The sequence below is a fragment of the Pseudoalteromonas sp. McH1-7 genome (genome assembly GCF_013366255.1).
In the GTDB taxonomy this organism is placed as follows: domain Bacteria; phylum Pseudomonadota; class Gammaproteobacteria; order Enterobacterales; family Alteromonadaceae; genus Pseudoalteromonas; species Pseudoalteromonas peptidolytica.
In genome coordinates this window covers 1-115,343 of sequence record NZ_JABWPQ010000003.1, presented here as the reverse complement: position 1 = coordinate 115,343, position 115,343 = coordinate 1, and the positions used below count along the sequence as shown (strand labels likewise).

The window sequence follows — 115,343 nt, the reverse complement described above, 5'->3', positions numbered from 1 at the left end:
ACAAACTGTTGATTTATCTGAGCAGACTCAAATACATACCGCGGTCAGTGCTTTTGGGTTTTCTGGTACGAATGTACACCTGATCTTGGCCTCTCATACGCCGTCTGAGCAAAGCAACACTGAGATCAATAATGATGCCTTATTGTTACCTATTTCAGCGAAGTCTGAGCAACAACTCGCGGTATTAGCACAACGCTATTTATCGTTACTGGAACGCAGTGATAACCTTGAACAGGTTGTTGCAAATGCAGCGATGAGGCGGGCTCATTATCCTTATAGGTTAGCGGTTACCGGAGCGAATAAACAAGCGCTCTGTGATGCGCTTCAAGCGCAGATAACTAAGCCACTAGCAGCATCAAAATTACCAGTAAAAAGTGAGCAGATTGCCTTTATGTTTACAGGGCAAGGGTCACAGTACAAAGGTATGGGACAAGCCCTTTATGGCATAAACCGCGTATTTAAAAGTACTGTGGACGAATGTGAAGCATTCATCGAAAAAGCAGCAGGCTTTTCTATCAAAGCGGTAATGTGGGGAGCAGATGCCAAACGTTTGTCACAAACTGAATTTACGCAACCGAGTTTATTTGTGCTTGAATATGCACTAGCAAAAATGTGGCAATCTTGGGGCGTACAGCCTTCAATCGTGATGGGGCACAGCATTGGTGAATATGCAGCGGCATGTATCGCAGGTGTATTTTCATTGCAAGATGCACTGAAAATGGTGCTTGCGCGTGGCCGTTTAATGCAAAAGTTACCCAGTGATGGTGCCATGCTGGCTGTTGTTGCAAATGGTAATGTCGTCAAGGAATTGATGGCGGACTTACCAGCAGAGAAGATTGCCGTTGCCTCTTACAATTCAGTAAGGCAAACGGTGTTATCAGGAGATAAATCCCTCATTAAAGTTGTGGCTGAACGAGGAAAGGAAAAAGGCATCACATGTGTGATGCTCGATGTCTCACACGCCTTCCATTCGCCTTTAATGCGACCAATGTTGGCAGAATTTAGAGTCATAGCACAGCAAGTTAACTACAGTACACCAAAGCTCGATTTCATTTCTACCTGTACAGGAAAGCAAGAATATCAAAAGCTAACAGATCCAGAATACTGGGTACAGCATGTTGAGTTACCCGTTAATTTTGTTGAGGGTTTGCGCACGTTAGCGGCGAATAAAAAAGTAGATGTTATAGAAGTCGGCCCGCATCCGGTACTGACGAAATTAGCACTCCAGTCTACTCTCGACTTCGTGCACTATCAATGGTTGTGCTCACAAGATAAAGAGCAACCTCAAGCCACCTATATCACTAATACGCTAGCCACGTTATATCGCACAGGGCATGATATAAACTGGCTGAGCGTTTTTAATCACCAAGTGGTCGCAGCAACAGCAATACCTAGTTATCCATTTACGAGAGAGTCTTTTTGGTTAGGTAAAAAACGAGTACATGCGCGCCACGCGTCAGTGCAAGACCCATTTTTTGTGGATGTTCAAAAGGGATCGCACTCATCATCATTTAAAACCCAGTGTAACGTACAAAGTCAGCCACTGCTTAAAGACCATTTAGTCTATGACGAAGTAGTGGTACCTGGCGGTTACCACGTTTCTCTGGTACTCAATGCCTTGGCAAATCACAGTACTGAGTCACAGCTGGTACTTGAAAATGTCTTTTTTGGTGCACCAATTCTACTTGCGGATGGTAATGAGAGTACACAGTTAACAACAACGTTAAACCATGCTGATTTTGCCGTCAATTCAACGCAGTCTGAACAGGGGGCTTTAACTCATGCCCATGGACGCTACTTCACTTCATCAGAGTCTGTCTCCAATGCTGCTATAGACCCCAGCGCTTTGGTTACAGCCGCGACAAAACAGTGGGAAATGCCTGAGTTTTATGAGCGCATCGAGCAGATGACAAAAATTGCCCATGGAGACACATTTAGGTGGGTGGAAAGCTGTTGGTTTGGTGATGGCTATATCATTGCCAAATTAAACACACCAAAAGCGATAATTGCACCTGAGCGATATTGTATGCACCCAGGGCTAGTTGACTCATGTTTCCAGGTATTTGGTGCATTGGCAGTCAACCAGATGGGCGACAATAAAGAAATCACCGCGGTACCATTTGGCTTCAATAAACTTCATACACACAGTGAGCAATTAAGCGCGCCACAAACCCTTTGGTGTTTTGCCAAGTTAGATGATGATATTGCTGAGGATAAGGCGATACTCAAAGGAGATATTGCACTATTTTCAGATTCAGGCGAGCCAGTTGCTACCATCGATTCTTTCTCGGTACATAAAACCAATGCCAGTACTTTCTTGTCAAAGTCTGAAGAAGGAAGCTTTTTGTTCCAGCGAGAGTGGATAGAAAGTACACAGACCCACAGCGACGATACGGCATATACAGAGCAGGACTTAGCGCGCTTGTGGCTTATACTGGACGATGACCAAGATATTATCTCACATCAAACATTTGCATCTCACACCCTCGGTGAATGTCAGGTTTTCAAGCATGCAAACAAAGACAAAGGAGTGGTAGCGGGAGTACGTCGACTCAATTTATTGGATCAGCATGAATTAAGTGAAGCACTGACTCAGTTAACGACGAAACCAGATCAGATCATCTTCGCTTTAAAAAATGCAGAGCAAGGCGTTTGCGTAACAAATTACTACGACAGTGTGAATAGCATTATCACACTGGTCAAAAACCTAATTGGTCAGGAGCTTTATAGCCGCTTGCTGTTTGTTAATTATGGCACAAGTGATGTGGCATTACTTGGGGCACCTAAACCACATTGGGGAATTGCTGAAGTCGTCAGAACCGAGCATCCTGAGTTCAGTTGTCAAACTCTTGATCTCAATGCTGAAAACCTATCAGACCTTGTTGCAGGTGTGATTGAGCATAGCCGCTATCAAGACAAAGAACCGAGAGTACTGCTTGACAATGGTATGCGTAAGGTCATGAGGCTGACTAAAACACGGCCAACGTCTGAGCTTGATAAGTATACTGTGGCTGGTGAGAAGACCACACTCATCACTGGAGGTTTAGGCGGATTGGGACTTCAGCTCAGTCAATGGCTGGTTGGTAAAGGAGCCAAGCATCTAACGTTGTTGTCGCGAAGAACGACTTGGTCAGATGAGGTGGAGCACACTTTACAAGCGATACGAGCACAACAGGTTGGTGTCGAGGTGGTTGCGGTAGATATTGCCGATCAATCCAGTATGGAGCAGTTATTCCAACGTTTTGGTGATGATTTACCATCCCTTGGTAGTGTTATACATGCTGCGGGCGTTGTTCAAGACTCACCATTACACAAGTTTGATATGGGATCCGTGACGCAGGTCAGCCGCTCGAAAGTTGAAGGTACTTGGAATCTACATCAATTGACCAAAGACATCGATTTAGATCATTTTTACTGTTTTTCATCGGCATCAGCTGTATTGGGTACACCAGGGCAAGCCATTTATGCCGCCGCGAACAGCTTTATTGATTATATCGTTGAGCATAGAAAGCATTCAGGGTTGCCTGCGCTTGCCGTCCAATGGGGACCGTGGGGCTCGGTGGGTATGGCGGCTGAAAGCCATAGTCAATCTGATTTGTTTGAGGCCGTTGGTATGAAGCCATTTACCCTTAATCAGGGAATGGCTTTATTCGAGCAGATTGCACGTTCAGAGTTACACTCAGTCGTGGCTCTAAAAGCAGATTGGCGTGTATTTAGAGAGAATTTCCCAGGTGCACAGCATGACCACTTATATGATGAGTTGGCACCGACTAGTTCAAGAGCCGGTCAGATCCGCTTCATTGAAGAAATTTGCGATCTGTCGCCAGAGCTCAGGTACGAAAAAATCTTTGAGTTTGTGAGAGAGACACTGGCTAAAGTATTAAAAATTGACTCGCCAGCTACGATAGACCCAGAGAAAGGTTTCTTTGAAATGGGAACCGACTCAATAGCCGCGATGGATCTCAAAAAGGACATTGATGCTGAGCTTGGGATCTCATTGCCTTCAACAGTGATTTTCAATTACTCAAACCTTAACTTGCTGGTTGACCATATTGTCAACGATGTCCTGCAATTGGACACCGGGGTGGCTGAAGTTGAGTATTCAAGTGAGATAGAACTCGAGTCACCAACAGACGAGTTGCAAGATATGGAGCTGGATGACTTAGCGGCACTGCTTGAGCAAGAACTGGAACTGAATTAAGGGACGATGATGGATAAAACAAAGCCAAATAATTATCAGAAGTTAATGGCCAATGCCCTGAATACCATTCAAAAGCAGAAGGCACAAATTAGTACGCTACAAGCGAAAAATGAAGAAAAAATAGCGGTAATAGGCATGGGCTGCCGCTTCCCTGGTGCGAATGATCCTCAGGCATTTTGGCAGCTACTTAAAAATGGCGAATGCCATATTACTGATGTGCCAAGTGAGCGCTGGGATGCTGAGCAATACTTTGATGCGGATCAGGATGCCGATGGAAAGGTGTATACCAAGGCCGGTGGGTTTTTAACTGACATCGACCAATTTGATAATGACTTTTTTGGTATTGTGCCTCGAGAAGCGCAGTATATGGATCCACAACACCGCCTGTTATTGGAAGTCTGTTGGCAAGCGCTTGGTAATGCGGGTATTCCGGCCAGTAAGCTTAAAGGCAGCGCTAGTGGGGTATATATAGGTATTATGAATCAGGATAATGGCCAATTTAGTGTCGAAAATCCTGCTTCCATAGATATGTATACCGCAGCTGGCAATGGGATTGGGATTGCCTCTGGGCGATTATCTCATGCCTTAGGGTTACATGGGCCTTCATTATCAGTAGATACAAACTGTTCATCCTCACTTACTAGTATTCATATGGCAGCGCAAGGGCTGCTTAATGGTGAGTGTAATTTGGCACTAGCTGGTGGTGTCAATATGATGCTTACCCCTGCCATGACCATGATTATGTGTAAAGCAAAAGCGCTGTCCCCCTCTGGAGTGTGTAGTACTTTTGATGAAAAAGCAGATGGTTATGTACGCGGCGAAGGTGCTGGAATTGTAGTGCTAAAACGCCTAAGTGATGCGCTCGAAAATAACGACAATATTATTGGTGTTATTCAGGCTTCTGCGATTAATCATGATGGCCGAAGTAGCGCATTACCAGTACCTAACGGTAAAGCGCAGGTTGAGGTGATTCAGGCTGCGTTACAAAAAAGTGCATTAACTCCAGAGCAAGTCTGCTATGTAGAATCTCATGGAACCGGAACGCCACTGGGCGATCCCATAGAAATTGAGGCGATTTCTAAAGCCTACAAACGCGATACACCAAGTAGCAAAAAGTTACTGGTTGGCTCGGTAAAACCAAATATTGGTCATTTAGAAAGTGCCGCAGGCATCGCTTCTATGATAAAAGTGTTGCTGATGTTTAAGCACCAACAAATTCCAGCTAACGTTAATTTAGATACACCCAATCCGAAGCTAGAATTAGAAAAAACGTCAATCACCTTACCGAAAACACTCGCGGCATGGGATGATGACCCAGTTAAATATGTGGGGTTGAGCGCATTTGGATTTTGTGGCTCGAACGCGCACCTGATTGTGTCAGATGAGTTTAATTCATCACAACAGCCTGCGACTGAACCTGAGCAAAAGGGTAGCGTGATATTGGCGTTATCGGCTAAATCTGAAGTCCAGCTAGCAGCTCGGATTGAGCAATTTCAAGACTATATTACGCAAGGCGCGCTTGACCTTCATTCGGTGTGCTTCTCTGCCAATACTAGCAGTGAGCATTGGCCTATGCGAGCGTGCTTTATGGCTAGCAGCACTGCCGACTTACTAGCGCAACTCACAGAGTTTACACCTGCTTTGAATAACCGTGTGGCACAGGGGACAGCAGAGCCTGTGATTAGCTGCACACTCACCGAGCGCGACCATCACTTTTTACCTGTTTTACACACATGGGTGCTCAACAATAACAAAGCCAAACAAATGTTGAGTAAGGCGAGTGAATACTATCGCGTTCAGGAGCAGCATACATTTGCCCACTGGCCGGAAAAAATAGAGTGGACAGATCCGCTGCAATGTCTGTTGGCAAACTCATTACTATCAGGGCTGTGGTTATCGCATGTGGCTTCGCTTGGCGTTATGCTCAGCGAAATTAACGCAGAGGCGGGTGATCTACCAATGCTGAGTTTGGCGACTCAGCGCTTACCGTTTAAAGCGTCACTTGACCTGATGTATGTATCTGCGCGCTTAAGCTGTGGTCAGATAGAACAAGCCCAAGCGCAGTCAGCCATAGTCAATTGCTTGCAATCTAGCGCAGGGGGCAAAGTGCTTGGTGTGTTACCGAGTATATTCAAATTGGCGAATACCGAGTTAGCAAGGCAACTAATGGAGCATGCCAATGCCACGTTTGAAGCTGGGGAAGGTGCGCTGAAGTACCGCACAATGATGTTGTCCAGTGCTAATGAATTTGGCGCGTGGAGTATTGAAGTGTCAGATGCGCAAACATTGCATCATGCGCTGGTAAAAGCGCTACACAGTGCTTATCAATCGGGCGCTGACATAGACTGGCAGAGATATTATCAAGATAGTCGCCATGTGCGCCTTGACACACCGGCTTATCCAATGGAGCCAAAGCATTACCCTTTGCCTAAAGTACAACCGCATCTTCACTCGGATGTGACGCTGAATAATCCAGATAAATTTTATCAGCTACAATGGCAAACACGCCCAACCGATACCTTGGTTGAACCCGGAGCCGTCGGTAATATACTCATTTTTGCTGATCAACACGGCAAGCTTGCACCTTGGACAAAATGGCTAAGCAGTCAAGGTTACACCTATACCTTAATATTCGATAAGACGATACCAACAGGCTACGGTGATTTGAGTGCGCAAAGTTACCAGGTTATTAGCGACGTGGCTGCACTGGATGAGTCACTTATTCATCGTAATAGTGCGGTAACACGCATCGTATTTGGCTGGGGGCTGGATCTGTGTGGCGAACAGCCAACATCAGACGTATTAACTCGGTTAACGTCTTTATTTGGTCAATTACGTGATATTTGCACACTCAAAGCTGGAGTATCACTGGCAGTTATTACCCAGTTTGCTGCATCTATTGCTGGTACGCAATATCGTTACGATCCTTTACAAGGGGCAATTGCTGGGTTGTGTAAATCCATCGCTCTTGAAGCCCCCGAAGTATGGCAAAGGCAGGTAGATTGTGATGAATTATCTGATAGCGCAGCGTTGGCTGGCTTATCATCTGCACTGTTTGCCGCAAATAATGAGACCCAGCTTGCGGTTCGTGGCTGTGTATCTTATGCCCCTAGAGTGTCTGAGTTGAATGCGCCAACGCTTTCACATTTACGCGTCGCAAAAGACAAAGCGTATGTTGTCACCGGTGGTCTTGGAGCACTTGGCTTGAGTACTGCCAAGTGGCTAGCAGAGCAAGGTGCGCAACATATCATATTACTTGGTAGAAGCACTGAGCAGCAGGCTATTGCGCGAGATGAGAGTGGAAATATTGCCGCAGCACTACAGCGTCTTCGCACGCATGTTACCGTGGCGGACTACATCTCTGTCGATGTTACTAACTACACTGAGCTTGAGTCAGTCTTGTCTGATGTTTCAAACCGATATGGCGCCATTGATGGTGTTTTCCATACTGCAGGTGTTAACCAAGTGACAGCATTCGAGTCGTTGTCAGAGTCTGAGATGTTAAATGTGCTAGCTGCAAAAGTACAAGGTGCTTGGCACTTACACCAACTTGCTTCTCAAGCTCGGTATTTTGTGCTGTTTTCTTCGGTGGCGTCGGTATGGGGATCTGGAGGCATGGCCGCTTATGCCGCGGGTAACAGTTTCTTAGATAGTCTTGCTTATTACCGTAATGCGTTAGCGTTACCGGCTACGTCGATAAACTGGGGACCATGGGCTGACTCTGGTATGGCAGTCGCCGGAGACAATGCTCAGTTAGCTGAAAAAGTAGGGCTCCAATTAATGTCACACAATGAGGCACTACAAGCAATGGGCAGTGTCATTGAAAATCGAATGCTCAACCCAGTGATTGCAAATATTAATATTTCTAAATTCTTGGATGTCATGGAGTTTCGTCGTCCATTAGCCATTTTTGAGAAGCTTCGAGCCGCTACTAAGCAAACCACAAGCGATGATGGTAAATCGGATTTAATCGCAGCATTACTACAGCCCACAGTGAGTGAGGATGACAAAAAGCAGATGTTGATGGAGTTATTACGACAGTTTGTCTCTGAGTCACTTGGCACTGGCATTGAAAAAATACAAACCGACACGCCATTGATGAACTTGGGCTTGGACTCACTTACGGCATTTGAGGTCAATACCGGTATCAAAAAGCAGCTCAATCGTGAATTGCCTATTTCAGAAATCTTAAAAGGAGCGTCTATTCAGGAACTTGCTGTATTAATTCTGGAAGACATGGAACACCAGTCACCGGATCGTCAAGCGCATACCGCTGACGTTGAGCAGTTATCGCTGGTTGAAGGAGAAATTTAATGGCTATCGAAACAATTTTAAGATTTGAAAAAAGTGGTGTAAAACTTTGGCTTGATGGAGACAAGCTTAAATATCGCAGTGCCAGTGGGGCACTGAGCGAACAGGAGCTGGCTGAGCTAAAAGCGCAAAAGGCAGAGTTGGTTGACTTTTTAAGTACAGGCAAACGTGTGTCTGGAATGTCGGCCAATCAGCTGGGTTATTGGGCTGATTTTAAATTGCATCCGCATAGCTCAGCGTACAATCTGATCACTGCGTATAAATTAAGTCACAGTACTTGCCATACAAAGCTACAACACGCATTTAATGCCGTGTTGAAGCACCAAGATGTAATGTCTTCAACATTCCATGAATGTGAGGAAGGATTTTACCAATTACGCAATCCGAATGAAGACTACGAGATAGAACACATTCAGCTACAGGGTGGCTCAGATGAGTTCAACCACAAACTTGAGTGGATTGCCGATCAACCTTTTAACTTATCCTTGGAACGCCCTTTTCGTGCTTATATCGTGTCGCTAAATGACGGTCAAAGCCAGCAATCATGGTTTGTACTTCTCACCCATCATATTGTTACTGAGATTTACTCAATCGCAATTTTGATGGAGCAGCTTGAAGCACTATATCTAAATGCGGCTGAAGGGCGTGAACTGACGCTTGCGAAGCCCTATGATATTGCTGATTATGTGCTAAATGAAAAGACCTACTTAGCAAGCCCTCAAGCGGAAAAAGACAAACAGTACTGGCAAACATTAGTAACTGATAGTTTGCCGGTGTTGGAGCTGACACCAAATAAAGTTAGGCCAGCAGTTAAGCAGTATAAAGGGGGGAGGGTCAATGTTGCTTTGCCAGCTGGTCTATCAAGTAGGATTGATGAATTTAGCAAGCGTAAAGGGATCACGCCATTTGTCTTTTTCCAGAGTGTGTACTTTGCACTATTGAATAGGTATACCGGTCAAGATGATATTGTGATAGGTATTTCAAATGCGGGCAGAGAATTAGTAGACAATGACTTTGCGGTCGGCAATTTTGTTAATCCACTGGCAACCCGCGTTCAAGCTTCAGATGAGATTAGTTTTGGTGAACTGGCAGAGATTTGTAAACACGCCCTAATCAACGCTTTTGAGCACAAAACATTCCCATTCACTCAGATAGTGAATGAGCTGTATAAATCTCGGGAAGTGAGCCGCTCACCAGTGTTCCAAACCTCTATGACCTTAACGAAGGTCGGCGAGCTGATGAGAAAAAATGGTACGGGGATCTTTGAAGAAATTCATCCGCTATCAGGGCAAAGAGGCTCGTTTGACGATTTAGGCTTGGCTGTCTTTGGCACGAATGAACAATATAAGTTGAGTATGCACTTTGATACGGCGCTATTTGAACAAGTGACGATTGAGTATATGCTGAGCCATCTACAAAATATGATTGAGTCGGTGCTTTGCAACAGCACAACACAAATCTCTAAGCTCAACATGCTGGATGACGCTGAACGCGCAAAAATAGTCGCTTGGGGACAAAGCCCTGATCCCGTTTCATTGCCACATGAAATGTCAAACTTGGCACTACTTTTTGAGGCTCAAGCTGCTAAAACACCACAAAGCGCAGCACTTATTGCACAAGACGAAACCGTTAGCTTTGCCGAATTAAATGAGTCAGCAAACCAAATTGCACACTATCTAAAATCTCAAGGAGTTGCACCTGGAGTCAGGGTTGGTTTTTACGCGCCATCAAGTGTACAAGTGATCACGGTTATATTGGCAATTGCAAAATGTAGTGGTGTTTACGTACCGATTAGCGCTGAAGATGCGATTGAACGAGTAAAAACTATTGTTGAGGGCGCACAGTTAAGTTTGCTGGTCGCGGCAGACACTTTGGCCGAACAAGTAGATGTTGAGGCTAAGGTGATAGCACTAAGCCACTTGGCTGAGGTGACAAAAGATTACAGCAAGTCAAATATGCCAATTCATACTTTTGCTGCTGACACCGCATGTATCTTTTATACCTCAGGGTCAACCGGAAATCCAAAAGGAGTGCCAGTTTCTCATCAGGCAATCATCAGCCGTGTTGTGGATGCAAACTACATCGATATTAAACCAAAAGATAGAGTGGCTCATGTCTCTAGCCTTAGCTTTGACCCTTCTTCGTTTGAGCTGTGGGGCGGACTGCTCAATGGTGCGGCAGTGGTGTGCATCAGTAAAAATGTTCTGCTAAACCCTGAGTTACTGGCATCAACCATTGATTATCATGAAGTGACGATCATTCTGGTGACGACCGCTTTACTTAATCGTTTGGCAGATACGCAGCATTTCCCTCTGGCATCTGTAAAGCAAATTATATTTGGTGGCGAAAAAGTCAATATGGCAGCTGTAGCAAGGGCTTTAGAAAGCCGCTTTAGTGGCAAACTGATCCATGGCTATGGTCCGACAGAGTGCACCACGGTTGCAACTTATCATATCGTGTCTGAAAAAGATTTGAGTGCAACAACGATCCCAATCGGCAAAGCGGTTAGTGGCACACAAATGTATGTTGTTGATAAGCACGGAGAGATGTCTGGTATAGGTGTTGGTGGTGAACTCTTCCTAGGTGGAGTAGGGCTATCGCAAGGCTATATAAACAACAAAGCACTGTCAGAGGCTAAGTTCCGTGTATTACCTCATTTGGCCGATGGTCAAACTTTATATGCAACGGGAGACTTTGTTCGATACAACAATGTTGGTGAAATAGAGTTTATCGGTCGTCGCGATGACATGGTCAAAATCAATGGCTTCACAATTGAGTTGGGTGAAGTGACAGCGGCGATACATCAGTGTCCAGGAGTAAGAGAGGTATTCGTTCATGTATACACTACAGACAACGGCGATAAGCGCCTAGTAGCTTACTGTACAAGTGATAATGCACTTACAACGGATTATCAGTTGCGACAAGACATCGTTGTGTTACTTAAAAGTCGCCTATCTCCGGCTATGCTGCCAAAGCAGGTAATACAACTACCTGAAATGCCATTAAATAAAAATGGTAAAATTGATACCAAGAGGTTGCCTGTTGTCTCGATGGAAGCAGAGGAAGCTCGGCAAAACAGAACATTAAACACACTTGAGCAAAGCATCTTTGATATTTGGACAACAGTGCTTGGGCAGGTTCAGTTGAGTGCTGCCGAGAGTTTATGGAATCAAGGCGCTAACTCACTTAATGCGGTAAAAGCTGCCAATATGATTTCCGCTTTGGTGAACAAACCCATCAATGTTGTGGACTTGCTACGCTACGATACCATCATAGACATTGCTGAGTTTATTCAATCTAATGAAGAAAATGGCGCTGAATCACCTCTCGTGTGTTTGAATAAGCACGCTTCAGACTTACCACCAGTGGTACTCATCCACCCTGTTGGTGGGAGTATTTTAAGTTATGTTCCACTAGCTCAACTATTGTCCTCAGATCGTGCAATCTACGCTATTGCTTCGGATTTAAAGCACTACGAGAAAAATCCGACAGACTCACTCAGCGACTTAGCTCGCTCGTATTTAGCGCTTCTCAATCAACATATTGGTGCCCAGCAATATGTTGTAGCTGGTTGGTCACTAGGTGGTACAGTGGCAGTGGAAATGGCTGCACTTGGTGATGAGTTTGATGTGAAAATAGATAAAACTATTTTAATTGATAGCCGAAACCCTGTGTTTGAACAGCATAATATCGAGATTTATCGCGACCCAGAGTGGCTACTGTACTTTTTTGCTCGCGAGCTGGACATTGTAATTGAGCAGCACGAAGTAACTCAGTATATCAGCGGTGCTAAGTTTGAGGATTTGCCCAGAAGCCTATTACAACTAGCGAAAGATAAGGGGCATATGTTTCAGCATATTCCTGAGTCAATAGTGCAAGAGCGCTTTGATATTTTTGCAAAAAATCTACAGCTTTTTGCCACTCATAAGCCGTCACGCTACCACGGTAACGTCGACCTACTTATGGCTGAAGAGGGAAGTGTGTTGAGCCTAACGGTACCGCTTGAGGCTCATTGGAAAGAGTGTGTATCCAAGGTTCAATGCGCACATATTCCTGGCAATCATTTCTCTTTAATACAGCCACCTAATATCGTGGTATTAGTGAAAAAGCTTAAGGAGTTATTGAGCCATGGGTCTTAATAAGAGCCTTTTGGTGGCAAGCAATCGATACCTTATTTGTTAGAAAAATAAGATAAGGCATATCATCTGTATCCAGTATTTAAGGAAAAAACAATGAAAGTGGAAAGTTATAAGATAATAAAAAAGCGGCTGAATGATGAAGGGGCATTTAAAATATCCAACAAAGTTGGTTTGATCACTGTCCTTGTCGAAGCGGTTTTTATTGCCGCCGTGCTGTGGGGACTGACAAAGGTTGAAGCGTTTTCGTTTGGCTTTTTTGTGCTGCAGCTATTACTCGGTTGGCTAATGTTTAGATCTTCGGTGCTTATTCATGAGTTTGGACATCGCACCGTGTTTACAAACAAACGTGTAAATGACTTTTTTGGTTTTGCTGTCAGTCCATTGGCCTTAATCCCATATACGTCGTGGGTGCATATTCATCAGGGCCATCATCGTTGGACTGGGTTTGCGGATAAAGATCCATCGTCAACTCAGTTGCGAAAAATTAAGAGTGTTTCAGCCGTTACATTACAGATGTTTAATGTGGTGTGGCGTCTATGGTTGCCGTTTCCTACTATTCAGTTCTTCTTTGCGGTTCTGTGGCTTAATCCATTGGTAGAATTTATGAACAAAAATTACAAACTGGCACTGAAGGCACTGTTTTCAGTCATCGTGATGCTAACACCTCACGTATTGGTGTGCATGTATGTTGGTGTTCAGACTTATTTTACTTTCATTACGATTGCGGCGCTAATCCACTTTTTCTTTTATGAAGCTGTAACTGCACCACCACATTCCGGTTTATATGTGCATAGTATGGCGACGCGAACTAAGCCGCTACGTGTATATGAACAGGATTCTGTTTCTCGCTCAAGTTCGATGAAACCCGGTTGGTTATCTTTGTATTCGATGTTCAATTTTAATTTACATGTCGAGCATCACTTATACCCATCTGTGCCATTTTATCGGTTATCAAAAGTGAGACAGCGTATTTTACAAGAGGACGATTCTGAGTATGTGGATGTACCTATGCTTGGGTTTATGGCTAAACTCAGGAAAAAGCATCCAGCAAGGACATTTATCGATACGCTCCCTCCTTTTAAAGAGGAGGATGCAAGGTAGGTAAAAGTAACAGAGTTCACTGATATTGTAGCGCATGGTACAGGCCATGCGCTATGTTGTGATAAGTGATTAAGTTTGACCCAATGAGTTTGTTTAATCTTCACCTCGTCCTTTGATTAACTAACTTCTTATCCAGCGTTCAGGTTAGTTAGCTTATTCTTCGACTAAAGAATAATTGCCAAATCGCCTAGCTCCGTGACTTGAAGTTTGACGCTTTTCAACTAATCTAAATCCACGTTAAAGTCGTATTAATTTCATAATTCCACTCGCATACTCAGTACGATTAATGTTAAAATCAGAGAAATATGTGAGGACTTTTATCACGACGCTGCTTTTTTGTTCGCGTTGAGCGGTGTTTTAAGGGGCTTTTGAGAACCCTAACCGGACTCATAACTTTCTGCTCTTTATATACCCAAAACTTGGTACAAACGAGGTGGCGCAGTGATGACTAAAGATATTTTCAGTTTCTTTCCGTTAATGTAATGCAAGTGCGTATGATCAACATAAAAAAAGGTCTGGATTTACCAATAGAGGGCGCACCTCAGCAAGTTATTCATGATGGCTCTGCCGTCAAACGAGTGGCTGTGCTAGGTGAAGAGTTCATTGGTATGCGTCCTACCATGCAAATTCGTGTGGATGACCAAGTCAAAAAAGGCCAAGTTCTTTTTGAAGACAAAAAGAACCCAGGCGTCAAGTTTACTGCGCCAGCTTCTGGTGTAGTTAAAGAAATCAACCGTGGTGCTAAGCGTGTTCTTCAATCAGTTGTTATTGAAGTTCAAGGCGACGAGCAAATCACTTTTGAGAAGTTTTCAGCTGCTGAATTAAGCAACTTAGACTCTGAAAAAGTGAAGGAAGTGCTAATCGAGTCTGGTCAATGGCCAGCACTTAGAGCGCGTCCATTCAGCCGTGTCGCTGTGCCGAGTGCAACACCTAGCTCGATCTTTGTGACAGCGACAGATACTAACCCGTTAGCAGCAGATCCTGCTGTTATTATCGCTGAAAACGTGGAAGCGTTTGAAGCCGGTCTAGCGGTAGTGTCACGTCTGACTGAAGGCAAAGTATTTGTGTGTAAGAAAGCCGGTGCTAACGTGCCAAGCTCTTCTATCTCACAAGTAGAAGTTCACGAGTTTTCAGGTGCTCACCCAGCAGGTAACGTGGGTACTCACATTCACTTCTTAGATTCTGTAGGCGCAAACAAGCAAGTTTGGCATCTTGGTTACCAAGACGTCATCGCGTTTGGTAAGTTGTTCCTGACAGGTGAAATCTATACAGATAGAGTGGTTGCGCTGGCAGGACCTCGTGTTAAAAATCCTCGCTTAGTAAAAACTCAAATTGGTGCGTCGCTAACAGATTTAGTTGCAGGCGAGCTTGAAGACGGTGATAACCGAGTCATTTCTGGCTCTGTGTTAGCTGGTAAAACAGCAACCGGCCCTCATGCTTACCTTGGCCGCTATCATAACCAAGTATCGGTACTACTTGAAGGTCGTGAAAAGGAACTATTTGGCTGGATTGCTCCAGGCAGTAACAAGTTCTCTGTAACACGTACTTTTATCGCGCATATGGCGCCTAGCCGTTTGTTTAAAATGACAACGTCTACAGGTGGCTCTAAGCGTGCGATGGTGCCAATCGGTAACTATGAGCGTATTATGCCACTCGATATTTTGCCAACACTATTGCTACGTGACTTGGTTGCACGTGATTTAGATGGCGCGATTGCATTAGGTGCATTAGAGCTAGATGAAGAAGATTTAGCGCTATGTACATTTGTATGTCCGGGCAAATATGAGTACGGCTCAATCCTGCGTGATTGCCTTACTACTATCGAGAAGGAAGGTTAAAAATGGCCTTAAAGAAATTTTTAGAAGACATTGAACCTCACTTTGAACCTGGTGGTAAACACGAAAAGTGGTATGCCCTGTATGAAGCGGTGGCAACAATTTTCTATACGCCAGGTTACGTAAACAAAGGCGGAACTCACGTCCGTGATAACATCGACCTAAAACGTATTATGATTTTAGTGTGGATGGCGACATTCCCAGCGATGTTCTTTGGTATGTTTAACATCGGTCACCAAGCAGCAGTAGCGCTAGGTAACGGTTTTGAACTTGCAAATACATGGCAGGTTACTATTTTCCAATCACTTGGCGGTGTACTCACAGCTGATGCAGGTTGGGGTGCCAAGATGTTTTATGGTGCATGTTTCTTCTTACCCATATATGGTACTGTCTTTGCTGTCGGTGCTTTTTGGGAGATCCTATTTGCATCGGTTCGTAAGCACGAAGTTAACGAAGGTTTCTTCGTTACATCTGTTTTATTTGCACTTATCCTGCCAGCTACGATTCCGTTGTGGCAAGCTGCACTAGGTATTACATTTGGTGTTGTAGTTGCAAAAGAAATCTTTGGTGGCACGGGTCGTAACTTCTTAAACCCAGCGCTTGCAGGTCGTGCTTTCTTGTTCTTTGCATATCCAGCAGACATTTCAGGTGACACTGTATGGACAGCAGTTGACTCGTTCTCTGGCGCAACATACTTAGGTCAAGCAGTAGCAGGTTCGCTAGATTACAGTAACATGGAACTTTGGTGGAATGCGTTTTATGGCTTCATTCAAGGTTCAATGGGTGAGACATCTACACTTGCAATTATGATCGGTGGTTTGTTCTTGATCTATGTTCGTATCGCGTCATGGCGTATCGTTCTGGGTACATTCATCGGTATGGTTGTGATGTCATTCCTTCTTAATGCAATTGGTTCTGAAACTAACGCTGCATTTGCAATGCCTTGGCATTGGCACCTTGTACTTGGTGGTTTTGCATTTGGTATGTTCTTTATGGCAACAGACCCAGTATCTGCGTCATTTACAGACAAAGGTAAGTGGTTATACGGTGCACTTATTGGTGTAATGGTTGTACTTATCCGTGTTGTTAACCCTGCATACCCAGAAGGCATGATGTTAGCTATTCTATTCGCTAACTTATTTGCGCCTCTGTTCGACCACTTCGTAGTTCAATCTAATGTGAAGAGGAGATTGGCACGTGTCAACTAATAATGAATCAATGGGCAAAACGCTCGGCGTAGTTGTTGGCTTATGTCTAGTGTGTGCAATCGTTGTATCTTTTGCTTCTGTACAGCTTCGCCCTATGCAGCAAGCTAACAAAAACGAAGATATTCAGCGCAACATACTTGCTGTTGCAGGTTTTGACAAAGTGAAAGATGTTTCTGAAGTATTTAATCAGAACATCGAAGCACGTGTTGTTAACCTTGAAAGCGGTGAGTTTGTTGAAGACGTACAACCTGAGTCTTTCGACTTTGAAGCGACCAAGTTTGACGCTAAGCGTAGCTACAAGCTGTCTAAAGAAGAAGACGTTGCAGGTATTCAGCGTATTACCTATAACTCACCAGTTTACTTTGCAAAAGACGACCAAGGTCAGCTATCTACCATTATTCTTCCAATTCAAGGCTACGGTCTGTGGGGAATTATGTATGGTTTCTTAGCTTTAGAACCGAATGGCGAGACAATCAAGTCTATTAACTTCTACAAGCACATGGAAACTCCAGGCCTAGGTGCGGAAATCCAAAATCCTAAGTGGACAGCACTTTGGGATGATAAAGAGCTTCCTATCGATGTAGTGAAAGGTAGTGCTGGCGGTAATGAGCACAAGATAGATGGTTTATCTGGTGCGACACTAACGTCGAACGGTGTTGATAATACTGTTGATTTTTGGACGAGCGACAAAGCGTTTGGTCCATTCCTTGCGAAAGTACGTAATGGAGCATTGAACTAATGGCTAATGCAAAAGAAATGAAGGAAGTCTTGTTTGGTCCTGTTTTTGCAAACAACCCGATTGCTCTGCAAGTTTTGGGTATTTGTTCTGCACTAGCAGTTACATCAAGCCTTAAAAATGCGCTTATCATGTCAATTGCATTGACATTAGTTTGTGCATTCTCAAGTTTATTCATCTCGATGATCCGTAATCACATTCCTTCGAGTGTGCGTATCATTGTACAAATGACGATCATTGCATCGCTAGTAATTGTAGTAGACCAAGTACTACAAGCGGTTGTGTATACCACAGCAAAAGAGCTATCGACCTTCATCGGCCTTATCATTACTAACTGTATCGTAATGGGTCGTGCAGAAGCTTATGCAATGAAGTCACCACCGGCTATGTCATTCCTTGACGGTATCGGTAATGGTTTAGGCTACTCTGTTGTACTATTAACTGTAGGCTTCATTCGTGAACTATTTGGTTCTGGTACGTTATTCGGTGTAGAAATCCTACCACTTATCTCTGAAGGTGGTTGGTACCAGCCTATGGGTCTACTAGTTATGCCATTCAGCTCATTCTTCATCGTAGGTGCTTTCATTTGGGCACTACGTACTTGGAAGAAAGAGCAAGTAGAAGCAAAGGCATAAGGGGAGAGAGATGGAACAATATATCAACTTATTCATAAAAGCGGTTTTCATTGAAAACTTAGCTTTATCTTTCTTCTTAGGTATGTGTACTTTCTTGGCGGTATCTAAGAAAGTAACGACGTCACTAGGCTTAGGCATCGCGGTAATCGTTGTACTTGGTATTTCAGTACCAGTGAACAACTTAGTTTATCACGCTGTACTAGCACCAGGCGCTCTTGAATGGTTAGGCTTCCCTGAGGTAGACCTAAGCTTCTTACGCTTCTTGACGTTCATCGGTGTTATCGCAGCACTTGTTCAAATTCTAGAAATGACTCTGGACAAGTTTTTCCCTGCACTATACAACGCGCTTGGTATTTTCTTACCATTGATCACAGTAAACTGCGCGATTTTCGGTGCAGTATCATTCATGGTTGAACGTAACCTAAACTTTGGTGAATCAGTAGTTTATGGTCTAGGTTCTGGTGTGGGTTGGGCGCTTGCTATCGTGTTGTTAGCGGGTATTCGTGAGAAAATGAAATACGCAGATGTACCAGATGGTTTACGTGGCTTAGGTATTACCTTTGTTACTGTAGGTCTGATGGGCTTTGGCTTCATGTCATTCTCTGGTATTTCACTGTAAGGGTAGCGAGGAAACTATACGATGGAAACTATTGTATTAGGCGTAAGCATGTTCATCGCTATCGTTGTGATGTTGGTGCTTATCATCATTGCAGCGAAGTCTAAGCTTGTAGCAAGCGGTGACGTGACAATTGATATAAACGGCGATCCTGAAAAAGCGATTAAAACCCCAGCGGGCGGTAAGCTTCTAGGTGCGCTTGCAAACGCGGGGATTTTCGTATCATCTGCATGTGGTGGCGGTGGCTCATGTGGTCAGTGTCGAGTACACATTAAAGAAGGTGGTGGCGATATCCTACCTACCGAGCTTGACCATATTTCTAAAGGTGAAGCGCGTGAAGGTTGCCGATTAGCGTGTCAGGTTAATGTTAAAACTGACATGGAAATCGAAGTTGAAGACTCAATCTTCGGTGTTAAAAAGTGGGAATGTACTGTTATCTCTAATGATAACAAAGCAACTTTCATCAAGGAGCTAAAGCTAGCTATTCCTGAAGGTGAAGTTGTACCTTTCCGTGCGGGTGGTTATATCCAAATTGAAGCTCCTGCTCACCACGTTAAATATGCAGACTACGATATTCCAGAAGAATACCGTTCAGATTGGGAGCGTTTTGGCTTTTTCAATCTAGAGTCTAAAGTTGACGAAGAAACGATCCGTGCATACTCAATGGCAAACTACCCAGAAGAGTTTGGTATTATTATGCTTAACGTGCGTATCGCTACTCCGCCACCAAATAACCTTACGCTACCATGTGGTAAAATGTCTTCGTACATTTGGTCACTTAAAGAAGGTGATAAGGTTATGATTTCTGGCCCATTCGGTGAGTTCTTTGCAAAAGAAACTGATGCAGAAATGGTATTCGTAGGTGGTGGTGCTGGTATGGCGCCAATGCGTTCACATATCTTCGACCAGCTTAAGCGTATCAACTCTAAGCGTAAGATTTCTTTCTGGTACGGTGCGCGCTCTAAGCGTGAAATGTTCTACGTAGAAGACTTTGACGGCTTAGCTGCTGACAACGACAACTTTGAATGGCATGTAGCACTTTCAGATCCTCAACCAGAGGATAACTGGGACGGCTATACAGGCTTCATCCACAATGTACTTCTTGAAAACTACTTGAAAGATCATGAAGCACCAGAAGATTGTGAGTTCTATATGTGTGGTCCTCCGATGATGAATGCGGCGGTTATCAACATGCTTAAAGACTTAGGTGTTGAAGACGAGAACATCCTACTTGATGACTTCGGTGGTTAATTAGGTTTTAGTCTGATAATGAACTTAAGATAAAATATAAGCCCTCAAACAACCTATTTTGTTTGAGGGCTTTTTTATTAAACTCAGGGAATTGTGATGAAGATAAGTGGTAATTTAATCTCTAAAATTTTTATAGTTTCGTTTTTTTTCTTTTTTCTAAGCGCCTGCCAAGAAAAACAGCAACCGCCAACTGAAATCGTGTTATCGGGTAAAACAATGGGAACTACCTATAATATCAAGGTATTTCCGGGCCAAAACAGCCTTTCTCAAGCACAGCTGCACGATGAAGTAGAGCAAGCGCTAAAAGCGGTAAATCAGTCTATGTCGACTTATATTCCTGACTCTGAGATAAATCAATTTAATGCGTTACCAGCTAATACTGTGATGCCAATTAGCGAAGACTTCCGCACTGTGATCGAAGAATCAATTCGGTTAGGACAATCCACGGAAACATTAGATGTAACTATGGGGCCCTTAATTGACTTATGGGGATTTGGGCCCGATAAAAGGCCAACTAAACGTCCATCACAGCTGGCACTTGATGATATGCGCTCACGCATTGGTATAGATAAGCTTGCCCTTACCGATGCTGGGTTAGCAAAGACTATCCCTGGACTAGAACTATCTTTTTCTGCCACGGCTAAGGGTTATGGCATTGATAAAGTCGCGACAGTCATTGAAAGTCACGATATTCACGATTATATGGTGGAAATTGGTGGAGAGCTGCGTGTATCAGGTAAGAAGCCGGACGGTAATTGGCGTATTGCGATAGAAAAGCCAGATGCGCCTGTTGGTCAACGTCAAATTCATCGTGTAATCGAACCTGGCAAAAATGGTATTGCGACCTCGGGAGATTATCGTATTTTTTATGAAATGGATGGCGAAACTTTCACTCACTTAATTGATCCTATGACTGGTCGCCCTGTAAAGCATGAGCTGGTATCGGTGACAGTGCTACATCCTTCTGCAATGGTTGCTGATGGTCTCGCGACAGCGTTAACGGTGATGGGAACTGAGCGTGCGAAAGCTTATGCTCAGCAACATCAGTTGCCTGTTTATCTTATGTATAAGAGTGCAGAGGGGATAAAGACGTATGCAAGTGACGAGTTCAAACCTTACCTGAACTAATACCAATTTGACTTAATACTTGCTCAATTTGAAGGAGTAAATCTGACGCTAACAGCTTTTAAAATTTTTTATTTAGAACAACTAAATAGCAAAATTTTTGCCTTGCCTACACGGATGTAGGTACCTTGGCGATAGCAGGACGCGGAAGCGGTGTTATCGACAAGATTTTCTCGCCTCAAAATAGACCACTTAATGAAATTGGTATAATAATTATTCTGGGATGATTTACTGCTTTATATGAAAGGGTTAACTTCAGGTGTTAAATCGATAAAAAGGGTGTAGTATAATTATCGAACACCCTTTAAAACTTTACACTGTATCAAGGAGGTACATTGCAGTGATGAAAATAGTATTACTGGGGGCTACACTGATTGCCATGCCAAGTTTCGCGTTGGCAAATGAAGGTACACATGTTGATCCAGACAGCAGCAAAAAAGATGTAGTAAAAACTTATGATAGTAAACAATACTGCTATTATGCTGACTTAGAATATTCGAAAGGTGCGGTTATGGAACAAGACTCGACCATGAAAGTGTGTGCAGTTGGCCCTGAAGGCAATTTGATTTGGATAGATCAATAATTGATAAAAGTAAAAGCCGCGCAAGCGGCTTTTTAGTGCCTGAATACCTGCTTTGATGTAAAAGCGATAGCTATAAACTTGCCCTAATATCCATAATTTAATTGTTAGTGGCTTCGTGAAAGCGTATAATTTGTGCGTCGTCACTCATATCATGTAGCAATAAAAAGGGGCTAGATAATGTCTTTATTCCTCCTTACTTTCGGTTTACTCATGCTTATCGCTGTTGCGATGGCAGTAGGCGTTATCGTACAAAAGAAATCAATGGCTAGTAGCTGTGGTGGTTTAGGTTCAATGGGCATTGACAAAATCTGTGATTGCGACGATCCATGTGATAAACGCAAAAAGCGGTTGGCAAAAGAAGAGATGTGGAAAGAAAACCAGATCCTTTGAGCCACAGAATGATATTCACTAAAAACGCAGGCCTAGCTTGCGTTTTTGCTTTTTGGGCAACATATTCATTTTAATACCAATTAGCCTTAATACTTGCTCAATTTGAAGGAGTAAATCTGACGCTAACTGCGTTGCATTCATTTCCAATAGCCAGCTATAGGCGCGTAAATTCACCTTGCCTAAAGGGCGCTGATACGTCGGCGTGAGCACCACGCGGGAGCGGTGTTATCGATAATATTTTCTCGCCTCAACATAGACCACTTAATTAAGGTAATAAGTATCAGTCGAGGATAGGTGTTCCTTATGTAGGTGTCATTAAAGTCGATGTATTTTACAACATCAATTAAAGCGCTCGGGCAAAAGTTGTATTTTAGACGTCTAGACTTCATAATAATGCACATTTCGTAATAGGCAGATATTGGGAATGAGGTGTGAGTCCTCAACTGTCCCCGCAACTGTAAGTGCTGGAGTGTATCTCTTGCATAAGTCAGATACCAAGGTCTATTTATTTAATCTGAGGGTTGGATAAGAGCAAGATTATCCAAAGTTCAGGTTGTTTACTTAAGCGGGCAGACTTAAGTCAAAGCAGTCGCCTATGCTACAAGCGACTGCTTTGCCATGCCCAATCAGAGGTGCTATGGCAGTCACACCGCAGTTTCAAGTTGATAAACTTAGCGTACAGCTTGGTGGCAAAGCTATCTTGAAAGCGCTTAGCTTCACGATTAATCCAGGCGAATTTATTGGTTTGCTCGGGCCGAATGGAGCTGGAAAGTCGACCTTGCTGCGCACATTATATCAATACATATCGCCAAGCTCAGGGCAGTTACTCTTCAATGGCAATCCTCTTAACGGCTATGGGCGCAAGGCCTACGCAAGAAATGTCGCGGTGGTGCTACAAGATATTCCCGTTGAGTTTAATCTACCACTATTTGATATGGTGTTGATGGGATTAACCCCTAACAAATCATTGCTAGCAACCATTACTGCTGCTGAAAAGCAAACTATATTCCGGGCCATAGAGCAGGTTGGATTAAGTCACAAGTGTGAGCAATGTTACAGTTCGTTATCAGGTGGGGAGAAGCAAAGGGCGATGATCGCTCGTGCTATGGTTCAGGCGCCGCAAGTATTGATAATGGATGAACCTACTAGCCATTTGGATATTAAATATCAAATTCAAATTATGGAGCTAGCTAAACAGCTTGGTGTAACTATCATCGCGTCTTTTCATGATTTAAATTTAGCCAGCGCCTTGTGTGATCGGTTATTAATATTGAGCAATGGCGAGCTTGTTGCAGATGGTGCGCCACTTGAAGTCATTAATGAAGCGCTGTTAAGCCAAGTTTTTGGAGTGTGTGCGGAGGTTTATACTGTCCGCCACCCGCCAAATAATAGTGAGATCCCGCATATACGCTTTCATTATGGGTATCAGCTATGATAGCAGCAAAGCGAGTCTGGTTGAGCTCACTGTTACTGTTGAGTTTGTGTTGCTTCAGTATGTTGATGGCACTAAAGATAGGTGCAATTGATTTATCTTGGCATCTTGTTATTCAAGCGATTATTAATTTTGATCCCAATGTAATTCAACAGCGTGTCGTGGTTGAACTTCGCTTACCAAGAACGCTTTTGGCAATGAGTGCGGGAGCGGGATTGGCAATCGCTGGGCTTATATTGCAAACCGTAACGCGCAATCCACTTGCCGATCCTTATTTATTTGGGATTTCTTCAGGTGCATCGTTTGGTGTAGTGGTACTTATCACGTTGTTCGGTGCGCAGTCTGGCTTCGCAATGTCTGGGGCTGCATTTATTGGAAGCGTGCTATCAATTTTGTTGCTGTTATTCGTGGCAAAGCGTAATGCACTGCAGCAAGTGGAAACCATGTTGTTAGCCGGCGTTGCACTTTCTTTTCTATTCAGTGCATTTACCAGTTTGCTGCTTTATTGGAGTGACCCACAAGCGATTAGTGCAATCTTATTTTGGAATCTTGGCTCGTTTGCAAGGGCTAGCTGTCAATGGCTCTGGTTTGTGTGCTTGGTGGTAATACTGAGTTTTATTATGCTTTTAATCATGCGCCGCCCGCTCAATGCGCTGTTACTCGGAGATGAGAGTGCCACTACGCTTGGTGTGAACGTAGGACGAGTACGAATAGGTATGTTGTTGTTAAGTTCTTTGCTCACCGCAGTACTTGTCGCTGCGTGTGGCGGAGTCGGATTTGTTGGTTTAATGATCCCACACATCGTGCGCTTTTTTATCTCGCAGGCAAAGGTCAGTGGAGTGGTTGCCACCGCGCTTTGTGGCGCACTTTTAATGCTCTGGGTGGACGTGTTGTCACGCACACTTATTGACAATCAGGAACTTCCCGTTGGAGTGATCACCGCAGCCATTGGCAGCGTGTTCTTTTTAGTATTGCTTATTGTCAAAAATCGCCGCTCTGCTGGAATAGGAGGAAGTCGTGGTTAAACCGTTAGCCACTCTTATAAATGTGCATATTCAACAGCTTATTGACTTAAAAGCCAAACCGTTAGGCGCCTTTGGTAAATTTAAATCCTTGACTGTGCAGCTAGTGCAGATCCTGTCACCAAGGCAAACCCAGTTACAGTTGACGCACTTAGCGATAACACTCCCAGCTCTGTTTATTATTGCAGGCGTATCACAATGCTTAAGAGGTGAAGGAGCATGAAGACCTTAATGGTGCAGGGCACTACGTCGGATGCGGGTAAAAGTACACTGGTTGCAGGACTTTGCCGTGTGCTACAGCGTAAGGGGTTATCGGTTGCGCCTTTTAAGCCGCAAAATATGGCACTAAATAGTGCTGTCACACCTTGCGGCGGTGAAATTGGTCGGGCACAAGCACTCCAAGCTGAGGCTGCAAAAGTCCCACTATCCACAGACTTTAATCCTATTTTACTTAAGCCAAATTCAGACACTGGTGCACAAGTTATTATTCACGGGAAAGCCATTAGTAATATGGAAGCAGCTGCTTATCATGATTACAAAAAGGTAGCGATGGAGGCTGTACTTTCCTCACATCAGCGCCTCAGCGACCAATTTGAACTGTGCATAGTGGAAGGGGCGGGGAGCCCTGCTGAGATCAATCTGCGTGAAAATGACATTGCCAATATGGGGTTTGCCTGTGAGGTGGCGTGCCCCGTGATCATTATCGCTGATATCGACAAAGGCGGGGTATTCGCACATTTGGTTGGCACACTTGCGCTATTAAGTGACTATGAACAAAGCTTGGTTAAAGGGTTTGTGATCAATCGCTTCCGTGGTGATGTTGCGTTATTGCAATCAGGACTTGACTGGCTTGAGCAAAAAACGGGTAAGCCTGTACTTGGGGTATTGCCCTATTTGCATGGCTTAGCGCTCGATGCAGAAGATGCGGTGACGGTAGACAATATCTGTGAACGGGGATCGTTAAGCGTTAGGGTTTTACTATTTCCTCATATTAGCAATCACACCGACTTTGACACCTTGCGCTTAAACCCTGAAGTGGATTTGCGTTATGTGCGCTATCAAGAATCTATCGGCCCTTGTGATTTAATCATACTGCCTGGTAGTAAAAATGTGTTGAGTGATTTAGCTTTCTTACGCAAACAAGGTTGGGCGGAAGAAATCAAACGGCACCTGAGGTACGGTGGTAAGGTACTAGGTGTGTGCGGCGGTTTGCAAATGTTAGGTAAGTTCATTAGAGATCCAAATGCGGTGGAATCTACACTTGGTGAAGTCGCTGGGCTTGGTCTGGCTGACTTTGAGACTACACTCTCAGAGCAAAAAGTACTGACGCAAGTGTCTGGCATTTGCCAATTAGATGAGCAAAGTGCTGAAATGTGTGGTTACGAGATCCATGCCGGGATTTCTTCTGGAGCGGCACTAGAGATGCCATTCCTACTATTTAACACACATCCAAATAACAGTGTGAAAGATGGTTTTATCTCTCGAGATAATCAAATTGCAGGCACCTATTTACATGGTTTATTTGATACGGTTGCCGCGACACAGGCTATCTTGTCTTGGGTAGGTAGTAAGCAAGCAGGTACTGCCGCGATTGATTTAGCGAAGCACAGAGAACTGCAAATTACGCTTCTTGCCGACAGCTGTGAAGCACATTTAGATTGGCAAAAATTGATGAAAATAATTGAGGAATAACATGAGCGGACAACAAGATAAGCATCAGCAACGACAGCAAAAAGTAAAACAACAAGTCGATGAAAAAATCGCTGCTGCCCAGCAAGAGCAGGGCATTTTGCAAGTGATCACAGGTAACGGTAAAGGTAAGTCAACATCTGGTTTTGGCACCGTTGCGCGTTGTGTCGGTCATGGTATGAACGCAGCGGTTGTGCAGTTTATTAAAGGTACGTGGGAGTGTGGAGAGCGCAACTTGCTCGAAAAAGTCGGTGTGCCATTTGCGGTCATGAAAACTGGCTTCACATGGGAAACGCAAAACCGTGAAACCGATACTGCTGCCGCGCAGGCGACATGGCAGCAAGCAAAAGTATGGCTACAAGATGAAAGCATCGACTTGGTATTGCTCGATGAAATTACCTATATGTTGAGCTATGACTATCTAGATTTGGATGAAGTCATAACGGTGCTAGAAAATCGCCCAACTATGCAGTCAGTGATTGTAACTGGACGCGGAGCACATCGACGTCTGACCGAGCTTGCAGATACTGTGAGTGAAGTGCGCAACGTGAAGCATGCCTTTGACGCAGGTATTAAAGCGCAAAAGGGGTTTGACTACTGATGCTAAAGCTCACTTTTTCTATTGTTTTAGCTTTTGCCTTTAGTGTTAGCGCTAAGCCTGCAGAGCGGATCATCGCCCTTGCCCCTCATATTGTCGAAAACCTTTATGCAATAGGCGCTGGGAAGCGGATTGTAGGCACGGTCGCCTATGCGGATTATCCAGAAGCAGCCAAGCAACTGCCTCAGATAGGCGATTATCAGGGCATTTCGGTTGAAAAAATTTTGGCACTTAAGCCTGATCTTATCATTGCATGGAAAAACGCAAGTCACGTTCCCATGCTTGAAAAGCTCGAGAGTTTTGGCGTTGATGTGATCTATAGCGAAGCAAAATATTTAGATAAATTACCCGATGAGTTGCTACGCTTTGGTAAAATTACTGGGCTTGGATCTCAAGCACAACAACAGGCTGATTTGTTTACTAAGCGTTTAGATGAGCTAAAAGCTCAGTATGAACAAAGTGCTAGCTTAGCTGTATTTTATCAATTGTGGCCATCACCGCTGATGACCGTGGGGGGAAAAAGTTGGTTACAGCAAGTCTTTAACGTGTGTAATGTGAAAAATGTTTTTGCCGACGCCACCACAGACTATCCGCAAATTAGCATTGAGAACGTTTTGTTGAAATCACCACAAGTGATTGTGATCCCCAAAGAAAAGAGTGAGCAAGACAGAGAGTCGATTAAATGGCAGCAATGGCCTTCTGTCCCTGCGGTAAAGCACAAGCAATACATATCTGTTGATGCTGATCTGCTCCATCGTTATAGCTATCGTATGCTCGAGGGAATATCGGATTTATGTGGTAAACTTAACGTCTCTCGAGCGCATTATAAAACGATGAAGGTAGAACATGACAACGTGGAGTGACGTACTAGGTCAAGAAAAACAACAAGAGTACTTTAAACAAACCATGGAGTACGTGGCAGAGCGTCGGGCACAAGGTGTCAACGTATTTCCGCCACAAGAGCAAGTATTTGAGGCGTTTAAAGTCACTCCATTTGACCAAGTTAAAGTGGTAATTCTTGGGCAAGATCCTTACCATGGCCCCAACCAAGCTCACGGTTTATGTTTTTCTGTACTGCCGGGTATCAAGCCACCACCGTCATTAAATAATATGTATAAAGAGTTGCTGCAAGATATTGAGGGTTTTACCGTCCCCAATCATGGTTATCTAATTGACTGGGCGAAACAGGGGGTACTGCTGTTAAATACGGTTTTGACAGTAGAGCAAGGACAAGCTCACTCGCACAAAAGCCTCGGGTGGGAGCGCTTTACCGATGTAGTGATCGAGAAACTCAATGCCAACAGTGAAGGGATCATTTTTTTACTTTGGGGCTCACATGCACAAAAAAAAGGTAAAAACATAGACAAAAATCGTCACCATGTTTTACACGCACCTCATCCCTCACCGCTCTCTGCACATCGTGGTTTTTTTGGCTGTGGCCACTTCAGTAAAACAAATCAACTGCTGACACAAATGGGGAAGCAGCCAATCGATTGGCGACTGGCTGAACTATAATAATAAAAACCAAAAAGAGCGCCGTGAAGGGCGCTCTTTTTAGCTTAAATCAAATTCGTCTAAATCAACACTGTCTGCGAAAATATCTAGTTCCTGTAGTTCTTTGCGTAGTCGCTGTTTATCTTTAAGCGCTTCAATCTCGCGCCATTTTCGTTTTTTGCCCTTAGATGAAGTTTTTTTCTTAGCCTCTGGACTTTCTAATAGTTCTAATAACTCGTCTAGGGTATCCATGAAAATCTCCTATTGATAAAAACAACCTAAAGTGGCACTTGTTTTGGCTTCGATGAGCACGACAACTGCAATGACACCGTTGATTTTTCACACTATATGGTAAGCCTCAGGGGAGGAACCGTTAAAAGTCTGATAGTTAAAGTACGCTACAAGCAACCCCATGTTGCTCGCTTTTTATACCAAAACCGGAATGTAGCGGTATCAATTTTCACTTCAAGTGATATTGATATACCACAGTCGGAACAAAAATAAAACACAATTGTGTCTTTTGGGTTAAAAGCAAGTGACAGTTTGATGAAAGTCAAAGAAGGCGTAGAGGAGGCTCTTAACGCAGAGTGTGGAGCAGGATTTAAAGATATAAAAAACGCCGCATAATGCGACGTTTTGATGCTGAATTTAATTTGCTAAATGCGTTATAGAGCCTTAAAGCGAGCTACAAGGGTTTCTTGCGCATCTGCAAATGAGCGAATGCCTTCAGCGAGCTTTTCTGTCGCCATTGCATCTTGATTATGTAACCAGCGGAATTCATTTTCTGTTAGTGCGGCTGGTTTTTCCTGTGGCTCAAAGTCAGCTGCAAGCAAGTACTCGTCGTTTGCTGGCATTGCAGCAAGCTCTTCTAGTAAAGCTGGGCTAATCGTTAACTTATCACAACCCGTTAAGGCTAAGATTTCTCCAGTATTTCTGAAACTTGCGCCCATAACTACGGTTTTATAACCATGTTGCTTATAGAACTCAAAAATACTACGAACAGATTGTACGCCAGGATCTTGTAGTGGGTCTGTTGGCTTTTCTAGGCCATTGGCAACGTGCCAATCCAAAATGCGACCGACAAATGGTGAGATTAAGAACACATTAGCATCGGCACATGCACGCGCTTGTGCTTCACTAAATAATAGTGTTAAGTTGCACTTAATCCCTTCTTTTTCAAGGGCTTCAGCAGCTTTGATGCCTTCCCAAGTTGACGCTATTTTGATCAAAATTTTGTCTTTGCTCACGCCTTGTGCGTCATACAGGCTTAGTAGTGTTTTGGCTTTTGCGATAGTCGCTTCGGTATCAAAAGATAAACGTGCGTCTACTTCGGTTGAGATATAGCCTGGCACAGAGTTGGCGATTTCTTTACCAATCACCACAGCAAAATAGTCACAAGCAAGCTCTAGCTGCTTGTCAGCATCACTTTCATTGGCTTTGGCATAATCCCAAGCTTCTGTTAGATAAGGCTGATAAGCAGGCGTCTCAGCCGCTTTAAGTAAAAGAGAAGGGTTTGTTGTTGCATCCTCAGGCTGTAGCTTGCGGATAGCTTCAATGTCACCGGTGTCAGCGACGATTGATGAATGTTGTTTTAGCCTATCTAATGCTGAAGTCATGTGTTCCTCATTCCAATTTTGATAACAGCGAAGTGATATTAGACGCCTTATGTTGCAACACCATTAAATAGCTGGATAGGTCATATGTCCGTATTAGGTGACATATCACTCTTGCGATTTCAGGTTATTGTTATATAAGGTCGAGTTGTAAAGCGAAGCCACGAATAGCTTAAGCCCTCGTACAAAGTGGACAAACACTTGAAGTTACGTAGGGATAGTGTTGAAATTGACATTAATTAAAAGCTAAGTCAATAGGCAAACTATGATCACCGTTATCTCTCCAGCGAAAAACCTAGACTACGAAACTCCAGCGCCAATTAACACATATACGCAGCCAGAGTTGCTAGCGCATAGTGAATTATTAATCGATGTTTGTCGTGACCTGACACCGCAGCAGATCTCAAGCTTGATGAAAATCAGTGATAAGCTAGCGGGACTCAATGCAGCGAGGTTTGCCGAGTGGTCACCTCCTTTTAATGAGAGTAATGCTAAGCAAGCTATCTTTGCCTTTAATGGTGACGTGTATGTTGGTTTAGAAGCACAAAGCTTAAATGAAGCCGATTTAGATTACGCGCAAAGTCATTTACGTATTTTGTCGGGGTTATACGGCATTTTAAAACCACTTGACTTGATGCAAGCTTATCGTTTAGAAATGGGGACAAAGTTAAGTAATCCTCGTGGCAAAAACCTCTATGAATTTTGGGGGAGTATTATTGCTGAGCAGTTAAATGAGGTATTGGCATCAGCACAAACACGCTACTTGGTGAATTTAGCTTCTAATGAGTACTTTAAAGCAGTTGATAAAAAAGCTTTTAATGGAGAGATTATTACTCCTGTCTTTAAAGACTGTAAAAATGGTCAATACAAAGTCATCAGTTTTTATGCGAAGAAAGCACGAGGCATGATGGCTAGGTATATGATTGAAAACAAGGTGTCGGACTTGGACAGCTTAAAAGCGTTTAATCATGCAGGGTACTATTTTAGCGAAGAAGCGACGCAAAAAGTACAAGAGCCGGTATTTTTGAGAGCTGAACAATGACAATAAAAATGATGTTAGCAACCGTGTTTACTGCGGTTTTTATTAGTGGATGCAGTGGCAATTTTACAACCAAAGTGAGTAATGTTCCTGTTGATTGCGACAGTGACTCACGTTCGTGTGCCCAGCGTTGTCATCAAGACTACTCTGATCCTATGCAAGTCCAAGCCTGCCAGGATCGTTGCTTTGTACAACAAAACCAGTGCAATGTTGATAGGCCTAATGAGGATACATGGGAGATTTCGAGCGAAAACCCTACTTATCCAGTGTCATTCTAAAAGTCCTATCGTATGAGAGTCCCCCTGACATTCAGGGTGACTCTCAAAGCGCTTAACCTAGTTAGCGTCAGTTTGACTAGAATAGAGCAAGGCTAATTATGCCCCTTTTGGTAAGCTCATGTAAGCGCGAACAACCTTATCTCTAAAAACAATATCCGCTGCTTTCTCGGTATCTCTGTACTTTTTGCAGTATGCTTGCGGACTTCCCGTTTTTAATAGCAACTCGTCGGGCTCATGCAGCGTGAGTAGGGTGTTTTGCCAGCGAGAGACTATCGATTCAGTGGGCTCTGGTAGCTGCTTAAGAATATCTTCAGATAACAAAAACTGGCTCTCGGTTGCGACCTTTATCATGTCATCATTGGCAGCTGCTAACCATGTAGCACCTTGTTCATTTACACAGATCAGCGGTAAATATGGGGCAATAGCAGGAAAAGCAGTGTTTCTATATATATCAACTTGCCAGTAAGACCTGGCAATTTTTACAAACTGTTCAAAGTGCGAGATGGCAGTAAAACCTGACTGAGAAATTGGCTTAATTTCTACCCTTGGCTTATTGGCATTTACAGTATCATTTGCAGTGTCAATATACCAATCACCAACTAGTATGGCATTTTGGAAATACTCATCGCGTAATGACCCCCACACTTTTTTTAGCTCAGTACGTTCTGTGCGCATATAATTTTTAAGTATGGCTAAACGTTGAGTGTTTGACTTAAGCTCAGCTGTAATGAGTGTAAACATTTCATCGCGGATCTCTAGGCAACGCCCTAGTGGATAAGGTTTACCAGCAAAATGGGGAAATTTAGGTGCCAGATTAATGTCTGCTTGAAGTCTTAAATTTGCTAATGTATCGGTGAGTATCTCAATATCCTGTTGATCCAAAAGAACGCCTTTATGGTTATTACAGATAATACAAGTATAACCATAATGAAACCATTTACTACAAACTAAGGTCTGTTAACCTTTGTGGTCTAGCTTTTGTTCTCTGGAGTATTTTGGTGATAATAAGGCGAATTCTCTTCCAATAGCTGGCTATTGGAAGAGAATTCCGAGCAGTTAGTACTAAACCTGGTAGTTAGAAAGGCGTTAATTATCCGACGCACGGATTATTTTTATCGACAAGATAAATAGTATTAATCATCTATAGATGGTATGAGGCAGAGCGTGCTGATGATGCTCTGCCTGCTTGGTCTTATACTTTAAAGCGCTCAACGATGTCACTGAGCTCATGACTAGCACGGGTTAATTGCTCACTGGTTTTATTCAACGAGTGAGTGGTATCGAGAGAGTGATGAGTTGAGTCTGAAAGTTGTGCAATTCGCTCATTGACCTCTTGTGCTGCAAGGCTTTGTTCATCAGTGGCTTTGGCAATATGCGTATTCATATCAGAAATATCATCAATAAGTTTTTCAATTTCCGTTAAGGCGGTATCGGCTAATTGCACTTGCTCTACGGTTTGCTCTGAGATCTGCTGACTAATTTTTACCGCTGCGACGGCTTGCTGTGCCTCTTTTTGCAGACGTTCAATCATGTTGTGGATCTCATCCGTGCTCTGTCCTGTACGACTGGCCAGCGTGCGTACTTCATCAGCGACAACAGCAAATCCGCGCCCTTGTTCGCCAGCTCGTGCGGCTTCTATTGCAGCATTTAATGCAAGTAAATTGGTTTGCTCGGCAATGCCTCGGATCACATCCAGTACAGAGCCAATATGCTGACTTTCTTGATCTAAGCTAGAGGTTGTCATACTAACGGATTGGATCTGCTCTGATAGTTTTTTAATGGCGGCAATGGTTTGAGAAATTGTATGCTTACCTTTTTGACTATAATTGCGGGCATCGGTTGCTGAGTGCTCAGCTGTATCTGCATTATTGCTAATTTCTCGCACTTGCATGGTCATTTGTTCAGCAGCGGTAGCTACCTGGCGGCTGTTGTCATTTTGTGACTCGATGAATGCTAGATTTTCTTCACCTGCTGACTTTACCTGGTTGGCAAGTGTTTCTACTTCTTTTGCATTGTGCGCTACTGTGGCAATGGAGTGGCGCATTTTTTCGGTATAAAGGTTAAAATATTTTGCCAAAGCGGTTATTTCATCCTTACCACTTTCATTTAATGTTCGGGTAAGGTCTCCCTCTCCTTGAGCGATATCTTTCATCATGTCCTTTGCTTGATTGATAGGGTCAATAATACTTTTGCTAATTATGGCGCTGAAAGGGAATAATAAAATGATGAGGAGCGCTAACTCAATTAACAGGAGATTGCGAATATTTGCAAACTCTGCATCTATGGTATCAAGGTATACGCCGGAGCCTACGATCCACCCCCATGGTGTAAATGCTTTAACATACGAGATCTTTTCTACCGGAGCTTGTTTGCCTGGTTTTGGCCATAAATAAGGCACAAATCCTGAACCACTGGCTTTTGCAACATTCACCATTTCAACAAAAAGACGCTTACCATTAGGGTCTTTAGATTGGCTTAAGTCTTTGCCATTAAGCTCGGGTTTAAACGGGTGCATCACCATTTTGGGTTGGTAATCATTAATCCAAAAATAGTTGTCTCCCTCATAGCGCAATGCTGCAACGGCATCCAGTGCATTTAGTTTAGCCTGCGTTTCGGTTATCGCACCTGAAGCGTACTGTTGATGAAAGTAAGCAACTAAGCTGTACGCGTTTTCTACGAGACTTTGGGTTTTGTTATATTGTTGTTTTTCCAACGCTTCATACTGCTGGGTTAAACTGACAACACTTTGCAAAATAACACCGATAATAACCACAATAATTAATAATGCGAGCCGCTGAAAAATGGTGAGATGTCTTAAAAACTGCTTGGACATAATGTGATCCTTATGTCGTTCTTATTGTCGAAAGAATCTAGGCGCGAATACGTAAGTAACAAAACGTGCGTGGGGCTTACAGCTCAAGTACTCCAAGAGTGCAAACCTGATGCTCGCTATGTTAAAAGTGACTTACTTCAAAACAGTAAAATTGCTTAGCCTGGATATCCCAATGGCTTGTAACTAGATAAAAGAATAATGTAAAAGTAGCCTAAAAAGTTGGCTAGTCATTCCTTGTCTAGGCTTTGGTTGCACAGGCAATAAGCAAGCTAACTGGCGTAAATCGCGCTTGCATAATAATTGTAGTTTTTCGTAGTCCATAAGAATAAACAATTAGACTAAAGGAGTAGAGACAAATTACTTTGAGAGTGTCATCACGCCCAGCCAGCGAGGCTGGGCGTGATTAAGTGTTTACTTAGGGTCAACGTCAAAGTGACGGTTGAAGAAGTCAGTAATGGTTTGGTGTAAGTGGGTTTGTACTTTTTTGCCTCGTAAACTGTGTTTAGAGCCCGGGTAAGTCATCATTTCAAATGGCTTAACTTCGTCCTGCAACTGCTTAAATAACTTAGTTGCATGGGTAAATAGTACGTTGTCATCGGCCATACCGTGATAGATCATCAGCGGGCCTTTTAGGCCATCGGCATAAGGGAAGACAGCACTTTGTTCATAGCCCTTGGCATTTGTATCTGGGTGACCTAGGTAACGCTCAGTGTAATGGGTGTCATACAGTGCCCAATCGGTTACTGGCGCACCAGAAACACCGGCTTTAAAGTAGTCGCCTGCTTTAAACATTGTCATCAGCGCCATATAACCACCATAGCTGTGACCGTAAATACCGATACGCTCAGGATCTACGTAGTCCAGTGTACGTAAGAATTCAACGCCTTTAATTTGGTCGGCCACCTCTACTTCACCTAAGTGTTTGTAGATAGGGTCTTCAAACTTTTTACCTCGGTTGTAGGAGCCGCGGTTATCAAGCTGGAAAATCACATAACCCTGCTGTGCTAGATATTGGAAGTACAAGTTTTTACTACGCCAGCTGTTGGTAACACGCTGCGCGTGAGGGCCACCGTAAACGTTTACAATCACAGGGTATTTCTTACCACTTTCAAGCTTTGCTGGCTTAAATAAACGGTAATACATGGTTTGACCATCTTCAGCTTTCAGTGTGCCGTACTCTGGCGTGGCTAGATTGCTCAAGTACGGTGTAAGCGGGTGCTGGTTGTCTAAAGCATTTTCTTCAAGCCAAGTGACAAATTCGCCGTTTACTTTGCGCAGTGCAACAGCTGGTGGACGATTGACTGAAGACGCTTTATCAATAAAAGTACGGTTATCTTTTGCAAGTACTACTTTATGGAAGCTACCTTTTTCGGTAATACGTTTTGCATCGCCTTCTTTGAAAAGTGGCACGCTGTATAGGTGGCTCTCAAGCGGCGTGTCTTTGCGACCTGAAAAGTATACAATACCCTTTTTTTCGTCAACGCCTTGAAGGCTTTCAACAATCCACTCGCCTTTAGTGATTTGGCGCACAAGTTGGCCATTGGTTCTGTATAGGTAAAGGTGTTTAAAGCCATCGCGCTCAGAAGCCCATACAAAGTGTTTTTTGTCTTTTAAGAACTCAAGGTCAAAATGCAGGTTAATCCAGGTATCACTGGTTTCGGTTAGGGCAACTTGCTGTTTTTTGCTTTTGGTATCGTAAAAGCGCAGTTCTAGTTTTTGCTGCGAGCGATTTTGCCACTGATATGACAATGTTTTGTTGTCTTTCAACCAGTTTGCACGGGCGATGTAAATGTCTTTATCTTCGCCTAGATCAATCCAATCCACCTTTTGGTCATTGATTTTTACAACACCTAATTCAATCTCAACGTTGGCAGTCCCGGTGTATGGGTATCGTTGATTGAATAGCTTGACTTCTTCGGCATAGATTTCGTTACGAATGGCTTCTTGAACTGGACTTTCATCAATGCGAGTAAAAGCAATTTGTTGCTCATCACCCGACCACCAGTAGCCCGTCATGCGGCTCATCTCTTCTTGGGCAACAAACTCAGCCATGCCGTTTTTAATTACGCCACCGCCGTCTTTAGTTAATTGCGTTTCTTTGCCTGACTTGAGATTGATGGTATAGAGGTTTTGCTCACGAATAAATGAAACAAAGTTACCTTTTGGTGAGAAGCGAGCATCGGTTTCGAATGCCTCGGTTTCTGTTAGCTTTATGCTCTTACCTGAAGCGATTTCATAGTAGTACAAGTCGCCATTGAGTGGGAAAAGTAGCGCTTTACCATCTTTTGACCATTTGTATTCTAAAATACCACGGCCAAAAATACGTTGACGCTCACGTCGTGCTTTTTCTTCATCTGAGAGGTTCTCTGGGCCAGAAAATAGCGCTGCTGAGTCTACCAATAAACGGTTGGTATTGTCTTTTAGATTGTATTCCCAAAGGTCGTAACGGTTATAGTCTTCTTTTTTTCCTTGAAGGTAAGTAACACGAGAACCGTCAGGAGAAAATTGCAGTTTTACAGGCGCTTTACCTGATAGGGATGGGTCGTCAAAAAGTCGCTCAAGAGTTAGCTGCCCTGCGTTAGCGGCAACAGATGCAAATGCTAACGGAAGGGCTATTGTGTAGTGTTTAATGCGAGAATGCACGGTAGCCACCTTGTTGTATTTTTAAAGTCTTTGCGGATGGTAATGAAGCTACTTTGCAATAGCAACAAATTCGGATAGAGTGCCGAGTAAATCGGATTTAAAGAAGTGCATTATGATGTTTGAATTAGCGAAAGAATTACAGCGAGACTGTATTCTAATGGCAGAATGGCCGCTTTGTACTGTATTATTGATGAATGACTCACAATATCCTTGGTTTATCTTAGTGCCAAGAGTAGCGGGAGCAAAAGAAATTATTGATTTACCTGAGCCACAGCAAATCCAGTTTTGGCAAGAGTCGGCCAAGCTGAGTCGTTTGTTACAAGACACCTTTACGCCAGATAAATTGAATGTAGCAGCGCTTGGTAATATGGTGCCGCAATTACATGTGCACCACATCGCACGATTTAAAACTGATATTGCTTGGCCGAAACCTGTTTGGGGGCTGTTTTCTGCAAAGCCTTATGAAGATAAAGAAATTGCAAAAATAAAAGCAAATTTTGTGTAGATATTTACTCCGTGATAGCTACCCCATAGCGTTAATGAATCATTGAGGCGAGGTTACCACTTGCGGTGGTGTACGTTACGAATACCGAAATAATTAATTCAATAGGTACTCAATATTGCGCAGGTCACTTAAGCCTGCCTATCAATTAGTTGGGTTTCACGAGTTTTTAAAAATGCTATCGCTTTTTCTTGGTACTCTCGAAGGAAGGGTTCGGAAGTGATTTTGGCTACTGTTTGTTGTTTTTGCTGGGCGATGCCATGTGAACCATGAAATGCGCGATAATTTTCTTGCTCCATCTTGGCTGTTCTCTCTACACTTTCGGCAAAAAAATCGCTGATCTCTATCTTATCATCAGCGCGGTAATCAAGCTCAGAAAAGTCAGTATTATCTAGTGCTCCTTTAACGCCCATCACATCATCCCAAAAAGTGTCACGCAAGCTACCCGAATATCCGCTAGCGCGAGCCATATCCGATTCTAAAGTTCGAATAGCATCGATAATACCGGTAAATTCGTTAATAGACATGTTATCAAAGTCGAAGCCATCGGGATTTAGTAGCGCACTGTGTGGTGAGCTGTTACGCGTATCACCAATATACGCCGCGATAGTTGTTGATTCGTCGGGCTGTTGTTGTAAGTCATCTCTCTTGGGGTTGTCTGCTTAAGATGGTGTTTTCACAGGTGTGAAAATCAGTGAGTCAGAGTGGATACGAAAATTCATTGTTATAAAAACTCCTTTTTGTTTCAACACAATGTTTAATATGTATCGGCCTTGCTTTTGATTTACCTTAGGTGATTTCGCGACTTTTATTCAACCAGTTGTGTGATGCGGTAAGTCATGCCATAGGCTTTCAGCTTGTCGCTTCAGTCACTATGGCATGGTGTTCTAGTTCGTACTAGAGTCCAAGTACTTGTTTACCTTGCTTAAAGGTAACATCAACAGGAATGTTTGCTTCAGAGAGCTTATCTAGGTCTTTTTGTAGTTCCGCTTTGATATCGCCGTGCGTTGCGATTAGTTGATCGACTTTTTGATAGTCACCGTCACCTTGTAGCGTTAGGATAAGGTTAGACAGTTTCTCCATCGCTGCGCCCATCTTCTCCATATTCACTTGATATAAGCCGTCCGTGTTTTTAGAGAATGCGCCTTCTTGCTTAAAGAAGTTAAATCGGATCATATTCGCCTTACCGTGTGCACTAGATGCACCAAAGCGTACTGAGCGGAAGATCCCCGCCATAAAGGTGATGTAATAATCCTCAAGCGTACCTTCGGTGATCTCGCCTTTTTTAAGTAGTTGCTCAACCATGTATAGGCCTAGGATATCGGCTTTACCTTCTTCAAGCGCACTGGCGTGTTCTTGTAGTGACTGACGAACAGTACCTTTACCCGTAATAGTATTTTTAATGCCTAGGCCATGGGCCACCTCATGGAACATGGTATTAGCAAAGAAAGCATCAAAGGTGATGTGCTTACGTTGCTCAGGGACAATAAGTTGATCTGCGATTGGGACTAAGATCTTGTCGAATTTTGCACGCATTGCGTTTTTAAGTTGCAGGCGACGGGTACCTTTTTGTAGTTGTACTTCCTCGTCATTTGGCAGGTTAATCGCAATGGTTTTACTACCTGCGTTTGAATGACCGGCATAATAAATGACGTCATATGCGTTTAGGTCGGCATCAGAGCCTGGCACTTCTTGCTTGTATTTATCCTCAACAGGTAAGCCTGTTTGAAGCTCAGGTAAGAAAGCGGCAAACTTAGCGAGGCGTTCACTCCACGCCAAGTCTTTAACCAGAACGTAAGATTCAAAAGCGGTGCGGTAGCCAAATAGTTGATCTTCATAGGTTTCGATCGGGCCGATTACCACATCAATTGGATTATTTTTCATGTCCATCCACGCAAAATCAGATGCTTGATAGCTGTTGTTCACCAAGGCATCTGCACGTAGGTTTAAGTAATGCGCAAACTCTTTGTCTTGTGCCAGTTTACTTGCTTGGCGTAATAGCGCTGCGGCTTGGTCTAGCTCGGCTTTGTAGGCTGAAGAGTAGGGGATACTGTATAGCTTTCCATTTTCATCGCGTCGAATAAGAGAATAAAGTCCTGTTTTGTCTTTTACTTCAGCGTTGTTTAGCTCATCCTTAGTGATGTCGCTTGGGTAAAACTCCGCGCCAAGCGCTTTATCTTCAAAACCAGAAAGAAAAACTTGGTCGCCGTTCAAACGATCCCAAGGCCCATAGTTGATGTCGGCGAACTGACGCACTTTTTCATCTGAGATTTTGCCTAGGAAGGTTGTTTTGTCTTCGCCAAATGCTTGCTGCCAAAATAAATTATCCATAATAACGGAAGCGTCGATAAGTAAAGCCAGCATTTTTTTCTGGTTATCACTTAGGTGACCTAGGTCTGTTTCTAGCGTTACTGGGGTATAAATATTTAGTCGGTCTTGAGACGCATTCACAAGCTTGTAGCCTGATTGTTTGTTATCAGCTTGGGCTTGCTCAGTTTGTGCACTAGGTTTTTCAGAAGAGGTTGATGGCTCAGAGCAGCCAGTGAGGGTGAGACCTGTTGCAAGCGCGATTGCAACTGAAATCGTAGAGTGTTTCATAATGCTCCCTTGTTGTCTGTGTTCTTGGGTCTGTTGACCTTTGCTGTTTGACTTTTGTTTTCCTGAGTATGTTTTGATCGCGACGCTCGGCTTTCAGCCCAGTGAGCTAGGCAAAAGTTGAGCAACAATGAGCAAGTCGCACTTAGGTGAACCCCTAGAGCAGCGTTTGGTTGGCATTTCTACAAAGTCTTTATCGTCTGACTGACATAGAGTAACTATGCTACGTAGACTCTGCCTTGTATAAATACCAATCAAACTACTCCAAAAACAAACTTAAAAGATAAACAGATCCTGATTATGTTGAGATTACCCTACACGATTTTGTATTACTGTGCCTAGTTAACCTAAATTGATATGTGGTATTCAAGTCGCAGTTAATGTGAAGGGTTACCATTTATGCCCAGATGTGGGCTTTTTCCAATATTTTTATGTTAAAGCTAGCCGCAAAGTACGGTATACCTTGAATTCTAACTTGCTAATTATTGGGGGTATATAAATAAAATATTATTTTCCTAGATTTTCTTAACTTTATCCGAAAGTTAGACAATACTTATGTCATAGATACTAAAAATCAGCAGTGTGACCACCAGCAAGCGCAGTGCCTACTTTTATTATAAACTTACGTTTGCAGTCGGGTCTTTTATTCAGTTATTAAGGGATTTGGTTTCATGTCTACAGAAAATGCTTTGCTCACGATTCTAACTGATAGGATCAATAACGATACCTTGGTATTGCCGACATTACCTGAAATCGCAGTGCGTGTAAGGCAAGCGGCAGACGACCCTGAAATTAACCTGATGCAGATGTCAGACGTTATTTCTCATGACCCAGCCCTCGCTGCGCGTATGATTAAAGTTGCTAACAGCGCTTTTATGGGGCGTTCGGTTAAGGTCAATACCTTAAACCAAGCGGTAACGCGAATTGGTCTAAGACAAATCAAGAATATTGCAACTGCGATGGCCATGGAGCAGCTATTTGTCTCTAATAATAAGCTCATAAAAACATACATGGACAAAGCTTGGCAGAAGACGTTAAAAGTCGCTTGCCAAGCGATAACAACGATGGATTTTTATCTTCGCGTCAATAAGCACACTTCGCTCAACAGAGATACAATCACGTTAGCTTCTTTGGTGTTTAATATCGGTGTTTTGCCTATTTTGACAGAGGCCGAGCGTCACCCCGAAGTGTTTGCCAATCCAAGCTTTTTGGCCCATGCCATCCAGAAATTAGGTGGCAAAATTGGGGGAGCGATAATGCGTGAGTGGGAATTTACCGACGAGTTCGTTGAAGTCGCAGAAAGCTGGGCAAATCCAAATTACCGACCAGAACATGTCTGTTATGTCGACTTTATTCGTGTGGGTGCAATCGTAGAAGGTATTTTACAGGTGTCTGATAAGTCTGCAGCATTAAAACAATATGAAGAAAAAGGAATAATTAAGGAAGTGAGTATGTTTGCCGATGACACTTATTTAAGTGTGCTCGAAGATGTCAAAACAATGTTTGCTTAGCTCCTTTTGCTTCTCGTGAATACAAAGGCCTCTGTCGAGGTCTTTGGCGTTTAGGGCAAAACATCGGCTCGGGGCTTGCTAAATATTTTGCTTATCCGAGCACCTGTAACAGAAATCGTTAAGCCACATAAAATAAAACCACCCCCAATAGCTTCCATTAGCATCAACTGCTCATTAAGTAATAAGGCTGAACCTATAATGCCGACAATAGGGATTAATAAGGCAAAAGGCGTTACTGCTGCAGCCTTGTGATTTTTAAGTAGCCAACCCCATATTGCGAATGCAATCAGTGTTGAGATATAACCCACATAGGCAATGGATAACCAAGACTGTGTTGTGGTGTTCAGTAGTAAGGTCAATGGAGAGTCTGTTTCAATAAAATAAGACAGTGTAAAAAGTGGCAATGGCGGCACTAGACTTACCCAAACAATAAAATGGAGTAAATTAACGTTTTGCAGGCGCTTCATGATGAGGTTTGAAAACGACCAAAATAATGCCGCGAACAGAATGAGCACCGCGCCCAATATTGTCGTTGACCCAGACGAGTTGATAAAAAACAAACTAAACCCAAACGTTGCGATGCTGATCCCCACCACTTGAAAGCGATTCATGGTTTCCTTTAACAACAAAACACTTAGCAAAATCGTGAAAATAACTTGGGCTTGAAGCAGCAAAGAAGCAATGCCAGCTGACGCATTTGATTCCATCGCAATAAACAGCAAGCTAAACTTAAGCACACCTAAAAATAGCCCAACACTGAGTACGTTCCATATCGACGTTTTAGGAAAAGGAATAAAGAATACTGCAGGGATCGCGACTACCAAAAAACGCAAGCCTGAGAATAAAATAGGAGGCAGCTCTGCTAGGCCAAATTTAATGACCGAAAAGTTAAGCCCCCAAATTATCACTACTATTAAAGCCAATGAAATGCTTTTTACATTCACGCGCGTCAAACTCCGTTTAATTGTACTTATTACTGCTTCGGGTATCGGACTACTGATGTAAATTGTCTTCAAGGCCTGAAATTCAGGTTAGCAAAGCGTTACTGCCAAAGCCGAGCTCCTATCATGCCATTGAAGAGTAAATAAAGCGCTACAAATGCGTTGGTTAGTGCAAATAAGGTGGCCAGCCAGTAACTAAACGCTTGCATTTGAGAGCGTGCCGTCCGTTCGCTATTGGCGTAAAGTAACCTTGTGAAGATAGAGTATTGAACTGGATAAAGAAAAATTGATAGCCATATCCGCTATCAATTTTTCGTATCCAAAGCTCAACAAGCTCTAGATGATGACTCTAAAATTAAGACTCTAGGCCTTCGTCGTCACCAAGACCTTTGGTTAGGTCTTCTAACAACTCTTTGATTTCTTCTGATACCAAAATAAAGTCAGCATCCAGTTTAACGGCTAGATCTTCTTTTGGAATATCCGCATTTTGGTCTTTAAGTGCCTCTGCATAGCTTAAACGTTTTAATGTACCGTCGTTTTGTAAGACGAATTTCACACGCTCACGCCAATCTAATGCGAGTTTAGTTACACGTTTACCGTTTTCTAAATGCGTTTTGATTTCATCTGATGAAAGGTCATGTTGTTTTAACTTGACTTGAGCGCCGTTGTCGTCAGGCTCTTGCAACTCAGCATCGGTGCCTATTGCAAAGCCTTCGGGCGCGGTAAATTCGGTTAGCCAGTGTGTTAGCTGTAAGTCTAAATCATAGTTCGCAAACGCTGGTACAACAGGGAGTGTGCCTAGAGACTTACGTAGCAGCGCAAGTAGCTCTTCTGCTTTGTTGAAGCTGGCGCTATTTACAATCACCCAACCTGATTTTTGGTCGATAAAAGCAAACTGTAAGCTAGATTTTTTGAACGCTTGAGGTAATAACGTAGCAAGAATATTTTCTTTGATGTCGTCTTTTTCTTTTTTCTTTACTGGACGATTTTCTTGCTGTTCTATTTGCTCAATTTTTTCTGCAACCATTTCATTGACAACGGCTGCTGGTAGCACTTTTTCTTCACGCTTAGCACAGACTAAAATGCTGTCTTGTGAAAAATGCGAAAGCATCTGGCCATGTTTACCAAAAGCTTTTGTCCAGCCAAAAGTTGTCATATCTTGGCTGCCACATGGGCGGAAAATATCCTGCTCTAGCGCTTTTTCAAAGTCCTCTTGTGTGTAGTTGACATCTTGTTTGAATTTATAGCAGATTAAGTTACTGAACCACATAGAATTAAGCTCATTTGGAATTAAATTGCGCTCATCATAGCAAAAAGGCGTAAGCTTGTATTCCAGAAGATATTCGCTAATCAATTCATATAATACCAATCTGACTTAATACTTGCTCAATTTGAAGGAGTGAATCTGACGCTAACAGCGTTAAAAATTTCTTATTTAGAACAACTAAATAGCAAAATTTTTGCCTTGCCTACACGAATGTGGGTACTGTGGCGATAGCAGGACGCGGTAGCGGGGTTATTGACAAAATTTTCTCGCCTCAAAATAGACCACTTACATTAAGGTAATTGGTATAAGTCGAAATCATTTACCTTAAAATCTTTTTTTACGTTGGTTTGTTTGGTATTTGTACAAGGGGATAGTGTACATTTCTGCGAGGCTCTAAAAAAACAAAACTGGTGGCAGCCGTTCAACTGTTGTACCTGCTTGGCAAGGGCCAAAAACCAATGGCTAGTGGAACATAGCCATTGGTTTTTGAAGATCTTTGGGAAAGCTAATATAGTAAGTCAAGCCTTTTCCTTCTTCGCTTGTTACTTCAATATCGCCATTCAATGTTTGTTTCACCAAGTTTAAGGTAATATGTGTGCCCAATCCGCTACCGCCTTGATCACGTTTGGTAGTGAAAAATGGGTCAAACAGGCGCTCAAGTTGTGCTTTTGTCACGCCCTTACCATCATCTTGATAAACAATATTAACAGCACCATTATCTTCGGTGATTTTTATATCGATATTACCTTTATCTTGATTCTCAAAGCCATGGATCAGCGAATTCATAATAAGGTTAGTAAAAATTTGGCTAATTGCGCCAGCTGGTAAGTTAAGCGTCATGTCCTCTGGACATTCGATATTGACCTGGTGATGTGTTTTTTTCAGTTTTGGGTGCAAAGAACGAATAACCTCACCAAGGTATTGCTTCATATTAATCGTTCTTATCGCTTCACTGGCTTGGTCAACGGCAATTTGTTTAAAGCTTGCAACGAGCTCAGATGCCCTATCTAAATTGGTGGTAAGCAGGCTAGCGCTCTGTTTGGCTTCGCTAATAAATTCCTCTAATGCTTTAGGAGAAAGGGTCTTGGCATTATAAGCAGACTCTAGCTGATCCAATCGCTCTTGTAGAAACGAGGTGGCAGTAACGCCTATTCCCACTGGGGTGTTGATGTCGTGAGTAATACCCGCGACAAGTCCACCAAGCGCGGCCATTTTTTCCGAACCCACTAAGCGCTCTTGCGCCATGTTTAGCTCATCAACATATTTTTCGAGCTCTTTTTGTTTCGTTAACAGCTCTTCTTCTGTTTGCTTTCTAAGATCAATTTCTTCGGTCAGTGTTAGCTTTTGTTTTTCTAACTCGTATTTTTGTTGTTGTAAATCCATCATCGCTTGGCTGAGATTAGAAGTTTTACGCGCGACCTCTTGTTCAAGCTGGATGTTGTGTTGATCTAGCTTTTCATTACTAATGATGAGCTCTTTTTGTGTTTGGTCTAATTTTTTACGGTATTCAGAAATTTTATCGATCAACTTGTTAAACGCTTCTTCCATTATCTTTAATTCGTTACGCTCCTTCGTTCCAATGTCTATTCTATGGCCATCAACATTGTCTATTTCGAACTCTTCTATCTGTTCGGTAAGTTCACTCAGCGGCTCAGTCAGCAGCTTTCTAAATGCAATTAAGAACAAAATAATCAAAAAGGTGGTTTTAATCATGGCGTTACCGATTAAGAAGTAAATCGATATCATGATCCTACTAAGCACGACTTCTCGGCTTGAAAATAACGTCACATCTCCAACCTGTGTAGCGCGACCTGAAAACTCGAATATCAGCGGAAAGGTGTAACCGAATAGACCTGACGGTGTGTCCTCAATTATTGCTTCTTCTTGAACAAGCTGTTGACTGTAAAGCTCGTGAATATCCAGCGAACGTCCAAGCTGAGAAATAATTTCACCACTGTCATCACGTACAATGATCCCTTCAATCATGGGAATTGCCAGCAAGCCTTCAGCTGTGGTGACTGTCTGTTTGGTGTTGAGTTCCCAAATAGCGCGCGTCAGGCTCCTACTGAATGTTTTTTGTAACATCGTCAGCTCATTACGAATATAGTCTTTTGTGTTGACGTATTCAGCAATCACTTGACCGCATGTGACGACAAAGGTTAGAAGGAAGTAAACCGACAACACATTAGTGAGCAATTTTTTTGAGAGGCTTTTTTGCAGCATGAATTAAGCTGAGCTCCTACGGTTAGTTCATCGCCTTTGTATAATCTGCCTTTAAAGTTAGCCAATAAATGGTTAAAAATAAATAAATATCTTAATTAAATATGTTTTTTAGCGCCTTACTAAGCAAAGTTTAATGTGTTATAAGTTAGTGTTATCCAATGACCGTTTTATTAAGTACAAGACTGGCCACTTTATGAGTTATTCCGTCTTAGTTTGCGATGATTCGGCTGTAGCCCGAAAGCAAGTAATAAAACACTTGCAGAGCAATTTAGATATCGTGTTGCACCAAGCAAAGGATGGCCAACAAGCAATGGAGATACTGCAAGCACAACAAATCGATTTGTTGTGTCTTGATCTGACCATGCCAATATTAGACGGCATTGGTGTGCTTGAAGCAATAAAAACCAATAAAATTGAATGTTATGTAGTGGTAATTTCAGCCGATATTCAGGCGCAAATGAAAGAAAGAGTTGCAAGCTTGGGCGCGCTGGGGTTTCTAGAAAAGCCAGCCAAAGCTGAACAGCTTTTGGAACTATTGCATAAATTTGGGATAAGATAACTTATCTATGCAGATTACAAATGCCACTATTAGAAATTTGCATAATCTATTTTGCTATTTCGTATTGACAGTATGACTACACTTCAGGCAATCTAATTTTATGAAAACGAATATCATCACTACGACCATTATTACAACCACCATCCTAACTGGATAGTGGCATAGGTCAGTGCGAGTTTAAAAAAGGCCTGTGTTCACTAAGAACACAGGCTTTTTTTGTTTTTGGAATGAGGAAAAATGATGCGAGTACTAAAGTTTGGAGGGTCTTCCCTCAAAGATTTTGCCTGTTTACAAAGAGTAAGACAGCTCATTAAAGATCATGGGCAACAACAAGCACTCGTCGTGCTTTCCGCCCCTGGTGGCATGACAGATCAATTAGTTGAGCTTGCTGAATTAGCAGGGCAAGGAGTTGAATTTGACACTCAATGGCAGTCATTTGCATCTCGTAGCCAAGGCTTACACGATGAAGTACAAGCTGTGTACGGTAGTGTTTCGGGCTGGCCTGACTTTGAATTACTGAAGAATAAACTAGATGGTGCAAAGCTACTGGGGCACTGCCCAAGTCAAGCCAGAGCTTATGTCATTAGCTTTGGTGAGCGGATAAGTGTCGCGCTAATGGATACCATGCTGCAATCCGATGCGGTTTCGTTAAGTGCTGAAGCGTGCGTAAAAACACAAGGCGGATACCTTGATGCGGAAGTTGACCTTAGGTTGAGTAAATTATGTTTTGCAGAGATGGTTCGTGCCAACGCATCGCGTTTTTATATTATGGCGGGTTTCACAGGCAGTAATGAAGCGGGTGAGCTGACAACGCTTGGTCGTAATGGTTCTGACTATTCTGCGGCAGTTGCAGCAGCTTGTCTTGAAGCCGAAATCTGCCAAATCTGGACTGATGTTGATGGTGTTTATAGTGCCGATCCTCGTCTTATTAAAAAGGCAACTAAAGTTGATGTGCTGTCTTATAAAGAAGCAATGGAATTGTCTTATTTTGGCGCTAAAGTGCTGCACCCAAAAACCATTTTACCTTGCGCCAAAGCGGATGTGCCGTGCGAAATTAAAAATACTCATGACCCAGAAGTGCCCGGCTCACTGATTTGTGCACAAGGTGGTGGCGAGGCTCCAGTAAAAGCGCTTTCGAGTCTAGACAAACTGGCTATGTTAACTGTGGCAGGGCCTGGAATGAAAGGCAAGGTAGGCATGGCTGCCCGGGTTTTTTCTGCACTGGCAGCAGACAATGTCTCTATCGTACTGATTACACAATCTTCTTGTGAATTTAGTATTAGTTTTTGTGTCCATGAGCAAGACCTAAGTCTCGCGCTGGCTGCGCTGGAACAGGCATTTGAGCTTGAAACCCAAGCTGGGTTAATCGACCCAATTGAAGTGCAGCGTAATCTTGCTATCGTTACTTTGGTTGGCGACAACATGAGAGCGCACAAAGGTCTTGCTGCCAAATTCTTTGCTTCGCTCGCTCAAGCCCAGGTGAATATTGTTGCCATCGCGCAGGACTCAACAGAAAGTTCAATTTCGGCGGTGGTTGATGGTGAGCTTTGCCAAGATGCAGTAAAGGTGTGTCACGAAAACTTCTTCACGCACGTACCTTCCATTGATGTTTTCTTGATTGGCTGTGGTTTAGTGGGTCAAGAATTAATGAAGCAATTTCATAAACAGCAAGCATGGCTCGAAAAGCGTAATATTCGCTTGAATCTCTATGGTATTGCCAACTCGAGTAAATGTTATTTAGACCCTGAAGGTGTGCCATTTGATAACTGGGAATTGGCACTTGAAAAAGCTGAATCGGGTTTTGATTTACAACACGTTAGCCAGTTTGTTAAGCAAAACCATTTAATAAACCCTGTGATTGTCGATTGTAGTGCTGCCCAATTTGTCGCAGACAACTATTTAAACTTTCTAAATGCTGGGTTTCATGTCGTTGCGGCTAACAAAAAAGCAAATACAGGCAGTTATGAGTATTATCAGTCGCTGCAACAAGCTGCACAAGCTAAGCGCCGTCACTTTTTATATGAAACTAACGTTGGAGCAGGTCTACCTGTACTAGACAACCTTAAATTGCTGTTTGGCGCAGGAGATGAACTGCTGTCATTCAGTGGTATTTTGTCTGGCTCGCTGTCATATATTTTCGGCGTATTATCAGATGGTTTATCGCTATCGGAAGCAACAGAGAAAGCCAAACAAAATGGCTTTACAGAGCCTGATCCACGCGATGATTTATCTGGAACGGATGTCGCGCGTAAGCTGCTCATCATTGCCCGCGAATCGGGATTGCCATTGGAACTGGACGATATTGAAGTTGAGTCAGTGTTGCCTGAAGGGTTTGCAGAGGGTGCCAGTGTTGATGAATTTATGGCGCAATTACCTCAATTAGATGACGCATTTTCAGCCCGTATAACAGCGGCAAAAGCACAAGACCAAGTGCTACGCTATGTTGGTTCAATTGTTGATGGCAAATGCCGCGTTGGTATTGAAGCCGTAGATAAGGAGCACGCTTTGTATGATATTCGTGATGGTGAAAACGCACTCGCAATCTTAAGCCAGTACTATCAGCCAAAACCTTTTGTGATCAGAGGGTATGGCGCCGGTGCGGAAGTGACCTCTGCTGGCGTGTTTACAGATATTCTAAAAACGCTGTCGAGGTAGGGGTAATGATGAAAACATTTTATGCACCTGCATCTATGGGAAATTTTTGTGTTGGCTTTGACGCACTAGGCGCCGCACTTGAACCCATTGATGGCAGTTTACTGGGTGATCAGGTCAGTGTTGAAGCTGCAGAGTATGATACGTTCAATTGTATTGGCCCATATGCTGAAAAGCTCTCAGCCGATCCCAAGGACAATTTGGCGTTTCAGTGTTTACTGCACTTCAAGCAGCATGTAGCACCAAACATGCCAGCGGTTGCCATGACTTTATATAAAGGTCTTCCTGTTGGTTCTGGGTTAGGTTCAAGCGCATGCTCTGTAGTTGCTGCTTTTGCTGCACTTAATGATTTTGCCGATACGCAATTAAGCCAAGAGGCGCTTATTGAACTGATGGCCGACTTTGAAGCTAAGGTCAGTGGCGGTCGTCACTACGACAACATCACGCCATGCTACCTTGGTGGACTGCAACTGACTGCGGACTGCATTCCGAGCAAAGCAATCAGTGTTGCGTATGATGAAAACTGGTTTTATGTCATTGCTTATCCAGGCTTTGCACTAAACACAGCAAAAGCAAGACAAGCACTACCGCAGCAGTTTTCATTGCATGATACGGTGGAATTTGCCCAGCGACTATCTGGTTTTTGTTTACTGATGCAGTCAGGGCAATTTGATAACGCACTGTCGATGATGAAAGACAGTATTGCCGAGGAAGCGAGAGCGCCACTCATTGCCGGGTTTAGCGAAGCGAAAAAGGCGCTACCAGCCCTAGGAGCCGAGCTGGTGAGTATTTCCGGAGCAGGACCTACATTATTTGCAATTTGTAAGTCTGAGCAACAGGCAAATGCCGTACAGCAATGGTTGCAGCAACACTATATTAATGATGCAGGGTTTAGCCATATTTGCCGACTAGATACGCAAGGTACAAGAGAATTAAAGGATCAGAAATAATGAAGTTAGTAAATTTAAAGGACGAGCAGCAGGTCGTCTCATTCGTCGAAGCGGTCAAAATTGGCCTAGGTCGCAATCAGGGTGTTTTCTTTCCACCATCTTTTGAGCGTATTGCGGATATTGACGCATTACTTGCACTACCTTTTGCTGAGCGCAGTGCCAGAGTACTTCACCACCTTATCGGTGATGAATTACCACAAGACACACTAGATGACATGGTAAAGCGCGCATTTAACTTTCCAGCTAAGCTTGTGGAGGTTGCTGACAACCAGTATTGCTTAGAGTTATTTCATGGTCCAACGTTAGCGTTTAAAGACTTTGGCGGTCGCTTTATGGCTGAATGTATCAGCATGTTTAATCAAGGTGAACGTGTAACTATCCTCACAGCGACAAGTGGTGATACAGGTGCTGCCGTTGCCCATGCCTTTTATGAAAAAGAAAATGTCGATGTAGTGATCCTGTATCCCCATGGCAAAATTTCACTTGCTCAGCAAAAGCTGTTTACAACACTTGGGAAAAACATTCATTGCTATGCTGTAGATGGTAGCTTTGATGACTGCCAAGCGATGGTGAAGTCTGCATTTCTTGATGACGAGGTGAAGCAAAAACTTGGTCTTAATTCGGCAAACTCAATCAACATCAGCCGTTTAGTGGCGCAAGTGTGTTATTACTTTGAAGCACTAGCACAATTACCTAAGTCGCAGCGTGATAAAGTGCATGTTTCAGTGCCAAGTGGTAACTTTGGTAATGTTTGCGCAGCGATGATAGCGGCAGCAATAGGATTACCGATCGCTAAGCTAAGTGCGACGACAAACCAGAATGATACTGTGCCTCGTTATGTTACATCAGGTGAGTGGCAGCCAAACGACACGTTGGAGTCACTCTCTAATGCGATGGACGTGAGCAAACCTAATAACTGGCCTCGAGTTGAAATCATGTTGGAAAGAGGTGATTTTAACAAACATGACTTTTATTCACGTTCAGTGTCGGAAGCGCGTACTCAAACAGTCATGCAAGAATTATATGACAAAGGCTATTTGGCTGAACCGCATACAGCGATCGCTTACGAGGGATTAGCGCTTGACTCTCAAGCGGATGAAACCGGGATTTTCCTTGCAACTGCACATCCTGCAAAATTCAAAGAGTCTGTAGAAGATGTTTTAAATCATAAGCTTGATATGCCGAAACCGTTGGCTGATGCACTGAAAAAACCCTGTTTAGCTGAGTCACTTAGTGTCGATTATAACGCCCTGAAGACGGCGATATTGGCAAAGTTGAACTAGATCAGAACGGGGACCTAAGTGGGTAAATAGCCCACTTAGGTATGTTCAATTTCGTAACTATATTAGCTTTTCAAATGCAACTTAGGTTGTCTCATTTAAAATATTAATGTTTAAATAAAAAAATATCATCGCGATAGGGGTGTGAAATAAATTCAATCCCTGATTAAATATACCCATGCTGATTTCATAGACACACTGGCCACTTACCGGCGCTAGTTTGTCTTTAAAAATACCCTTACGTTTACCTAGGAGAAACCATGTTAGAACGTAACATGAATATTGCAGATTTTGACCCAGAATTGTCTGCAGCGATTGAAGCAGAAACTTCACGTCAAGAAGAGCACATCGAGCTTATCGCTTCTGAGAACTATTGTAGCCCACGCGTACTTGAAGCCCAGGGTTCTCAGCTAACAAACAAATATGCTGAAGGTTACCCAGGTAAGCGTTACTATGGTGGTTGTGAGCACGTTGACGTGGTTGAGCAACTTGCCATTGACCGTGCTAACGAACTATTTGGTTCGACTTACGCAAACGTTCAGCCTCATGCTGGCTCACAAGCAAATGCGGCCGTGTTCCAAGCACTACTTCAGCCACATGATACAGTGCTAGGTATGAGTCTTGCTCATGGTGGCCACTTAACACACGGTTCTCATGTAAATTTCTCTGGTAAAACGTACAATGCTATTCAGTACGGTCTAAACGAAGAAACTGGCGAAATTGATTACGCTCAGGTTGAAGCATTAGCACTTGAGCACAAACCAAAAATGATCATCGGCGGTTTCTCTGCGTATTCAGGTATCGTTGACTGGGCTAAGTTCCGCGAAATCGCTGACAAAGTAGGTGCTTACCTACTTGTTGATATGGCGCATGTTGCAGGTCTCGTTGCTGCTGGTATTTACCCAAGCCCAGTGCCTCATGCACATGTTGTAACAACAACAACGCACAAAACGCTAGCGGGTCCTCGTGGTGGTCTTATCATCTCTGCTTGTGATGATGAAGAGATCTACAAAAAGCTAAACTCTGCCGTATTCCCTGGTGGCCAAGGTGGTCCTCTATGTCACGTTATCGCTGCGAAAGCAGTTGCGTTCAAAGAAGCACTACAGCCAGAGTTCAAGTCTTACCAAGAGCAAGTTGTTAAAAACGCACAAGCGATGGTTGCGGTACTTCAGGAACGTGGTTATAAAGTGGTTTCTGGCAAAACTGAAAACCACCTGTTCCTACTTGACCTGATTGACAAAGACATCACAGGTAAAGATGCAGATGCTGCGCTTGGCCGTGCAAACATCACAGTAAATAAAAACTCTGTACCAAACGACCCTCGTTCACCGTTTGTTACTTCAGGTCTTCGTATCGGTTCTCCTGCGATCACTCGTCGTGGCTTTAAAGAAGCTGAATCGAAAGAGCTTGCTGGCTGGATCTGTGATGTACTAGACAACATCAATGATGAGTCTGTACAAGCACAAGTGAAAGAAAAAGTAAAAGCAATTTGCGCTAAATTACCTGTTTACGCATAATTTCGCTCACAAAAAAGCAGTTTTTTGTTATGATTAAGGCCGCATTCAAGCGGCCTTTTTTGTTTTTAACTCAACGAGAGCGTCTATGCATTGTCCATTTTGTACAGCCAAAGATACCAAAGTGATAGATTCACGATTGGTTGCTTCCGGCCATCAAGTCCGTCGTCGCCGTGAGTGTATTTTATGCCACGAACGCTTTACTACTTTTGAAGGCGCGGAACTTCTGATGCCAAGAGTAATAAAACAAGATGGCACCAGAGAGCCGTTCAACGAAGACAAACTGCTTAATGGCATGCACCGAGCGCTGGAAAAGCGCCCTGTTAGTACAGAACAAATAGAAGAAGTAGTACATCAGATTAAATCTCAAATTCGTGGTACAGGCGAGCGTGAAGTTCCAAGTGACATGATTGGTGAATGTATTATGGAAGCCCTCAAAAAACTTGATAAAGTGGCTTACGTGCGATTTGCCTCAGTGTATCGCTCGTTTGAGGATATTCGTGAGTTTGGTGAAGAGATTGCGAGGTTGGGGGATTGAGCCAGTTCAAATCACAAGATCATGAATATATGAGCCGAGCTATCACGCTCGCAAAGCGCGGTAAATACACCACAACCCCAAACCCCAACGTAGGTTGTGTGATCGTAAAAGACGGTGAAATCGTTGGTGAAGGCGCGCATTTAAAAGCAGGTGAAGGCCATGCTGAAGTACATGCGCTTAAGCAAGCTGGAGCTAAAGCTGCTGGTGCCACGGCTTATGTAACACTCGAACCTTGTAGTCATTACGGTAGAACGCCACCGTGTGCAAAAGGTCTGATTGACGCAGGTATCAGTAAAGTGGTTGCAGCTATGGTTGACCCTAACCCGCAAGTTGCAGGGCGTGGATTGGCAATGCTAGAAGCTGCGGGTATTGAAACGGCCTTTGGTTTGCTAGAACCACAAGCTAGAGCGCTAAATAATGGCTTTTTGAAACGAATGGAACAGGGATTGCCGTTCGTAACCTGTAAGCTTGCAGCCTCTATTGACGGCAAAACAGCATTAAATAATGGTCAAAGCAAGTGGATCACCTCTGACGCAGCACGCTTGGATGTGCAGCATCATCGCGCGCAAAGTTGTGTTGTCCTGAGCGGAGCCGATACTGTAATTGTCGATAATGCAAGGCTGAATGTGCGTGAGGCGCTGTTAGAAGACTGCGATTACCCGCAATCAGAGTTACGTCAACCTGTACGCGCAATCATTGATTCTCAAAATCGACTGACTCCTGACCTTGCACTATTTAGCATTACATCTCCTGTGATTATTTTTCGCCGTACTATTGATAATTCAAAAGATTGGCCTTATTTCGTAGAACAAGTAGTCGTACCTGAAATTAATGGCAAACTCGACCTACGAGCGGTGCTTAGCACATTGGCTGAAAAACAACATAATTATGTGTGGTTAGAAGCCGGAGCAACCCTTGCCGGAGTGATGCACGAGCAGGGGCTGATTGATGAGTATATTGTCTATTTAGCACCAAAAATCATTGGCTCAGGGAGCGGGTTGTTTAATACCGTGCCGTTACAGTCGATGGCGCAAATACCTGAATTGGTATTTGACGATGTGAGGCCAGTGGGGCCTGACCTTAAAATTACTGCGACTAAAGAGAAGTAACATGTTTACAGGCATTATCGAAGCGACAGGGACACTAACTCAATTGCAGCCAAAGGGTGGTGATTTAGTTGTCCGAGTGAGCTCATCGTCACTTGATATGAGTGATGTAAACTTAGGGGACAGTATTGCAACCAATGGTGTTTGCCTTACTGTAACTGAGAAGTTTCAAGATGGATTTAAAGCTGATGTTTCTAATGAAACCTTAAGTTTGACGCGCTTTGCCGAATATAAAAAAGGGCAAACGGTCAATCTTGAAAAGGCGTTACAACCGGCATCGCGTTTGGGCGGCCATTTAGTGTCCGGCCATGTTGATGGGATAGCTAAAGTGGTAGAGATAACCCCGAATGCTAGAGCGACCGACTATTGGTTATCTGCCCCCGCATCACTAATGAAATATATACCTTATAAAGGTTCTGTTGCCATTGATGGTATTAGCTTGACCGTTAACGCAGTTGAACAAAATCGATTTAAATTAACGATTGTGCCGCATACGGCGCAAGAAACTACGATTGCAGGGTTTCAAGTTGGCTCAGAATTAAATCTTGAAGTCGATCAAATCGCCCGCTACCTCGAAAGACTAATTCAGGGGGAGCCAAGCGCTGCCAGCGAGACCACTCTCACAACAAGTCTATTGGCGAAAGCTGGCTTTATAAAGTAGCCACAGACAAAGTAAAAATGGGAAAACTATGAGTTTGAATAGTGCTGAGGAAATCATCGCCGATATTAAAGCCGGTAAAATGGTTATTTTGATGGATGATGAAGACCGAGAAAATGAAGGTGATCTGATCGTTGCAGCAGAGCACATTACACCAGATGCAATTAATTTCATGGCAACGTATGGTCGTGGGCTAATCTGTTTGACCATGACGCAAGAGCGTTGTGAGCAGCTTAACTTACCATTGATGGTGAAAACTAACGGTGCTCAGTTTTCTACCAACTTTACTTTGTCTATTGAGGCTGCGAAGGGCGTAACAACAGGTATTTCCGCTGCTGATCGTGCTCGTACCGTGCAAGCTGCGGTCGCTAAAGGTGCAGTACCTGAGGATATTGTACAGCCAGGTCATATCTTCCCAATTATGGCGCAGCCGGGCGGCGTTTTAACGCGCGCAGGTCATACTGAAGCTGGATGTGATTTAGCGCGTTTGGCAGGACTGGAGCCTGCCTCTGTGATTGTTGAAATTCTAAATCCAGACGGCACCATGGCACGTCGCCCACAACTAGAAGTATTCGCCAAAGAGCACGATATAAAAATCGGTACCATTGCAGACTTAATTGAATATCGTAACTTAAATGAAACTACCATTGAAAAAGTGGCGGAATGTCGATTACCTACTGAATTTGGTGAGTTTAATTTAGTAACTTACAAAGATACTATTGATAATCAACTTCATTATGCAATGGTCAAAGGTGACATTAAAACGGAAGATGCAAACTTGGTACGTGTGCATCTACAAAGCACGTTTAACGATATTCTCCATTCTGATCGCAGCGCGGATAGAAGTTGGACGCTGCAAAGCGCTATGAAGCATATCGCTGAAAATGATGGGGTTTTAGTGATCCTTGGTAAACAAGAGCGCAGCGAAGATATGGAAGCCTTGGTGAAAGCTTTTGCCGCAGAAGATGCTGGAGAGCAAGTTAATTATCGTAAATTCCAAGGCACATCACGTACCGTTGGTATTGGCTCTCAAATCTTGGCTGATTTAGGTATTCAGAAGATGCGCCTAATGAGTCTACCGAAAAAGTACCATGCTCTGTCAGGCTTCCATTTAGAAGTCGTTGAATACGTCGAACCAAATTAATTTCAAAAAGCCAAATTGATTGTAATCGCCTATAGTCAGATAGTAGGCGATTACCATATTACTGTGCTATCATGCGCCTCAATTTGGCAATTGCTCATACAGATTAGGAACATCTAATGAAAGTAATCGAAGGTAATAAGTACGCTCCTGGCAAAAAATTTGCCATTGTCATTTCACGTTTTAATGATTTCATTGGTAGCAGCCTACTTGAGGGTGCGGTAGATGAGTTAAAGCGTACTGGTGGTGTTAGTGATGAGGACATCACGGTAGTGTATGTACCGGGAGCGGTTGAACTACCACTAGCAGCAAAGCGCATAGCAATGAAAAAAGAGCATGATGCAATCATTGCCTTAGGTGTGATCATCCGTGGTGGTACGCCACACTTCGATTTAGTGGCGAATGAGTCAAACAAAGGTTTGGCTTGTGTTTCATTAGATTACGATATTCCGGTTGCTTTTGGGGTGTTAACTACTGAGAGCATTGAGCAAGCTATAGAGCGCGCGGGCACTAAAATGGGTAACAAAGGCGGTGAAGCTGCCCTTGGTGCACTAGAAATGGTGAACGTGCTAGAGCAAATTTAAGAGGAATCTCAGTGAAACCAGCAGCTAGACGCAAAGCACGTGTACTTGCTTTACAAGCTATTTATTCTTGGCAGTTAAGTGGTAACCCAATTGCCGACATCGAACAGCAGATGTTGATCGAAAATGACGTATCTAAAGTGGATGTTGAGTACTTTAAAGACTTGGCTCGTGGCGTAGTGGTTAATCAAAAGCAGCTTGATGAAGCTGTCAAACCACATTTAGCACGTCCACTTGAAGAATTAGATATGGTTGAGTTGGCTGTGCTACGTGTTAGTGCTTATGAACTTAAGTTCCGTGAAGATGTACCATATAAAGTGGCGATCAATGAAGGCATAGAGTTGGCAAAAATGTTTGGCGCAGAAGAGAGCCACAAGTTTGTCAATGGTGTGCTGGACAAAGCGGTTAAGTTTATTCGTAAATAAGTTTTACGAAAGGAATAGCCGGCTTAGGCCGGCTTTTTTGTGTATGAAAGAATTTGAGCTAATCAATCGTTATTTTAAGGGACGTGGTATTATTCGTCGAGATGTGGAACTTGGCATTGGAGACGACTGTGCACTGGTATCTGTACCTACTGGTCACCAACTAGCAGTGACTACTGATACGCTGGTTTCTGGCGTTCATTTCTTTGAAGACATTCCTCCAAGAGCATTAGGACATCGGGTCATTGCAGTGAATCTTAGTGATTTGGCAGCAATGGGAGCGGAACCAACCTGGATCTCTTTGGGGCTGACATTACCGACAGCTGATATGGAGTGGCTAGAAGCTTTTACAGAAGGCATGCATGAAATTGCAGAGTACTACAATGTACAAGTAATTGGTGGCGACACGACACAAGGGCCGCTGACTATTACTGTGTGTGCAAAAGGAATAGTGCCAAATGGTAAAGCCTTAAAACGCTCGAGCGCGCGTGTTGGTGATTGGATATATGTCACCGGATCGTTGGGCGATGCGGGTTTAGCGATCGAAGCTCGCAAACAGGAGTTGATGCTGGATCCTCTGCATTATAAAGCAGCACTTGATAAGTTTCATTATCCAGCCCCACGTGTGGCCGCAGGACAAGTGTTGCGTGGTTTGGCGACATCAGCAATAGATATTTCCGACGGCTTATTGGCTGATTTACAGCATATTTTAAAGGCCTCATTAGTCGGTGCCAAAATTCACGTTGATAAAGTCCCAATGTCGAATGCTTTACGTGCTAGTCTAGATGAAGCTGCTCGACTGCGGTTAGCGCTCAGTTTTGGAGATGATTATGAGTTATTATTTACCGTTAATGATAACAATAAAAATGCAGTTGAAACTCGGCTAAAACAATATGGTGTTGAACCTGTTTGTATTGGCCAAATTACGGCGCATAATGGTGAAGTTCAATTGGTTAATAAAGGTCAACCTTATCAATTAAGTGGCCAAGGTTTTGAGCACTTTAGCTAGGAGTAGGTTTGGCTAAGCAGTACAAATTTAATTTAAAGAAGCCACACCAATTTTTGGCGTTAGGCTTTGGGTTAGGGCTGGCAAAAAAAGCGCCCGGCACGGTAGGGACTTTTGCCGCATTACCATTTATTTTGCTCACCCAAAGTGCACCTGTTTGGTTGCAGTGCTTGGTGGCAATAGTGATGACTTTGCTTGGTATTTGGCTATGTGGCAAAACTGCAACCGATGTTAATGTACATGATCATCCCGCAATCGTTTGGGATGAAGTCGCAGGTTTCTATATCACTATGATTGGTGCGGCGATAAGCTGGCAATCTTTAGTTGTTGGTTTTATATTGTTCCGCTTTTTCGATATTTTTAAGCCCGGACCAATAAGATGGCTAGATAAACGCTTACATGGTGGGTCTGGAATTATGTTAGATGATGTATTAGCTGGTGTTTTTTCATTGATTTGCGTGCAAGCTTTGTTTAAAACTGGCATCTTAGTCTAATAATACTGATGTGATGGAATAAAGATGACAAGGCTATTGTTTTTCATTTTCACTTTGCTGTTACCGTTTATGACTCATGCGGCAATTGATGATTACGTCGTCAAACAGTGGAATATCCAAAGTGGATTACCATCACAGAGTGTCAAAAGTGTGGTTCAGGATGATCAAGGTTACATCTGGCTTGGTACACAATTTGGCTTGAGTCGCTTTGACGGTCACCAATTTCAAAATTTTAACACCCAAAATGCTGACTTTTTAAATAGTAATGCCATCAATAAGCTCATCGTTGATCGTTTTGGTATGCTTTGGGTTGGCACCCGCCGTGGCTTACTTCGACTTAATCCAAAAACGTTGGAAGCTAGACGCTTTGACCTACAAGGCCCAGTAAGAGATATATTACAAGATAAAGATGGTGGTATTTGGATTGCAGCAAATGGGTTGTACTATGTATCCGCCAAAAAGCTTACGCTTGCAGCAAATCATATCGAGCAAAGTACATTAGATGTGACTCAGATCAATCAGATTGTTGGCTCAGTTACCAAAATGGCATTAGTTCCTGATGGCATTTGGTTAGTGAACGAACGTCACTTACTAAAAATCAGTGAATCTAGTAATCGAAACGGCGATGGCGTAAGGCTTGAACTGGCCAGTAAGGTCTCTATGCCAGAGCAACTGGCTCAAACGATTATCCACGATTTAGCTTGGGTCGATGGAAAGCTCTATTTAGCCTCAGAGTTGGGAGCTTACTTTCTTGATTTTGATGAAGTACTTCGGCGCTATCAAGAAGTAGGAAACAATGCGGTCTATAAGTTTCTTAATGATAAGGAAGGTGGGCTGTGGGTTTCTACCTATGGGCGTTTATTGTACCGCCAAAATAATGGTGTGTGGCAGGCTGTAGAACCCATTCAGTTAGATCAAAGTATTTGGTTTGCCGACATATTTTTGGACAAAGATAATAATATCTGGCTTGCTAGTCTAAATGAAGGGTTATGGCTTGCCCATGCGGGGAAAGTTGAGCGTCATCATATAGGCTTAAAAACTAACCAAGCTATTTCCGCCATTACTCAAGGGCCTAACGGAAAATTATGGGTGGCTAGCCGTGAGGGGTTGGGAATTATCAGTTTAAAAGATAGCTATCAACCGGTATTAACCAGTGCCCAATTAAACCGCTCGGTGATTCATGACTTAGAATTTATTGGCGACAGGTTAATTTTGGGCACCGATCGCGGTGCGCTACTATACGAAAATGGTACTTTGCAAAAAATTAATGAACGAGAGCTGAGACAGAATCCTGTTTTTTCGCTCAGCCCTTCAAACCGAGGTGGCATGTGGTTTGGTACGGGGCGAGGATTGTATAGACTCGATTATAAAGGTATTACACCCTTTGCGTACAATGCCTTCTTAGGCAGCCAATTTGTGACTTTTGTTGAAGATTTTCCAAGGTATGGCTTTCTTGGTACTAACAAAGGGGCTTACAGGTACAATGACAAGGGCATTGAAAAAATAGGCTCACAAACGTCTCTCGATTCAGCTTATGTCACGAGTATTTTGCACCTAGACACTGTGACGACGTTAGTTGGCTCACTAAATGATGGGCTATTTTATCGAACATCGGCTGGAGATTGGTATCAATTAGATGCCTCCAATGGCCTGCCATACGGCTCCATTTTTTCGTTACATTTTGACAAACTCAATAAATTAATTTGGGTAAGTACGATGAAAGGTGTTTACAGGATGCCTGTGGCACAGTTTTCTCATGTGATAGAGAGTTTGCAAGTTGAGCAAGTGATAAGTCCGTTTGACAAGCAGCTTGATGGTAGGCCGAGTCAGTGCTGCTCTGGGCTTGGGCATGATGCGGTTGTGGAAACTGAATCTGCGATTTTTTATCCAAGTTTGCAAGGGGTGGTAGAGATCCCTAAAAATGTACAGCTATTCGGAGGGGGAGGATTACAGCCTCGTTTGGAATCGCTCACAACCCACGATAGAGTGTTTAGTGCTGATTCATTGAATCAGGTTATTTCACTCGATACGTCAGAAAGAGATTTGACGATTAACTATACGGCTATTGATTTCTATGCACCGCAAAGCATCGAGTTTAGATATATGCTTGAAGGGCATGATAATCAGTGGCGTGATGCGCAGTCTCGTCGAGAAGCAATTTATACTAATTTACCACCAGGAAACTTTACGTTTATTTTAGAAGCGAAACGTCAAGGGCAAGACTGGGAGCAAGCAAAAACACTGGCGTTACCGGTTACACTACCGCGTCGTTTTGATGAGACAATTTACTTTAGGCTATTTATTACATGTGCCTTTATCTTCATGTTTTATTTAATTTTCTGGGTGTTCAGAGCACAGGAAAGAAGAAAGCAGGCGGCGTTAGAAAGTCTCATCGCTGAGCGTACCACGGAGCTTAGAAAAGCGAATGAAAAACTCAATCAAGTGAATACACAGCTGAAGTTGGTGAGTCACTCTGATGAATTAACAGGGCTGCGAAGCCGCCGCTTCTTGTTTGATCAGCTACCAAAAGATGTAGAGCATTATCAACGTAATGCTCAGTCACTACAGGCGCAGAATAAAAGCCTAGTGTTGATGATAATGAACATTGATGACTTCAGTAAAATCAATGACTCCTACGGCCCAATTGGTGGTGATAGTTGCTTGCAGCAGTTGGCCACGTTACTTAATACTCGGACTCAAGGATCTGATTATGTTGTACGTTGGAGTGGAGATGAATTTTTATTGCTGCTGCGAGACTTCAGCAGGGATTATATTGAAGAGTATGTGAGTGACTTGTGTAAAGCAATTGCTGAGACAGAATATCGCTTACCCAACGGTAAAACCACTAATCTGACCGTGTCTATGGGGTGGTCGTACTATCCATTGCCGTTACTCGGCGGCAAAGTGATTGGTTGGGAATCATCAGTGAATCTGGCCGATATTGCCTTACATCAGGTTAAACAGCGTGGTGGTGATGGCGCTGCAACAATTATTTTTGATGAACAGCTTGATGCGTTCGAGTTTGAGCAAAGTGCAAATATCGAGTCACAATTACAGTTATTACAAAGCAATGGACTGGCTGAAGTAAATGTGTGGATGAGATAACCCTTAACCCTTACGTTAAGGATGATTTACGCCTTTATTGCTGCTTTTCTCGCCTCAAAATAGACCAGTTAATTAAGATGATTGGTCTAATACCAATTAGCCTTAATACTTGCTCAATTTGAAGGAGTAAATCTGACGCTAACCGCGTTAAAAATTTCTTATTTAGAACCACTAAATAGCAAAATTTTTGCCTTGCCTATATGGATGTAGGTACCTTAGCGATAGCAGGACGCGGTAGCGGAGTTATCGATAAGATTTTCTCGCCTCAAAATAGACCACTTAATTGAGGTAATTGGTATAAGATCAAAAAAGGCTTCTTGATAGAAGCCCTTTTTATTATTGCGTTAAATTTGCTTGCAATAGGCTAGCTATTAACGTACAAATTTGAGAAGTAACCTCCGGCTGTTTATTTAAGCCAGTCGTTAATTTGTTGGGCAATACCCTCGCTACTCAGACCAAGCTCAGCGTGGATTTCAGCTTGTGAACCATGCTTAATGAACTCGTCAGGTAAACCAAGTAATTTAATTGGCTTCAAGTGTCCTTGAGCTGCCAAATACTCACTAACGGCCGAGCCTGCACCACCAGCAATAGCGTTATCTTCAAGCGTCACAAAACGTTCGTGAGTGACCACTAACTCCTCAATTAACTCAGTATCTAATGGCTTAACAAAGCGCATATCAACCAAAGTCGCGTTAAGCTGCTCAGCAACCACTGCAGCGCTCTCAAGTAACGTTCCAAAGCTTAAAATGGCAAGCTTTTCACCTGTTCTGACTAGTTTGCCTTTACCAATTTCTAGCTCGGTCATTTCAGTTGCAATTTCAGCACTGCCTGCACTTCCTCTTGGGTATCTGACCGCTGCTGGTTGATTAAGACGGTGACCGGTATAGAGCATTTGACGGCATTCATTTAGGTCGCTTGGTGCCATGATCACCATATTTGGAATACAACGTAAAAAGCTGAGATCGTAAGCGCCTTGATGTGTTTCACCGTCAGCGCCAACAACGCCAGCGCGATCAATTGCAAATAGTACAGGTAGGTTCTGTAAAGCAACATCATGAATAAGCTGATCATACGCCCGCTGTAGGAAGCTTGAATAAATTGCCACAACTGGGTTTAAGTCTTCACATGCAAAGCCTGCTGCCAATGTAACTGCATGCTGTTCAGCAATAGCAACGTCAAAATACTGAGCTGGATATTCTTTTGAAAAACGAACCATACCTGAGCCTTCACGCATTGCAGGTGTGATTGCCATCAGTTTATTGTCCTGTGCTGCCATATCACATAGCCAATCACCAAATACCTTTGAGAAGGTCGGTGCGCTTGGTTTTGATTTAGGTAAGCTGTGCACGTTAGGGTCAAACTTAGGCACTGCATGATAACCGATAGGGTCGGCTTCTGCTGGTTTATAGCCTTTTCCTTTTTGGGTCTTAACGTGAAGTAGTTGAGGTCCTTTTAAGTTGCGCATATTGCGCAGCGTATCTACTAGGGTATCTACGTCATGCCCGTCAATTGGACCAATGTAGTTAAAACCTAACTCTTCAAAGAAGGTGCCTGGGATTATCATACCCTTCAGGTGCTCTTCCATACGACCTGCTAGCTCTTTGACCGGGGGGACGCCAGACAGCAGTTTTTTACTGCCTTCACGAATATTGGTATAAAAACTTCCAGATAGAATTTTAGCGAAATGGTTATTCAGTGCACCTACATTCTCGGAGATCGACATCTCGTTATCATTGAGAATAACGAGCATGTCAGGGTTGACATCACCTGCGTGGTTCATGGCTTCAAATGCCATTCCTGCGGTCATCGCGCCATCACCAATTACAGCGACGGTTTTACGCCCAATTCCTTCTTTTTCGGCTGCAATCGCCATACCAAGTGCAGCAGAAATAGAGGTGCTAGAGTGACCAACGCTAAAAGTATCGTATTCACTTTCTTCCCGATAAGGGAAAGGGTGTAACCCGTCTTTTTGACGAATAGTGTGCATCCTCTCTCTTCTACCTGTCAGTAGTTTATGAGGATATGCTTGATGACCTACATCCCACACCAATCTATCATTTGGTGTGTTATATACATAATGCAAGGCCACGGTAAGCTCTACAGTGCCTAGGCCAGACGCAAAATGACCGCTACTTTGAGAGACTGAGTTCAGCAAATATTCGCGAAGCTCATCACTAAAGGCGGTTAACTTGTGCTGGGGTAATTGACGAAGCTGACTTGGCTCGTCAATTAACGCGAGTAAAGGATACTTGCTACTATCAAGTTTCATGTTATTTATCAGAGTCCTAAGTGAATCTCAGCGTAAGTTCGTTACGCAGCTCACTTCATAATTATTAAAATGCTTTACTAACTGGTCATAATATTATGTTAGCCAGTTTTTACAAAGTACTTGTGAACATTTTCTTAGCTTGGCGTATACAGGTTATACGCACACTTAATGTTCTCGATCTATGATGTATTTTGCTAAATCGGCAAGCACTTCTGTATCACCATTGATCGTTTCTAGCGCGTTGAGCGCCTCATGTATTAACTGTTCGGCTTTTTCTTTGGCCTGCGTTAAACCAAGTAATGCTGGATAAGTAGATTTATTATGTTCTACATCTGAGCCTTGAGGTTTGCCAAGTACAGCCGTATCGCCTTCGACATCTAGGATGTCATCGCGTACTTGGAATGCAAGTCCAATGGCTTGACCGTAAGTTCGCATTGCTTGACGCGTTTCATCAGTGAGGCGCTCTGGTTGTGCGCACAACATACCTAATTCAATTGCGCAACTTAAAAGCGCACCTGTTTTGAGCTTATGTATACGCTCAAGCTCTGTGAGTGTTACGGTGCGGTCAGTTGCGGCAATGTCTAGCGCTTGACCGCCTACCATCCCTTGTAATCCTGAAGCTTTTGCTAGGGCACTTATCATCTGTAACTGGGACTGTGGGCTGATGGTAAAGTTTGGTGTACTTAGCAGCTCAAAAGCCAGAGTCTGTAGCGCATCGCCCGCTAATATTGCGGTAGCTTCATCAAATTGAATATGGCACGTAGGTCGACCGCGCCTTAGCTCATCATCATCCATCGCTGGTAAATCGTCGTGTACCAAAGAATAGCTGTGAATACACTCGATGGCCGCAGCTGCGTTATCGAGATCTGCTGCTGCTGCGCCAAAGAGTTCTCCGGTACAGTAGACTAGAAAAGGCCGTAAGCGCTTGCCACCATTTTCTACGCTGTAGCGAGTTGCCGCTAAGACATTTTCTTCTGTGTCTAGCATGTTATCAAAGCTGCGTAAAAGCGTGGTTTCTACCCGCGTTTTAGCATGCTGCAGTTGTTCTTTTAATTTTGCTGACATTAGGCTTCGTTATCAAATGGCTGTAATTGTGCTTGCTCACCTTCGCCCATCAAAATTGCGACTTGTTGCTCAGCTTGCTGAAGTTTTTGGTTCGATGCTTTGGCAAGTTTTATTCCACGCTCAAATTGCTTAAGGGCTTGATCTAGCGCTAAACTGCCGTTTTCCATCTCTGCTACGATTTGTTCTAACTCTTGCATTGCTTCTTCAAAGCTTAAGTTATCAGGTTTTTTTACTGCCATATGTCACGTTGACTCGAAAAGTAAAAGTGACGCAATTTTAGGGGGATTGAGGGCTAAGGTCAAAAAAACCAGCGAGTTTTTGACAACGGAGCGTATCAGCTTTGCAAGATCTGCTATAAACTCGCATTTTAAACACTTTTTAATATAATAGTGTTAAGTTGTAGAAAAACTTGCCGATAACTCAAACAACAATAACTGCGTGATTTATCACAAATAACTTCCCTCGGAGGACATGTGGATTTAGCAACGGTAATAGGGATCCTGGGTGCCATAGGTCTGATTGTAATGTCTATGGTATTAAGTAGTGATGGCCAGATCGCTATGTTCTATAACACGCCGTCCGTCGTTATCGTATTTGGTGGTTCAATCTTCATTGTATTGTCTAACTTTACACTTGGACAATTTTTCGGGATTGGGAAAGTGGCCGGAAAGGCCTTCATGTTTAAAATTGAAACACCTGAAGAACTGATTGAAAAAGCGGTAGAACTTGCTGATTCAGCGCGTAAAGGCGGCTTTCTTGCGCTTGAAGAAGCTGAAATTCCAAATCAATTTATGCGCAAAGGCGTGGATATGCTCGTTGATGGTCATGATGCTGATGTTGTGAGAGCCACCTTGCAAAAAGACATTGCACTTACCTCATCTCGCCATGAACTTGGCGCTGGCCTGTTCAAATCGCTTGCCGATATAGCCCCTGCAATGGGGATGATAGGTACACTTATCGGCTTAGTAGCCATGTTATCAAATATGGATGACCCGAAAGCGATAGGGCCAGCGATGGCTGTTGCACTTTTAACAACGCTATATGGTGCATTCTTAGCGAATGTTGTGGCTATTCCAATACAGGTAAAACTCGAATTACGTAAAGACGAAGAGGAGCGTAATCAGCGGTTAATACTTGATGCTATCTTGGGCATTCAAGATGGCCAAAACCCCAAGGTTATCGAGGGCATTTTGAAAAACTATCTACCTGAGTCAAAACGTGGTTCAGAAGCTGAGGAATAATCATGTCTGATGAGAACGAATGTAAATGTCCCCCGCCAGGTTTGCCCGCTTGGATGGGAACATTTGCTGACTTGATGTCACTGCTCATGTGCTTCTTTGTATTGCTGCTCGCCTTTTCCGAGATGGATGTACTCAAATTTAAACAAATTGCAGGCTCTATGAAGTTTGCATTCGGCGTACAAAATAAAATTGAAGTCAAAGATATACCCAAAGGTACGAGTGTGATTGCAATGGAATTCACACCAGGAAAACCAGAGCCTACCCCAATTGAAACAATCCAGCAGCAAACCGTCGAAATGACACAACAAATGCTTGAGTTCCAAGCTGGAGACGAAGCGTCTGCGGGGGGAAGGCAGGAGCAGCGTGGTAATAAGCGCGGTGGTGAATCAGCCAGTACAGCGCAAGAAATGGCATCGACTCAAGCAATTGCTTCAGCAGAGCAAGAGCAGGTAAATGAGTTAGTCAAAAAAATAGCGCAGCAACTTGAAAAGCAAATCATGGACGGTGCTATCGAACTAGAGTCTTTAGGACAACAAATCATCATTCGCATTCAAGAGAATGGCTCTTTCCCTGCGGGTAGTGCATTTTTGCAGCCTAAATTTGAGCCTGTAATTGAAGAAATAGCAGAGCTGTTAAAGGATGTGCCAGGAGAGATCACGGTATCCGGTCACACTGACGATTTTAGGGTAACGAATGAGCTTTACTCTAACAATTGGGATCTGTCAGCAACTCGGGCTGTAGCCGTGGCGACTGTAATGGAAAAAGTACGAGGCTTTGATAAAAATAGAATGTTAGTCGTAGGGCATGCTGATACTAGACCGCTAGTACCGAATGATAGTGACCTCGATAGACGCCGCAACAGGCGCGTTGAAATCTCTATTTTACAGGGAAAACCAAAAGAGTCTGATCCCATTGAAGTGAGGGAAAATTAGTGAGAGTTTGTTGCCAAATTACAGGGAATTCGCTATTGTTCCTGCTGGTTCTACTTAAAGGAGAAATAGAATGATTTTAGTAAAAAAACCTCAAAACTTTAGACTTCCCGGTGGTAACGGCGAGGGTGGTGATGAGGAAGCTGAGAAGAAGCCTTCATAACTCGTTGACATAGAAGATATGTTAGACGCTTGGGAGTCAGTACGACTCTTTTATATTCAATACAGTATACCACTTTCATTGGTTGCTGTATTTTCTTGCGTATTTTTGCGGGATATTAAAGCCGCTAGATATGCAATTTTGATTGCTGCTTTTTATATCATCGGTCACTTCACAAGTGATATCGTCAGAGCAGTGGACAGTGATAGAGTGTATCGTTATATATTTTGGGCTTTCAATGATATTCTGTTTATGGCTATCATTGCTGTTTGGGCGATTAAAGATAAAGTCTATATGTGGCAAAGTGTGGTTGCACAGCTCATCATAATACCAGCCCCTATTTTGCAAATGTTCCGCTTAGTTGACAGGCATTTGATGGAACTTAGTTACTCTTCTTATTTATATGTCACCGTTATTCCAATCATCAATTTCGCTACTCTGTGTTTAGCGTTTGTTCCTGTTGTTGGCTATTTTCAATTGAGACATAGAAAGTTACGGGAAGAATTACTCTAGTGTTATTGATGTGGACTGTATCAGCTTTCTTGATGCTTACTTGCTCAATTCTAAGTAATGAATTCGCGTTAACCACATCAAAAACTTCCTTGGGTAGAACAACTACCTAAGCGAATTTTAGCCTTACCTACAAGTATTCAACCGCCTTGACGATAACAAAGCGAGTCGCTGTGTTATCGGCAAGACTTTTTCGCTTCAAAATATATCACTTAATAAAAAATTGATATTAAGCGCTAACCCACAAGTATTATTTAACACTATCCTAAGCTTGGTATGACCCCTGCCATTTGCATCAGCTGAGAGGTAATTATCATGACACCAAAAACAGTTGCTAATCCAAGCGCCAACTTACCCCCTTTTACTTGATAACCATTACCCACTCGCGTCTTTCTTTGTTTCCAGACCATTGCAACCGGTAGGAAGACGGCTAGCACCACAAGTGCAATGGCTGCGTAACCAAGTGCCATGATAAACCCCTCAGGATAAAATAGTGCAAATCCTAGCGGTGGTAAAAACGTAATGAATGCCGTTTTAATGCGGTCTTTGTTGGTATCTTTTTGTTTCAACGCATCGGCAAAAAAGTCAAATAAGCCCAAGCTGACCCCTAAAAATGACGTTGCGAGTGCAAGGTCGGCAAACACAGTGACAAATACCTGAACGTTGTTGTTGTGTGCTATCGATGAAATACTGGCGACAAACCCCGGTAGTCCATCGCTTGCCATTAAGTTTGCTTGTCCCATGACTCCCTGACTTAATAACTGCCAAAATACATAGATAATAAGTGGCAAAGATGCACCAAACATCATTACTTTTCGCAATTGATGAATATCTACACCTACATACTTGACGATAGATGGGATCGAGCCATGAAATCCAAATGAAGTGAAAATTACTGGGATTGCGGCGATAATTAGACCTTGTTCAATTGGCATGTCAATTAGGTGCTGCCCGTGCACATAAGGGGTAAGAATAAAAAATAAGCCTGCCAATACGACGACTTTAATTGAAAACAGTAGCTGATTGAGTTTATCGACGGTGCTGGTACCTAAAGTAACTATTGTGGCAATAATTACAGCCAGTAATACAGAGCCTAACTGCGGGGTGATCTCCTCACCAAGTACGCCAACGAGCTTTGTTTGAAGTTGTGCGCCTCCCCCTGCAATATAGGCTGCACACAAAGCGTAGAATAAAAACACCATTGAGAAGTTAGCGACATATTGACCTGTTTTACCAAGTAGGCTTTTTGCCAGTGTGTTTAATGTCGCGTCTTGGTCTGCATATTGATGCACCTCAAGCATGAGTAATGCGGTATATGTCATGAGTAACCAAGTTATCATTAACAATACGATAGCGGTAGAAAACCCTAGCCCTGCTGATGCAATAGGAAGTGCTAGCATGCCCGCACCAATGGTGGTGCCAGCGACAATTAGCATGCTACCCAAAGTTTTATTCTTAAGCACGTTTAGCCTCTCATTATTATTATCTGGTGAGGCAAGATATAACGAATAGCATGGAAATGAAACCGTTTTGCTGTTAATGGTGATAAGAACTGAAATGACTGACTGTATGGGTATGACTTGTAAAATGATGAGGAGATAGTCGCTGCAAGCATTGAGTTGCAGCGACAGAGGCTAATTTATTTTACCTCTTTTCCTGCTGCTTGTTGATCTGCATGGTAGCTTGAGCGTACAAATGGACCACAGGCGGCATGACTAAAACCAATCTCATCAGCATAAGCTTTTAAACCGTCAAACTCTGCTGGCGGGACATAACGCTTTACTGGTAAGTGGTGTTTTGATGGCTGTAGATATTGGCCTACCGTCAACATGTCTACATTATGCTCGCGTAAGTCTCTTAATACTTCCTCTATCTCAGAGATTTCCTCGCCAAGTCCAACCATGAGTCCAGATTTTGTTCTCACTTCAGGGTGAGCTTCTTTGAAGCGGCGTAGCAATTCTAATGACCACTTATAATCGGCGCCAGGACGCGCTAATTTATATAGCCTTGGAGCAGTTTCAAGGTTGTGGTTGAAGACATCTGGCGGTGTTTCACTTAAAATTTCTAGTGCTCTGTCCATACGACCCCGAAAGTCTGGCACCAGAATTTCGATTGTAATACCTGGATTATGCTTACGGATCTCACGTATACAGTCGGCAAAGTGTTGCGCGCCGCCGTCACGAAGATCATCTCTGTCAACTGAAGTAATAACGACATAGCTTAATTTCATGTCTTTGATAGTCAGCGCGAGCTTTTCAGGTTCTTGTGCGTCTGGCTTTAATGGACGACCATGGGCAACATCACAGAAAGGGCAGCGACGAGTACAAATAGCACCTAAAATCATAAAGGTGGCTGTACCGTGGTTAAAGCATTCAGACAAGTTCGGGCAAGATGCTTCTTCACATACAGAATGTAACCCATGCTTACGCATTGCCTGCTTAATCCCGTCGATACGCTCACTTGATTTAGGCAAGCGGATCTTTAACCATTCAGGTTTTCTTAGCATCTCTTCGCGTTCTGTTGGCATGACTTTTACAGGGATCAATGCCATTTTTTCAGCATCGCGGAGCTTTACCCCTGGCTCCATTTTGACTGGTTTACTCATTCGTTTTCAAACCCTTCAGTGTATTCAACATGCTCGGCTTTAATACGCTCTAGCATGTGTTTTACCAGACCAGCCCCCGCATCAGCGACGGTTTGAGGTCCATTGATTTCGCTACTTTGCACCATATTCATACCAGCATAACCACATGGGTTAATTCGTAAAAATGGACTTAAATCCATATTTACGTTAAGGGCTAGACCATGAAATGAGCAGCCTCGGCGGACTCTTAGTCCTAATGATGCAATTTTGCTATCGTTGACATATACGCCTGGCGCATCGGCTTTAGCGTAAGCAGCTATCCCGTACTCTTTAAGTGAGTCGATAATGCTCTGTTCTAACCAAGTAACAAGCTCTCGCACCCCAATTTTCAAGCGTCGTAAGTTCAGTAAAACATAGAGCATTTGTTGACCAGGGCCGTGGTATGTGACTTGGCCGCCTCGATCGACTTTAACAACGGGAATATCTCCAGGTGCTAACAGGTGCTCCTCTTTACCAGCTTGACCTTGGGTAAACACAGGTTCATGTTCCACCAGCCAAAGCTCATCTGCTGTGCTATCGTCCCGCTCATCGGTAAAAGATTGCATTTTATGCCAGATAGGTTCGTACTCACGAAGGCCTAATTGACGCACGATTAACTTACGTGGTTCCATTATTGGGGATCCTTACTGGTTACAGTATGTAACGGACGTCTTCTATGCCACCGATCTCGGTATAAATCTGCTCTATGTGTTCTTTGCTAGTGACGGTAGCAACAATAGAAACCGCTTCATAATTACCTTTACTACTTGGCTTTACTTTAGGTGCATAATCACCTGGTGCAATTACTTGCAACTTAGCTAGGATTTGATCCGTCAAATTGACATTGGCTAGACCCATAATTTTGAATGTAAATGGGCAAGGAAATTCTAAGTATTCATCAAACTTAGTGTTTTTTACTGGTTTTACCATGACGGCATCCTCACAACAAACTACTTGCATGTGCTTTTGCCGAGTTATACCAATTCGCTTAAATTTAAGACTCATCGGTATTCCTCGGTTATCTAAAAACACCGAAACCCTACGGGCACTACGATATTGCCGCATTCTATCATTTTTAGCGCAAAAAAAAACGCCTCATCCCTGGGCGTTCACTTACATAAAATGGGGTTATTGTGAGATCTGTAAACTACTTTAATCAGCAGTAAAAATATCCATCATTGAGATATGCTTCAAATACGGTAAATAGCTGCTAAAAATAAGCATATAACTAGCGCTCCGCCTTTCTACAGCCGCAGCTAGAAAGTGGAGGGCTTCAGTACGGGGATAAAATTTATAGAGTGTGGCAGTTATTGCCTTGAGGAGGTAAATGCCAACCAGTGCGCAATAACTGATTGGCATTTCTGATATGGATTATTGTGAGATCTGTAGACGTAGGTAGTCGTAAATCTTACTGAAGAAGCCACCTTCTTGAATTTCTTCTAACGTAACAAGTGGATATTGTGCAATGTCTTCGCCATCAAGCTGCAAAAATAATGTGCCCACTTTTGTTCCTTTAGCTAACGGAGCTTCAAGTGTTTTGTCTAGCTCAAAGTTCGCTTTTAGGTTTTTGCTTTGTCCACGAGGGATAGTAATAGGCGTATCTTCCATAATGCCCAGAGAAACCGTTTCTTTATTGCCCATCCATACGCGCTGATCGGCAAACGCATCACCAGCTTGATACGGAGTAATCGTTTCAAAGAAGCGGAAACCATAGTTAAGTAGCTTTTTACTCTCTACTTTTCGCGCCCGTTCACTTTCGGTACCCATAACCACTGCAACTAAGCGCATATCGTCTTTTACAGCAGAAGTAACAAGGCTAAAGCCCGCTTCCGAGGTGTGGCCTGTTTTAATGCCGTCGACTTCAAGACTTGCATCCCAAAGAAGAGAGTTACGGTTATATTGTTTGATACCGTTATAGGTAAATGATTTTATCTTGTATAGGGCGTATTCAGCCGGCACATCGCTGATAAGTGCAGCTCCAAGGGTTGCCATATCTCTTGGTGTGGTAAAATGCTCATCGGTGTCAAGGCCATGACTATTAACAAAGTGAGTATTATCCATTCCCAGCTTTTTGGCATGAGCATTCATCAAGTCAGCAAATGCAGACTCACTGCCAGCAATATGTTCAGCCATAGCAACACAGGCATCATTACCCGATTGAATGATTATACCGTGGTTAAGGTCATCGACGCTCACCTGTTTGCCGACTTCAATAAACATCACCGAAGAGCCAGGAAAGTTCTTAGCCCAGGCTTTTTCGCTAATGGTAACCATGTCAGTCGGGGAAATATTTCCAGCCTCAATTTCAGTACCAATGACGTAGCTAGTCATCATTTTCGTCAGGCTTGCTGGAGCAAGCTTTGTATCAGCGTTTCCTTCAGATATCACTTTACCTGTAGTAAAGTCCATTAGAAAATAGCCTTTTGCACTAACTTGAGGCGGTGAAGGAATAATTTGTGCACTGGCACTCATGATAGAGAAAGTGCACACTAGTCCAAGGACTTTTTTAACGATTTTTGGTTTGATAGAAGTCATTATGCTCGCTTTTTTGGTTATCGGCATTCATTACGGTTATTCTAAAGTTCCTGCTCACTGTAAAGCAAGAAAGCACGACTAAATTGACCCTGTTGTAAGGTTTTTAGCAAAGATTGTGCTTGATTGTCATCGGTAATAGGACCGACTCTCAGTTTGTACAAGTCATCTTCAAAGGTGATCGCAGTACCTAGTCCTAATTCTTGTTGTAGCTGGTTTGCGAGAACCTGTATGTTCTCGAGGTTGCTACCTGCTGCGACTTGTACATAGGTTAGCCTTGGAGACTCGCGCGTCAGAGTAATCGCTTCGACCTTAACACGGGCTGTACCTTTGAGATGATAGCCTAGCTTATAGGCGGCTGCATAAGATAGGTCAATTAGCCTATCTTCATGAAATGGTCCTCGATCGTTGATTCTAACGATTGCTGTGCGGCCATTCTCAAGATTGGTGACTCGAGCGAAACTAGGTAGTGGCAAAGTTTTGTGTGCAGCCGTCATATCAAACATGTTAAATATTTCGCCATTTGAGGTATGGTAACCGTGGAACTTTCTGCCATACCATGAGGCTATCCCTTCTTTTTGGTAACCGCGTTCGTCAGAAATAGGGGTATAGCGTTTACCAAGTACGGTATAGGGGCGGTTAGCACTGACACTTTTTTTCTCATTAGTGACGATGGCGTCTTGCATTTCGAGTGCGGTTGGTTCTCGCAATGGCGCTTTGTCATGGCGAATATGATAACGGCTACCACAAGCCGTTAATAAACTAGCCAAGACTAGGGTCATGATGGTTCTATAAATAAAGCGAAAACGTGCAGTCATTATTTTAACAGCATCCTCTTATCTGTTGCGATTGCCATAATAATGCCAAATCCAGCCATCAGCGTCACCATAGACGTACCACCATAACTAATAAGCGGAAGTGGGACGCCGACGACGGGGAGTAAACCAGACACCATGCCAATATTAACAAAAACGTAGACAAAGAAAGTTAATGTCAGTGCGCCTGCTAGCAACTTACTAAAAGCGTCTTGCGCTTGTACTGCAATATATAAACCTCGGCCAATAATAAACAAGTACAAACTGAGTAACATGGTTACACCAAGTAAGCCAAACTCCTCACTGAGAACAGAAAAAATAAAATCAGTATGGCGCTCTGGTAAAAACTCTAACTGCGACTGAGTACCATGCAACCAACCTTTACCTTCAACTCCACCGGAGCCAATGGCGATTTTAGATTGAATAATATGATAACCCGATCCTAGTGGATCGCTCTCTGGATTAAGAAATGTCAGCACTCGCTGCTTTTGATAGGCATGCATCCCGTAGTGCCAAAACGCATATACGCCTGGTACTGCCAACAGTATCCCCGAACCGATTAGACGCCAGCTAAGGCCAGCTAAAAAAAGTACAAAAATCCCTGAGCTGGCGATGAGGATAGAGGTGCCGAGATCTGGTTGCTCTTTAATTAAAATAGTTGGTACTAACACTATGGTAAAGCCAGTGATGAGATTTAGTATACTAGGAGGCAGATGAGAGCGACCAATAAACCAAGCGACGGTCATAGGTACAGCTAATTTCATAATTTCTGAGGGCTGAAAGCGGGTAACACCTAAATCTAACCAGCGCTGCGCTCCTTTGCTGCTGACGCCGACAAAAAGTACGGCTATCAACATCCCAAGGCCCACCAAGTAGATTGGAATAGCCACGCGTTTTAGCGTACTGGGTGAAAACTGAGCCACGAATACCATAGCAATAACTGCACCAAACATTCGGGTTGCGTGACGCATCATCATCCCCATATCTTGTCCACTTGCGCTATAGACAATGGCGAGGCTGGCAATCATCATCGTCATTAATGCAGCAAATAATGGTAAGTCTATATGGACTTTTTCGAGTAGCGAACGCGGTTTGTTTAGGGGGCTCATGGTTGTACCTCCTGTTCGAGAGGATAGGCAGAAAAGTAATAGTCCATTACTTGGCGTGCCATCGGAGCTGCGATGGCGGTACCACCACCTTGGTTTTCAACAACTACAGTAATCACAAGTTGCGGATCGTCAAAAGGAGCAAAGCCAACATAGATACCGTTATCTCGATGTTTTTCTTTTAGTTTCTTGGCATCATATTTTTCACCTTGAGCGATACTGATGACCTGAGCTGTACCAGTTTTGCCTGCATGGTCGTACGTCGCGCCTTCAAAGGCACTTTTTGCAGTACCGATTTTTACTGTATTGTGCATGGCTTTTAGCGCAATATCCCAATGGTAGGGATTTTGCAGCTCTACAGGCGCTTTTTCTTCGGTAAACAGTTGTTCGACTTCGCTATCTTGTTTAGAAATTTGCACCAGATGTGGCTGTTTATGCTTGCCTTTGTTCACAAGAATGCTCAGTGAGTTTGCTATTTGCATTGGGGTCGCTGTCCAATAACCTTGGCCAATGCCAACAGAGATAGTATCTCCTGGATACCAAGCCTCCTTAAAACGTGCCCGTTTCCATTCAACAGAGGGTAAAATTGCGGAGGTTTCTTCGTGAATGTCGATCCCAGATAACTCACCAAAACCAAATTGAGTCATAAAGTCGCTGATCTTGGTTATTCCAAGCTTATAGGCTGTTTCATAAAAATAGGTATCACATGATTGTTCAATGGCTTTGTAAACATCTACATGTTCGTGTCCCCATGGGCGCCAGTCTCGCCACTTGTGTTTAACATTAGGAATTTGAAAAAAGCCTGGATCCCAAATTTTGGTCGTCTCGGTGACAATGCCTTCTTCTAGTGCGAGTATAGCTAAGTGTGGTTTAACTGTTGAAGCGGGGGCGTATCGACCTTGAGTTGCACGATTAATAAGTGGTCTATTAGGGTTGAGCAACGCGCGGTAATCTTTTGAGCTGATCCCGTGCACAAACAGATTAGGATCGTAACTAGGGTTTGAGTATAGCGCCAAAATGCCCCCATCTCTTGGATCCATTACCACAATTGCACCACGAGTATCTTTTAGGACGTGCTGAACAATTTGTTGCAGGCCAATGTCTAAGGTAAGTACTAAATCTTTGCCTGGCTGCGGTGCTTCCATACTCAGGGTGCGAATGATGCGACCACGATTATTTACTTCAACACGACGAGAGCCTACGGTACCGTGAAGCGTCTCTTCGTAAAACTTTTCAATTCCGAGCTTACCGATGTCATGGGTTGCACGGTAGTTGGTGGCTTTACCATCAAGCTCTAATTGTTGTAACTCTTGCTTGTTGAGTTTAGCAACATAACCTAACGCATGGGTTAGTGTGTCGCCATAAGGGTAATAACGAGAGAGTCGAGCCTCAACACTAAACCCTGGCAGGCGATGCTGGTTTACGGAGAGGATAGCAACTTCTTCTTCATTTAGCCTGCCTTTTAATACTTGGCTTTTGAATCGGCGGTTATGACGGATCTCTTTTTTGAAGTCTTCAATCTGTTGATCAGAGATATCAATCAGCTGGCGCACCGTGGCAAGTGCTACCTCTAGATCGTCAACATCTTCAGGGATCACTTCAAGGTTGTACACGGGGCGATTTTCAGCAAGTAGCACGCCATTTCGATCGTAGATCAAGCCCCTATTAGGAGCCACTGGGATCACTTTGATACGATTATCATTGGAGCGAGTGCGGTAAGTTTCGTGTTCAACAATTTGTAGCTTATACACGTTGTGAAACAAGATACCGATGATAACAACAACAAAAACAAAGCCGACAAAGGCTCTTCTTGCAAAGAGATTCGCCTCGGCAGAATGATCCCTAATCGTCGGCCGTTTTTTTATCATTATTATTCTCTGTGATAAGGATGGTTGTTATTTAAACTCCAGCCGCGATACAGGCTCTCGGCAACCACTATTCGTACTAAAGGGTGGGGGAGCGTTAAGTTTGATAAAGACCACTTTTGCTCAGCAGCAGCAATACATTCAGGAGCAAGACCTTCTGGTCCACCAATAAGGAGGCTGACATCGCGGCCATCTAGTTGCCACTTTTCCATATTGCTCGCAAGTTGGTGTGTATCCCATGGTTTACCTGTCACTTCGAGTGTCACAATGCGGTTACCTTTGGGGATTGCGGCTAGGGTTCTTTCCCCTTCTTGTTGCAAAATACGCTTTATATCTGCATTTTTCCCGCGTTTGCCTGCACTTATTTCGACAAGCTCAAAAGGCATATCTTTAGGAAAGCGCCTTTGATACTCAGTGAAGCCGGTCTCAACCCATTTTGGCATTTTGGTACCTACTGCGATGAGTTGGATTTTCACGTTAACCCCATAGCTTTTCTAAATCATAGAAACCGCGAGTTTCATCTTGCATCACGTGGACTACAACATCGCCTAAATCAACCAGCACCCACTCACCAACGTTTTGTCCTTCATGGCCTAGTGGCGACTCACCTGCGTGACGGGCTTCTTTTGCAACGTGATCAGCAATTGATTGAACGTGACGCTTTGAAGTGCCTGTGCAGATAACGAGGTAATCGGTAATTGAGGAGGTGTCGCGAACATCAAGTTTAACAATGTCACGGGCTTTCATATCGTCTACTTTATCCAGCGCGAAGTCTACTAACTGTTGTGAATCCAAATTTCTATCTCTGTTATTTAAATAATCTGTGATTTTAACACGCTTTAAAGGCTTAATCAGCATACAAGCCATGGCTATTTATGTAGTCTATGACCGAGTTTGGTAGCCATTGTTCCAAATATGCGACGTTTTGTTGTGAAATTGCCGCTCTTACCGTGCTTGAAGCAATGTCTTTTTGCTCTCCAGAGAGGAAGTAGCAATGGCCAGCAAGAGTTGTGTGTAACTTACTTGTGTCCGTGGTAGTTGCCTTGGTTAAATAGGCTGCAACCTCGGCACTTGGCGCACATGTTTCACCGGGACGCTGATAAACGACCAGATGGCACAGTGTAGTAATTTCACGCCACTCAAACCAAGTATGTAAGTTGTTGAACGAATCCATCCCCATTAAAAAGGTAATCGCCGCCTTTGGGTGCTCTGCGCGAAGCTCACGCAATGTTAATAACGTATATGAAGGCCCTTGGCGTAACAGCTCACGTGTATCGATAGTCATTTTCTCATGACCAGAAATAACTTTAGCAAGCATAGACAGGCGGTGTTCATCACTGATTTTAGGACGCTGTTTGTGTACGGGAATAGCACAAGGGAGCAGTTTTAATTGGTTAAGGCCCAGCGCATCAATACAACGAGCAGCCATATTTAGGTGGCCTAAATGAGGCGGATCAAAGGTGCCACCAAAGAGTGCTATCATAGATGTTCGCTCTGACTGATTGGCAAGGGTATGATAAGTGGTGTCGCAAAAGCCAGTGCTATGTGAGCAAGCGCTTGGTACGGAGCTGTGATCCTTGCTTCTTTATAAGCGCTATCGAAATCGGCCATCAAGCTCAATAGTTGCTTAATTTGCTCAATCGTTAGCCTATCTAACGCACGTTGCGTAAGTGCTTGTTGATTTTTCCACACATTGTACTTTTTAAAGGCTTCTGGCAGTGCTGTACCTGCTTGCCAAAGCGATTTAACCCCTAATAAAGTGCGAGCCTGATTTTGTAGTGTCCACAAAATGCTAGCAGGCTCTACATTGTCGCTTGCAAGCTTATTTAGTACCTTGATGATTTGTTTTGAGTTACCGTTTAGCAGCCCCGTATTTAAATCAAAAATATCGAATTTAGATTGATTCAACAGGCCGCTTAATATTTGTTGTTCGTCAACAGAACTTTTACCAAATAGTAGTGAAAGCTTTTCAAGTTCTTGATGGGTCGCAAGCAGGTTGCCTTCAGTTGCAACTAGCAGAGCACGCTTTGCTTGTGGGGATATGGTGAGTTTTAAACGCTTACACTCATCGTCAAACCAGCGCTCTAAATGTCGACCAGTCAGCGCATAGCAAGGTACAAACAAACCCTTTGCTTCTATTGCTTTGAACCAAGCTGTGCGTTGGATATCTTGTCCTGCACTCAGTCCTTTAAAAATCACAATGACGTCAGGGTTAACCTGTTCTGCAAGTGATTTTAGTACTGCGACCCCCTGAGTTGGGACTTTTTGCTCATTGAAATCGAACTCAATCAAGGTACGAGCGCTAAACAGTGACATACTGTTGTACTGTGCACTCAATTCTTGCCAGTCGAACCCGGGCAACAATGAAAATTTAATAACTTCATCAAAGCCTTGCTGTTTCGCGGCGTTTCGAATAGCAAGTACACACTCACCTTGCTGGAAGGGTTCTTCGCCAAAAACTAAGTAAAAAGGAGCGAGCCCTTTTGCTAAAGAACCGGATAGTTGATTGGCATAACAACGCATTACAGCTGTGACAACTCTCTGATGATCCGTTGACTCGCAATGCGGCGCATTTCAGTCAAAATAAGCTCAAGTTCTTTGGCTTTTGCCAGTGCGTTATCAGGGTCATCTTGATAATTACGATACAACTCAAACATTTGCTCTACAGGCGCTTGTCCAGGTCGACTTAAACGATATGAAACGCGATAGGCTAATTCGTATTGCGCAACTTGGCCATTTTTAAACAAGCTCAGTGTTTGACGTTCGAGTGCATCGGCATATAAGTATAACTCGGCGGCTTGCTTTGAGTCTTTGGGTGTTAAAGAGACTTGCGCGCGCACCAAGTCATTGTGAAGTTGTTCAAACAAGGCTGAACGTTTATCATCCGCGCTTAACGTGATCTCTTTCAAGTCATCAGGCAGATAAGAAGCTTGCTTGAGGTGAAAACCACAGCTGGCTACGAAGAAGCAAGCTAGCAAAATTGCTAGCTTACTGAATTGCCAAAACAGGCTACGCATATTAGTTTGCAACCACATTAAGTAGTTTACCTGGGACGTAGATCACCTTGCGGATGGTCTTACCGTCGGTAAACTTAGTAACGTTTTCTTCACTAAATGCAATGGCTTCAACTTGCTCTTGTGTTGCGTCTGCCGCTACGGTGATTTTAGAGCGAAGTTTACCGTTTACTTGCACCACGATAAGCTTTTCATCTTCAACTAGTGCGCTTTGGTCGACGATGGGCCATGCCGCATCAAGAATATCACCAGCTTTGCCAAGCTCAGTCCACAGCTCGTGACACATGTGCGGTGTGATAGGCGCAAGCATGATCACCATAGCTTCTAGTGCTTCGTTTGCTAGTGCAATGTCCTGCTCATCATTAAGTGGCGCTTTGATAAGCTTATTTGAAAGCTCCATCACCGCCGCAATTGCCGTATTAAACGTTTGACGACGCTCAATATCGTCGGTCACTTTTGCAATGGCTTTGTGGATGTCGCGACGTAGCGTCTTTTGCGCTGCATTTAGTTTGCTTAAATCAAGCTCGGCAGTACCTGCTTGCTTTACGTCAACCGCGTATTTCCAAATACGACGAAGGAAGCGATGTGCACCTTCAACGCCTGAGTCAGACCATTCTAGTGTTTGCTCAGGTGGTGCCGTAAACATCATGAATAAGCGAACCGTGTCAGCGCCGTATTGTTTGATAACCGTTTGCGGGTCAATACCATTGTTCTTCGACTTAGACATTTTGCTCATGCCTGCTGAGAATACTGGCTCGCCGTCTTCTTTATGCCACGCTTTAGTGATGCGGCCTTTGTCGTCAGTCTCAGTTAATACGTCAGTTGGTGAAATCCATACGTCTCCACCTTTTTCGTCCTTACGATAGTAAGTATCGGCAAGTACCATACCTTGACACAGAAGGCGCTCAAATGGCTCATCTGAGTTTACTAACCCGAAGTCACGCAGTAGTTTGTGGAAGAAGCGTGCGTACAGTAGATGTAAAATAGCGTGCTCGATACCACCAATGTATTGGTTGACTGGTAACCAGTAGTTTGCAGCGCCAGGCTCAAGCATGCCCTCATCGTAGCGCGGACTACAGTAACGTGCATAATACCAAGACGATTCCATAAAGGTATCAAAGGTGTCAGTTTCGTGGAATACCGCTTCGCCATTTACAGTGGCTTTTGCCCATTCAGGATCTGCTTTAATTGGAGATGTTACGCCGTTCATCACCACGTCTTCAGGTAGACGAACAGGTAGCATATCAGCCGGTGCTGCAAGCTCAGAACCATCTTCTTTGTTTAACATCGGGATAGGAGAACCCCAATAACGCTGACGACTCACACCCCAATCACGAAGGCGGAAGTTGACTTTACGTTTACCAACACCTAGTGCTTCTAACTTAGTTGCAATAGCATTAAAAGCAGCTTCGAAATCTAAGCCATCAAACTCACCGGAGTTTATTAGCGTGCCTTTTTCAGTAAACGCTGCTTCTGCTAGGTTTGCTTCTGCTTCAGCGCCTGCTAGTGGCTGAATTACTTGCTTGATCTCAAGACCGTAAGCGGTTGCAAACTCATAGTCACGTTGGTCGTGGCCTGGAACCGCCATGACTGCGCCTGAACCATAATCCATCAAGACAAAGTTAGCAACCCAAATAGGTACTTCTTGCCCTGTGAGTGGGTGAATAGCGGTAAAGCCTGTCGCGATGCCTTTTTTCTCCATTGTTGCCATATCTGCTTCAGCAATCTTGGTGTTTTTGCATTCTTCAACAAAGCGAGAAATTGCATCACTGTTTTTCGCAGCTTCCTGAGCGATAGGGTGGCCTGCTGCAACAGCGACGTAAGTCACACCCATAAATGTATCAGGGCGAGTGGTGTATACCGTGAAGCTTTCGTTATTATCAGCGCGTTTAAAGTCGATTTCGACGCCTTCTGAGCGACCGATCCAGTTGCGCTGCATCGTCTTAACCTGCTCAGGCCAATGCTCAAGCTTGTCTAAGTCGTCAAGTAACTCTTGAGCATAGTCAGTAATTTTAATGAACCATTGTGGAATTTCTTTTTGCTCAACAATGGCACCAGAGCGCCAGCCACGACCATCAATAACTTGCTCGTTAGCCAGTACAGTTTGGTCTACTGGATCCCAGTTTACTGTCGACATTTTCTTGTACACCAAGCCTTTCTCATAAAGCTTAGTGAAGAACCACTGCTCCCATTTATAATATTCTGGGTGACAAGTGGCAATTTCACGATCCCAATCATAACCAAAGCCAAGCTGTTTTAGCTGGTTACGCATGTAATCGATATTCTCATACGTCCATTTAGCTGGTGCAGTGTTATTTTTGATTGCCGCATTTTCAGCTGGTAAGCCAAACGCATCCCAACCCATAGGCTGCATTACGTTTTTGCCTTGAAGGCGTTGGAAACGAGAAACCACATCACCAATGGTGTAGTTACGTACGTGACCCATGTGGAGGCGGCCACTTGGGTATGGGAACATTGAGAGGCAGTAGTACTTCTCTTTACTTTCGTCTTCGACAACTTTGAAGGTGTTGTTTTCTTCCCAGTACGACTGTACTTTGGCTTCGATATCTTGCGGGTTATATTGCTCTTGCATCTAGGTTTCCAAACATCTGGCAAATTTAATAGAAAATTGCCCGATAGCATACCCGAATTTAGCCTGCAATCACAGCACCAAAATACCTTAATTTTTATCCACTATACCGTTACAGCAATGGATATAACGACGCTCACTCGAACAGGGCAGAAATTGTAAAAATTTTACATCACAAAAAACTGTACTAGCATTAATTTAAATATTTTTTATTGCTCTTTGTGCGAGGAAATATGAAAAAACTATTGCTGTGCTCATCTCTGTTTACCTGTTTTAGCGTATCTGCTGCGACTTCATCCACCGTAACATTAGTATCTGACTATCTCTTTAACGGGGTAAGTCAAACAGGTGAAGACCCTGCGCTTCAAGCGAGCTTTGATTGGGCTGGTGACTCTGGCTTGTACGCAGGTGTATGGGCTTCTAACGTTGATTTTGGTGATGATACAGATATCGAGTTTGACGGCTACGTTGGCTATTACACCGCGTTAACTTCGTCAATTAATATAGATATAGGTATTGCCCAATATACCTATCATGGTGGCGACATTAGCGATGATTATAATTATGCAGAGGCGTACGCTAAATTTAACTACGGCAATACGAATTTAAACTTTTGGCATGCTTGGGACTACTTTGGAACAGGAGCCGGGCACAGTATTGTGATGCTTACTCATGACTTTCCGTTAACAGAGCGCTTATCGTTTGGTGTCGGCGTGGATTACTCAATGAGTCACGATGAAGATAAATGGCAGTGGGAGTCTGGGGATGATTATCTCCATTGGCGGGCTACGTTTAATTACGCCATTGAAGGGTGGAACTTGTCGTTAGGGTATGAAGATACCGACCTCGATACACAGGGTGATTCAACTATTTTGGCGACCGTATCTAGAACATTTAATTTCTGAGGGATGAAATATGAAGCTAATTATCGGATTCTTTGCCGTTACTTTGTCTTGGCTTGCTACCGCAGAAACAGTCTATCTGACATCATTATCATGGCCACCCTATTCAGATAAATCTCTACAAGAGCAGGGGGCATCGGTGGCCGTTGCAAAAGCGGCATTTGCGGCTGAAGGACACACGTTGGAGGTGGAGTTTTTTCCATGGTCGAGAGCGGTTAAAACGGCTTCCTCGTCCGGCTCTAAATACGTCGGCTATTTTCCTGAGTATTATTATGACACCCAAGAGTTTGTGTTTTCTGAGCCAATGGGTTCGGGGCCGCTTGGGTTAGTACAAAACAAAAGCGCGCCAATTAGTTTTACTGGAGTAAATGACCTTAAGGGAATGAAGATAGGCGTTGTACAAGATTATGTGAATACACAAGAGCTAGATGCCATGATAGCCAGTGGTGCGATTGTAGGTGAAGCCGTGCCGTCAGATGTATTGAATGTCAAAAAAGTGGGGGCGAAACGGATCCCAGCAGCGGTGATTGATGCCAATGTGTTGCGCTATTTGCTGCAAACAGACAGCTCATTGGCACGCTTTAAAGACGCGGTGGAAATGAATGCCACCTTGTTACAAGAGAAGCAGCTATATATTGCATTTAGAAATGATGAACAGGGTAAAAAGTGGCAGCAAATCTATAACTCTGGCCTAAAGAAAATAGATGTGCAGAGTATTATGGCTAAGTTTTTAAACTAGGAGGCTTACTTTGACTCGATCAATATTGTTCCGTCTTATCCTGACAACCTTGCTTTCAATGGGAACGGTTTTGCTGTTATTCGGAGTATATGATTATGTGAATCAAAGTATGGTTCTGAAACAAAAACTGGATACTGATGTTGCGTTAGCGCAAGAGAGAATGGGCTTAGCATTGCCTAACGCCGTTTGGAACTTTCAAGAGCAGCAAGTTAAAAAGTTTATAGAGGCAGAGGCAAAGTCTGACAAAATTTCCAAAGTTGTTGTGAGCGATATGGAAGGCGCAACATTTGCGCAAACTGAAGGTACAGAAACGGCCGGTGTGTTGAAAAGCAAACTGATATTTGATGATGGCGGTAGCGAGAATGAAGTCGGCTGGCTCACTGTCTACGTTGACTCAAACTCTATTGATGATGCGTTACGAGGGCTTGCCTTTAGTTCGATTATAAAGGTCTTATTACTGGCAGCCATTCTTGTTGCCGTGCTGTCGTTCATTTTTCAACGATTGGTTGTCTCACCGTTGAATGAAGTGGCTGAAAAAATGGCGACAATCGCCAGCGGTGAGGGGGATTTAACGCAACAGATAGTCGTAAAACGCGATGACGAAATTGGCCGACTGGCTTCATCCTTTAATGAATTTGAACACAAAATTGCCGAGTTGATAAACCATGTTAAAAAGTCGGTTGATGATTCTTTTGTTGTATCGGAAAACATCAACAGTGTGAGTTCCGAAGGCGTTGACTTTTTGACGTCACAGCAAGCAGAAACGGATCAGATAGCGACCGCAATTACGCAAATGGCCTCTTCTGCATTGGAGATTGAAAATAATGCAAAATTAACTCTTGAGTCCGCCGAGACTGCAAATACCGAAGCTAATAAGGTAAGAGAGGCTTTTCAGCAATCGATTCATGCGATTGAAGAGCTTGTCGAGCAACTTGACGAAGCTGCAACCGTAATAAGTTCACTGGAGTCTAGTGTCCAGGGCATTGTTTCAGTTTTAGATGTGATTCAATCGATTGCAGAACAAACTAATTTGCTGGCGCTCAATGCTGCGATAGAAGCTGCAAGAGCGGGCGAGCAGGGGCGAGGGTTTGCGGTGGTTGCAGATGAAGTGCGCTCTTTGGCTAGCCGCACCCAATCCAGTACGGCCGAAATCCACGATACAATAAATCAGTTACAACACGGTTCCCAATCAGCGGTTGCGGTAATGGAAAAGAGTAAAGGGAAAGGCACTGAAAGTATGTCGGCTGCTAATTTAGCAAGCGAGTCATTGGTGAGTATAACAGGCTCTGTTGAGTCGATAACGCATATGTCTAGCCATATTTCATCCGCTGTATCGGAGCAAAGTACGGTTGCTGAAGCGTTAAGTAAAAATATAAATGAAGCCGTTACAGCAGGGCAGGGGGGCATGTCTAAAATTCAGCAGGTACAAATATACTCTGATGACATGAAGGCGTTAGCCTCTAAGTTACAAGCCTTAGTGAAGGTCTTTAAAACGTAAGCTTAACATCATACCAACTAGCCTTGATACCGGTTCAATTTGAAGGAGTAAATCTGACACTAACTGCACTAAAAACTTCTTATTTTGAACAGCTAAATCGGCATGAGCAGGAGGCGGCAGCGGTGTTATCGACAGGGTTTTCTCGCTTTAAAATAGACCACTGATTAAGATGATTAATTACAACCGCCTACGTTCATAAGCTACCAATATATTGCTTGCCCTGCTGGAGGGGCTAATAGACGATACAGTGCTTGATATATCTGGTCTACACTTAAGTGAAAGGCAAAAACAGGAGCGCAGTAATGGCGGATTATCAAAAATGGTTAGATCAATTCTCTGATTGGCTAAAAGATGTAAAAGAACACGAGGTGGATGACTTATCCAAGCGGTTTTGGGAGGTGCAACGGGCATTAAAAGATTACACCAAGCAGACCTTTGATGATTACAGCTACTATTTAAAGCGTGACCTAGAACATTTGCTTGAAAACAAATCCTTCTATGATGAAGCGGCTTGGAGTGAGCTCAAAGCCAATATCTTATTCGAAATATCTCAATTAGAAGATAGAACGCAGCTTGAGTGGTCTGCCCTTTTAAAAGATTTTGAGCATCAAGGCATTTATAAAGAGGGCGAATGGATAGCATTGGGACAATTAGTGTGTAAGAATTGTGGCTATAAATTAGATGTTTATTATGCCATCAAGATCCCAGCGTGCAGTGAATGTGGGCATGGGGAATATACTAGAAAAGCATTAGCGCCCTAAAAAGTAGGCGCTTAGCTTGGTTGCCCTGAACTGAGCAGACCAACGTATGCGAACAATACAAAGAAGTTAGAATGACCAAATCCAAATTGTCGTCTGAAAAATCATTACAGGCAAGCCAGCTTGCACCATCGGTTTCGTTGAATCACATTGAAAATTGTATCCAAAATCCGTATCCAGAGGCACTTCCTTTTATTGGCCAACAGCGCGCTCAAACCGCATTAGACTTTGCTCTGGGTATGGAGTTACCAGGTTATAATGTCTATGTGATGGGTGAGGCGGCATTAGGCCGGTTTACTATGGTAAAAGATAAATTAGAAGCGCACAGTAAAACAAAGCCAACGCCTAAGGAGTGGTTGTACGTTAATAATTACGACGACCACCGCGAGCCAATTGCACTATTTATGCAAGCAGGTGAGAGTAAGCAGCTTGAAGCTGATATAGACGCATTTATTGATGAAATCTTAGATACTTTTCCAGCCGCTTTTGACAATCCAGGTTATCAACGCAAGAAAAAGTCATTAGATAAAGAGTTTGAGCAAAAATACGATGCTGCGATCACTGCTGTTGAGCAGCAAGCTACCAATATGAGCGTGGCACTGATTGAAGACACAGGTACAGTGGGCTTTGCGCCTGTGGTCGAGGGTAAGCAACTCAGCGATACAGAGTTTTCGGCACTAGATGAGCACGTTCAAGCGCATTTCTTGACAGCGATAGAAACGTTAGAAGATGCGTTAATTGAATCTCTTATTGAGTTGCCAAGGTGGAAGCGTGAATCTTCAGAGCGCTTGCGTAATCTTAAAAAGACCACCATTGAAATGGCGACCAAGCCACTTTTAAAAGCCCTTGAGCACAAGTATGCCGCACACATCGGTGTGCTGCGTTATCTCAAAGATCTCAAAGTTGAAATTGTCGACGCGGTACTAGACTGGTTAGATGACGACAGTAGTAATGATGAAAATAAAGATGACTTTGATTCAAAAGGGATGCTAACAGACTTTTTTGCCCCCAATATTTTGGTTGAATTTAAAGAAGACGATCCTGCTCCTGTTGTATACGAGCCAAACCCTACCTTTGGCAATATCTTTGGCAAGGTAGAGTACGCAACGTCTCAGGGTAACCTGATCACCAGCTATCGCTCTATACAGGCTGGTGCCTTACATCGCGCTAATGGTGGCTATTTGATCATGGACGCGGAAAAAGTGTTGGCCAACGCGCAAGTATGGGATGGCCTCAAGCTCTCGCTAAAAACCCATCAAATTAAAAATGATTTACCATATCAAGATAACTCTGTTGGTAGCAGCTTTACCTTAAAGCCGCAGTTGATACCATTAGATGTAAAAATAATCCTGCTTGGCTCGCGAGATTTGTATTACACCATAGGTGAATACGATGAAGAGTTTGCAGAGCTATTTAGAGTATTGGCTGACTTTGATTACTATTTACCGAGTTCAGATAAAATGCAGTACCAATTCATCACTAAAGTGATGGAGTATTGTAATGAGACTTTGAAGATTGAACTGAGTTCTTCGGCGTTGGCACGAATGCTCAAGTTTAGTTATCGTCAAGCGGAGCATCATAGCAAGCTCTCTGCACGTTTTGCCGATGTTTTAGAGCTGGTGGCTGAAGCGAGTTTTTATGCTAAACAAGACGATGTCAATCAGATAGCTGCCAATCATATTGATGAGGCGATAGCTGGAAAAGAGTATCGTACAGGTCAGTTGAGTGAAAATATGCTCAGTGATATTCAAGAAGGACATACGTTAATTGCAACCCAAGGTACGGCTATCGGTAAGGTTAACGGGCTAACTGTACTGCATATTGGCGATACCGCATTTGGTACTCCCGCTCGTATTACGTCTACGGTATACGCTGGTGCAGATGGTGTTATTGATGTTGAACGTGAGGTAGATTTAGGTAAATCAATTCACTCAAAAGGGGTAATGTTACTGACGGGGTATCTAGGTAATAAATACGCGCAAGATTTTAGTTTAACGCTTAGTGCAAACATTGCCATTGAGCAAAACTATGGTTTTATCGATGGTGATAGTGCATCCCTTGCTGAACTTTGTGCGCTGCTATCGGCGGTGACGCAATTACCGGTCGATCAATCTCTGGCGCTAACTGGGTCTATTAACCAACACGGTGAAGTGCAAGCTATTGGTGGTGTCAACGAAAAAATCGAGGGCTTTTTTAAACTCTGCAAAATGCGCGGCCTAACCGGTAAGCAAGGGGTTATCATTCCTGAGTCAAATACAGTGAATTTAGTATTAGACGACCAAGTGATTGCCGCTGTGGAAAAAGGCTTATTCCATGTGTATGCCGTAGCTACTGTGGATGAAGCGCTTAGTTTGTTAATGAATAAAGCCGCAGGAGAGCTGAGTGAAGAGGGCTATCCTGAAGACAGTATCAATGCGGTTGCAATGGCGAAGCTAGAGCGTATTGCAAAAGTGGTAAACGGCGATGATGACAAAGGAGAAGAAAGCCATGACAACAACTAATATTATCCTTGTTATTATAGCGTTGGTCATTGCGGTAATGTTTTTTCGAGGTGGCCAAAAGCAAAAGCAACTTGCCCAGCTTAATCGGGTTCAAGCCATAGACTTTTTAAAAGAGAATGAGAAACGTGCTGAAGTACATAAAACTGACTCAGGTCTTCAGTACGAAATCATTACGCAAACCGAAGGCGGCAAACAACCCAGTGCAACGAGCAAAGTGAAAGTGCACTATCATGGCACCTTACTTGATGGCTCCGTATTTGACAGTTCTGTTTTGCGTGACCAACCAATTAGCTTTGGACTTAATCAAGTGATCCCAGGGTGGACAGAAGGGGTGCAGCTTATGACAGAAGGGGATAAATATCGCTTTTGGATTAGCCCTGATTTAGGCTATGGTGACCGTGCTGCAGGTAAAATCGAACCCGGTTCATTATTGGTGTTTGAAGTCGAGTTATTAGCGGTAGAGTAATAAGGTTACAATCATAAAGGTATACGCATAGCACTGCGTATACCTGAGTTACTTAATGCGGCAATTATCTACCTTCACCAATCCAGTCTTTAAGCCAGACACCTGACTCTTTTAGTTGACTATCCACGAAGTTTTGATTGGCACACGTATTTCTTTTCCAAATAGCGCCGCTGCGAAAGTCATCAGAATAATTCCAGTTGGTCCAACTGATCTTTTTGCGCTTCATCAGATCGATATACTTTTGCGTACTAATTCGGTCATTGGAACCATCGCCGTCATAGTTTTGTGCGCCCCACTCACTAACAAATACAGGCAGCAGATCTGACGCCTTATCAAGGACTGAGCGATAACTGTCTTGGTGTGATGCTGCGTAAAAGTGAAAGGTATACATGATGTTATTGAATGGAACCGGATCATTGAGCACATCTTCAACACTGCCGCCGCTAGAATGACCAAAGGTTGCCCAGCCATGAGTGCCAACAAGTACGATAGCATCTGATTGAATGGCACGGATCACAGGAATAATCTGTTCGCTATATTCACGTACCGCAGTCCATGTGACGTTATTAGGTTCGTTCGCGATATCATAGATGATATTTTTACGGTGTTTGTTTGCTGTCACTATATCGGTGAAAAATCGCTTTGCAAGCTCAAGGTTAGCGTTTGGATCGCCAGGTGTAAGTTGGTGCCAGTCTACTAATACATACAAGCCACGTTGACTGGCCATATCAATCAGTTTATTCATTTCATCCGTGAACTTCTCTGGATTCGTAGCATATCCGCCTTCTTGCACGTACATGCTTAGGCGAATAATATCCGCTTGCCAGTCAACAGCAAGTGTGTCGAATGATAGATCTGTTAAGCATTTTCCCAGTCCATACCATTGCAGTCCATGACTACTCATACCGCGTAACTGAATTTTTTCTTGGCGCTCGTTACAAAGCCCAGTATCACAAACTGAAAGCTGTCCATGACGTTCAAAAGGCGTGATCCGAGTATTGCTATCACAACGCCCTAAGTATTGCCATGCCGAGCTGGTTCCTGGCTCTGACTGCGTCCACCAGTTGGCTTGATAGAGTTTATTTTGATGTTGCATTTTATCATTGGTATTGGCATGAGTTGGGGCTCCTTGCCAGTTTGTTTGTGGCCAGTCAGGGTAAGTATTGATACCATCACAAGTGATGGCTTGTGCCTGACTCATACCAAGGCCTACCGCAAGGGCGGCTGCAGTTAAATTGATTGATTTCATTATAATGTCCTTTACATGTGTATTGTTGTTTTGCTGGCTGCTAGAAAGGCATTGATTATCTGAAGCTCCGATTATCTAGCCCAGCACACTCTAATCTAACTAAGAAAATATAGGTACGTCTTAGACTTTAGTCTGAACCTGATCGTAAAGTATTAAAATTGGATAGATATGTGTCAAAAAGAGTAACAGAGATAAAGTCGTTGCCAATTTAAGGTTTAGACGTGGAAATGAGACAGCTGGCTTATTTTCTTTGGGGCATTTGATAAAAAGCGCCGCGAATCATTATTTAATCTGAGGTCTGAATGGGGAATGCGATTTACCTGCATCATGTAGGCAAGGCGAGGTTATGCACCAACAGCGGTGAATTGACACTGAGCCCAACACCGTTAGCGCTAAAGCTCAAGTTACTTGGTTTTGCTCTGTGTGTAGCGACTCAATAGTATGCTGGCCACTTGCTGCTTCACGGCCCGTTTATCGGTAGGGTCGACATCAAAGCGTTTAGCTAATAGCATGATTTCGTCATCAGTTAGATTGAAAGATAACCGTTGCCTCGTTTTTTTAGATTTTACTTCTAAACCGAGGATCTTCCTTATCATATCCGATGGGGTTAGCTCTTCATCTATTGCTTGTTTTTTGATACTTTTTTGCACTTCAGTGGTTAAGTCAAAGGCCATCTGTGTGGCCCTTAATGCAACTTCCTGACGTTTCCACTTACTCTCTCTGTCAGTCACGAGTTGGCTCCAGGAAACAAATCTATAATATCGCTAAGTGGTCGGCACATGGTCAGTGATACATCCGTTTCACCACCATCCCAGACTTCGATGTTGATAGCATATTTTTCATCGCTTGAAATAAGCTCTATGACTTCACAGGCTTCACCACTTTCATCTTGATAGCGTGGTAAGGCGCGGTCACGATAATCGCTGTCATAAAAATAGCAAACATAGGGAGCTTCACTTTGCTGATAACTTTTTCCTAAAAATCGCTCCAACGGCTCAGGTGTGGCTTGGGTATTAATCTGAGTCAGCGACTCTTCATCAAAAATCCGTGCGAACTCATCAAGACTGAAAATCGCGTCGACCTCTTCTCGTTGGATCTTGATTGAGAAGTTGGCATACTCTTCACCATCGCTTTGTTCTATCTGTAAAAAAGTAACCTTGCCTGAATCACTTTCAAGCACAAATTCGTATTCGGCACTTCGTTCATATTGGTATGTTTGCACCCCAATCACTTTGAGTGTTTTGCCTTTTAGCCAACTTGGGTATGCAAATGAATCAATGATAGTGAGCATGTCTCCAACTTTTAGATCTTTGGCATGATCAAGTTGTCGCTCAGGTGTTTTTTTAGATTTAAAGAAACCAAACATGATGCACCTATAGGGTTATCAAAAATGATAAAAAGGAGGCTAGGCCTCCCTTCTTAAAAAATAGCAAGTTTACTTGTTTTGCTTCGCTCTAATGCGCTCAAGAATATCGTTGCTCTTTGGCGTAGAGCCAATTCCAGCTTCAGCCATTTTTGCTTTTAAATCAGCACCACTGGCAGCTGCTTCTAGCTCTTTCGCTGCGGCAAGTTGGTCTTGTCTATCTTGTTGGCGCTGCTTGATACGCTCAAGAGATTGACGGGCATTTACCATTGATGACTCATTGGTGTTTAGTGTGCTGTTCACTGCCATGGTCGCTTTTTGAACGCTGTCTGTGGTTTTAACCATAGTCAGTTGGCGTTGATTTTCCTTTATTGACTTTTCGGCTTCTTTAATTTGTTGCTTCAATAAGATTACATGTTTACTAAAGCCATCTAGCACTTGTTGGTGCTCTGCACGCTCATCTTCAAATTCGCTGATTTTTTCTGCTATTTCAACCGCAAGCGCTTCATTACCCTTTTCTAGTGCTTCACCTGCGTAGTTTTCATGTTCAATGATGCTGTCTTCAAGCGATGCGAGTTTGCGCTTAGTTTGCATTTCTTTAGCCATCACTTCAGTAAGGCTTTTCTTTGCTTTGGCTAACGCGTTTTTGGCATCTGCAATCTCTTGTTCGAAAATACGGATGCCGTTTGCATCAACAATTGATTCACCAACTTCTCTCGCGCCACCACGAACCGCGGTAAATAATTTCTTTAAAATACTCATTTCACAACTCCAATACTAATCATTCAAATACATAGTCACAGCATCTAAAGCTTCAATGGCATTATCTGCTAAGGTGACAAGTTCGTGCGTGATTTCATCAATTGAGGAGGAAACAGCTAGAGCACCAAATATTGCATACTGCTCATCAATTTTAGCAAACGCACTCAGAGGAATAGGCACATTGAGTTTTAATAATGCTTCATTTAACTCGTTGAGCAACTCAGGTTTCACTTCATTTTCGTTGAATAAGTAACTAATACACACTAGTTGCTCTTCAGTCTGAGTTACAAAAATCGGTAATTCGTCATTTCCGTCAACAATCACTTGCAATACATCCTGCTCGCCCTCATTAGCGATTAGGAATGATTCGAAGTTAGCACCTTCAGTTTCAAATGATGCTAATTTGATTGATAGTTCATTTAATTCCATCTTCATTTACCTTTTCGTATTGACATATTATGTCTGAGTTAAGATTTGCACGTAAGACATATTATGTCAATGGTCGCGCGTTAATTTTTGTACAACTCATCTTCAGTTTGCCATGCTTGGCGATAATAATCATAGAGCTTTCCCGTCCCTAACTGATTGACTTCTATATCTTTTGCGTCATCAAAAAAGTGATTTGGAAATGCAAAAGTAGATAATAAATAATTTTTATTGATCCAATTACTTGCCACAGGCAACGTCGTGACAGTGCGAATTCTTTCACTTGCTGGTTGTCCTGCTCTAGTTGCAATTGTCCAACCCCACTGGCCAAATGAGGGAATATTTTGCTGATATTGTTCCACATGGGTGAAGCCTGCATGCTTTACGGTTTTAGCGATACTAATAAAAGCTTTTTTAGCATGGTAGGGTGAAGTTGATTGAATTGCCAAGGCGCCGTCTGGTGCGAGTAACTGACGCACATGGTTGTAAAAATAGTCGCTGTACAATTTGTTCAAATCAGGGTGGTTTGGATCGGGTAAATCAATAATGATAGTGTCAAACTGCCGCCCTTGATCGAGCATTTTTTCAACTTCTAAAAATGCGTCTGCAACAATAACAGTAGCTCGCGGATCGTTTAACGCCCCCTTGTTTAATGTAGTCAGTTTGGCTGTGATCTCTGGTTTTTGAGGAAACGGTTGATCCGCCAAGCCAAATAGCGACAGTAATTGCCCATCCAAATCTATCAAGGTGGCACTTTTTACGGGCCATTCTAATACATCGCGTAATGCGAGCCCGTCGCCACCGCCAATGATCAAGACATTTTCACGACGATTTGAAGCAAGCATGGCAGGGTAGACGAGCATGGTATGGTAGATTTGCTCATCCACAGACGAAAATTGCAGTCGGCCATTTAGGAATAAGTCATTAATGGGAGTCGGCTGTGTGCGACTCAAACGCTCGGTAATGACAACATGCTGATACTTGGTTGCTTCTGAGTAAATGACTTTGTCTTTGTACAAGACATTGCTTAGATCTTTCATCCAAATAGAGCCATTATTTAAGATGATAAAAAAGATCCCTAGTAACAGAAAATGACAGACAAAAAGTAGTTTAGATAGCTTTACATGGGCTTGATAGCGCCATAAAAAAATCAATCCAGCAATAATATTGAAAAGTGCTGTCCATGCCGCGGCTTGCATGATTGGCAGTGCCAGCATAATGGTCACCCATATCGCTGCACCAACGCCTGCCCCGATGTAGTCTGCGCCATAAATAGTACCAGCGTTATTTTCAAGAAAACGGCCATATACTTGCTGACGGATCCTCGCTATCAGTGGAATTTCCATGCCGATAAAAATACCTAAGATTAATCCAAATACATAGGGAAGAAATCGTGCAAAGTCTTGTAGTTGCTCAAACGGCATGCCATCAAGCAGGCTGTCTGTCGGCAAGCTGTAGATACTAGATAATGTATGGGGCAGCGTGTAGGTGAGCGCGATGACGCTGGCAATGATCAAAATACTACTCATTCCCAGCAGTGCGATTAAGCTTTCAAGCCAAGCAAAGGCTGTAAAAGGATCCTTGAACCAACGAGCTAAGAAAGCGCCAATACCCATGGCAACAATCATGGTGCCTATCATTGCATAAATTGCACTTTCGACAGAGCCTAAAACGCGTCCAGCATAGTGGGAGAGTAAGTATTCGTAAATAAGGCCGCAACCAGCCAAAATAGCCATTACGCCGATAAGTAATGTGTCGTGACCGAGCAACGACCAGTTGCCGGCCACCTTTGTTGAAGTTTGTGGTGCTGTTTCGCTCAAGAGTTAGGCACCTAGCAAACTTGCCATCGTTAAGCCAATCGCAAAAGAGAGTGCCGCTGAAATGGCTGCAACACCAACATTCTTTTGTCTATTTACTTCATCAGAAATATCTTTGCCAGCAAGGATGATTTTGATCATCACCAAGTGTAGAACAATAAAAAGCAGCACACTGCCAAGGGCACAAAGGCTCCAATATAGCAGGCTAGCATTGATATCGTCGGCAACATAAGGAGCGATACCCGAAGCTGCGGTAAGCGCCAAAGCAGAGCCGATTAAAAAGCCAGCGTAACGGATCCCCACAGCAACATTGTTGTCTTTAATTGCCTGCTGTAAGCAGTCGCCACTCTTGTTGGTGCGTTTGAATAGTTGTACACGATACTGAGTTACCAATAGCATACAGATGTTCCCGATAACAAAAGCGGCAACGACGATGGGTAAGCCATACCATCCCTCAGTAAGCACCCATAACAAGGCTGAGCGTATCACAATGGCAACACTTACCACATGGCCAAAGTCGATAAGTGCAGCTGTGACGTTACCTTTGATGATCTCATCATGTAGGTCGACCTTTCGCAGCGCAACTTTGTCTTGAAAAAAGTGACCAAGTTTAATCAGTACGATCCCCACGATGCCATAACCTGCCATTTGAATCGCTTCTTGAGCAAGTGAACTGGCAAATGCGCCACTGGTTATGCCTGAGATAACGATAGCTAAACCAGTTAACCCAGCTGCAAAGCTCAAGCCAAAAGCAAAATTGTCTCTTTCTGTGATCTCGTCGTTGGCGTGGAGGTTAGACACCAAGCCTTTAATATATTTTAAGCTAACAAATAGCGCGGCGATCACCGCCATATCTATTAGCAATGCTTGAAAAGTCCAAGCTGTTAATCCGTTAAATTGATACATGTGTTAACTCCGCTATATATGCGCTATTTGCCCCGGCTTACGCCGCGGGAGGTTCTACTTGAGCTATTGCGAATTGAGCCTGAACTGGAAGCTCTTGAATAGCTGCTTCGCGTAACCGACGAAGGGGTATTACTGCTTCGGCTTAGCCCTGATGCGCCAGCTTTTTTCTTCGCATAAGGACTAGTAAATTGTTTGCCTTGGCGTTGATAGGACTGCTTAGTGCGTTTTACTAATTCAGTTTGGCGTTTGTAGCTCTTATAGCTGGTATATCTGTGGCGACCATAGTCGCTGTAATAGCTATATCTTCGATGTTTACTCCAGCGGCCATATTCGACGTCGCCGACAATGTCGCCAAGCATGCGATAAACACCATACCACACCCAAAAGCTTGTTCCATTTGAGTCAGTTTGCCATTCACCATAGTTTGCATTACCGACAAGCTGGTTACCCACCGCTGCCTGACCATTGTTTGTTATGTGTTCTGCCTGTTGGCTGATAGCACCGACACGGGCTAATTTACCATCAGACATATCCGCTAACACATTGATAGGATCGGTTAGTGCATCATTAAACAGACTAATTGAGGCTGCCTCTTTTAACAGTATTGCTTGGTTAATGATATCGTCGCTGCTCATTGTTGGAGCTGGAGATTTAAGGGATTGATAACGAGTCAATAAACTCTGATAAAGTGTGCCACTGCTCGTTGCATCTTGTGCGATGATTTTAGCAATTTCACTAAGTTGAGGTTTTTGCTGAGCGAGTACTTTGCCATACTCAGTCAATAGGTTGGCATTTCTTAGCTGCTTTTTATCAAGCGCAGTACCCAACGTATTAATCGCTGTTGAGGCGTCTTGAAGTGTATGTGTGATGGTTTGCTGGAGGCGCTCTTCTTTTGATTCACAGCCTAGCAGAAAGCTCATTACACACAGCAGGCTAACTAATTGCCAAATTTTAAAGTTGGACATTCATGTCACCTAATCTACCTTGACCATTCGTGTTAATGTGCTGCCTTATTGCCTTTAAGTCAACTATTAAGCTTTATAATACCAAGCCCTAAATTGTAACAATAAGTCAGAGAGAGGGTTTTCTTAACTTATACTCCTAACATCAATATTGTCCAATTAAGCAGCTGATTATGACAAGCGCATGGCATTACCGTAAAACCTATCGTCATACAGACTCTATTGTTATAAGTATTGTTGTTAATATGGCAAAAAAGCAGTAGTTATTAGGTTATACCAATTTTCTTAATTAAGTGGTCTATTTTGAGGCGAAAAAATCTTGTCGATAACCAGGCAAAAATTTTGCTATTTAGTTGTTCTAAATAAGAAATTTTTAACGCAGTTAGCGTTAGATTTACTCCTTTAAATTGAGCAAGTATTAAGTCAAATTGATATTACTACTGCCTATTTAACCTGAGGTTGCTTGTTACTCAACTCGCTCAGCTATGTTGCTCGAGCATGTCGTAGATGATGTCTTCAAGTGCTTCGATGTCTTCTGCACTTATTAATAGCCTTGACTTAGACTCATCAAGATCGAGGGCTTCAGCAAAAAAGCCTTTTAATCCTCGAGCTTTTCTATCCATTTCGAAAATAACTTCTAGCTGTTCGCCACGGGTAAAAAAGACCATCTCGACTTCATCAAAGCGACCGTGAAAATCGCCTGTGATGGTTTTAAACTCCAACTCCTGCACAAATGGAAGACGTGAAAAGGATACTTCATCAATACCTTCACAATCAGACTCATAAAGTTTAAAACCAAGGGCTTCCATCGCATCGATTACGGCTTGTTGTAGCTCAGAAGGCACAATGTGCAGATAGTCGCGGTCAGATTTATCAAGTGCCATATCAATGTCGAGGTTGGTTGCAATCCACGTCTTAGACTGACCTACGGTCAGTGGAGTCTCTTCTGCTAAATCGAGCGCAAATGGAATATGCTTTTCATCACCAGGTTCGATGGTAAATTGTTCATCTATATGAAACGCAGCGAGAGTATGCGATTTGGTAACCGTTATTGTCTCACCTTCACTGTCTTCTTTTTCAACGGTGTAATTACACATTACTTTTAGATCTATTTTGTTGATCTCTTGTGCAACTTTGCCACCAATGATTTTTACAATGCCAGAGATTTCTTCGCCAGGAGCGGCTTGATGATGATCCAGTACGGTGTCAACTTTTGCTGCGCCAATACCGACAGCCCCAAGGGCTTTTTTAAAGAAAGACATATTCATCCTTATTTATGTTATGACCTTCCATCATGGAAAGTTTTGCGCTGTCGATTATAGGAATTAATAGAGATTCGTCAAATGCTTTTCTGTTTCGCAGACGCTGTTTTCTGGGCTGTGTATTATTTTTCAACAAGATGAATTAGAGTGTAACATTAACCCAATCAGCGCTAATAAATTCATCTGACAATAACCTCAATCATGGTACACTTCGCGACTTTTCAGTTGTTCGAGGTAGAGAATGAAAGTCGGGTTTGATTACGGTAGCTCCAATTGCGCAATGGGCGTCATGAAAAATGGTGAAGTAGAATTACTGCGTCTTGAGCAAGATAAACATTACCTACCTTCAACTATGTATGCCATGCACAATGCACTTATCCCCGCTTTTGTGCACCGCCACGCTGTTATTACGGATACCGACTACGCTCAGTCTCGTCAAGGCTTACTGAGTGTTGCTCAGCAGGCAAAACGTGATTTAGATCTTGCTTCGCAGGAGACAGGCGTATTTTTTGGCCAGCAGGCCATTAACGAATACATCGAATTTCCCGAAGAAGGCTTTTACGTTAAATCTCCCAAGTCTTTTTTTGGTGCTGTTGGCCTCAAGCCACAACAAGTTGCATTTTTTGAAGACATCGCAACGGCAATGATGTTAGAGATTAAGCAGCGAGCCGAATCTCAATTACAACAAACACTTACTGATACAGTTATCGGTCGCCCGGTTAACTTTCAATCCGTCGGAGGCGAAGAGAGTAATCAGCAGGCTATCAGCATTTTAACTACAGCAGCCAAACGGGCTGGATTTCAAGCGGTAGATTTTTTGTTTGAGCCTTTAGCTGCGGGAATTGAATATGAAAGTCGCCTTGAGCGCGATAAGTTGGTGTTAGTTGTCGATATTGGAGGTGGTACTAGCGACTGCTCTTTTGTGCGTATGGGGCCGAGCTATCGCGACAACGACCAGCGACAACAGGACTTTTTGGCACACACCGGAAAGCGTGTAGGGGGTAATGATTTAGATATTGCTCTTGCTTATCATCAGTTAATGCCGCTATGCGGGCTAGGTTCAAAGATGAATTCAGGCCTGCCAATGCCGAGTCAACTATACTGGCAGGCATGTAAAATTAATGACATCCAGTCACAACTAGATTTTTATAGCGATAAACTAACACGTGAACTAAAAAGCATGCTTCGTGACGTTGCCGAGCCGGACAAATTGGCACGTTTACTGACCATTCAACAAAATAAGTTGACCCATCAGGTTGTCCGCGAAGGTGAGCTTGGCAAAATAGCGCTATCTGAGCAGGAGCAGTTCAACGCCGATCTGAGCTTTATTGGAGCACACTTAACTCAAACTATCACACAGCAAGATTTTGCTGACGCCGTGATGTTAAATCTTGAGCAAATGGGAGCGCTTGCCAAAGAAGCGATAAGCCAAGCAGGCGCAAAGCCTGATGTGATCTATTTAACCGGTGGTAGTGCGCAGTCTCCATTGCTTAAAGCAACCCTTGCGCAGCAAATTGGTGATATTGAGATGGTTAACGGTGACAACTTTGGCAGTGTGACGGCAGGGTTAACTAAGTGGGCGGATAAAATATTTAAGTAACGCTTACGGCCATCAATGTGTCTTAGTATTTACCTGAACTTGGGGTAAAAAGCTTTCCTTGCCGACATGGATGTAGGCAAGGCGAAAACTTTGCTATTTAGCTGTTCTAAATAGGAAATTTTTAACGCAGTTAGCGTCAGTGTTACGTCTTCAAATTGAGCAACTATTAATGCTAATAGGTATGACAGCCCCTAAAAACGAGAAGTATCATCAATTAGCGTAATAAGTTGACAGCTAGCGCAATAAAAATTAATCCTGAAATACGATCAATCCAAATGGGCGCGGCTGGGTGTTGTCGAAAATATCCTGCAATTTTATCGCCGCCATAGATATACATACAGTCTATTGGAAAGGCTAAGATAGGATAAAGTAAGCCAAACATCGCCAACTGCATCGTGGTTGAAGTTGCTAAATTACTATCGACAAACTGAGGAATAAAAGCGATAAAAAAAAGTGCAACCTTTGGATTTAACACTTCAGTCATCATGGCTTGCAGCATTACATTTTTAGGCTTTTTTGTGCTTACATGCGGTTTATCCTCACAGGCCGGCTGGGCTTGGCCTAACGTATCCTTAATCGTTATGATACCAAGATAAGCAAGGTAAGCTGCGCCGAGATATTGTACTGTGGTATAGGCTGCTTCTGAGGCTTTTAGTAGTGCTGACAAACCTACCACAGCAAAAATGGTGTGGATCACGCCACCGAGTGCAAAGCCCAATGCGCTTTGCATGCCAGCAGCACGGCCATTAGTAAAAGTTTGCGCCATCAAAAATGCGTTAGAGGGGCCTGGCGCAACAGCAATCACGGTGCTGGCGATTAAGAATGAAAATAAGTATTCAGGGTTTAGCATCATAGCGCTTATCGTTATATGAGATCTTTACCAATCCATACCACTTTGCCGAGGATCTCCAATTGCTCTAATTCATTCGGCATCACGACTTGCTCTTTGTACTCTTTATTATCACTAATCAAGCGCACTGAGCCATCAAAGTTTTGTTGCAAGCGTTTGGCATAAAGCTCTTCACCAAGTCGCACCACGTAAATCAGCCCTTCACTGAGCTTTTTATCTGAGAGATCAACTAGTATAGTGTTGTTGTTATGAATGGTGGGCTCCATAGAGTCGCCCTTGGCAAACACCACGACGAGTTGTGACTTGTCGAGATTTTTAAATTCAATCCACTTTTTTCTAAATGCGAGATAACGTGCGACTTCTGCACTTTGGTTAAATGCACCATGTCCTGTACTAACAGAAACGTGATACCCAGGGACAATAACGAAGTCTTCATTGAATTCATCTAGAGAAATATGTTGCTGAATGACTGGAGATGGCGTTTTGCAGTCAACCGGTATGCCAGTAACCAACCACATTAGGTCAACATTAGCTTGCGTTGCTATGCGCTCTATAACACTTAATTTTGGATCTTCGCCTTTTAATATTCTGCGCAGCGTCCCTTCTGATACATCAATTTTTAACGCAAAAGCTCTAATGCTGTCTGGCTTGATCGCATATTCTACGCGCTCAGCTAGGCTCATGAGACTTTGTTCCATGCGTTGCCTCTTTAGTTATAATACATGTCCCTCATTATATGAGCTATTTTTTACGAAGTAAAATCATTTGTGACGCAAAAAAGATCCACTTATTAGTTGTAATGCGTAAAAAATAGATCTATTATCTTCATTAAATTACGCATTTGATGCAGTTAGTCAGTGTTTGCGTAAATAAGTGATGAGTTTTATTTTGGCTTATTTGCGCAATATTTTAAGGAATGAGTGTGATGTTAATGAGCCAACCATTAGTTTCTGAACGTGCGCCACTTGGTGCAGCTATCTTAAGATTTGCCCGTAAAAGTCGCGGGTTTACTCAGGCAGAGTCAGCGGCAAGCTATGGTATAGAAGAGCGCACATTAAGACGCTGGGAAAATAATGAATACAATCCTAAGTGGAACGACGTCGTTGCTTTGGTAGAAGATGTCTATTTAATGGATATCGTACATGTGATTGTGGGGCTAAGAACAGCAACAGCTGCGTAAAAAATTAAAGCCAGCTTTCGCTGGCTTCGGTAGGTGACATCGCTATGGTAGACATAACGATTGAGATCACTGTATTACTCTTCGTCTTCAACGAGTGTCATCAGTGACGTGTTACCACCAGAGGCTGTGGTATCGATACTGATGGTTTTCTCAGTCACAAGGCGATTAATTAAGGTATCGTAATACTCGGCACTTATCACTGGAAGAATTGCGCCCTTACGCTCAGCTAGTTGCTGTGAGAAGTAACCTAAACGAGAAGAACGTGCTGCCACAACTGCGCCAGAAAGGTGCGGATGTGCCAAGATTGCTTGTAGCTGATTTTGCTTCGCTACTTGGAAAACACCTTCAGCAACACCAGTAGAGATAAACTTATCTCTAAATGCTAATGCCTCTTCATAGAATAAGTCTGATGCAACGGTAATAACCGTATTACCTGCAGCAAGCGCGGTGATAATAGAGATTGCCCAGAAGTTAAATGAAGTGCTCTTGTCAGCATACACAACAACACAACCACGAGGCTCAAGGTGAAGGGTATTAGATTCACCTGTTGGACCCGGTAGTGTGGTGTAAGTACGCATGCGCTTTTCTAAACGGTTCAACTGAGCACGTGCATCAGACAGGGTTAGCGCAAGGTCATCAGCTAACTCGTCGATAATATCGACAGTTGCTACCTTGGCAAGTAACTGACGTACCGCAGAAACTCGATCATTCAATGCGGTACGACGCCAAATTTTTTCGTCACGCATAGAGTTTCGCATTAATTTTTCAACCTGCTCAACCGCACCTGGGAAGTGGTGGATCTCCAGCTCATCCGGTGTGAGGTCGGTCATTTGTACGTTGTCAGGAGATGCTTTCTCTTTCACTAGGCGAAGTAGGTAGTTTGGACCACCTGCTTTTGGACCTGTACCAGATAATCCACGGCCACCAAATGGCTGTACGCCTACGATTGCACCAATCATATTACGGTTTACATACACGTTACCCGCACGCGACATCTTAGCTAGGTATTCGCAGCGCTCTTCGATGCGAGAATGAACACCCATGGTTAAGCCGTAGCCGGTTCCATTGATCTGATCGATAACGTTATCTAAGTCTTCAGCCTTAAAGCGCACAATGTGAACAATAGGACCAAATACTTCACGTTTCAATACGGATAAATCAGAGATCTCATATAAGCGAGGAGCAAAGAAATAAGCGCCATTTTCACTATTGTCTGGTATTTTCGCTTCAAACAATAACTTACCATTAGCCTTCATGTATTCTGCATGCTTGGTTAATGTCGTCAGTGCTTTTTCGTCGATTACTGGACCTACGTCTGTAGATAGTAGCGATGGATCGCCGATATGTAGCTCTTTAAGCGCGCCTTGGATCATCTCAATAATGCCGTCTGCAACATCGTCTTGTAAGAACAACACGCGAAGGGCTGAACAGCGTTGACCCGCACTTTGGAAACCTGAAGAAATCACATCATCCACAACCTGCTCTGGCAGTGCAGTTGAATCAACGATCATACAGTTTTGGCCACCGGTCTCCGCTATCAACGGAACCTGAATGTCGTTTCTTTCAGCAAGGATCTGAGAGATAAGCGTACCAGTTTCAGTTGAGCCGGTGAACATCACAGCTTGAATACGTTCATCTGGTACAATATGTTTACCTACTTCGCTACCACGAGCGATAACAGGCTGTACCACGTGCTGAGGTAAGCCGACAGTGTGCATCAACTCGATACAGCGTAGTGCAATCATACTGGTTTGTTCAGCAGGTTTTGCAATAACGGTGTTACCAGTCACAATAGCCGCAGCCACCTGACCTAAGAAGATTGCCAGTGGGAAGTTCCATGGGCTAATACATAAAATCACGCCACGGGCTTCAAAGCGCTCGTCTTTAGACAGCTCTTCAGCGCGGGCTGCATAGTAGCGACAAAAATCAACAGCTTCACGCACTTCATCGATACTGTCTTGAGTGACTTTACCCGCTTCTTTAATACAGATGGCAACTAACTCGTCATGATGACGCTCAAGAATGTCAGCCGTGCGGCGTAGTAAATTTGCACGCTCTTCTACAGGTGTCTGTGACCAGCTTTCAAATGCAGCATCTGCATTTGTTAATACACTCTGCATATATGCTTCATCGTGTAAAGGCACAGCACCAATAACCTGTTTGTGGTTGGCTGGGTTTCTTACTGCAAGATGGCCGTCAGGTACTTGAGCTTCGTCGATCAGGTGCTCGTTAAACCAATTGTCTAGGTTTGCTTTGAATGGCGCTAAATCGTTGATGTCGGTTAAATCTTTACCCTTTGAGTTTGGACGCTCATCACCATACAGCTCAATTGGTAATTTAATCTGTGTATTATAACGGTTACGTAGACCTTGCAGTGTTTCTACAGGATCTGGGAGCAATGATTCAACAGGCTTAGATGTATCAACAATCGCGTTTACGAATGATGAGTTAGCACCATTTTCAAGCAAGCGACGCACTAAGTACGCGAGTAGATCTTCGTGCTGACCAACCGGCGCATAAACGCGGCATTGAATACCTTCGTTTTCGACGATTTGATCATAAAGAGACTCACCCATGCCGTGTAGACGCTGGAATTCAAAGCCCTTATTGTCGCCTTTGGCAACTTCTAAGATAGTCGCAGCGGTATACGCATTATGTGTTGCAAATTGTGGGAACAATACATCGCGGGCTTCTAGTAGCTTGATAGCACAGGCTTTATAAGAAACGTCTGTAGTTGCTTTACGGGTGAAAACAGGGAAGTGCTCAAGACCATCTTGTTGTGTGGTTTTGATTTCAGTATCCCAATAAGCACCTTTTACAAGGCGAACCATTAATTTACGGCCGACGCGACGTGCCAGTTCGGCAACCCACTCAACTACAAAAATAGCACGCTTTTGGTATGCTTGTACTGCAAGGCCAAAACCGTTCCAATCGCCAAGCGCTTCGTCTGAGAATACGGCTTCAATTACATCTAATGAGATGTCTAAGCGATCGGCTTCTTCAGCATCTACCGTAAATCCAATATCGTATTGTTTAGCGGCAACGGCAAGTTCTTTTAACTTAGGCACAAGCTCGCTCATCACGCGATCGCGATGTGTAAATTCGTAGCGTGGATGAATCGCTGAAAGTTTAACTGAGATACCTGGGCTTTTCACCGGGCCACGACCTTTGGCCGCTTTACCAATAGCGTGGATGGCACTCATATAACTTTGGAAGTAGCGATCCGCATCTTTCATCGTACGTGCACCTTCGCCTAGCATGTCGTACGAGTATACATATCCTTTTTGTTCTTTATCAGCTGCACGAACGATGGCGTCTTGAATGGTTTCACCCATAACAAACTGCTTACCCATGATCTTCATCGCGTAGTTCACAGACTTACGAATAACAGGCTCACCAAGACGACCAATTGTGCGCTTAAGCACACCAAATTGCTCTTCTTTATTTTTGTCTGAGTAGTTCACCATTTTACCGGTAACTAATAGCCCCCAGCTTGACGCGTTAACGAATAACGAGTCACTGCTACCTAAATGTGAGCTCCAATCACCTTTTGCCAGCTTGTCGCGGATCAGGCTTTCTTGTGTCGCTTTGTCTGGTACTCGAAGCAAGGCCTCTGCCAAGCACATGAGCACCACGCCTTCTTCAGTAGAAAGAGAGAATTCATTTAAAAGCGCGTCAACGCCGTTTTGACCATCTTGATCTCTACGGATATTTAAAACCATTTGACGTGCACGTTCCCATGCTCGGCTTCGAGCTGTAACGCCTACCTCAGCTAAAGGTAAAATATGATCAATTACTGCGTTTTCATCAATGCGGTAAAAGTCACGGATCTTTTGTCGGATAGGACAGTTAGTTGTCAAATCGCCGTTATAAAGCATAAGCAACCCTCAAAAATTGGAGTCAAAAATACATGTAATTCGAATCTACCTAAAAAGTTACACTTAACGTGAACTCGGCACTACCATTCCAAATAAAAGCATACCCAAGCTGGCAAGTTGGATTAATATGTAGTTCCACTTTTATAGATAGACGCAATTACGACAAAATGATGCAGTCACATTGCTAACCATAACACACCTAGAGATGCGTTCAAATTTTAGCCAGAATGCACAATGTAAATGTTCAAACAAGGCTGTGTAAAAACGTGAAATGTACAGCGTTGTCTTTTATCGTTAATTTCGCGGGCATTCTATCGAAAAGACAGCAGAATATGCTGTTTTATTTTTAAGGAATACGGTAAATTTGCGGGTAATCTCACAGCCTCACAAAATTTTATGCTGATATGACGACTTCTATTAAAACTCGGGTACTTGACCGCATTGATTTAGCGATTTTAGATGCGTTGCAACGCAATGGCCGGATCTCCAATGTAAATTTGGCAAAAGAGGTAAATTTGAGCCCAAGTCCTTGTCTTGATCGAGTAAAAAAACTTGAAGCGGAAGGGTATATTGAAGGGTATACCGCCAGATTAAACGCGGCAAAATTAGGACAGCATTTAGTCGCACATGTAGAGATCACGTTAAAGAGCTCAACAGAAGCGGTGTTTGAAGTATTCAAACAGCATATAGTCCACATTCCCAATGTTGTTTCTTGTGACATGGTGGCGGGAGGGTTCGATTACTTGGTTAAAATCCGAGTTCAGGACATGCGCCAATACCGTGAAGTGTTGGGGCAAATTGTTGAAATACCGGGAGTTGGTACTAACCATACGTATATGGTAATTGAACACGTTAAAGAAGATATGGGTGTAGAAGTGCTGAATTACCAGTAGTATGTTAGTTTAAGCCAATAAAGGAATAGTGAATGCAAAATGTCGTACTTATTACAGGTGGGAGTCGTGGAATTGGTGCCGCGACCGCACGTCTTTTAGGTCAACGTAACTATACGGTGATCATCAACTATAAACAAAATCATCAAGCGGCACAAAGCGTCGCTAACAGCATTATTACCAGTGGTGGTAAAGCTTTCGTTGTTCAAACAGATATCACCGATGAGCAAGCTGTGATGACGATGTTTGATAAAATCAAAGCCGATATCGGCATGGTAACGCATTTGGTCAATAACGCTGGAGTGTTGAGTACTCAGACGAGAGTAGAGCACATGAGCGCAGAACGCATCAATAAAATGCTGACCCATAATGTTACTCCTTATTTTATTTGTGCGCGTGAAGCTATCAAGCACATGCGTTTGAGCGCTAATCCATCACAATGCGCTATTGTGAATGTATCGTCGGCAGCTTCTTATTTAGGTGGCGCTAATGAATACGTGGACTATGCTGCGGCCAAGGGGGCAATAGACAGTTTTACTAAAGGTCTCTCTTTGGAACTCGCCGCTGAGCAGATCCGCGTAAATGGTGTCAGGCCAGGCTGTATCTATACCGATATTCACGCTGATGGTGGTGAGCCGCAAAGAGTCGATAGACTTGCAAGTGCACTGCCGCTAAAACGTGGTGGAACCGCAGAAGAAGTTGCCAATGCGATCGCTTGGTTACTCAGTAATGAAGCAAGTTTTACAACTGGTGGGTTTATTGATCTGGCTGGTGGTAAGTTACGTGCAGTAAAAGATGGTGAGCATGATAGCTACCACGCTCACCAACGAAAGTCCTAACTTTATTATTGTTAATTAAGGTGCTTCGTGTGCTGTTATTCATACAGCTGCTCTAGATAAACTTTTCATATAACTCCCTATTAACCTTCGCCAAGCTGCGTTCAAGGTTGGCTTTTTCTTGCATTAGTTTCTGCCAATGTGTTTGCTGTTTTTGATCAGACTGGCGCAGCGCATCATATAGCTTACGCTTTGGGATGCCAAAAGTCTGCGCCGCTTGTGATGGGGTGAGCATGTCACTTTTAACTGCACGTATTGCAGTTTTTAACTTTGAGGTCGTCATAAATTTACTCCTCGTTGCTGAGCGTAATTGTCGTGTCATGTATGGGCCAGACACTAACGTCAACATGCCAAAGTAAATACATAGTTTGATAGATGGTATTCATGATGTTGCTCCTTGTGTGAATGCAACAGGGAATAAGGAAGAACCATGCCAAAACTCAAGCCTATGATTTATATGCTTTTTATTCTTATTTGTTCACGTGGATTGCACAACTTTAGTGATAACAAAGCATACATTGCACCGAATTGATCAAAGTTATAGCGGTCAAGTTATAAGTTTAATTCAGATCAAATTGCAGTAAATAAAGTAAATAAAATGTTTATTTTTTAAGTTTAAGTAGTAAAATTTGTGCGAATTTATTGAAGGAGTATGTTTCATGTCGGAACTATCAAGAACACAAGATATAACGGAACCAGAGGGTTTGCAGTTCAAAATCAAAATTGATGAAATTGCAGTTAACGCCTGTGATGGCGAAACGGTCCTATCGGTTTTATTGGCAGCAAATTACAAACAGATTATGGAAAATGATCGTCAAGTGGTGTCAGGCGCTTACTGTGGGATGGGCGTTTGTCACTGTTGTCAGGTGACTATTAATAAACAACACAAACAAAAAGCCTGTCAAACTTTGGTGCAACCAAATATGCAAATTGAAACAAAACAAAATCGTTTTAAGCAGGTGGGAGCTTGATGATGGCTGCTGACCAACCAGAAAAGATAGTTATTATTGGGGCAGGCCCTGCGGGTGTGAGCTGCGCGGCAGAGCTGGCTAAATATGGACTAAAAAGTACCTTAATTGATGAGGCTTCAAAAATCGGAGGGGTAATTTATCGGGGGCCGTTACGCCAGACCACGAAATTGCCACATTTGGATGAAAATTTGAAGCGCTCTATGGCGGCACTTAAAGTTCGATACTCCCAGTATGAACAGGATATAACACTGCAACTTCAAACCAAAGTACTTGGTCCTGAGGGTAAGAATTGTTTGTTATTGCAAGCTCAAGAGAAAATCACACAAATTGAATATAACAAGCTAGTTCTCGCGACAGGTTGCCATGAACGTAGTGTCCCTTTTGATGGTTGGCAATTACCTGGTGTGATGTTAATGGGTGGGATGCAGTTGCAGCTAAAAAGTGGTTTAGTCCGCCCTGGGCGTAAAGTTGCGTTGGTGGGAACTGGGCCGCTATTGCCTTTGGTTGCTTGTCAGCTACATAAAGCTGGAGCGCAAGTTGTTGGCGTATTTGAAGCCAGCCGTTTTAGCGATTTAGCAAAAGAAACCGTTGCACTTTTGCAGCGGCCAACGCTGACTTTGTCTGGTTTAAGTATGTTGGCGTATTTGAAAAAGCATCAAATCCCGTTCAAGTATGGATACGGTATTGTCAAAGCTGAAGGTCAAAGCCAACTATCAGGGATCACCGTGGCACCATTTGATGAGAATTGGCATGCTAATGTCTCAAAAGCGCAGCACTTAGAAGTTGATAGCCTTGGCGTGGGGTATGGATTTGTTGCAAGAACCCAGTTGGCGATGTTGCTAGGACTTTCGCATCAATACACTGGTACTAATGGTTACATACCAATGCTTGATGAAAACCTGCGAAGTAGCCTAGATGACGTATATGTTTGTGGTGATGGTAATGGTTTGTTAGGTGCCGAAGCTGCCATTATTGAAGGAAAAATTGCGGCGACAGCACTGGCTTATGAACAGCACTGCTTTAATGAAGCACAGTATCATCGCAGAATGCGCAAACTAAAACGTCAACGTAAACAAGTGCAAAAGTTTAGAGCCGGATTTGACCGCTTTTCGGCAAGACGTGAAGGGTTATTAGCTCTGACTAAACCTGATACTGTTATCTGCCGATGTGAGCAAGTGAAGCGTCAACAACTGGATGTCGCATTAGCGCAAGGTGCAAAAGACCTATCTAGTATCAAGATGAGAACCCGAATTGGCATGGGAGATTGCCAAGGAAAGATGTGTTCAAGCTATGCGCTAGATAGATTACATGCAGAAGGGCACATTGAAACACTTGGGGTGATCAGACCCAGATTTCCGCTCGATCCAATACCATTTACATTACTGGAGAATAATAATGAAGCAGTATGATGTCGTTATTGCCGGTGGCGGAGTGATAGGGGCTGCTTGTGCCTATTTTCTTAGCCGTGATACTGACTTGAAGATAGCACTAGTAGACTTAAAAAAGCCAGGAAACGCGTCGCGCGCTTCAGCTGGTGGGCTGTGGGCAATCGGCGAGTCTGTAGGGCTTGGTTGTGGGGTCATCTTTTTTAAAACGCTGTCGAAATTGCAAAGTGAAGGTGACACCGCTGCCGCAGAAACATTGCGACCACACCAGCTGCCCGAGTGCTTTTTTGAATTAGCATTGAAGTCAAATGAGCTATATCCAGCGCTTCACGAAGAAATGCTTACAAGACACGAAGTGGATTTTAAATTTGAGCGGACTGGGCTCAAGTTCATAATGTACAATCGTGATGATGAAGTTTACGCAGACAGTATTGTTTCTGGGATCCCACATTTATCTTCGCAAATAAGGTGGTTAGATCAGCAACAATTAAGAGAAGAAGAGCCCTATATTACGCCTGATGCAATTGGTGCAATAGACTTTATTTGCGATCACCAAGTTAATCCATACCGCTTGGTTGACGCCTACACAGAAGGGGCGCGTCAAAATGGTGTTGAGCTTTTTTTAAATACCGAAGTAGTCGAAGTCTTACGTGATGGTCACAAGGTAATCGGGGTAAAAACACCAACGGATACCCTATATTGTAATACGCTGGTTAACGCCGCTGGTGCGTGGGCTGATGAGATTTATCATCAAGCAACGGACAAGCACATGCCGGTATACCCAGTGAAAGGGCAAATTGTTTTATCAGAGCGTATGCCCAAGGTATTGAATGGCTGTATTAGTACTAGCGATTGTTATATTGCCCAAAAAGACAATGGAGAGATCTTAATTGGCTCGTCAACAGAAGAAAAAGGCTTTGATACGACCAATAGCCTAGACAAAATTCAAACCTTGTCTCAAGGTGCAATGAAGTGTTTACCCGTATTGAAAGAGTCGAGTATAAAACGATGTTGGGCTGGGCTCAGGCCAGGTACGCCTGATGAGCTGCCAATATTAGGACATGTAGAGGGTGTAGAAGGGTATATCAATGCGTGTGGCCACTTCAGAACAGGAATACTCATGTCTGCAATCACGGGTAAGCTTATAACAGAGTTGGTTATGGGTAAGCCAACCTCCGTTGACCTAACTCCATTTCGAGTTGAGAGGTTTGACTAACCAGTTGATTTAGATGCTTTAATAGGATATGGGTAGTACATACCAAAAGCGCTATTAAGGTTAAATTTACGGTGCAGTTACTCAAGCCAAAGAGGCTAAACAAAGGCGATACCATCGCAGTGGTATCGCCTAGCTGGGGAGGCCCAGGCACATTTCCCCACATTTTTGAGCAAGGCGTAAAAAACCTGCGTTCGCTTGGGCTGAATGTAGTAGAGATGCCCTCGACGCGACTGGCCGCAGATGTGATTTTTTCATCGCCGCAGCTACGCGCAAAGGACATTAATGACGCCTTTGCAGATCAGAATATAGCCGGGATAATTTCTTCTATTGGTGGCTCCGATTCAGCGCGGATCCTGCCTTATTTAGACAAATCCGTTATCATCAATAATCCCAAATTTATGATGGGCTATTCTGACTTTTCTACCCTCACTACACTCCTGAACCAATGGGGCCTAGTCACCTTTAACGGCCCGTCGGTCATGGCCGGTTTCTCCCAGTGCCACAACGCTAGTGCTGAATATCAAGCATATTTAGCGCAGGCACTGTTCGGTGAAATCCACTATCCAATATTTAAAAGCTATTCTCATGGCTATCCAGAGTGGGCGATACCAGAAAATGTAGGTAAATTACATCCCACAATCGCGACAAATGGCCCAAAAGTACTGCAAGGGGCGGGGCAAGTAGAAGGGCAGCTATTTGGCGGCTGTTTTGAAGTGATGGAGATGCTAAAAGGCACGAAATACTGGCCATCACCGTCATTTTGGCAGGGAAAATTGTTGTTCTTAGAGACCTCTGAGGATAAACCCAGTCAAGACTATGTTCGGTTTTGGTTACGTAACTATGGCGTAATGGGCGTGTTTGAAAAAATATCCGGCTTGATGATTGGCCGCGCTCGGGATTACAGCGAGCAGGAGATGACGGCGCTTGATGATGTGATTGTATCTGTGGTTCGTGATGAGTTTGGCTGTAAGAGTTTACCTGTAATAACTCGGCTTGATTTTGGTCACACTGATCCGCAGTGGATTTTGCCGTTAGGAATACAGCACCGCTTGGATCTGGACAACTTCAGTCTAGAAGCGATAGAGCCGGTATTTGACTTACTCTAATGGCTCATGTTCGACCTTATTGCGAAGGTGAAGGATTTAGGCCTTATCTGATTGGCTGTTATGAGCGAGAAACAGGCTCGCTCTTACACTTTTTGGACAGAAACGCTTTGCGCCGTTGGCTGTATTAGGTGAATTTCGCATAAAAATTCTATGGGCTTGCGTCATGATAAGACGCCCAACAGCTTAATCATGCTGTTATGTACCTATGGTAGAAGGTAAATAGTTTATCAATATCATCACCAAAAGTGTCGATACAATGCTAATGCCAAAGACAATACTTGGCGACACAACATTTATATTTGTTAGCCAGTTTTTGGAACTATCTAACAAGCTTTCATCACTTTCACTAATAGACTTAATTTCGATAGATATTATGTTCATGGCTTTATAACGGCGCATCAGTTCAACCAAATGTATTATTGTGAAGATCAAGAAAGAAATACTTACTAGATATTTTCCACTTGTATTAAGTTTCTCTCCTGAACTAATAACTCCTGCGGATATTGCTACTACAAATGTTAAATACATAGTCCACAAGGTAACTACTTTATCGTGGTTTTTTTCTAACAAGTCGATCCAGTCTTTGAGAGACAGTGAGTTACTCATGATTCACCTTTAATTAAGAAGTGATAAAGGTACCAACGCCGCGTTAAGGGGTGCTGGCACGCAATACAAAAGCCTCTGCAACGCGCCTTAAACACTGAACTCAACGCATATTAAAAATGCCACGCGTGCCAAATCCCACTTGAACACCTTGTTATACCGCTTGGTTGAGACTAAAATGACCAACATAAAGACCACCTAAGAGACCGATTATATGACCACTAGAATTTTAGCCGATGTTGCTGCAAGCATTACTGAGTTGAAAGCTAACCCTATGAAAGTTGCAACTAGTGCTTATGGCGAACCTGTTGCTGTACTAAACCGAAATGAGCCGGCATTTTATTGCGTACCTGCCGAAGCGTACGAAATGATGATGGACAGACTCGAAGATCTTGAACTACTAGCTATCGCTAAAGAGCGTGAATCTGAAGAAAGCATTTCGGTAAATATTGATGACCTATAAACTCGACTTTAAAAAGAGCGCACTCAAAGAGTGGAAAAAGCTTGGCTCTACTCTACAACAACAATTTAAGAAAAAGCTAATCGAGCGCTTAGATAACCCACATGTTCCGGCTTCAAAGCTTTCTGGAGCTGACAACATGTATAAAATTAAGTTGCGTCAATCGGGCTACCGTCTCGTCTACAAAGTTGAAGACGATGTCATCATTGTAACCGTCTTAGCAGTCGGAAAACGCGAACGTAGCGATGTTTACCGTAAAGCTATGAAAAGGCTAGATGATTGATTACGGTATAACGCCCGCATAATGGGCGGATTAAGCTTGGCTAAAATTAGCGAGGAACGAGCGTCAGCCAAGCTTTAGACGTCCATTCATTAATGCGTTTGTTAGGTTTACTTTACCACCAAGTTCAGTTGATAACTTTTGTTAAACTCATTAATAGCACCTGACTTAATATTACTTTTACTGTCGAAACAAAAGCTATTTTCCAAACATTCCAAAGTGGTAATCGGATCAATATCGTGAACGCCTCTAAATGAAAATACACTAGTACAGCTTGTAGGTTCTTTAGTTTCTGAACCAATGCAAACAAAGACCATTACGGGTTTCCATTTACAAATAGTAGTAGGATCTAACTCTTGTAATGGAACTCTTATCGAATGTAATTCACCAATTATTTCAGGCCGATAATTGATTTCAAATTGTTGAGCTACGTCTCTACCGAGCGCTATATGATAATTATTACATTGGCTTACTTGTGAGTGTGTTCTGTACTCAACCTTGATTTCATATGTCAAAGGTTTCTCAATATCTCCATGAATATCAATAAATTGCTCATCAGGATTGGCATATTTAACAAAACCTCCTTTTGATGAGCAACCAGATATTGCAATAAACAGTAATGTGATGAAGATGAACCTATCCATAGTAAACCTAACGCCGCAAATAAATGGCAAAAAATAGTTGGCTAAAATTTGTGAGGCACGAACAAAGCCAACTGTTTTTTGTCCGCACTTTTAATTTGCCTTGTTATATTAGCTTTGCACCATTGAGGTACTCTGCAATTAGCTTCTTGTTTTGTTGATTTAAACGAGGCATAGAGCATTCGGCAAGCCTTTGCATCGCTGTTTTTCCACCGCTATCTTTTAAACTAGGCTCAGCTCCATTAACTACTAGTAACTTTACTATATTTGGATAACCAGCGGTGACAGCTCTAATTAGAGGAGTTGTATCCGAATAACTAGTATTCAAATCAACACCAGCTTTTATGAAAAGGGAAACAATGTCTTCTGCACCGCACTGAATTGACATAATCAAGGGCATTCCATTCGGGGTTGCTCCAGCTTCAAGCAACTTTTTAGCTGATTCTAGGTCACAGTCAGCAGCTTGAATTAACGCATTATTCAATTCCCTTTGATCCAAAGCTTACCCTCGATTCTGATTGCAAATATAACGCTTAGCTAACAGGCAAAATTGAATAAGCTAAAATCGAGCGAAGCGACGAGCTTATTTAATTTTGTCCTGGTTTAGCGCCTTGTTAACTCTCTATTGCACTTTAAAGTACCTTGAGCCTTTAACTTTTAACATACTCTCATTCATCAGTTGCTTTTCAGTTTTAATGTTTTCAGGCAACCCTTTCTGTTTTGCAATACTAACATCGCGTTCAAATTTATCTTTAACTTGGAGCATTCCGCTGCCACCAACAGGCTCAGTTAACTCACCTAAATATGTCGCTTCATTCTTCTTTACTTCAAAGCTGTATGGTTCAAAATCTGCATAGTGAAAAGTACGAGCACCTTGAATTTGTTCATATTTTGTAATCAAATACTTACCAGCTTTTAGTTGGTGTAACTCTACTCTCCCGTTATAACTTGCATCATCGAAATCCCTTTCAGAGCGACCCCATGCTGCATCTTTACGATAATAAAATCTACCCGACTCTCCTTTATCATTTTCATAGATCACCACATAATCACCTGCAAAATTGTGGTTTTTTATGTAAAACGACATGATAGCAAAGCCCGAGTCATCGCCTTGGTATTGAGTATTCAAAGTTACACAACCTGACAAGAGGAACATAGCAAAGATTGAAATTATAAATTTTTTCATTTTTTTCCTGATAGTTTCACTAATCTAAAAAGAGAGTTAACAATTTAATATCGACCCAATGGGTCGTTTCTCTACCGAGTCATGGGTCATTAATCTCATTGTACCAGTTTTATC

At 43.2% G+C, this 115,343-nt stretch carries 101 protein-coding genes and 1 riboswitch (1 of these 102 running past the window's edge); of the genes, 57 read left to right on the top strand and 44 right to left on the bottom strand.

Annotation, left to right across the window (positions count from 1 at the left end):
- The 20 genes from HUZ36_RS03090 to ung form a co-directional block, all read left to right on the top strand.
- A protein-coding gene (locus HUZ36_RS03090; RefSeq protein WP_176031960.1) for a type I polyketide synthase crosses the window boundary here: on the top strand, positions 1 to 4,201 show its 3' portion. 1,259 nt of this gene lie to the left of the window's left edge; 4,201 of the gene's 5,460 nt are visible here — the last part of the coding sequence; its start codon lies off the left edge, out of view; its stop codon occupies positions 4,199 to 4,201.
- Positions 4,202 to 4,210: 9 nt separating this feature from the next.
- Positions 4,211 to 8,515 carry a type I polyketide synthase gene (locus HUZ36_RS03085; RefSeq protein WP_176031959.1) on the top strand — a complete coding sequence of 1,435 codons (4,305 nt, stop codon included), beginning with the start codon at positions 4,211 to 4,213 and terminating at the stop codon, positions 8,513 to 8,515.
- Complete coding sequence (locus HUZ36_RS03080) at positions 8,515 to 12,651, top strand: non-ribosomal peptide synthetase (protein WP_176031958.1); 4,137 nt, start codon at positions 8,515 to 8,517, stop codon at positions 12,649 to 12,651. The genes HUZ36_RS03085 and HUZ36_RS03080 overlap by 1 nt, the downstream gene beginning before the upstream one ends.
- Positions 12,652 to 12,744: 93 nt before the next feature.
- Entirely contained in the window at positions 12,745 to 13,752 is a 1,008-nt protein-coding gene (locus HUZ36_RS03075; RefSeq protein ID WP_128729717.1) for a fatty acid desaturase family protein, read from the top strand.
- 494 nt (positions 13,753 to 14,246) lie between these two features.
- Complete coding sequence (locus HUZ36_RS03070; protein WP_176031957.1) at positions 14,247 to 15,590, top strand: Na(+)-translocating NADH-quinone reductase subunit A; 1,344 nt, start codon at positions 14,247 to 14,249, stop codon at positions 15,588 to 15,590.
- A gap of 2 nt (positions 15,591 to 15,592) precedes the next feature.
- Positions 15,593 to 16,795 (top strand): NADH:ubiquinone reductase (Na(+)-transporting) subunit B, encoded by a 1,203-nt coding sequence (locus HUZ36_RS03065; RefSeq protein ID WP_125250930.1) that lies wholly within the window; start codon positions 15,593 to 15,595, stop codon positions 16,793 to 16,795.
- A complete protein-coding gene (locus tag HUZ36_RS03060; RefSeq protein ID WP_125250929.1) occupies positions 16,785 to 17,534 on the top strand; it encodes a Na(+)-translocating NADH-quinone reductase subunit C in 750 nt (249 codons plus the stop codon). Before HUZ36_RS03065 ends, HUZ36_RS03060 begins: the two co-directional genes overlap by 11 nt.
- Complete coding sequence (locus HUZ36_RS03055; protein ID WP_125250928.1) at positions 17,534 to 18,166, top strand: NADH:ubiquinone reductase (Na(+)-transporting) subunit D; 633 nt, start codon at positions 17,534 to 17,536, stop codon at positions 18,164 to 18,166. The genes HUZ36_RS03060 and HUZ36_RS03055 overlap by 1 nt, the downstream gene beginning before the upstream one ends.
- Positions 18,167 to 18,176: 10 nt before the next feature.
- Complete coding sequence (gene nqrE / locus HUZ36_RS03050; protein ID WP_088529916.1) at positions 18,177 to 18,785, top strand: NADH:ubiquinone reductase (Na(+)-transporting) subunit E; 609 nt, start codon at positions 18,177 to 18,179, stop codon at positions 18,783 to 18,785.
- 21 nt (positions 18,786 to 18,806) lie between these two features.
- Complete coding sequence (gene nqrF / locus HUZ36_RS03045; RefSeq protein ID WP_128729715.1) at positions 18,807 to 20,033, top strand: NADH:ubiquinone reductase (Na(+)-transporting) subunit F; 1,227 nt, start codon at positions 18,807 to 18,809, stop codon at positions 20,031 to 20,033.
- A 96-nt stretch (positions 20,034 to 20,129) separates the two neighbouring features.
- Positions 20,130 to 21,161, top strand: coding sequence for an FAD:protein FMN transferase (locus HUZ36_RS03040; RefSeq protein WP_176031956.1), 1,032 nt, complete (start codon positions 20,130 to 20,132; stop codon positions 21,159 to 21,161).
- Between the two features lie 340 nt (positions 21,162 to 21,501).
- Complete coding sequence (locus HUZ36_RS03035) at positions 21,502 to 21,741, top strand: DUF1496 domain-containing protein (RefSeq protein WP_252095639.1); 240 nt, start codon at positions 21,502 to 21,504, stop codon at positions 21,739 to 21,741.
- A 177-nt stretch (positions 21,742 to 21,918) separates the two neighbouring features.
- A complete protein-coding gene (gene nqrM, locus HUZ36_RS03030) occupies positions 21,919 to 22,131 on the top strand; it encodes a (Na+)-NQR maturation NqrM (protein WP_010372193.1) in 213 nt (70 codons plus the stop codon).
- A gap of 381 nt (positions 22,132 to 22,512) precedes the next feature.
- A riboswitch (cobalamin riboswitch) is annotated at positions 22,513 to 22,648 on the top strand.
- A 120-nt stretch (positions 22,649 to 22,768) separates the two neighbouring features.
- Positions 22,769 to 23,566, top strand: a complete 798-nt coding sequence (locus tag HUZ36_RS03025) for an ABC transporter ATP-binding protein (RefSeq protein WP_176032024.1) — start codon at positions 22,769 to 22,771, stop codon at positions 23,564 to 23,566.
- Entirely contained in the window at positions 23,563 to 24,588 is a 1,026-nt protein-coding gene (locus HUZ36_RS03020; protein WP_176031954.1) for a FecCD family ABC transporter permease, read from the top strand. Before HUZ36_RS03025 ends, HUZ36_RS03020 begins: the two co-directional genes overlap by 4 nt.
- Positions 24,581 to 24,808, top strand: a complete 228-nt coding sequence (locus HUZ36_RS03015) for a hypothetical protein (protein WP_128731896.1) — start codon at positions 24,581 to 24,583, stop codon at positions 24,806 to 24,808. The genes HUZ36_RS03020 and HUZ36_RS03015 overlap by 8 nt, the downstream gene beginning before the upstream one ends.
- Positions 24,805 to 26,277 (top strand): cobyric acid synthase, encoded by a 1,473-nt coding sequence (locus tag HUZ36_RS03010; RefSeq protein WP_176031953.1) that lies wholly within the window; start codon positions 24,805 to 24,807, stop codon positions 26,275 to 26,277. Before HUZ36_RS03015 ends, HUZ36_RS03010 begins: the two co-directional genes overlap by 4 nt.
- Before the next feature lies 1 nt (position 26,278).
- Positions 26,279 to 26,875 (top strand): cob(I)yrinic acid a,c-diamide adenosyltransferase, encoded by a 597-nt coding sequence (cobO, locus tag HUZ36_RS03005; protein ID WP_147390375.1) that lies wholly within the window; start codon positions 26,279 to 26,281, stop codon positions 26,873 to 26,875.
- Positions 26,875 to 27,735 carry a cobalamin-binding protein gene (locus tag HUZ36_RS03000; RefSeq protein WP_176031952.1) on the top strand — a complete coding sequence of 287 codons (861 nt, stop codon included), beginning with the start codon at positions 26,875 to 26,877 and terminating at the stop codon, positions 27,733 to 27,735. Before cobO ends, HUZ36_RS03000 begins: the two co-directional genes overlap by 1 nt.
- Positions 27,719 to 28,387, top strand: a complete 669-nt coding sequence (ung, locus tag HUZ36_RS02995) for a uracil-DNA glycosylase (protein ID WP_176031951.1) — start codon at positions 27,719 to 27,721, stop codon at positions 28,385 to 28,387. The genes HUZ36_RS03000 and ung overlap by 17 nt, the downstream gene beginning before the upstream one ends.
- 39 nt (positions 28,388 to 28,426) lie before the next feature.
- On the opposite strand, the gene HUZ36_RS02990 is transcribed toward ung, so the two are convergent.
- Positions 28,427 to 28,618 (bottom strand): DUF3545 family protein, encoded by a 192-nt coding sequence (locus HUZ36_RS02990; protein WP_125250918.1) that lies wholly within the window; start codon positions 28,616 to 28,618, stop codon positions 28,427 to 28,429.
- Between the two features lie 413 nt (positions 28,619 to 29,031).
- Positions 29,032 to 29,982: a transaldolase gene (gene tal, locus HUZ36_RS02985; protein WP_176031950.1), complete on the bottom strand. Its 951-nt coding sequence runs from the start codon at positions 29,980 to 29,982 to the stop codon at positions 29,032 to 29,034.
- A gap of 262 nt (positions 29,983 to 30,244) precedes the next feature.
- Between tal and yaaA the strand changes: the two genes are divergently transcribed.
- Both yaaA and HUZ36_RS02975 read left to right on the top strand, forming a co-directional pair.
- A complete protein-coding gene (gene yaaA / locus HUZ36_RS02980; protein WP_176031949.1) occupies positions 30,245 to 31,021 on the top strand; it encodes a peroxide stress protein YaaA in 777 nt (258 codons plus the stop codon).
- The gene (locus tag HUZ36_RS02975; RefSeq protein WP_125250915.1) at positions 31,018 to 31,296 is read left to right on the top strand and encodes a hypothetical protein; all 279 of its coding nucleotides are present in this window, start codon (positions 31,018 to 31,020) and stop codon (positions 31,294 to 31,296) included. The genes yaaA and HUZ36_RS02975 overlap by 4 nt, the downstream gene beginning before the upstream one ends.
- Positions 31,297 to 31,392: 96 nt before the next feature.
- On the opposite strand, the gene HUZ36_RS02970 is transcribed toward HUZ36_RS02975, so the two are convergent.
- The 3 genes from HUZ36_RS02970 to HUZ36_RS02960 all read right to left on the bottom strand — a co-directional run bounded on the left by HUZ36_RS02970 (position 31,393) and on the right by HUZ36_RS02960 (position 36,772).
- Positions 31,393 to 32,178, bottom strand: coding sequence for a hypothetical protein (locus tag HUZ36_RS02970; protein WP_176031948.1), 786 nt, complete (start codon positions 32,176 to 32,178; stop codon positions 31,393 to 31,395).
- Between the two features lie 310 nt (positions 32,179 to 32,488).
- Positions 32,489 to 34,129: a methyl-accepting chemotaxis protein gene (locus HUZ36_RS02965; RefSeq protein ID WP_147390369.1), complete on the bottom strand. Its 1,641-nt coding sequence runs from the start codon at positions 34,127 to 34,129 to the stop codon at positions 32,489 to 32,491.
- Positions 34,130 to 34,540: 411 nt separating this feature from the next.
- Positions 34,541 to 36,772: a S9 family peptidase gene (locus HUZ36_RS02960; RefSeq protein ID WP_176031947.1), complete on the bottom strand. Its 2,232-nt coding sequence runs from the start codon at positions 36,770 to 36,772 to the stop codon at positions 34,541 to 34,543.
- A 112-nt stretch (positions 36,773 to 36,884) separates the two neighbouring features.
- Here HUZ36_RS02960 and HUZ36_RS02955 point away from each other — a divergent pair, with 112 nt between their 5' ends.
- Complete coding sequence (locus tag HUZ36_RS02955) at positions 36,885 to 37,277, top strand: HIT domain-containing protein (RefSeq protein ID WP_176031946.1); 393 nt, start codon at positions 36,885 to 36,887, stop codon at positions 37,275 to 37,277.
- Positions 37,278 to 37,405: 128 nt separating this feature from the next.
- Here HUZ36_RS02955 and HUZ36_RS02950 read toward each other — a convergent pair whose 3' ends face one another.
- Both HUZ36_RS02950 and HUZ36_RS02945 read right to left on the bottom strand, forming a co-directional pair.
- On the bottom strand, positions 37,406 to 37,801 hold the full coding sequence (locus HUZ36_RS02950; protein ID WP_176031945.1) for a hypothetical protein: 396 nt from the start codon (positions 37,799 to 37,801) through the stop codon (positions 37,406 to 37,408).
- Positions 37,802 to 38,171: 370 nt separating this feature from the next.
- Positions 38,172 to 39,872 (bottom strand): dipeptidyl-peptidase 3 family protein, encoded by a 1,701-nt coding sequence (locus tag HUZ36_RS02945; protein WP_176031944.1) that lies wholly within the window; start codon positions 39,870 to 39,872, stop codon positions 38,172 to 38,174.
- A 668-nt stretch (positions 39,873 to 40,540) separates the two neighbouring features.
- Between HUZ36_RS02945 and HUZ36_RS02940 the strand changes: the two genes are divergently transcribed.
- On the top strand, positions 40,541 to 41,380 hold the full coding sequence (locus tag HUZ36_RS02940; protein WP_125250909.1) for an HDOD domain-containing protein: 840 nt from the start codon (positions 40,541 to 40,543) through the stop codon (positions 41,378 to 41,380).
- Positions 41,381 to 41,430: 50 nt separating this feature from the next.
- On the opposite strand, the gene HUZ36_RS02935 is transcribed toward HUZ36_RS02940, so the two are convergent.
- From HUZ36_RS02935 to HUZ36_RS02925, 3 genes are all read right to left on the bottom strand, one after another.
- Positions 41,431 to 42,324: an EamA family transporter gene (locus HUZ36_RS02935; protein WP_125250908.1), complete on the bottom strand. Its 894-nt coding sequence runs from the start codon at positions 42,322 to 42,324 to the stop codon at positions 41,431 to 41,433.
- 352 nt (positions 42,325 to 42,676) lie between these two features.
- Positions 42,677 to 43,591, bottom strand: coding sequence for a recombination-associated protein RdgC (gene rdgC, locus HUZ36_RS02930; protein ID WP_125250907.1), 915 nt, complete (start codon positions 43,589 to 43,591; stop codon positions 42,677 to 42,679).
- Between the two features lie 459 nt (positions 43,592 to 44,050).
- Positions 44,051 to 45,811 (bottom strand): sensor histidine kinase, encoded by a 1,761-nt coding sequence (locus HUZ36_RS02925; RefSeq protein ID WP_147389355.1) that lies wholly within the window; start codon positions 45,809 to 45,811, stop codon positions 44,051 to 44,053.
- Positions 45,812 to 46,004: 193 nt separating this feature from the next.
- Here HUZ36_RS02925 and HUZ36_RS02920 point away from each other — a divergent pair, with 193 nt between their 5' ends.
- The 14 genes from HUZ36_RS02920 to HUZ36_RS02855 all read left to right on the top strand — a co-directional run bounded on the left by HUZ36_RS02920 (position 46,005) and on the right by HUZ36_RS02855 (position 61,817).
- Positions 46,005 to 46,370, top strand: a complete 366-nt coding sequence (locus tag HUZ36_RS02920; RefSeq protein WP_125250979.1) for a response regulator — start codon at positions 46,005 to 46,007, stop codon at positions 46,368 to 46,370.
- 240 nt (positions 46,371 to 46,610) lie between these two features.
- Positions 46,611 to 49,025: a bifunctional aspartate kinase/homoserine dehydrogenase I gene (gene thrA / locus HUZ36_RS02915; RefSeq protein ID WP_147389358.1), complete on the top strand. Its 2,415-nt coding sequence runs from the start codon at positions 46,611 to 46,613 to the stop codon at positions 49,023 to 49,025.
- An 8-nt stretch (positions 49,026 to 49,033) separates the two neighbouring features.
- Positions 49,034 to 49,972: a homoserine kinase gene (gene thrB, locus HUZ36_RS02910; RefSeq protein WP_147389357.1), complete on the top strand. Its 939-nt coding sequence runs from the start codon at positions 49,034 to 49,036 to the stop codon at positions 49,970 to 49,972.
- Positions 49,972 to 51,255, top strand: coding sequence for a threonine synthase (thrC, locus tag HUZ36_RS02905; RefSeq protein WP_176031943.1), 1,284 nt, complete (start codon positions 49,972 to 49,974; stop codon positions 51,253 to 51,255). The genes thrB and thrC overlap by 1 nt, the downstream gene beginning before the upstream one ends.
- Positions 51,256 to 51,512: 257 nt before the next feature.
- Complete coding sequence (gene glyA / locus HUZ36_RS02900; protein WP_125250903.1) at positions 51,513 to 52,769, top strand: serine hydroxymethyltransferase; 1,257 nt, start codon at positions 51,513 to 51,515, stop codon at positions 52,767 to 52,769.
- 85 nt (positions 52,770 to 52,854) lie between these two features.
- Entirely contained in the window at positions 52,855 to 53,304 is a 450-nt protein-coding gene (gene nrdR, locus HUZ36_RS02895; protein ID WP_010372109.1) for a transcriptional regulator NrdR, read from the top strand.
- The gene (ribD, locus tag HUZ36_RS02890; RefSeq protein ID WP_176031942.1) at positions 53,301 to 54,413 is read left to right on the top strand and encodes a bifunctional diaminohydroxyphosphoribosylaminopyrimidine deaminase/5-amino-6-(5-phosphoribosylamino)uracil reductase RibD; all 1,113 of its coding nucleotides are present in this window, start codon (positions 53,301 to 53,303) and stop codon (positions 54,411 to 54,413) included. Before nrdR ends, ribD begins: the two co-directional genes overlap by 4 nt.
- Before the next feature lies 1 nt (position 54,414).
- Positions 54,415 to 55,071: a riboflavin synthase gene (locus HUZ36_RS02885; RefSeq protein WP_176031941.1), complete on the top strand. Its 657-nt coding sequence runs from the start codon at positions 54,415 to 54,417 to the stop codon at positions 55,069 to 55,071.
- A gap of 28 nt (positions 55,072 to 55,099) precedes the next feature.
- Positions 55,100 to 56,212, top strand: coding sequence for a bifunctional 3,4-dihydroxy-2-butanone-4-phosphate synthase/GTP cyclohydrolase II (ribBA, locus tag HUZ36_RS02880; RefSeq protein ID WP_125250900.1), 1,113 nt, complete (start codon positions 55,100 to 55,102; stop codon positions 56,210 to 56,212).
- Between the two features lie 116 nt (positions 56,213 to 56,328).
- Positions 56,329 to 56,793, top strand: a complete 465-nt coding sequence (ribH, locus tag HUZ36_RS02875; protein ID WP_125250899.1) for a 6,7-dimethyl-8-ribityllumazine synthase — start codon at positions 56,329 to 56,331, stop codon at positions 56,791 to 56,793.
- Between the two features lie 11 nt (positions 56,794 to 56,804).
- Entirely contained in the window at positions 56,805 to 57,215 is a 411-nt protein-coding gene (gene nusB / locus HUZ36_RS02870) for a transcription antitermination factor NusB (RefSeq protein WP_125250898.1), read from the top strand.
- A 43-nt stretch (positions 57,216 to 57,258) separates the two neighbouring features.
- Positions 57,259 to 58,221, top strand: coding sequence for a thiamine-phosphate kinase (thiL, locus tag HUZ36_RS02865; RefSeq protein WP_128732742.1), 963 nt, complete (start codon positions 57,259 to 57,261; stop codon positions 58,219 to 58,221).
- An 8-nt stretch (positions 58,222 to 58,229) separates the two neighbouring features.
- The gene (locus HUZ36_RS02860) at positions 58,230 to 58,712 is read left to right on the top strand and encodes a phosphatidylglycerophosphatase A family protein (protein ID WP_125250896.1); all 483 of its coding nucleotides are present in this window, start codon (positions 58,230 to 58,232) and stop codon (positions 58,710 to 58,712) included.
- A 24-nt stretch (positions 58,713 to 58,736) separates the two neighbouring features.
- A complete protein-coding gene (locus HUZ36_RS02855) occupies positions 58,737 to 61,817 on the top strand; it encodes a ligand-binding sensor domain-containing diguanylate cyclase (protein ID WP_128732741.1) in 3,081 nt (1,026 codons plus the stop codon).
- A gap of 406 nt (positions 61,818 to 62,223) precedes the next feature.
- On the opposite strand, the gene dxs is transcribed toward HUZ36_RS02855, so the two are convergent.
- The 3 genes from dxs to xseB all read right to left on the bottom strand — a co-directional run bounded on the left by dxs (position 62,224) and on the right by xseB (position 65,390).
- On the bottom strand, positions 62,224 to 64,086 hold the full coding sequence (gene dxs, locus HUZ36_RS02850) for a 1-deoxy-D-xylulose-5-phosphate synthase (RefSeq protein ID WP_176031940.1): 1,863 nt from the start codon (positions 64,084 to 64,086) through the stop codon (positions 62,224 to 62,226).
- Positions 64,087 to 64,251: 165 nt separating this feature from the next.
- The gene (gene ispA, locus HUZ36_RS02845) at positions 64,252 to 65,151 is read right to left on the bottom strand and encodes a (2E,6E)-farnesyl diphosphate synthase (RefSeq protein ID WP_176031939.1); all 900 of its coding nucleotides are present in this window, start codon (positions 65,149 to 65,151) and stop codon (positions 64,252 to 64,254) included.
- Complete coding sequence (xseB, locus tag HUZ36_RS02840; RefSeq protein ID WP_125250892.1) at positions 65,151 to 65,390, bottom strand: exodeoxyribonuclease VII small subunit; 240 nt, start codon at positions 65,388 to 65,390, stop codon at positions 65,151 to 65,153. The genes ispA and xseB overlap by 1 nt, the downstream gene beginning before the upstream one ends.
- Positions 65,391 to 65,624: 234 nt before the next feature.
- On the opposite strand from xseB, the gene pomA reads away from it, so the two are divergent.
- The 3 genes from pomA (at position 65,625) to HUZ36_RS02825 (ending at position 67,994) form a co-directional block, all read left to right on the top strand.
- Positions 65,625 to 66,392, top strand: a complete 768-nt coding sequence (pomA, locus tag HUZ36_RS02835; RefSeq protein WP_125250891.1) for a flagellar motor protein PomA — start codon at positions 65,625 to 65,627, stop codon at positions 66,390 to 66,392.
- A 2-nt stretch (positions 66,393 to 66,394) separates the two neighbouring features.
- Positions 66,395 to 67,324 carry a flagellar motor protein MotB gene (locus HUZ36_RS02830; protein ID WP_176031938.1) on the top strand — a complete coding sequence of 310 codons (930 nt, stop codon included), beginning with the start codon at positions 66,395 to 66,397 and terminating at the stop codon, positions 67,322 to 67,324.
- A 178-nt stretch (positions 67,325 to 67,502) separates the two neighbouring features.
- Positions 67,503 to 67,994, top strand: a complete 492-nt coding sequence (locus tag HUZ36_RS02825) for a hypothetical protein (RefSeq protein ID WP_176031937.1) — start codon at positions 67,503 to 67,505, stop codon at positions 67,992 to 67,994.
- Between the two features lie 257 nt (positions 67,995 to 68,251).
- Here HUZ36_RS02825 and HUZ36_RS02820 read toward each other — a convergent pair whose 3' ends face one another.
- From HUZ36_RS02820 to leuS, 14 genes are all read right to left on the bottom strand, one after another.
- A complete protein-coding gene (locus tag HUZ36_RS02820; RefSeq protein ID WP_176031936.1) occupies positions 68,252 to 69,454 on the bottom strand; it encodes an aromatic amino acid transport family protein in 1,203 nt (400 codons plus the stop codon).
- Between the two features lie 176 nt (positions 69,455 to 69,630).
- Complete coding sequence (gene lipA / locus HUZ36_RS02815) at positions 69,631 to 70,596, bottom strand: lipoyl synthase (RefSeq protein ID WP_125250887.1); 966 nt, start codon at positions 70,594 to 70,596, stop codon at positions 69,631 to 69,633.
- Positions 70,593 to 71,246 (bottom strand): lipoyl(octanoyl) transferase LipB, encoded by a 654-nt coding sequence (gene lipB / locus HUZ36_RS02810; protein ID WP_176031935.1) that lies wholly within the window; start codon positions 71,244 to 71,246, stop codon positions 70,593 to 70,595. Before lipB ends, lipA begins: the two co-directional genes overlap by 4 nt.
- Before the next feature lie 19 nt (positions 71,247 to 71,265).
- Entirely contained in the window at positions 71,266 to 71,544 is a 279-nt protein-coding gene (gene ybeD / locus HUZ36_RS02805; protein WP_099641858.1) for a DUF493 family protein YbeD, read from the bottom strand.
- Between the two features lie 441 nt (positions 71,545 to 71,985).
- Positions 71,986 to 73,149, bottom strand: a complete 1,164-nt coding sequence (locus tag HUZ36_RS02800) for a serine hydrolase (RefSeq protein WP_176031934.1) — start codon at positions 73,147 to 73,149, stop codon at positions 71,986 to 71,988.
- Between the two features lie 41 nt (positions 73,150 to 73,190).
- Positions 73,191 to 73,964, bottom strand: coding sequence for a septal ring lytic transglycosylase RlpA family protein (locus tag HUZ36_RS02795; protein WP_147389345.1), 774 nt, complete (start codon positions 73,962 to 73,964; stop codon positions 73,191 to 73,193).
- Positions 73,964 to 75,070 (bottom strand): rod shape-determining protein RodA, encoded by a 1,107-nt coding sequence (gene rodA, locus HUZ36_RS02790; protein ID WP_176031933.1) that lies wholly within the window; start codon positions 75,068 to 75,070, stop codon positions 73,964 to 73,966. The genes HUZ36_RS02795 and rodA overlap by 1 nt, the downstream gene beginning before the upstream one ends.
- Positions 75,067 to 76,935 (bottom strand): penicillin-binding protein 2, encoded by a 1,869-nt coding sequence (mrdA, locus tag HUZ36_RS02785; protein WP_176031932.1) that lies wholly within the window; start codon positions 76,933 to 76,935, stop codon positions 75,067 to 75,069. The genes rodA and mrdA overlap by 4 nt, the downstream gene beginning before the upstream one ends.
- Positions 76,936 to 76,937: 2 nt before the next feature.
- Positions 76,938 to 77,408, bottom strand: a complete 471-nt coding sequence (gene rlmH / locus HUZ36_RS02780) for a 23S rRNA (pseudouridine(1915)-N(3))-methyltransferase RlmH (RefSeq protein WP_176031931.1) — start codon at positions 77,406 to 77,408, stop codon at positions 76,938 to 76,940.
- Position 77,409: 1 nt separating this feature from the next.
- Positions 77,410 to 77,727, bottom strand: a complete 318-nt coding sequence (rsfS, locus tag HUZ36_RS02775; protein ID WP_125250879.1) for a ribosome silencing factor — start codon at positions 77,725 to 77,727, stop codon at positions 77,410 to 77,412.
- Between the two features lie 52 nt (positions 77,728 to 77,779).
- Positions 77,780 to 78,415 carry a nicotinate-nucleotide adenylyltransferase gene (gene nadD / locus HUZ36_RS02770; RefSeq protein ID WP_128729764.1) on the bottom strand — a complete coding sequence of 212 codons (636 nt, stop codon included), beginning with the start codon at positions 78,413 to 78,415 and terminating at the stop codon, positions 77,780 to 77,782.
- Positions 78,412 to 79,455 (bottom strand): DNA polymerase III subunit delta, encoded by a 1,044-nt coding sequence (holA, locus tag HUZ36_RS02765; RefSeq protein WP_176031930.1) that lies wholly within the window; start codon positions 79,453 to 79,455, stop codon positions 78,412 to 78,414. Before holA ends, nadD begins: the two co-directional genes overlap by 4 nt.
- On the bottom strand, positions 79,455 to 79,967 hold the full coding sequence (locus tag HUZ36_RS02760) for an LPS-assembly lipoprotein LptE (RefSeq protein WP_176031929.1): 513 nt from the start codon (positions 79,965 to 79,967) through the stop codon (positions 79,455 to 79,457). Before HUZ36_RS02760 ends, holA begins: the two co-directional genes overlap by 1 nt.
- Positions 79,951 to 82,539, bottom strand: a complete 2,589-nt coding sequence (leuS, locus tag HUZ36_RS02755) for a leucine--tRNA ligase (protein WP_147389339.1) — start codon at positions 82,537 to 82,539, stop codon at positions 79,951 to 79,953. The genes HUZ36_RS02760 and leuS overlap by 17 nt, the downstream gene beginning before the upstream one ends.
- Positions 82,540 to 82,769: 230 nt before the next feature.
- On the opposite strand from leuS, the gene HUZ36_RS02750 reads away from it, so the two are divergent.
- From HUZ36_RS02750 to HUZ36_RS02725, 6 genes are all read left to right on the top strand, one after another.
- Complete coding sequence (locus tag HUZ36_RS02750) at positions 82,770 to 83,441, top strand: TorF family putative porin (RefSeq protein WP_176031928.1); 672 nt, start codon at positions 82,770 to 82,772, stop codon at positions 83,439 to 83,441.
- 10 nt (positions 83,442 to 83,451) lie between these two features.
- The gene (locus HUZ36_RS02745) at positions 83,452 to 84,177 is read left to right on the top strand and encodes a substrate-binding periplasmic protein (protein WP_176031927.1); all 726 of its coding nucleotides are present in this window, start codon (positions 83,452 to 83,454) and stop codon (positions 84,175 to 84,177) included.
- A 10-nt stretch (positions 84,178 to 84,187) separates the two neighbouring features.
- Positions 84,188 to 85,675 (top strand): methyl-accepting chemotaxis protein, encoded by a 1,488-nt coding sequence (locus HUZ36_RS02740; protein WP_176031926.1) that lies wholly within the window; start codon positions 84,188 to 84,190, stop codon positions 85,673 to 85,675.
- Positions 85,676 to 85,977: 302 nt separating this feature from the next.
- Positions 85,978 to 86,436, top strand: coding sequence for a zinc ribbon-containing protein (locus HUZ36_RS02735; protein WP_125250872.1), 459 nt, complete (start codon positions 85,978 to 85,980; stop codon positions 86,434 to 86,436).
- A gap of 71 nt (positions 86,437 to 86,507) precedes the next feature.
- Positions 86,508 to 88,934: a Lon protease family protein gene (locus HUZ36_RS02730; protein WP_176031925.1), complete on the top strand. Its 2,427-nt coding sequence runs from the start codon at positions 86,508 to 86,510 to the stop codon at positions 88,932 to 88,934.
- Positions 88,921 to 89,400 (top strand): FKBP-type peptidyl-prolyl cis-trans isomerase, encoded by a 480-nt coding sequence (locus tag HUZ36_RS02725; protein WP_147389336.1) that lies wholly within the window; start codon positions 88,921 to 88,923, stop codon positions 89,398 to 89,400. The genes HUZ36_RS02730 and HUZ36_RS02725 overlap by 14 nt, the downstream gene beginning before the upstream one ends.
- Before the next feature lie 64 nt (positions 89,401 to 89,464).
- On the opposite strand, the gene HUZ36_RS02720 is transcribed toward HUZ36_RS02725, so the two are convergent.
- The 9 genes from HUZ36_RS02720 to HUZ36_RS02680 form a co-directional block, all read right to left on the bottom strand.
- Positions 89,465 to 90,649 carry a cellulase family glycosylhydrolase gene (locus tag HUZ36_RS02720; RefSeq protein WP_176031924.1) on the bottom strand — a complete coding sequence of 395 codons (1,185 nt, stop codon included), beginning with the start codon at positions 90,647 to 90,649 and terminating at the stop codon, positions 89,465 to 89,467.
- Between the two features lie 404 nt (positions 90,650 to 91,053).
- Positions 91,054 to 91,380, bottom strand: a complete 327-nt coding sequence (locus HUZ36_RS02715; protein WP_125250868.1) for a hypothetical protein — start codon at positions 91,378 to 91,380, stop codon at positions 91,054 to 91,056.
- Positions 91,377 to 92,015: a DUF4178 domain-containing protein gene (locus HUZ36_RS02710; protein ID WP_176031923.1), complete on the bottom strand. Its 639-nt coding sequence runs from the start codon at positions 92,013 to 92,015 to the stop codon at positions 91,377 to 91,379. Before HUZ36_RS02710 ends, HUZ36_RS02715 begins: the two co-directional genes overlap by 4 nt.
- Before the next feature lie 69 nt (positions 92,016 to 92,084).
- On the bottom strand, positions 92,085 to 92,774 hold the full coding sequence (locus tag HUZ36_RS02705) for a PspA/IM30 family protein (RefSeq protein WP_125250866.1): 690 nt from the start codon (positions 92,772 to 92,774) through the stop codon (positions 92,085 to 92,087).
- Positions 92,775 to 92,789: 15 nt separating this feature from the next.
- On the bottom strand, positions 92,790 to 93,203 hold the full coding sequence (locus HUZ36_RS02700) for a DUF2170 family protein (protein ID WP_125250865.1): 414 nt from the start codon (positions 93,201 to 93,203) through the stop codon (positions 92,790 to 92,792).
- A gap of 80 nt (positions 93,204 to 93,283) precedes the next feature.
- Positions 93,284 to 94,936, bottom strand: coding sequence for a polyamine aminopropyltransferase (locus tag HUZ36_RS02695; protein WP_241651549.1), 1,653 nt, complete (start codon positions 94,934 to 94,936; stop codon positions 93,284 to 93,286).
- Between the two features lie 87 nt (positions 94,937 to 95,023).
- Positions 95,024 to 95,923, bottom strand: a complete 900-nt coding sequence (locus HUZ36_RS02690) for a DUF350 domain-containing protein (protein ID WP_176031922.1) — start codon at positions 95,921 to 95,923, stop codon at positions 95,024 to 95,026.
- A gap of 23 nt (positions 95,924 to 95,946) precedes the next feature.
- Entirely contained in the window at positions 95,947 to 96,888 is a 942-nt protein-coding gene (locus HUZ36_RS02685) for a CHAD domain-containing protein (protein ID WP_128729774.1), read from the bottom strand.
- A 476-nt stretch (positions 96,889 to 97,364) separates the two neighbouring features.
- A complete protein-coding gene (locus HUZ36_RS02680) occupies positions 97,365 to 98,147 on the bottom strand; it encodes a sporulation protein (RefSeq protein ID WP_176031921.1) in 783 nt (260 codons plus the stop codon).
- Between the two features lie 241 nt (positions 98,148 to 98,388).
- Between HUZ36_RS02680 and yegD the strand changes: the two genes are divergently transcribed.
- The gene (gene yegD / locus HUZ36_RS02675; protein ID WP_128732616.1) at positions 98,389 to 99,747 is read left to right on the top strand and encodes a molecular chaperone; all 1,359 of its coding nucleotides are present in this window, start codon (positions 98,389 to 98,391) and stop codon (positions 99,745 to 99,747) included.
- A gap of 214 nt (positions 99,748 to 99,961) precedes the next feature.
- Here the strand turns inward: yegD and HUZ36_RS02670 are convergent, their stop codons facing one another.
- Positions 99,962 to 100,597 (bottom strand): LysE family translocator, encoded by a 636-nt coding sequence (locus tag HUZ36_RS02670; protein WP_176032023.1) that lies wholly within the window; start codon positions 100,595 to 100,597, stop codon positions 99,962 to 99,964.
- A gap of 14 nt (positions 100,598 to 100,611) precedes the next feature.
- The gene (locus tag HUZ36_RS02665) at positions 100,612 to 101,295 is read right to left on the bottom strand and encodes an XRE family transcriptional regulator (RefSeq protein WP_128732617.1); all 684 of its coding nucleotides are present in this window, start codon (positions 101,293 to 101,295) and stop codon (positions 100,612 to 100,614) included.
- A gap of 227 nt (positions 101,296 to 101,522) precedes the next feature.
- On the opposite strand from HUZ36_RS02665, the gene HUZ36_RS02660 reads away from it, so the two are divergent.
- On the top strand, positions 101,523 to 101,777 hold the full coding sequence (locus HUZ36_RS02660; protein ID WP_125250973.1) for a helix-turn-helix domain-containing protein: 255 nt from the start codon (positions 101,523 to 101,525) through the stop codon (positions 101,775 to 101,777).
- Between the two features lie 74 nt (positions 101,778 to 101,851).
- On the opposite strand, the gene putA is transcribed toward HUZ36_RS02660, so the two are convergent.
- Positions 101,852 to 105,655, bottom strand: coding sequence for a bifunctional proline dehydrogenase/L-glutamate gamma-semialdehyde dehydrogenase PutA (gene putA, locus HUZ36_RS02655; RefSeq protein WP_147390728.1), 3,804 nt, complete (start codon positions 105,653 to 105,655; stop codon positions 101,852 to 101,854).
- 404 nt (positions 105,656 to 106,059) lie between these two features.
- On the opposite strand from putA, the gene HUZ36_RS02650 reads away from it, so the two are divergent.
- Both HUZ36_RS02650 and HUZ36_RS02645 read left to right on the top strand, forming a co-directional pair.
- Entirely contained in the window at positions 106,060 to 106,548 is a 489-nt protein-coding gene (locus tag HUZ36_RS02650) for a winged helix-turn-helix transcriptional regulator (RefSeq protein WP_125250857.1), read from the top strand.
- Between the two features lie 32 nt (positions 106,549 to 106,580).
- A complete protein-coding gene (locus HUZ36_RS02645; protein ID WP_176031920.1) occupies positions 106,581 to 107,384 on the top strand; it encodes an SDR family oxidoreductase in 804 nt (267 codons plus the stop codon).
- Between the two features lie 52 nt (positions 107,385 to 107,436).
- On the opposite strand, the gene HUZ36_RS02640 is transcribed toward HUZ36_RS02645, so the two are convergent.
- Positions 107,437 to 107,664, bottom strand: a complete 228-nt coding sequence (locus HUZ36_RS02640; protein WP_176031919.1) for a helix-turn-helix domain-containing protein — start codon at positions 107,662 to 107,664, stop codon at positions 107,437 to 107,439.
- A gap of 376 nt (positions 107,665 to 108,040) precedes the next feature.
- Between HUZ36_RS02640 and HUZ36_RS02635 the strand changes: the two genes are divergently transcribed.
- The 4 genes from HUZ36_RS02635 (at position 108,041) to HUZ36_RS21915 (ending at position 112,059) form a co-directional block, all read left to right on the top strand.
- Positions 108,041 to 108,352, top strand: coding sequence for a 2Fe-2S iron-sulfur cluster-binding protein (locus tag HUZ36_RS02635; protein WP_125250854.1), 312 nt, complete (start codon positions 108,041 to 108,043; stop codon positions 108,350 to 108,352).
- Positions 108,352 to 109,761 carry an FAD/NAD(P)-dependent oxidoreductase gene (locus HUZ36_RS02630; protein ID WP_254879455.1) on the top strand — a complete coding sequence of 470 codons (1,410 nt, stop codon included), beginning with the start codon at positions 108,352 to 108,354 and terminating at the stop codon, positions 109,759 to 109,761. Before HUZ36_RS02635 ends, HUZ36_RS02630 begins: the two co-directional genes overlap by 1 nt.
- Positions 109,748 to 110,953 carry an NAD(P)/FAD-dependent oxidoreductase gene (locus HUZ36_RS02625; RefSeq protein ID WP_217704576.1) on the top strand — a complete coding sequence of 402 codons (1,206 nt, stop codon included), beginning with the start codon at positions 109,748 to 109,750 and terminating at the stop codon, positions 110,951 to 110,953. The genes HUZ36_RS02630 and HUZ36_RS02625 overlap by 14 nt, the downstream gene beginning before the upstream one ends.
- A 71-nt stretch (positions 110,954 to 111,024) precedes the next feature.
- Positions 111,025 to 112,059, top strand: coding sequence for a S66 family peptidase (locus HUZ36_RS21915; protein WP_176031918.1), 1,035 nt, complete (start codon positions 111,025 to 111,027; stop codon positions 112,057 to 112,059).
- Between the two features lie 195 nt (positions 112,060 to 112,254).
- Here the strand turns inward: HUZ36_RS21915 and HUZ36_RS02615 are convergent, their stop codons facing one another.
- Positions 112,255 to 112,665 carry a hypothetical protein gene (locus HUZ36_RS02615; RefSeq protein WP_176031917.1) on the bottom strand — a complete coding sequence of 137 codons (411 nt, stop codon included), beginning with the start codon at positions 112,663 to 112,665 and terminating at the stop codon, positions 112,255 to 112,257.
- Between the two features lie 211 nt (positions 112,666 to 112,876).
- Here HUZ36_RS02615 and HUZ36_RS02610 point away from each other — a divergent pair, with 211 nt between their 5' ends.
- Positions 112,877 to 113,125 carry a type II toxin-antitoxin system Phd/YefM family antitoxin gene (locus tag HUZ36_RS02610; RefSeq protein WP_005377003.1) on the top strand — a complete coding sequence of 83 codons (249 nt, stop codon included), beginning with the start codon at positions 112,877 to 112,879 and terminating at the stop codon, positions 113,123 to 113,125.
- Positions 113,115 to 113,405 (top strand): type II toxin-antitoxin system RelE family toxin, encoded by a 291-nt coding sequence (locus tag HUZ36_RS02605; protein WP_005377002.1) that lies wholly within the window; start codon positions 113,115 to 113,117, stop codon positions 113,403 to 113,405. Before HUZ36_RS02610 ends, HUZ36_RS02605 begins: the two co-directional genes overlap by 11 nt.
- 107 nt (positions 113,406 to 113,512) lie before the next feature.
- On the opposite strand, the gene HUZ36_RS02600 is transcribed toward HUZ36_RS02605, so the two are convergent.
- From HUZ36_RS02600 to HUZ36_RS02590, 3 genes are all read right to left on the bottom strand, one after another.
- Complete coding sequence (locus HUZ36_RS02600) at positions 113,513 to 114,046, bottom strand: hypothetical protein (RefSeq protein ID WP_168756800.1); 534 nt, start codon at positions 114,044 to 114,046, stop codon at positions 113,513 to 113,515.
- Between the two features lie 103 nt (positions 114,047 to 114,149).
- Entirely contained in the window at positions 114,150 to 114,527 is a 378-nt protein-coding gene (locus tag HUZ36_RS02595) for an ankyrin repeat domain-containing protein (RefSeq protein ID WP_176031916.1), read from the bottom strand.
- 138 nt (positions 114,528 to 114,665) lie between these two features.
- Positions 114,666 to 115,229 carry a membrane lipoprotein lipid attachment site-containing protein gene (locus HUZ36_RS02590; protein WP_176031915.1) on the bottom strand — a complete coding sequence of 188 codons (564 nt, stop codon included), beginning with the start codon at positions 115,227 to 115,229 and terminating at the stop codon, positions 114,666 to 114,668.
- Between the last annotated feature and the right edge of the window lie 114 nt (positions 115,230 to 115,343).

Excerpts from the sequence above, each read along its gene's own strand:
- HUZ36_RS02945 (WP_176031944.1), bottom strand. The coding sequence starts at position 39,872 with ATGAAACACTCTACGATTTCAGTTGCAATCGCGCTTGCAACAGGTCTC.
- HUZ36_RS02750 (WP_176031928.1), top strand. The coding sequence starts at position 82,770 with ATGAAAAAACTATTGCTGTGCTCATCTCTGTTTACCTGTTTTAGCGTA.
- HUZ36_RS02605 (WP_005377002.1), top strand. The coding sequence starts at position 113,115 with ATGACCTATAAACTCGACTTTAAAAAGAGCGCACTCAAAGAGTGGAAA.
- tal (WP_176031950.1), bottom strand. The coding sequence starts at position 29,982 with ATGACTTCAGCATTAGATAGGCTAAAACAACATTCATCAATCGTCGCT.
- HUZ36_RS02660 (WP_125250973.1), top strand. The coding sequence starts at position 101,523 with ATGTTAATGAGCCAACCATTAGTTTCTGAACGTGCGCCACTTGGTGCA.
- ybeD (WP_099641858.1), bottom strand. The coding sequence starts at position 71,544 with ATGGTAAAACCAGTAAAAAACACTAAGTTTGATGAATACTTAGAATTT.
- HUZ36_RS03010 (WP_176031953.1), top strand. The coding sequence starts at position 24,805 with ATGAAGACCTTAATGGTGCAGGGCACTACGTCGGATGCGGGTAAAAGT.
- HUZ36_RS03000 (WP_176031952.1), top strand. The coding sequence starts at position 26,875 with ATGCTAAAGCTCACTTTTTCTATTGTTTTAGCTTTTGCCTTTAGTGTT.
- HUZ36_RS02630 (WP_254879455.1), top strand. The coding sequence starts at position 108,352 with ATGATGGCTGCTGACCAACCAGAAAAGATAGTTATTATTGGGGCAGGC.
- dxs (WP_176031940.1), bottom strand. The coding sequence starts at position 64,086 with ATGAAACTTGATAGTAGCAAGTATCCTTTACTCGCGTTAATTGACGAG.
- HUZ36_RS02665 (WP_128732617.1), bottom strand. The coding sequence starts at position 101,295 with ATGGAACAAAGTCTCATGAGCCTAGCTGAGCGCGTAGAATATGCGATC.
- HUZ36_RS02695 (WP_241651549.1), bottom strand. The coding sequence starts at position 94,936 with ATGGCTATTTTGGCTGGTTGCGGCCTTATTTACGAATACTTACTCTCC.
- HUZ36_RS03055 (WP_125250928.1), top strand. The coding sequence starts at position 17,534 with ATGGCTAATGCAAAAGAAATGAAGGAAGTCTTGTTTGGTCCTGTTTTT.
- nqrF (WP_128729715.1), top strand. The coding sequence starts at position 18,807 with ATGGAAACTATTGTATTAGGCGTAAGCATGTTCATCGCTATCGTTGTG.
- nqrE (WP_088529916.1), top strand. The coding sequence starts at position 18,177 with ATGGAACAATATATCAACTTATTCATAAAAGCGGTTTTCATTGAAAAC.
- HUZ36_RS02950 (WP_176031945.1), bottom strand. The coding sequence starts at position 37,801 with ATGTCTATTAACGAATTTACCGGTATTATCGATGCTATTCGAACTTTA.
- HUZ36_RS02990 (WP_125250918.1), bottom strand. The coding sequence starts at position 28,618 with ATGGATACCCTAGACGAGTTATTAGAACTATTAGAAAGTCCAGAGGCT.
- ung (WP_176031951.1), top strand. The coding sequence starts at position 27,719 with ATGACAACGTGGAGTGACGTACTAGGTCAAGAAAAACAACAAGAGTAC.
- yegD (WP_128732616.1), top strand. The coding sequence starts at position 98,389 with ATGAAAGTCGGGTTTGATTACGGTAGCTCCAATTGCGCAATGGGCGTC.
- cobO (WP_147390375.1), top strand. The coding sequence starts at position 26,279 with ATGAGCGGACAACAAGATAAGCATCAGCAACGACAGCAAAAAGTAAAA.
- HUZ36_RS03065 (WP_125250930.1), top strand. The coding sequence starts at position 15,593 with ATGGCCTTAAAGAAATTTTTAGAAGACATTGAACCTCACTTTGAACCT.
- HUZ36_RS02965 (WP_147390369.1), bottom strand. The coding sequence starts at position 34,129 with ATGTCCAAGCAGTTTTTAAGACATCTCACCATTTTTCAGCGGCTCGCA.
- HUZ36_RS03025 (WP_176032024.1), top strand. The coding sequence starts at position 22,769 with ATGGCAGTCACACCGCAGTTTCAAGTTGATAAACTTAGCGTACAGCTT.
- HUZ36_RS03080 (WP_176031958.1), top strand. The coding sequence starts at position 8,515 with ATGGCTATCGAAACAATTTTAAGATTTGAAAAAAGTGGTGTAAAACTT.
- rodA (WP_176031933.1), bottom strand. The coding sequence starts at position 75,070 with ATGAGCCCCCTAAACAAACCGCGTTCGCTACTCGAAAAAGTCCATATA.
- leuS (WP_147389339.1), bottom strand. The coding sequence starts at position 82,539 with ATGCAAGAGCAATATAACCCGCAAGATATCGAAGCCAAAGTACAGTCG.
- HUZ36_RS02920 (WP_125250979.1), top strand. The coding sequence starts at position 46,005 with ATGAGTTATTCCGTCTTAGTTTGCGATGATTCGGCTGTAGCCCGAAAG.
- HUZ36_RS02940 (WP_125250909.1), top strand. The coding sequence starts at position 40,541 with ATGTCTACAGAAAATGCTTTGCTCACGATTCTAACTGATAGGATCAAT.
- HUZ36_RS02800 (WP_176031934.1), bottom strand. The coding sequence starts at position 73,149 with ATGACTTCTATCAAACCAAAAATCGTTAAAAAAGTCCTTGGACTAGTG.
- HUZ36_RS02635 (WP_125250854.1), top strand. The coding sequence starts at position 108,041 with ATGTCGGAACTATCAAGAACACAAGATATAACGGAACCAGAGGGTTTG.
- HUZ36_RS02760 (WP_176031929.1), bottom strand. The coding sequence starts at position 79,967 with ATGTGGTTGCAAACTAATATGCGTAGCCTGTTTTGGCAATTCAGTAAG.
- HUZ36_RS03035 (WP_252095639.1), top strand. The coding sequence starts at position 21,502 with ATGAAAATAGTATTACTGGGGGCTACACTGATTGCCATGCCAAGTTTC.
- HUZ36_RS02600 (WP_168756800.1), bottom strand. The coding sequence starts at position 114,046 with ATGGATAGGTTCATCTTCATCACATTACTGTTTATTGCAATATCTGGT.
- HUZ36_RS02690 (WP_176031922.1), bottom strand. The coding sequence starts at position 95,923 with ATGTATCAATTTAACGGATTAACAGCTTGGACTTTTCAAGCATTGCTA.
- HUZ36_RS02975 (WP_125250915.1), top strand. The coding sequence starts at position 31,018 with ATGACAATAAAAATGATGTTAGCAACCGTGTTTACTGCGGTTTTTATT.
- HUZ36_RS02795 (WP_147389345.1), bottom strand. The coding sequence starts at position 73,964 with ATGACTGCACGTTTTCGCTTTATTTATAGAACCATCATGACCCTAGTC.
- lipB (WP_176031935.1), bottom strand. The coding sequence starts at position 71,246 with ATGGAACCACGTAAGTTAATCGTGCGTCAATTAGGCCTTCGTGAGTAC.
- HUZ36_RS02705 (WP_125250866.1), bottom strand. The coding sequence starts at position 92,774 with ATGAGTATTTTAAAGAAATTATTTACCGCGGTTCGTGGTGGCGCGAGA.
- HUZ36_RS02685 (WP_128729774.1), bottom strand. The coding sequence starts at position 96,888 with ATGTCCAACTTTAAAATTTGGCAATTAGTTAGCCTGCTGTGTGTAATG.
- HUZ36_RS03070 (WP_176031957.1), top strand. The coding sequence starts at position 14,247 with ATGATCAACATAAAAAAAGGTCTGGATTTACCAATAGAGGGCGCACCT.
- HUZ36_RS02830 (WP_176031938.1), top strand. The coding sequence starts at position 66,395 with ATGTCTGATGAGAACGAATGTAAATGTCCCCCGCCAGGTTTGCCCGCT.
- thrA (WP_147389358.1), top strand. The coding sequence starts at position 46,611 with ATGCGAGTACTAAAGTTTGGAGGGTCTTCCCTCAAAGATTTTGCCTGT.
- HUZ36_RS02610 (WP_005377003.1), top strand. The coding sequence starts at position 112,877 with ATGACCACTAGAATTTTAGCCGATGTTGCTGCAAGCATTACTGAGTTG.
- HUZ36_RS03020 (WP_176031954.1), top strand. The coding sequence starts at position 23,563 with ATGATAGCAGCAAAGCGAGTCTGGTTGAGCTCACTGTTACTGTTGAGT.
- holA (WP_176031930.1), bottom strand. The coding sequence starts at position 79,455 with ATGCGTTGTTATGCCAATCAACTATCCGGTTCTTTAGCAAAAGGGCTC.
- ribH (WP_125250899.1), top strand. The coding sequence starts at position 56,329 with ATGAAAGTAATCGAAGGTAATAAGTACGCTCCTGGCAAAAAATTTGCC.
- HUZ36_RS02925 (WP_147389355.1), bottom strand. The coding sequence starts at position 45,811 with ATGCTGCAAAAAAGCCTCTCAAAAAAATTGCTCACTAATGTGTTGTCG.
- HUZ36_RS02725 (WP_147389336.1), top strand. The coding sequence starts at position 88,921 with ATGACAACAACTAATATTATCCTTGTTATTATAGCGTTGGTCATTGCG.
- HUZ36_RS03085 (WP_176031959.1), top strand. The coding sequence starts at position 4,211 with ATGGATAAAACAAAGCCAAATAATTATCAGAAGTTAATGGCCAATGCC.
- xseB (WP_125250892.1), bottom strand. The coding sequence starts at position 65,390 with ATGGCAGTAAAAAAACCTGATAACTTAAGCTTTGAAGAAGCAATGCAA.
- HUZ36_RS02650 (WP_125250857.1), top strand. The coding sequence starts at position 106,060 with ATGACGACTTCTATTAAAACTCGGGTACTTGACCGCATTGATTTAGCG.
- nadD (WP_128729764.1), bottom strand. The coding sequence starts at position 78,415 with ATGATAGCACTCTTTGGTGGCACCTTTGATCCGCCTCATTTAGGCCAC.
- thrC (WP_176031943.1), top strand. The coding sequence starts at position 49,972 with ATGAAGTTAGTAAATTTAAAGGACGAGCAGCAGGTCGTCTCATTCGTC.
- nqrM (WP_010372193.1), top strand. The coding sequence starts at position 21,919 with ATGTCTTTATTCCTCCTTACTTTCGGTTTACTCATGCTTATCGCTGTT.
- HUZ36_RS02700 (WP_125250865.1), bottom strand. The coding sequence starts at position 93,203 with ATGGAATTAAATGAACTATCAATCAAATTAGCATCATTTGAAACTGAA.
- HUZ36_RS02745 (WP_176031927.1), top strand. The coding sequence starts at position 83,452 with ATGAAGCTAATTATCGGATTCTTTGCCGTTACTTTGTCTTGGCTTGCT.
- HUZ36_RS02825 (WP_176031937.1), top strand. The coding sequence starts at position 67,503 with ATGTTAGACGCTTGGGAGTCAGTACGACTCTTTTATATTCAATACAGT.
- glyA (WP_125250903.1), top strand. The coding sequence starts at position 51,513 with ATGTTAGAACGTAACATGAATATTGCAGATTTTGACCCAGAATTGTCT.
- HUZ36_RS03075 (WP_128729717.1), top strand. The coding sequence starts at position 12,745 with ATGAAAGTGGAAAGTTATAAGATAATAAAAAAGCGGCTGAATGATGAA.
- HUZ36_RS03040 (WP_176031956.1), top strand. The coding sequence starts at position 20,130 with ATGAAGATAAGTGGTAATTTAATCTCTAAAATTTTTATAGTTTCGTTT.
- thrB (WP_147389357.1), top strand. The coding sequence starts at position 49,034 with ATGAAAACATTTTATGCACCTGCATCTATGGGAAATTTTTGTGTTGGC.
- HUZ36_RS02885 (WP_176031941.1), top strand. The coding sequence starts at position 54,415 with ATGTTTACAGGCATTATCGAAGCGACAGGGACACTAACTCAATTGCAG.
- HUZ36_RS02710 (WP_176031923.1), bottom strand. The coding sequence starts at position 92,015 with ATGTTTGGTTTCTTTAAATCTAAAAAAACACCTGAGCGACAACTTGAT.
- HUZ36_RS02955 (WP_176031946.1), top strand. The coding sequence starts at position 36,885 with ATGATGTTTGAATTAGCGAAAGAATTACAGCGAGACTGTATTCTAATG.
- HUZ36_RS02645 (WP_176031920.1), top strand. The coding sequence starts at position 106,581 with ATGCAAAATGTCGTACTTATTACAGGTGGGAGTCGTGGAATTGGTGCC.
- thiL (WP_128732742.1), top strand. The coding sequence starts at position 57,259 with ATGAAAGAATTTGAGCTAATCAATCGTTATTTTAAGGGACGTGGTATT.
- HUZ36_RS02640 (WP_176031919.1), bottom strand. The coding sequence starts at position 107,664 with ATGACGACCTCAAAGTTAAAAACTGCAATACGTGCAGTTAAAAGTGAC.
- mrdA (WP_176031932.1), bottom strand. The coding sequence starts at position 76,935 with ATGATAAAAAAACGGCCGACGATTAGGGATCATTCTGCCGAGGCGAAT.
- HUZ36_RS02590 (WP_176031915.1), bottom strand. The coding sequence starts at position 115,229 with ATGAAAAAATTTATAATTTCAATCTTTGCTATGTTCCTCTTGTCAGGT.
- rdgC (WP_125250907.1), bottom strand. The coding sequence starts at position 43,591 with ATGTGGTTCAGTAACTTAATCTGCTATAAATTCAAACAAGATGTCAAC.
- putA (WP_147390728.1), bottom strand. The coding sequence starts at position 105,655 with ATGCTTTATAACGGCGATTTGACAACTAACTGTCCTATCCGACAAAAG.
- HUZ36_RS02680 (WP_176031921.1), bottom strand. The coding sequence starts at position 98,147 with ATGTCTTTCTTTAAAAAAGCCCTTGGGGCTGTCGGTATTGGCGCAGCA.
- HUZ36_RS02855 (WP_128732741.1), top strand. The coding sequence starts at position 58,737 with ATGACAAGGCTATTGTTTTTCATTTTCACTTTGCTGTTACCGTTTATG.
- HUZ36_RS02720 (WP_176031924.1), bottom strand. The coding sequence starts at position 90,649 with ATGAAATCAATCAATTTAACTGCAGCCGCCCTTGCGGTAGGCCTTGGT.
- ispA (WP_176031939.1), bottom strand. The coding sequence starts at position 65,151 with ATGTCAGCAAAATTAAAAGAACAACTGCAGCATGCTAAAACGCGGGTA.
- lipA (WP_125250887.1), bottom strand. The coding sequence starts at position 70,596 with ATGAGTAAACCAGTCAAAATGGAGCCAGGGGTAAAGCTCCGCGATGCT.
- HUZ36_RS02615 (WP_176031917.1), bottom strand. The coding sequence starts at position 112,665 with ATGAGTAACTCACTGTCTCTCAAAGACTGGATCGACTTGTTAGAAAAA.
- yaaA (WP_176031949.1), top strand. The coding sequence starts at position 30,245 with ATGATCACCGTTATCTCTCCAGCGAAAAACCTAGACTACGAAACTCCA.
- HUZ36_RS02735 (WP_125250872.1), top strand. The coding sequence starts at position 85,978 with ATGGCGGATTATCAAAAATGGTTAGATCAATTCTCTGATTGGCTAAAA.
- nrdR (WP_010372109.1), top strand. The coding sequence starts at position 52,855 with ATGCATTGTCCATTTTGTACAGCCAAAGATACCAAAGTGATAGATTCA.
- HUZ36_RS02670 (WP_176032023.1), bottom strand. The coding sequence starts at position 100,597 with ATGCTAAACCCTGAATACTTATTTTCATTCTTAATCGCCAGCACCGTG.
- ribBA (WP_125250900.1), top strand. The coding sequence starts at position 55,100 with ATGAGTTTGAATAGTGCTGAGGAAATCATCGCCGATATTAAAGCCGGT.
- HUZ36_RS02625 (WP_217704576.1), top strand. The coding sequence starts at position 109,748 with ATGAAGCAGTATGATGTCGTTATTGCCGGTGGCGGAGTGATAGGGGCT.
- HUZ36_RS02730 (WP_176031925.1), top strand. The coding sequence starts at position 86,508 with ATGACCAAATCCAAATTGTCGTCTGAAAAATCATTACAGGCAAGCCAG.